At 59.0% G+C, this 92,105-nt stretch carries 83 protein-coding genes, 3 tRNA genes and 3 pseudogenes; 39 read left to right on the top strand and 50 right to left on the bottom strand.

Features of this window, described 5'->3' with window-relative positions; translation table 11 throughout:
• Together AC4PR2_RS19145 and AC4PR2_RS19140 are read left to right on the top strand one after the other, a co-directional pair.
• Positions 1-189: 3'-5' exonuclease (locus tag AC4PR2_RS19145; RefSeq protein WP_492175371.1), on the top strand; the 189-nt coding region annotated here is incomplete at its 5' end.
• Positions 190-213: 24 nt separating this feature from the next.
• Complete coding sequence (locus AC4PR2_RS19140; RefSeq protein ID WP_072008405.1) at positions 214-408, top strand: helix-turn-helix transcriptional regulator; 195 nt, start codon at positions 214-216, stop codon at positions 406-408.
• On the opposite strand, the gene AC4PR2_RS19135 is transcribed toward AC4PR2_RS19140, so the two are convergent.
• Complete coding sequence (locus tag AC4PR2_RS19135) at positions 386-1,573, bottom strand: tyrosine-type recombinase/integrase (RefSeq protein ID WP_492175370.1); 1,188 nt, start codon at positions 1,571-1,573, stop codon at positions 386-388. The genes AC4PR2_RS19140 and AC4PR2_RS19135 overlap by 23 nt on opposite strands.
• 180 nt (positions 1,574-1,753) lie before the next feature.
• Here AC4PR2_RS19135 and sbcB point away from each other — a divergent pair, with 180 nt between their 5' ends.
• On the top strand, positions 1,754-3,184 hold the full coding sequence (sbcB, locus tag AC4PR2_RS19130; protein ID WP_149506019.1) for an exodeoxyribonuclease I: 1,431 nt from the start codon (positions 1,754-1,756) through the stop codon (positions 3,182-3,184).
• Positions 3,185-3,255: 71 nt separating this feature from the next.
• Here sbcB and AC4PR2_RS19125 read toward each other — a convergent pair whose 3' ends face one another.
• Positions 3,256-4,623 (bottom strand): APC family permease, encoded by a 1,368-nt coding sequence (locus tag AC4PR2_RS19125; RefSeq protein WP_038877871.1) that lies wholly within the window; start codon positions 4,621-4,623, stop codon positions 3,256-3,258.
• Positions 4,624-5,157: 534 nt separating this feature from the next.
• Positions 5,158-6,576: a glutamine synthetase family protein gene (locus tag AC4PR2_RS19120; protein ID WP_060420247.1), complete on the bottom strand. Its 1,419-nt coding sequence runs from the start codon at positions 6,574-6,576 to the stop codon at positions 5,158-5,160.
• On the opposite strand from AC4PR2_RS19120, the gene AC4PR2_RS19115 reads away from it, so the two are divergent.
• The 6 genes and pseudogenes from AC4PR2_RS19115 (at position 6,490) to AC4PR2_RS19090 (ending at position 13,425) form a co-directional block, all read left to right on the top strand.
• Positions 6,490-6,774, top strand: coding sequence for a hypothetical protein (locus AC4PR2_RS19115; RefSeq protein WP_162215439.1), 285 nt, complete (start codon positions 6,490-6,492; stop codon positions 6,772-6,774). The two genes, AC4PR2_RS19120 and AC4PR2_RS19115, sit on opposite strands and share 87 nt — an antisense overlap.
• Before the next feature lie 197 nt (positions 6,775-6,971).
• Positions 6,972-7,528, top strand: a pseudogene (puuR, locus tag AC4PR2_RS19110) (HTH-type transcriptional regulator PuuR).
• 157 nt (positions 7,529-7,685) lie between these two features.
• Positions 7,686-9,197, top strand: coding sequence for a sugar ABC transporter ATP-binding protein (locus AC4PR2_RS19105; protein WP_084827390.1), 1,512 nt, complete (start codon positions 7,686-7,688; stop codon positions 9,195-9,197).
• Positions 9,194-10,189, top strand: a complete 996-nt coding sequence (locus AC4PR2_RS19100; protein ID WP_492175369.1) for an ABC transporter permease — start codon at positions 9,194-9,196, stop codon at positions 10,187-10,189. Before AC4PR2_RS19105 ends, AC4PR2_RS19100 begins: the two co-directional genes overlap by 4 nt.
• Positions 10,190-10,433: 244 nt before the next feature.
• A pseudogene (locus AC4PR2_RS19095) lies at positions 10,434-12,422 on the top strand (ligand-gated channel protein).
• 55 nt (positions 12,423-12,477) lie between these two features.
• The gene (locus AC4PR2_RS19090) at positions 12,478-13,425 is read left to right on the top strand and encodes a siderophore ABC transporter substrate-binding protein (protein ID WP_084827389.1); all 948 of its coding nucleotides are present in this window, start codon (positions 12,478-12,480) and stop codon (positions 13,423-13,425) included.
• A gap of 33 nt (positions 13,426-13,458) precedes the next feature.
• Here the strand turns inward: AC4PR2_RS19090 and AC4PR2_RS19085 are convergent, their stop codons facing one another.
• Complete coding sequence (locus tag AC4PR2_RS19085; RefSeq protein ID WP_038877856.1) at positions 13,459-14,247, bottom strand: ABC transporter ATP-binding protein; 789 nt, start codon at positions 14,245-14,247, stop codon at positions 13,459-13,461.
• A complete protein-coding gene (locus AC4PR2_RS19080; RefSeq protein WP_100396385.1) occupies positions 14,244-15,326 on the bottom strand; it encodes a FecCD family ABC transporter permease in 1,083 nt (360 codons plus the stop codon). Before AC4PR2_RS19080 ends, AC4PR2_RS19085 begins: the two co-directional genes overlap by 4 nt.
• A 364-nt stretch (positions 15,327-15,690) precedes the next feature.
• Here AC4PR2_RS19080 and AC4PR2_RS19075 point away from each other — a divergent pair, with 364 nt between their 5' ends.
• Positions 15,691-16,791, top strand: a complete 1,101-nt coding sequence (locus AC4PR2_RS19075) for a GGDEF domain-containing protein (RefSeq protein ID WP_038877854.1) — start codon at positions 15,691-15,693, stop codon at positions 16,789-16,791.
• 45 nt (positions 16,792-16,836) lie between these two features.
• Here AC4PR2_RS19075 and AC4PR2_RS19070 read toward each other — a convergent pair whose 3' ends face one another.
• The 3 genes from AC4PR2_RS19070 to AC4PR2_RS19060 all read right to left on the bottom strand — a co-directional run bounded on the left by AC4PR2_RS19070 (position 16,837) and on the right by AC4PR2_RS19060 (position 19,703).
• The gene (locus AC4PR2_RS19070) at positions 16,837-18,315 is read right to left on the bottom strand and encodes an amino acid permease (protein WP_025160186.1); all 1,479 of its coding nucleotides are present in this window, start codon (positions 18,313-18,315) and stop codon (positions 16,837-16,839) included.
• 217 nt (positions 18,316-18,532) lie between these two features.
• Entirely contained in the window at positions 18,533-19,399 is an 867-nt protein-coding gene (yieE, locus tag AC4PR2_RS19065) for a DNA-binding transcriptional regulator YeiE (RefSeq protein WP_016926991.1), read from the bottom strand.
• Between the two features lie 106 nt (positions 19,400-19,505).
• Positions 19,506-19,703 (bottom strand): hypothetical protein, encoded by a 198-nt coding sequence (locus tag AC4PR2_RS19060; protein WP_038877849.1) that lies wholly within the window; start codon positions 19,701-19,703, stop codon positions 19,506-19,508.
• A gap of 193 nt (positions 19,704-19,896) precedes the next feature.
• Here AC4PR2_RS19060 and AC4PR2_RS19055 point away from each other — a divergent pair, with 193 nt between their 5' ends.
• On the top strand, positions 19,897-20,970 hold the full coding sequence (locus AC4PR2_RS19055; RefSeq protein ID WP_060420222.1) for a YeiH family protein: 1,074 nt from the start codon (positions 19,897-19,899) through the stop codon (positions 20,968-20,970).
• 101 nt (positions 20,971-21,071) lie between these two features.
• Positions 21,072-21,911, top strand: a complete 840-nt coding sequence (gene nfo, locus AC4PR2_RS19050; protein WP_016926988.1) for a deoxyribonuclease IV — start codon at positions 21,072-21,074, stop codon at positions 21,909-21,911.
• Between the two features lie 19 nt (positions 21,912-21,930).
• Here the strand turns inward: nfo and AC4PR2_RS19045 are convergent, their stop codons facing one another.
• The 4 genes from AC4PR2_RS19045 to fruB form a co-directional block, all read right to left on the bottom strand.
• Positions 21,931-22,524, bottom strand: coding sequence for a DJ-1/PfpI family protein (locus AC4PR2_RS19045; protein ID WP_197847909.1), 594 nt, complete (start codon positions 22,522-22,524; stop codon positions 21,931-21,933).
• A gap of 162 nt (positions 22,525-22,686) precedes the next feature.
• Positions 22,687-24,369, bottom strand: a complete 1,683-nt coding sequence (gene fruA / locus AC4PR2_RS19040) for a PTS fructose transporter subunit IIBC (protein WP_060420216.1) — start codon at positions 24,367-24,369, stop codon at positions 22,687-22,689.
• 11 nt (positions 24,370-24,380) lie between these two features.
• Positions 24,381-25,322: a 1-phosphofructokinase gene (fruK, locus tag AC4PR2_RS19035; RefSeq protein WP_015378523.1), complete on the bottom strand. Its 942-nt coding sequence runs from the start codon at positions 25,320-25,322 to the stop codon at positions 24,381-24,383.
• The gene (gene fruB, locus AC4PR2_RS19030) at positions 25,319-26,452 is read right to left on the bottom strand and encodes a fused PTS fructose transporter subunit IIA/HPr protein (RefSeq protein ID WP_492175368.1); all 1,134 of its coding nucleotides are present in this window, start codon (positions 26,450-26,452) and stop codon (positions 25,319-25,321) included. The genes fruK and fruB overlap by 4 nt, the downstream gene beginning before the upstream one ends.
• A 247-nt stretch (positions 26,453-26,699) precedes the next feature.
• Between fruB and AC4PR2_RS19025 the strand changes: the two genes are divergently transcribed.
• The 4 genes from AC4PR2_RS19025 to AC4PR2_RS19010 all read left to right on the top strand — a co-directional run bounded on the left by AC4PR2_RS19025 (position 26,700) and on the right by AC4PR2_RS19010 (position 32,493).
• Positions 26,700-27,122 carry a nucleotide triphosphate diphosphatase NUDT15 gene (locus AC4PR2_RS19025; protein ID WP_046687518.1) on the top strand — a complete coding sequence of 141 codons (423 nt, stop codon included), beginning with the start codon at positions 26,700-26,702 and terminating at the stop codon, positions 27,120-27,122.
• 233 nt (positions 27,123-27,355) lie between these two features.
• Positions 27,356-28,516 (top strand): NapC/NirT family cytochrome c, encoded by a 1,161-nt coding sequence (locus tag AC4PR2_RS19020; RefSeq protein ID WP_038876287.1) that lies wholly within the window; start codon positions 27,356-27,358, stop codon positions 28,514-28,516.
• A gap of 12 nt (positions 28,517-28,528) precedes the next feature.
• Positions 28,529-31,003, top strand: a complete 2,475-nt coding sequence (gene torA, locus AC4PR2_RS19015) for a trimethylamine-N-oxide reductase TorA (RefSeq protein WP_070914531.1) — start codon at positions 28,529-28,531, stop codon at positions 31,001-31,003.
• A gap of 314 nt (positions 31,004-31,317) precedes the next feature.
• The gene (locus AC4PR2_RS19010; RefSeq protein WP_060439417.1) at positions 31,318-32,493 is read left to right on the top strand and encodes a sugar efflux transporter; all 1,176 of its coding nucleotides are present in this window, start codon (positions 31,318-31,320) and stop codon (positions 32,491-32,493) included.
• Here AC4PR2_RS19010 and AC4PR2_RS19005 read toward each other — a convergent pair.
• Positions 32,490-32,744, bottom strand: a complete 255-nt coding sequence (locus tag AC4PR2_RS19005; protein WP_019453627.1) for a YkgJ family cysteine cluster protein — start codon at positions 32,742-32,744, stop codon at positions 32,490-32,492. The genes AC4PR2_RS19010 and AC4PR2_RS19005 overlap by 4 nt on opposite strands.
• Positions 32,745-33,008: 264 nt before the next feature.
• Here AC4PR2_RS19005 and mtr point away from each other — a divergent pair, with 264 nt between their 5' ends.
• The gene (gene mtr, locus AC4PR2_RS19000) at positions 33,009-34,253 is read left to right on the top strand and encodes a tryptophan permease (RefSeq protein WP_443014443.1); all 1,245 of its coding nucleotides are present in this window, start codon (positions 33,009-33,011) and stop codon (positions 34,251-34,253) included.
• A 126-nt stretch (positions 34,254-34,379) separates the two neighbouring features.
• Positions 34,380-34,952: an elongation factor P-like protein YeiP gene (yeiP, locus tag AC4PR2_RS18995; protein ID WP_004935725.1), complete on the top strand. Its 573-nt coding sequence runs from the start codon at positions 34,380-34,382 to the stop codon at positions 34,950-34,952.
• A gap of 43 nt (positions 34,953-34,995) precedes the next feature.
• Here yeiP and uxuA read toward each other — a convergent pair whose 3' ends face one another.
• Entirely contained in the window at positions 34,996-36,186 is a 1,191-nt protein-coding gene (uxuA, locus tag AC4PR2_RS18990) for a mannonate dehydratase (RefSeq protein WP_100396392.1), read from the bottom strand.
• 293 nt (positions 36,187-36,479) lie between these two features.
• On the opposite strand from uxuA, the gene AC4PR2_RS18985 reads away from it, so the two are divergent.
• Positions 36,480-37,952: a mannitol dehydrogenase family protein gene (locus AC4PR2_RS18985; RefSeq protein ID WP_492175367.1), complete on the top strand. Its 1,473-nt coding sequence runs from the start codon at positions 36,480-36,482 to the stop codon at positions 37,950-37,952.
• Between the two features lie 62 nt (positions 37,953-38,014).
• On the opposite strand, the gene AC4PR2_RS18980 is transcribed toward AC4PR2_RS18985, so the two are convergent.
• The gene (locus tag AC4PR2_RS18980) at positions 38,015-38,323 is read right to left on the bottom strand and encodes a YmdA family protein (RefSeq protein ID WP_060420188.1); all 309 of its coding nucleotides are present in this window, start codon (positions 38,321-38,323) and stop codon (positions 38,015-38,017) included.
• Between the two features lie 318 nt (positions 38,324-38,641).
• On the opposite strand from AC4PR2_RS18980, the gene AC4PR2_RS18975 reads away from it, so the two are divergent.
• The 8 genes from AC4PR2_RS18975 (at position 38,642) to yejF (ending at position 49,024) form a co-directional block, all read left to right on the top strand.
• The gene (locus tag AC4PR2_RS18975) at positions 38,642-39,616 is read left to right on the top strand and encodes a CobW family GTP-binding protein (RefSeq protein ID WP_060420186.1); all 975 of its coding nucleotides are present in this window, start codon (positions 38,642-38,644) and stop codon (positions 39,614-39,616) included.
• Between the two features lie 78 nt (positions 39,617-39,694).
• Positions 39,695-40,405, top strand: coding sequence for a phosphatase PAP2 family protein (locus AC4PR2_RS18970; protein ID WP_038876299.1), 711 nt, complete (start codon positions 39,695-39,697; stop codon positions 40,403-40,405).
• A gap of 410 nt (positions 40,406-40,815) precedes the next feature.
• Complete coding sequence (mepS, locus tag AC4PR2_RS18965) at positions 40,816-41,391, top strand: bifunctional murein DD-endopeptidase/murein LD-carboxypeptidase (RefSeq protein ID WP_038876300.1); 576 nt, start codon at positions 40,816-40,818, stop codon at positions 41,389-41,391.
• Positions 41,392-41,803: 412 nt separating this feature from the next.
• Positions 41,804-43,387: a cyclic di-GMP phosphodiesterase gene (locus tag AC4PR2_RS18960; RefSeq protein ID WP_060420184.1), complete on the top strand. Its 1,584-nt coding sequence runs from the start codon at positions 41,804-41,806 to the stop codon at positions 43,385-43,387.
• 93 nt (positions 43,388-43,480) lie between these two features.
• Positions 43,481-45,289, top strand: a complete 1,809-nt coding sequence (locus tag AC4PR2_RS18955; RefSeq protein ID WP_330112927.1) for an extracellular solute-binding protein — start codon at positions 43,481-43,483, stop codon at positions 45,287-45,289.
• Between the two features lie 9 nt (positions 45,290-45,298).
• The gene (locus tag AC4PR2_RS18950; RefSeq protein ID WP_087763381.1) at positions 45,299-46,390 is read left to right on the top strand and encodes a microcin C ABC transporter permease YejB; all 1,092 of its coding nucleotides are present in this window, start codon (positions 45,299-45,301) and stop codon (positions 46,388-46,390) included.
• A complete protein-coding gene (locus AC4PR2_RS18945) occupies positions 46,387-47,412 on the top strand; it encodes an ABC transporter permease (RefSeq protein WP_060420176.1) in 1,026 nt (341 codons plus the stop codon). Before AC4PR2_RS18950 ends, AC4PR2_RS18945 begins: the two co-directional genes overlap by 4 nt.
• A 1-nt stretch (position 47,413) precedes the next feature.
• A complete protein-coding gene (yejF, locus tag AC4PR2_RS18940; RefSeq protein ID WP_100396398.1) occupies positions 47,414-49,024 on the top strand; it encodes a microcin C ABC transporter ATP-binding protein YejF in 1,611 nt (536 codons plus the stop codon).
• A 9-nt stretch (positions 49,025-49,033) separates the two neighbouring features.
• Here the strand turns inward: yejF and AC4PR2_RS18935 are convergent, their stop codons facing one another.
• From AC4PR2_RS18935 to rsuA, 3 genes are all read right to left on the bottom strand, one after another.
• The gene (locus AC4PR2_RS18935; protein ID WP_004935763.1) at positions 49,034-49,378 is read right to left on the bottom strand and encodes a YejG family protein; all 345 of its coding nucleotides are present in this window, start codon (positions 49,376-49,378) and stop codon (positions 49,034-49,036) included.
• A gap of 594 nt (positions 49,379-49,972) precedes the next feature.
• The gene (locus AC4PR2_RS18930) at positions 49,973-51,169 is read right to left on the bottom strand and encodes a Bcr/CflA family multidrug efflux MFS transporter (protein WP_047730236.1); all 1,197 of its coding nucleotides are present in this window, start codon (positions 51,167-51,169) and stop codon (positions 49,973-49,975) included.
• Positions 51,170-51,210: 41 nt separating this feature from the next.
• Positions 51,211-51,924, bottom strand: a complete 714-nt coding sequence (gene rsuA / locus AC4PR2_RS18925) for a 16S rRNA pseudouridine(516) synthase RsuA (RefSeq protein WP_060420171.1) — start codon at positions 51,922-51,924, stop codon at positions 51,211-51,213.
• 317 nt (positions 51,925-52,241) lie between these two features.
• On the opposite strand from rsuA, the gene radD reads away from it, so the two are divergent.
• Complete coding sequence (gene radD / locus AC4PR2_RS18920) at positions 52,242-53,999, top strand: DNA repair helicase RadD (protein ID WP_087763384.1); 1,758 nt, start codon at positions 52,242-52,244, stop codon at positions 53,997-53,999.
• Between the two features lie 162 nt (positions 54,000-54,161).
• Positions 54,162-54,446 carry a 50S ribosomal protein L25 gene (gene rplY / locus AC4PR2_RS18915; protein WP_019453645.1) on the top strand — a complete coding sequence of 95 codons (285 nt, stop codon included), beginning with the start codon at positions 54,162-54,164 and terminating at the stop codon, positions 54,444-54,446.
• 84 nt (positions 54,447-54,530) lie between these two features.
• Here the strand turns inward: rplY and yejK are convergent, their stop codons facing one another.
• Positions 54,531-55,538: a nucleoid-associated protein YejK gene (gene yejK, locus AC4PR2_RS18910; protein ID WP_149571280.1), complete on the bottom strand. Its 1,008-nt coding sequence runs from the start codon at positions 55,536-55,538 to the stop codon at positions 54,531-54,533.
• A 211-nt stretch (positions 55,539-55,749) separates the two neighbouring features.
• On the opposite strand from yejK, the gene AC4PR2_RS18905 reads away from it, so the two are divergent.
• The 3 genes from AC4PR2_RS18905 (at position 55,750) to AC4PR2_RS18895 (ending at position 57,923) form a co-directional block, all read left to right on the top strand.
• The gene (locus AC4PR2_RS18905) at positions 55,750-55,977 is read left to right on the top strand and encodes a YejL family protein (RefSeq protein ID WP_004935782.1); all 228 of its coding nucleotides are present in this window, start codon (positions 55,750-55,752) and stop codon (positions 55,975-55,977) included.
• Positions 55,978-55,986: 9 nt separating this feature from the next.
• On the top strand, positions 55,987-57,768 hold the full coding sequence (gene yejM, locus AC4PR2_RS18900; protein WP_346420304.1) for an LPS biosynthesis-modulating metalloenzyme YejM: 1,782 nt from the start codon (positions 55,987-55,989) through the stop codon (positions 57,766-57,768).
• Between the two features lie 78 nt (positions 57,769-57,846).
• Positions 57,847-57,923: transfer RNA gene (locus AC4PR2_RS18895), tRNA-Pro, on the top strand.
• 47 nt (positions 57,924-57,970) lie between these two features.
• Here AC4PR2_RS18895 and ttrA read toward each other — a convergent pair.
• The 3 genes from ttrA to ttrB are packed head-to-tail and all read right to left on the bottom strand — an operon-like array spanning position 57,971 to position 62,785.
• Complete coding sequence (gene ttrA, locus AC4PR2_RS18890; RefSeq protein WP_492175366.1) at positions 57,971-61,042, bottom strand: tetrathionate reductase subunit TtrA; 3,072 nt, start codon at positions 61,040-61,042, stop codon at positions 57,971-57,973.
• Positions 61,035-62,051: a tetrathionate reductase subunit TtrC gene (gene ttrC, locus AC4PR2_RS18885; protein WP_346420303.1), complete on the bottom strand. Its 1,017-nt coding sequence runs from the start codon at positions 62,049-62,051 to the stop codon at positions 61,035-61,037. The genes ttrA and ttrC overlap by 8 nt, the downstream gene beginning before the upstream one ends.
• Positions 62,048-62,785 (bottom strand): tetrathionate reductase subunit TtrB, encoded by a 738-nt coding sequence (gene ttrB, locus AC4PR2_RS18880; RefSeq protein ID WP_060420154.1) that lies wholly within the window; start codon positions 62,783-62,785, stop codon positions 62,048-62,050. The genes ttrC and ttrB overlap by 4 nt, the downstream gene beginning before the upstream one ends.
• Before the next feature lie 229 nt (positions 62,786-63,014).
• Here ttrB and ttrS point away from each other — a divergent pair, with 229 nt between their 5' ends.
• The 4 genes from ttrS (at position 63,015) to AC4PR2_RS18860 (ending at position 67,059) form a co-directional block, all read left to right on the top strand.
• A complete protein-coding gene (gene ttrS / locus AC4PR2_RS18875; RefSeq protein ID WP_492175372.1) occupies positions 63,015-64,736 on the top strand; it encodes a tetrathionate respiration histidine kinase TtrS in 1,722 nt (573 codons plus the stop codon).
• Positions 64,708-65,307 carry a tetrathionate respiration response regulator TtrR gene (gene ttrR, locus AC4PR2_RS18870; RefSeq protein ID WP_197802994.1) on the top strand — a complete coding sequence of 200 codons (600 nt, stop codon included), beginning with the start codon at positions 64,708-64,710 and terminating at the stop codon, positions 65,305-65,307. Before ttrS ends, ttrR begins: the two co-directional genes overlap by 29 nt.
• A 340-nt stretch (positions 65,308-65,647) precedes the next feature.
• On the top strand, positions 65,648-66,310 hold the full coding sequence (locus AC4PR2_RS18865) for a VUT family protein (protein WP_025303625.1): 663 nt from the start codon (positions 65,648-65,650) through the stop codon (positions 66,308-66,310).
• 17 nt (positions 66,311-66,327) lie between these two features.
• Positions 66,328-67,059, top strand: coding sequence for a metallophosphoesterase (locus tag AC4PR2_RS18860; RefSeq protein ID WP_197802992.1), 732 nt, complete (start codon positions 66,328-66,330; stop codon positions 67,057-67,059).
• Here the strand turns inward: AC4PR2_RS18860 and AC4PR2_RS18855 are convergent.
• Positions 67,052-67,540, bottom strand: a complete 489-nt coding sequence (locus AC4PR2_RS18855) for an ATP synthase subunit B family protein (protein ID WP_089186226.1) — start codon at positions 67,538-67,540, stop codon at positions 67,052-67,054. The genes AC4PR2_RS18860 and AC4PR2_RS18855 overlap by 8 nt on opposite strands.
• On the bottom strand, positions 67,541-68,194 hold the full coding sequence (locus tag AC4PR2_RS18850) for a helix-turn-helix domain-containing protein (protein WP_492175365.1): 654 nt from the start codon (positions 68,192-68,194) through the stop codon (positions 67,541-67,543). It lies immediately after the preceding gene.
• An 864-nt stretch (positions 68,195-69,058) separates the two neighbouring features.
• Here AC4PR2_RS18850 and AC4PR2_RS18845 point away from each other — a divergent pair.
• Entirely contained in the window at positions 69,059-69,301 is a 243-nt protein-coding gene (locus AC4PR2_RS18845) for a DinI family protein (RefSeq protein ID WP_047730213.1), read from the top strand.
• Between the two features lie 166 nt (positions 69,302-69,467).
• Here the strand turns inward: AC4PR2_RS18845 and AC4PR2_RS18840 are convergent, their stop codons facing one another.
• From AC4PR2_RS18840 to AC4PR2_RS18755, 18 genes are all read right to left on the bottom strand, one after another.
• Entirely contained in the window at positions 69,468-71,489 is a 2,022-nt protein-coding gene (locus AC4PR2_RS18840) for a phage tail fiber protein (protein WP_197802989.1), read from the bottom strand.
• A complete protein-coding gene (locus AC4PR2_RS18835) occupies positions 71,486-72,646 on the bottom strand; it encodes a tail fiber domain-containing protein (RefSeq protein WP_197802986.1) in 1,161 nt (386 codons plus the stop codon). Before AC4PR2_RS18835 ends, AC4PR2_RS18840 begins: the two co-directional genes overlap by 4 nt.
• Before the next feature lie 517 nt (positions 72,647-73,163).
• Positions 73,164-73,961 (bottom strand): hypothetical protein, encoded by a 798-nt coding sequence (locus AC4PR2_RS18830; protein ID WP_149571457.1) that lies wholly within the window; start codon positions 73,959-73,961, stop codon positions 73,164-73,166.
• Complete coding sequence (locus AC4PR2_RS18825) at positions 73,954-74,328, bottom strand: hypothetical protein (protein WP_197802984.1); 375 nt, start codon at positions 74,326-74,328, stop codon at positions 73,954-73,956. Before AC4PR2_RS18825 ends, AC4PR2_RS18830 begins: the two co-directional genes overlap by 8 nt.
• A complete protein-coding gene (locus AC4PR2_RS18820; RefSeq protein WP_492175364.1) occupies positions 74,328-77,444 on the bottom strand; it encodes a TipJ family phage tail tip protein in 3,117 nt (1,038 codons plus the stop codon). The genes AC4PR2_RS18825 and AC4PR2_RS18820 overlap by 1 nt, the downstream gene beginning before the upstream one ends.
• Positions 77,445-77,498: 54 nt before the next feature.
• Complete coding sequence (locus tag AC4PR2_RS18815) at positions 77,499-78,125, bottom strand: tail assembly protein (protein WP_060420117.1); 627 nt, start codon at positions 78,123-78,125, stop codon at positions 77,499-77,501.
• Positions 78,126-78,274: 149 nt separating this feature from the next.
• Positions 78,275-78,517, bottom strand: coding sequence for a hypothetical protein (locus AC4PR2_RS18810; RefSeq protein WP_197802982.1), 243 nt, complete (start codon positions 78,515-78,517; stop codon positions 78,275-78,277).
• Positions 78,518-78,554: 37 nt separating this feature from the next.
• A complete protein-coding gene (locus tag AC4PR2_RS18805) occupies positions 78,555-79,259 on the bottom strand; it encodes a Mov34/MPN/PAD-1 family protein (RefSeq protein WP_197802979.1) in 705 nt (234 codons plus the stop codon).
• A gap of 9 nt (positions 79,260-79,268) precedes the next feature.
• Positions 79,269-80,018, bottom strand: a complete 750-nt coding sequence (locus AC4PR2_RS18800) for a phage minor tail protein L (RefSeq protein WP_197802977.1) — start codon at positions 80,016-80,018, stop codon at positions 79,269-79,271.
• A gap of 12 nt (positions 80,019-80,030) precedes the next feature.
• Complete coding sequence (locus AC4PR2_RS18795; protein ID WP_004935824.1) at positions 80,031-80,369, bottom strand: phage tail protein; 339 nt, start codon at positions 80,367-80,369, stop codon at positions 80,031-80,033.
• Entirely contained in the window at positions 80,369-82,660 is a 2,292-nt protein-coding gene (locus AC4PR2_RS18790; RefSeq protein ID WP_337046656.1) for a phage tail tape measure protein, read from the bottom strand. Before AC4PR2_RS18790 ends, AC4PR2_RS18795 begins: the two co-directional genes overlap by 1 nt.
• Complete coding sequence (locus tag AC4PR2_RS18785; RefSeq protein WP_019453673.1) at positions 82,653-82,874, bottom strand: hypothetical protein; 222 nt, start codon at positions 82,872-82,874, stop codon at positions 82,653-82,655. Before AC4PR2_RS18785 ends, AC4PR2_RS18790 begins: the two co-directional genes overlap by 8 nt.
• A 17-nt stretch (positions 82,875-82,891) precedes the next feature.
• Entirely contained in the window at positions 82,892-83,257 is a 366-nt protein-coding gene (locus AC4PR2_RS18780) for a phage tail protein (protein ID WP_492175363.1), read from the bottom strand.
• A 123-nt stretch (positions 83,258-83,380) separates the two neighbouring features.
• Positions 83,381-83,836 (bottom strand): major tail shaft subunit, encoded by a 456-nt coding sequence (locus AC4PR2_RS18775; protein WP_016926946.1) that lies wholly within the window; start codon positions 83,834-83,836, stop codon positions 83,381-83,383.
• Positions 83,837-83,877: 41 nt separating this feature from the next.
• Positions 83,878-84,261, bottom strand: coding sequence for an HK97-gp10 family putative phage morphogenesis protein (locus AC4PR2_RS18770; RefSeq protein ID WP_194243146.1), 384 nt, complete (start codon positions 84,259-84,261; stop codon positions 83,878-83,880).
• Positions 84,262-84,266: 5 nt separating this feature from the next.
• Positions 84,267-84,656 (bottom strand): hypothetical protein, encoded by a 390-nt coding sequence (locus AC4PR2_RS18765; protein WP_070915337.1) that lies wholly within the window; start codon positions 84,654-84,656, stop codon positions 84,267-84,269.
• Between the two features lie 57 nt (positions 84,657-84,713).
• Positions 84,714-85,154, bottom strand: a complete 441-nt coding sequence (locus AC4PR2_RS18760) for a glycoside hydrolase family protein (RefSeq protein WP_197802970.1) — start codon at positions 85,152-85,154, stop codon at positions 84,714-84,716.
• Positions 85,141-85,461: a phage holin family protein gene (locus AC4PR2_RS18755; protein ID WP_019453678.1), complete on the bottom strand. Its 321-nt coding sequence runs from the start codon at positions 85,459-85,461 to the stop codon at positions 85,141-85,143. The genes AC4PR2_RS18760 and AC4PR2_RS18755 overlap by 14 nt, the downstream gene beginning before the upstream one ends.
• 478 nt (positions 85,462-85,939) lie before the next feature.
• Between AC4PR2_RS18755 and AC4PR2_RS18750 the strand changes: the two genes are divergently transcribed.
• Positions 85,940-86,233 (top strand): hypothetical protein, encoded by a 294-nt coding sequence (locus tag AC4PR2_RS18750; protein WP_337046658.1) that lies wholly within the window; start codon positions 85,940-85,942, stop codon positions 86,231-86,233.
• A 28-nt stretch (positions 86,234-86,261) separates the two neighbouring features.
• On the opposite strand, the gene AC4PR2_RS18745 is transcribed toward AC4PR2_RS18750, so the two are convergent.
• The gene (locus AC4PR2_RS18745; protein ID WP_047730873.1) at positions 86,262-86,624 is read right to left on the bottom strand and encodes an antiterminator Q family protein; all 363 of its coding nucleotides are present in this window, start codon (positions 86,622-86,624) and stop codon (positions 86,262-86,264) included.
• Positions 86,625-86,833: 209 nt separating this feature from the next.
• Here AC4PR2_RS18745 and AC4PR2_RS18740 point away from each other — a divergent pair, with 209 nt between their 5' ends.
• Positions 86,834-87,511: a LexA family protein gene (locus AC4PR2_RS18740; protein ID WP_197804337.1), complete on the top strand. Its 678-nt coding sequence runs from the start codon at positions 86,834-86,836 to the stop codon at positions 87,509-87,511.
• A gap of 99 nt (positions 87,512-87,610) precedes the next feature.
• On the opposite strand, the gene AC4PR2_RS18735 is transcribed toward AC4PR2_RS18740, so the two are convergent.
• From AC4PR2_RS18735 to AC4PR2_RS18705, 7 genes and pseudogenes are all read right to left on the bottom strand, one after another.
• Positions 87,611-87,686, bottom strand: a tRNA-Thr gene (locus AC4PR2_RS18735).
• Between the two features lie 6 nt (positions 87,687-87,692).
• Positions 87,693-87,780: transfer RNA gene (locus AC4PR2_RS18730), tRNA-Ser, on the bottom strand.
• A gap of 157 nt (positions 87,781-87,937) precedes the next feature.
• Positions 87,938-88,267 (bottom strand): osmotically-inducible lipoprotein OsmE, encoded by a 330-nt coding sequence (gene osmE, locus AC4PR2_RS18725; protein ID WP_019453681.1) that lies wholly within the window; start codon positions 88,265-88,267, stop codon positions 87,938-87,940.
• Positions 88,268-88,394: 127 nt separating this feature from the next.
• Positions 88,395-88,556: pseudogene (locus tag AC4PR2_RS18720) on the bottom strand (DUF1348 family protein); the annotation flags it as partial.
• A 130-nt stretch (positions 88,557-88,686) separates the two neighbouring features.
• The gene (locus tag AC4PR2_RS18715; protein ID WP_492175362.1) at positions 88,687-89,019 is read right to left on the bottom strand and encodes a hypothetical protein; all 333 of its coding nucleotides are present in this window, start codon (positions 89,017-89,019) and stop codon (positions 88,687-88,689) included.
• 26 nt (positions 89,020-89,045) lie between these two features.
• Positions 89,046-89,573, bottom strand: coding sequence for a tail fiber assembly protein (locus tag AC4PR2_RS18710; protein ID WP_492175361.1), 528 nt, complete (start codon positions 89,571-89,573; stop codon positions 89,046-89,048).
• A gap of 3 nt (positions 89,574-89,576) precedes the next feature.
• The coding region (locus AC4PR2_RS18705; protein WP_492175360.1) for a tail fiber protein at positions 89,577-92,105 on the bottom strand (2,529 nt) is incomplete at its 5' end.

The raw sequence follows: 92,105 nt of genomic DNA, 5'->3' as shown, positions 1-92,105 counted from the left end.
CCGTTGCCGTGGGAGTGGTACAACGACAGGGACGTGCGCACTATCGTTGAGCTTGGCCGCGTAGTTGGCTTTGATCCTAAGCGTGATATGCCGTTTGACGGCGAGCGCCACAACGCCTTAGCCGATGCTATCCACCAGGCGAAGTATGTTTCCGCAATTTATCAGCGCCTATTCTCAGCAGCAGAATAACCCACCAGCATTCCCGAGGTAACTATGCAAGATATCAACCTGATCCCTGAAAAGGAGGTCATGGCGAAGCTTGGCATTTCGTCACGATCGACCATGTACACCTACCAGAACAAACACTGTTTCCCTAAGCCGGTTCGCACTCACCCAAAAGCATATTTAGAGAGTGCGGTTAATCAGTGGATACTCAACGGCGGAATCAACCAGAAAGCTGCTTCTTAACATGCCAGAAAAGCTTATCGGCATGTATCTCATACCCTTCCTTTTGCCCTTCTATCCAATCGTGCTTGTTGTAGACGGCCATCACCCCACCCAGCTCATGCCCCAGCATTCTTTCAGTAATGTGTGGGGCTACTCCCTCCTCTGATAGGCGTGTCACCAACGTCCGCCGGAAATCGTGCGCACGCCAATACCCAATATCCAAACCTTCCCGAATGCGTTTTATGTAACGATTGGCCGCAGAGATCGTTAGAGGTTCCGTGATCAGATTCCCAGGGAAAAGAACCTTGTCATACGTCAGCATTGCCTTTTCCAGCAACGGCTCAATTTGCTTGAAGATCGGACGCCGGATTTCCTTTCCTGTTTTGCTGTGCTCTTTTGGTACAGTCCAGAGCATTTCCCTTAGATCAAACTCATGACGCTCAGATAACCTCAACTCGGACAACCGCGCTCCCCAGAGCATGAGCATTTGGTGCAAAAGCTTATTTGAAGTTGACGCCCTGCTGCGCTCTATTGCGATCCAAATTTCTGCCAGCTCAAAGTAAGTAAGAATTCTATCCCCGGTTTCAGAACGGCTCCCTACGTCACGAGGCTCAACCTTCATTACTGAGCAATCGGGTATAAAATGCCGACGGATACACCACCCCATCGCTGATCGCAACTGGACAAGTAGTTGACGCGCCCGCCTGCTGTTTTCCCTTTCCTCGTGAGTAAACAAATCAACCCATTGCTTAACGGTAATCTCTGCTACTGGACGCCCTTCAAAAGCATCACTTAAACGTTTAATGACAGTCGATTTATACAGCTCTCTACTGTTCTCACGAAGCGAGACATCAACGTAGCTTTCCTTCCAATAATTCAAACAGTCCTTCACTGTTGCCCTGTTGCCGATATCTCCGCTTTTATCAAAATACTGGCGCGGGTCTATCCCTCGGTCATAGAGGGTGCGCAGCTCTGATGTGATTGCACGAGCCTCTTTCAAAGCGACGGCAGGATACCTGCCAATCCCTAATCGTTGGGCTTTGCCATGCCACCGGTATCGAAACTGAAAGTTGATCACCCCTTTGGGCGAAATGCGGGCGCTAAGCCCATCGGTATCGGACACTTCAGGACTTCCCGAATATGGTTTACCATGTAGTGAGCGCAGTTTTGTATCGCTGAGAGCCATAATAATTTTTTGTACGCAGTTGATTTAAGGTTATGTACCAAACCTGTACACAATAGCACATGGACGAAGGCAAACAAGTGAATACAATCTTATGCAAGAATGGACAAACAAGGCAGTTAAAGCGCTAAAAAATACTTTTTAATCGGTACGTTAAACAACATACGCGGACAAACCCCGACAGTGAAAGACAACGATAGACAGAATACTTTCTACATTCACGATTACGAAACCTTCGGCAAAAGCCCGTCGCTGGATCGCCCGGCGCAGTTCGCCGGCGTGCGCACCGATATGGATTTCAACATTATCGAAGAGCCGCTGGTCATCTACTGCGCCCCGGCCGACGACTACCTGCCGGAACCCGAGGCGGTGATGATCACCGGCATCACGCCGCAGGTGGCGCGCGCCAAAGGCGTTAACGAGGCCGAGTTCACCCGCCAAATCCATCAGGCCTTCAGCGTGGCCGGCACCTGCATTCTCGGTTACAACAACATCCGCTTCGATGACGAAGTGAGCCGCAATATCTTCTATCGCAATTTCTACGATCCCTATGCCTACAGTTGGCAAAACGGCAACTCGCGCTGGGATCTGCTGGATGTGATGCGCGCCTGCTATGCCCTGCGCCCCGACGGCATCGTCTGGCCGGAAAACGAAGACGGCTTCCCCAGCTTCCGCCTCGAACACCTGACGCGCGCCAACGGCGTCGAGCACACGCAGGCTCACGACGCGATGTCGGACGTTTACGCCACCATCGCCATGGCCAAACTGGTCAAGCAGGCGCAGCCCCGGCTGTTCGATTTCCTGCTGCAGCACCGCAACAAGCACAAGCTGAACGCCCTGATCGACGTCGCCGAAATGACGCCGCTGGTGCATGTCTCCGGCATGTTCGGCGCAGCACGCGGCAACACCAGCTGGGTGTCGCCGTTGGCCTGGCACCCGGACAACAAGAACGCGGTGATCATGTGCGATCTCGCCGGCGATATGACGCCGCTGCTGACGCTGAGCGCCGAGCAGCTGCGTGAACGCCTGTATACCCGCCGCGACGACCTGGCGCCGGATCAGGCGCCGGTGCCGATCAAGCTGGTGCACATCAACAAATGCCCGGTGCTGGCGCCGGCCAAAACCCTGCTGCCGGAGAACGCCGAGCGGCTGAGCATCGATCGCCAGGCCTGCCTGCAGAACCTGCAGCTGCTGAAACAGCACCCGGAAGTGCGCGAGAAAGTGGTGGCGCTGTTCGCCGAAGCCGAGCCGTTCAAAGGCTCCGACGACGTCGACGCCCGGTTGTACGACGGTTTCTTCAGCGACGCCGACAAGGCGGCAATGAGGATTATTCAGCAGACCAAGCCGCAAAACCTGCCGGCGTTGGATCTGGCCTTCAGCGACGGCCGCATGAAAGAGCTGCTGTTCCGCTTCCGCGCGCGCAACTACCCGAATACTCTGGACGATGCCGAGCAGCGCCGCTGGCTGCAGCACCGCCAGGAAGCGTTGAGCGCGGAGCGCGTGCAGAGTTACCTGCTGCAGCTCGAATCGCTGTATAACCTGCACGAAGGCGACAAAGAGAAAACCGCCCTGCTGAAAGCGCTGTTCGATTACGGCAAAGAATTGGTGGGGTAAAACCCGCTGCAAGCAGAAAAGGAAAAGGCCGCGAATGCGGCCTTTTTGATGGCAGAGGAGACGGCTCGCGCTTAGGCGGCGTCTTCGCTCGCTTGCGGCACCGGCAAACGGAAGCTGCGGGTGACGAAGGCCAGGTAGATCAGGCCGATAGCCGCCCAGACCAGGCCCAGCGTCATCGAGCTGGCTTCCAGGTTGACCCACAGCGCGCCGACGGTCAGTGCGCCCATCACCGGCAGGATCAGGTAGTTGAACGTGTCCTTCACGGTGCGGTTCATCTTGTCGCGGATATAGAACTGCGAGATCACCGACAGGTTGACGAAGGTGAAGGCCACCAGCGCACCGAAGTTGATCAGCGCGGTCGCGGTCACCAGGTCAAACGATACCGCGGACAGCGCGATGGCGCCCACCAGCAGCACGTTCAGCGCCGGGGTACGCCACTTCGGATGCACATAGCCGAAGAAGCGAGTCGGGAACACGCCGTCGCGGCCCATCACGTACATCAGACGCGAAACGCCCGCATGTGCCGCCATGCCAGACGCCAATACCGTCACGCAGGAGAACACCAGGATCACCGACTGGAAGAACTTGCCCGCCACGTACAGCATGATTTCAGGCTGCGACGCGTCAGGATCCTTGAAGCGCGAGATGTCCGGGAAGTACAGCTGCACGAAGTAAGACACCACGATAAAGATGATGCCGCCGATCAGCGCCGTCAGGAAGATGGCTTTCGGGATCACTTTCTCTGCGTCTTTGGTCTCTTCAGACAGCGAGCTGATGCCGTCGAAGCCCAGGAACGAGAAGCACAGGATGGTCGCGCCGGTAATCATCGGCACCACGTGGGCGTTATCGGACCAGAACGGACGGCTGCTGACCAGCGTACCGGCGCCTTCGCCGTGGTAAATGCCGTTGATCACCAGGCCGAGGAACACGATCATGATCGCCACCTGCACCACCACGATGATGGAGTTCAGGTTAGCCACCAGCTTGATGCCGCGCAGGTTGAAAATCGTCATCAAGCCGACCAGCACCGCCACGAAGATCCAGGACGGGACGCCCGGGAAAATCGCTTCCAGGTAAATCTTGGCCAGCAAGATGTTGATCATCGGCATGAACAGGTAGTCCAGCAGCGATGACCAGCCCACCATAAAGCCGACGTGCGGGCTGATGGCTTTCTGGGCGTAAGTGTAGGCAGAACCGGCGGAAGGGAACTTCTTCACCAGCTTGCCGTAGCTCAGGGCGGTAAACAGGATCGCCAGCAGAGCGAAGGCGTACGCAGTCGCGACGTGACCATCGGTCAGGCCGGATACGATGCCGAAGGTATCGAAGATGGTCATTGGCTGCAGATAAGCCAGGCCCATCATCACTACCGGAACCAAAGTCAGGGTTTTGCGCAGCTGGGTGCGCTGAGCCGGAGCGGCGTTGAGGGTATTATCGGACATTGTTCAGCCCCCCCTTACCTTGAGCCTTGCGGATGGCGGACACGCCAAGACTTAAGGTTGCGGGGAAACTTCGCAACGAGCGACTTAATTCTAAAAGAAGGGGATTGTAAGCTGGATAACGGGTCGAGGAAACCTCGGCTGCTCCATAGTCGCTGCGGCCACAGCGGAAACCGGCGGGCACCGGTGCTAAAGTGAAAAATTGCCCCATCTTTCTAATCCTCATGAGTCACGACCATAAAGTTTTGTTTGATCGTGCACGAAACTATTTATCTATCCGGATCGGTGTCCGGCCTCGCTTGGTGTATGAAACGCTACGTTGGTAAAACTTAATGCAAAAAAAATAACCGACGCGTTAAAACGTCGGCTATCTGCATTTGAGATATTTTGCACCAGAATGCCTCCGGATGACAAGATCCGGAAGCCCTCAAATACAAATTCTTTTTGTCGATCGAACGGAAAACCAGCCCGGCAGGCGAATTAATCCGCTACCGGCAGGCCGGTCGCCCGCACATACCTCTTACTTTATACGCCCATTCAGGCATTTTTCAACATCCAGTCGATCTCGGTTTCCGTCACCCGCCGTTCAAACTGCAGCAGTTCGTCCGTCTTGCAGGCGTGATAAACCTGGGTAAAACGCTCGCCCAGATAATGGGTCAGCGCGTGCTGGTGTTCGAACTCGTACAATGCGTCGCTCTGGCGGATCGGCAACGGCAGCCCCTCCTGCTCCAGGCCGTTGCCGGTCACCGGCTCTGGCAGCGGCAGCGCGTTGTCCAGCCCGTACAGCATGCCGGCCAGGATCGCCGCCATCACCAGATAGGGATTGGCGTCGGCACCGGCCACGCGGTACTCCACCCGGTGGTTCTCCGGTTCGCCGCAGGGAATGCGCAGCGCCACGGTGCGGTTGTTGTGGCCCCAGGCGGCCTGGATCGGCACATACATCCCCGGCTGGAAGCGCCGGTAGGCGTTGACGTTCGGCGCCAGCAGCGCCATCGATGCCGGCATCAGGGTGATCATCCCGGCCAGCGCCTGTTTCAATAGCGGTGAATCCTCGCCTTCCGCGTCGGCGAACAGGTTGTTGCCCGCCCCGTCCTGCATGCTGACATGCACGTGCATGCCGCTGCCGGCGTAATCCTCATAGGGTTTGGCCATAAAGGTGGCGTGCATGTCGTGGTTCTCGGCCACCAGCCGCACCAGCCGCTTCAGCGCCAGCGCGTGGTCGCAGGCCAGCAAGATATCGTCGGTATGACGCAGGTTGACCTCGAACTGCCCCGGCGACGCCTCCGCCACCGCGCCGTCCGCCGGCAGCCCCTGCAGTTTCGCCAGCGCGTCGATGTCGTTCAGCACCTCGGCGAAATGGTTCAGGTTATCGACGGAATACACCTGGCTTTGGGTGTTGCGCTCCTGGGTGCCGGGCGCACACGGCGGCTGCAGATCGCCCTCCGCGTCGCGCTGCCGATCGATGAGATAAAACTCCAGCTCTACCGCTGCCACCGGGAACAAGCCGCGCTGTCGCAGCGCCTGCCACACGCGGTTCAGCACATTGCGGGGTTCAACGTCAAAGGGAGTGCCATCTTCATCCAGCATGGTCAGCAGCACCTGGCCGATATGCTCCGGATCGGCGGCCGACGGCGTCAGCGAGCCGGGCACCGGCAGGCATACGCGGTCCGGTTCGCCGAGCTCCTGCCCAAGACCGGTTTCCTCCACCACGTTGCCGAGAATGTCCATGGCGAACACCGACGCGGGGAAATAGCTGCCTTTTTCCAGTTTTTTCAACCCTGAGACGGGTATGCGTTTGCCGCGGAAGGAACCATTGAGATCGGTGAGAAGGATATCGACATACTGCGTGGCGGGATGGCGTTCCAAATAATGAGCAACCTCATTTTGGAACGCGCTACTTCGCCTCTCTTCATGATGCTGTGCAAAATGTTCAACTGCTGCGCTATTGGTTTGCATACGTCACCCGCCATTATGCTCTTAAGGCGCGTTGGCGCCCGTCCGCCGTTCGATTCAACACATGATTGGATTTCTCGCCAGGCCGCGCCGCTGCTGGGCGCTCAAAATAACATCCACAATATGAAACATAGCCTTAACAGAATAGGTTTGCAAATGTTACAATCCTGTTTGATTATTCGCCACCGGCTGCTAAATTGATAAAATATTGACCGAAAAGGCCTTGCCGTTCTTTTTACGTCAATTATTTCGTCCAACGCACCGAGAGTGAACATGGGCAATATATTTTCCAAACCTGCCCTAACTACCGATATCATGCAGCATCGTTATCGCCCAGACAGGCGCCCGATAGCGATATTCATGTCTGCCTGTCGCCCCTACCAGAAGGAAGTACCGCTATGAGCGAAGCCAGCTTGGCACCGGGCAAACGCCTGTCGCAGATCCGTCAGCAATTGGGTTTGTCGCAGCGCCGGGTCGCCGAACTGTCCGGGTTAACCCACAGTGCGATCAGCACCATCGAACAGGACAAGGTCAGCCCGGCCATCAGCACGCTGCAAAAGCTGCTGAAGGTGTATGGCCTGTCGCTGTCCGAATTCTTTGCCGAACCGGAAGCCGCCGACGAACCCGCGTGGTGATCGACGCCGAGGACCTGATTGAGATCGGCAGCCAGGGGGTGTCGATGAAGCTGGTGCACAACGGCAGCCCGACGCGCAACCTGGCGATGATGCTGGAAACCTACCAGCCCGGCACCACCACCGGCGAAAAGATCAAACACCAGGGCGAAGAGATCGGCACCCTGCTGGAAGGCGAGATCGTGCTGACCATCAACGGCCAGAGCTACTGCCTGACCGCCGGTCAGAGCTACGCCATTAATACCGGCATCCCGCACAGCTTCAGCAATACGTCGGCGCGCATCTGCCGCATCGTCAGCGCACACACCCCCACCACCTTCTGACCGCTTCTCGCACCGGCGCAGCCTGACGCGGGTTGCGCCCCTGCCCGCCAACGCGTTTTTCACCGCCGTTATGCCATTTTGTTGGTTGCCAACGGCGCAATCTGTGTTACAACAGAGCAGAACAGCCATCTAAACATCTAAACGGCCTTATTGCTCTATGCCAACCGCAACGCCTTCACGCCTCGAGATGCGCAATATCTCGATCGCCTTCGCCGGCTTCAACGCGCTGCAGGACGTGGACTTCACGCTGCAGGGCGGTTCAATCCACGCGCTGGTCGGCGCCAACGGCGCGGGCAAGTCGACGCTGATGGCGATCCTCTCCGGCGCCCACGATCATTATCGCGGCGAGATCCTGATCGACGGCCAGGCGGTGGCGATCCACTCCCCGCTGCAGGCGCGCCGCCACGGTATTCACGTGGTGCAGCAAGAGGTCGACGTCGCGCTGATCCCCACGCTGTCGGTGGCGGAAAACATCATGCTGGACTGGCTGAACGAGCCGGGCCACTGGCTGAACTGGGCGGAGCTGCACCGCCGCGCCGCGCAGTTGCTGCAGCAATGGGCGCTGCCGCTCAACCCGCGCAGGCGGCTGGCGGACTGCACGCTGGCGGAAAAACAGCAGGTGTTGCTGGCGCGCGCGCTGTCGCACCGCTGCCGTTTTCTGGTGCTCGACGAACCGACCGCGCCGCTCGATCGCGCCGAGAGCGAGCGCCTGTTTAACGTGGTGCGCCGCCTGCAATCCGAAGGCATCGGCATCGTGTTTATTTCCCACCGCATCCACGAACTGAGCGACATTTGCGATCGGCTGACGGTGCTGCGCGACGGCCGGCGCGTCAGTGAAGACCCCATGCGCGGGCTGAGCGGCGAGCAGATCGTCGAGAAGATGCTCGGCCATCGGCTGGACGACATTTTCCCGCCGCCGCGCCCACCGCACGCCGAGCGCACGCTGCTTCAGGTGCAAGGCTTGCGCGATCGCCACAAGCTGCGCGACGTTTCGCTGCGGCTGCATGAGGGCGAAATTCTCGGCATCGCCGGGCTGGCCGGAGCCGGCAAAACCGAGCTGTGCAAAGCGCTGTTCGGCGCCAGCGCCGTGCAGCTCGAGCGCGGCGAACTGCGCGGGCAACCCTGGGCGCCACGCGCGCCGCACCTCTCGGTCGAACAAGGATTGGCGCTGGTGCCGGAAGAGCGCCGCAAAGAAGGCATCTTCATCGATGAGGCGATCCCGATGAACCTGAGCGTCAGCGCCGACGACAGCTTCTCGCGCTGGAGCCTGTTCAGCCGGCGGCAAGAGCTGCGCTGGGCGCGCGAGATCATGCAGCGCCTGAACATTCGCGCCTCGGGCCCGCAACAGCGGCTGGCGCGCCTGTCCGGCGGCAATCAACAAAAAGTGGCGATCGGCAAATGGCTGCGCGGCGACGCCGAGGTGCTGATCTTCGATGAACCGACCAAGGGCGTGGACATCAAGGCCAAGCAGGAGCTGTTTGGCCTGATCGACGGCCTGGCGCGCGCCGGCAAAGGCGTGATTTACGCCTCCGGCGAGTTCGCCGAGCTGGTTGGCCTGTGCGATCGCATCTGCGTGCTGTGGGACGGCCGCATCGTGGCGGAGTTGAACGCCGCCGACATCGACGAAGAAACCTTATTGCTCTATTCCACCGGAGGAACCCCTGCGTGAGTAAAGAATTAGCCCTGCGGCCTGCGCTGCCCTGGCGCCAACAGCTGTACGATTTCCTCTACAAATGGGGCATGTTGCTGACCGTGGCGGCGCTGATCGCCCTGTTCGGCCTGGCGTCGGACAACTTTCTCGATGCCAACAACATCATCAATATCCTGCGCTCGATCGCCATCGTGACGGTGATCGCCATCGGCGTCTCTATCTCGCTGTCGGTCGGCGGTTTCGATCTGTCGGTCGGCTCAACCGCCTCGTTGGCCAACGCGCTGGTGATTTCGTTTTTCGTCTGGCACGGGTTCGGCACCACCGGCGCCATCGTGGTAACGCTGCTGCTGTGCACGCTGGTCGGCCTGTTCAACGCCCTGCTGATCGTGGTGTTCAGAATTCCCGATATGCTGGCGACGCTGGCCAGCCTGTTCGTGATCCAGGGCGTGGCGATGACCTACAGCTACGGCGGATCCATCACCCAAAACATGGTGCTGCCGAATGGCGACATGGCGGAAGGCCTGATCCCGGAGGTGTTTTCCGCCCTCGGCCAGGTGCCGGTGATCGTGCTGATCATGCTGGCGGTCACCGTCGCGGTGCAGCTGTTCCTGTCATTGACCAAGCATGGCCGCCGCATGTATGCCATCGGCGGCAACCCCGAAGCGGCACGTCTGTCAGGCATCCGCACCGTGCGTTACAGGGTTGCCGCTTACGTTATTTCCTCTTGGCTGGCGGCGCTTGGCGGCATTTTGCTGGCGTCACGTATCGGCTCTTCGCAGGTCAACGCCGGCGGCGGTTATCTGATGGACGCGGTGGCGGCGGCCTATATCGGCTTCTCGCTGGCCGGGGGCGGTAAACCCAATGCGCTCGGCACCCTGATCGGCGCGGTGATCCTCGGCGTGCTGCAAAACGGCCTGGTGATGCTGTCGGTGCCCTACTACGCCATGGACATTATCAAAGGCCTGGTGCTGGCGCTGGCGCTGGCCATCACCTACATCCAGAAACGCTGATCCTCCCCGGCGCACGCCCGCTGCGCCGCTTTTCCCTTTAATTCATCCGGTTACCCTTTCCCGTCAGCAGAACAAGCATACAAATGATATGAATTATCATTAGCGTTTACATTCAGTAAAAAATCCTTACAATACCCTCACGCAACGCTGACGAAGCGAAGTATTTCTCAGCGCACGATGAATAATTTCATTAGAAATTCAATTGGTTAATTACTTTCACTTCAACCCAGGAAAGGTTTACCTCATGGAAACGCCACGTTACAGCAAGCTCGCCGCTCTGGTCGTCGCCTCACTCAGCGCCACCGCCGCGCTGGCCGCGCCGCAGAACGACACCCAGGACACCATGGTCGTCACCGCCTCCGGCTTCCAGCAATAAATTCAGGACTCCGCCGCTTCCATCTCGGTGATCCCGCGCCAGCAGATCGAAGACAAGGCCTATCGCGACGTGACCGACGCGCTGAAAGACGTGCCGGGCGTGGTCGTCACCGGCGGCGCCAGCAGCAGTGACATCAGCATCCGCGGCATGTCTTCCAAGTACACGCTGATCCTGGTGGACGGCAAGCGCGTTGACACCCGCAGCACCCGCCCGAACAGCGACAACGCCGGCATCGAACAGGGCTGGCTGCCGCCGCTGGAAGCCATCGAGCGCATCGAAGTGGTGCGCGGGCCGATGTCTTCGCTGTACGGTTCCGACGCCATGGGCGGTGTGATCAACGTCATCACTCGCAAAACCTCACGCACCGAGTGGAAAGGCTCGCTGCACGGTGACGCCACTATTCAGGAAAACCGCAATTCCGGCGATCTGTTCCAGACCAACGCCTACGCCTCCGGCCCGCTGGTTGAAGGCCTGCTCGGCCTGCGGGTCAACGGCCTGCTGTCGCGCCGCGCGGAAGATAAAATCGTCAACGGTTACAACGAACAGCGCATGCGCAGCGGCACCGCGGTGTTCACCCTGACGCCGGACGAGAAAAACGAATTCGACTTCGAAATCGGCCGCTCGCTGCAGGATCGCAACAGCACGCCGGGTAAATCGGTGGTGGCGGAGCGCTGCAGCAAAGGCAAGTGCACCCCAACCGAGGTCAGCGAAAGCCTATACACCCGCACCAACTACGCGCTGACCCACAACGGCTATTACGACTTCGGCAACTCCACCAGCTACGTGCAGCGCGAAGAAACCGGTAACCCGGGCCGTAACATGAAGGCCTACAACACCATCTTCAACACCCAGAACCAGTTCGAGCTGGGTTCCCACATGCTGAACCTCGGCGGCCAATACCGCTATGAAAAACTGGGCGACGGCGGCAACCAGCTTGAATCGGCTCAAGGTCTCAGCAAGCTGACGCGCTGGAGCTGGGCATTGTTCGCTGAAGACGAATGGGCGCTGACCAACGACTTCAGCCTGACCAGCGGCATCCGTATGGACCGTGATGAAAACTTCGGCAGCCACTGGACCCCGCGCATGTACGGTGTCTGGCACCTGACCGAACAGTGGACGCTGAAAGGCGGCGTCTCCGCCGGTTATAAATCGCCGGATCTGCGCCAATCCTCCCCTAACTGGGGGCAGGTCACCGGCGGCGGCGTGCGTAAAGGCATCATCGTCGGCAACCCGGATCTGCAGCCTGAGAAGAGCCTGAGCGAAGAAATCGGCCTGATGTGGGATAGCCTGAAAGGCGTTAACGCCGGCGTGACGGTCTTCAACACCGACTTTAAAGACAAAATCACCGAAGTGCGCCGCTGCGAAGACACGCCGGACTGCAAGATCGGCAACGATGTCTATGACTTTATCAGCGATCGCGTCAACGTCGACAAAGCCAATATGCGCGGCGTAGAGGCCACCTTCGGCTGGCAGATCAACAAAGACTGGAAGTGGAACACCAACTACACCTACACCTCTTCCGAGCAGAAGAGCGGCGAGTTCCAGGGCAAGGCGCTCAACCAAATGCCGAAGCACATGCTGAATACCGTTCTGGACTGGCGTGCCACGCAGGACCTCAGCCTGTGGTCGCGCGTTAACTTCCGCAGCAAAACCTCACAGTATCTGAGCCGCACCTCGATGGCGACCAGCACGCCGTCCTACACCTTCGTCGATGCGGGCCTGAGCTACCAGGCGGCGAAAAACCTGCAGCTGACCGGCGGGGTTTACAACATCCTCGACAAAACCGTGGATTACGATCACTTCCGCACCACGCTGGACGGCCGCCGTTACACCGTCGGCATGACCTACAACTTCTGATGCCCCCGGGCGCGCGCTGCGCGCCCTTTTCATTCCATCACCGTGAGGAAGCTCCATGAGATTACGCCGCTCCCCCCTGATGATCGCCCTGCTGGCCACGATGGCGCTGGCGGGTTGCCACAGCAAAACCGACGCGCCTGTGGCTCCGGCCACCGTCAACGTCCAGCACCTGAACGGCAGCACCGAGGTGAAAAAGCACCCGCAGCGCATCGTGGTGCTGGATTACGCCTCGCTTGAAACGTTGCAGCTGCTGGGCGTCGAGCCGCTGGCGCTGCCCGGCAACCGCAAGAACTTGCCGGATAGCCTGAAGCGCTATCAGGATGACAAATACCTCAATGCCGGCACCCTGTTCGAGCCGGATATGGCCGTGCTGCGCGCCGCCAAGCCGGATCTGATCCTGATCGCCGGCCGGGCGTCCAAAGCCTATGACGAGCTGAACGCGCTGGCGCCGACGCTGAACATGTCCGTCGATCCGCAGGATCAGCTGGGCAGCCTGAAACAGCGCACGCTGCAGCTGGGCGAGCTGTTCGATAAGCAGCAGCAGGCGCAGGCGGCGGTCGATAAGCTGGATGCGCAGATCGCGGCGGTCAAACCACAGGCCGCCCAGGCCGGGCGCGGGCTGGTGGTGCTGTTCTCCGGCGGCAAGATCAGCGCCTACGCCCCCAAGAGCCGTTTCAGCTTCGTCTATGACGCCCTCGGCTTCTCGTCTGCGCTGCAGTCCGACGAAAAAGACGTGCGCGGCAACAAGCTGACGCCTGAGCAGGTGGCCAAACTGAATCCGGACTGGCTGTTCGTTATCGACAGAGACGCCGCGACCGGACGGCCGAACGCGGTGGCACCGCAGAAAATCCTTACCGGCACCGCGCTGAAGAAAACCACGGCGGTGAAAAAAGGCCAGGTGGTTTACCTGCCGGCGGCCGAGGTGTATCTGTCCGGCGGCATCGTCACCGCCCAGCACGTCGTCGAACGCGTGAGCGAGGCGCTGAACCACCCAGCACGATAAAGAAAGCCCGGCGATGCCGGGCTTTTTCTTGGGTTAAATCGTCGGCTGGTTTACCAGCCCGTCTATCAGCACCTGCGGCGTGCCCTGCGAGCAGCGTTCGATGCGCCCGCGCACGCCGTAGACCCGCGCCAGGCTCTGCGGCGTAATCACCTGCTCCGGCGCACCGTCGGCGATCAGATCGCCATCCTGTAGCATCAGCACGTGGTCGCCGTGGCGCAGCGCGATATTGATGTCGTGCACTACCACCACCGTCACGATATTGCGCTTGCGGGTTTCGCGGCGCACCAAATCCATCACGTGGAACTGATAGTTGAGATCGAGCGCGCTCAGCGGCTCATCCAGCAGCAGTAGCGAGGGCTGACGGATCAGCGACTGCGCCAATCCCACCAGCTGTTTCTGGCCGCCGGACAGTTGATCGAGGTAGCTCAGCGCCAGGTGAGCGATGCCCAACTGCTCCAGCAGGGCCATCACTTCCGCTTCGCTGCCGGCGTTGCTGCGCCCGCCCGAGGCGCGCTGCGCCACGATGATCGACTCCAGCACGTGCAGATGCACCCCGGCGGGCAGCGACTGCGGCAGATAGACCACTTTCTCCGCCCGACGGGCGAACGGCATCTGCATCAGATCGCCGTCGTCCAGCCACAGCTTGCCCTGCGCCGGGTTCAGCCCGGCCAGCGAGCGCAGCAGCGTCGATTTTCCGCTGCCGTTCGGCCCCAGCAGCACGGTGATTTGCCCGCGCGGCAGCATCGGCACCGAGAGATCGTCGATCACCGGGCGCTTCGGGTAGCCCGCCGAGAAGTTTTCTATTCGTAAGCCCTGGATCATACGTTCCCCCGGTGGCGCAGAATAATGCTCAGGAAGAACGGCACCCCGACCAGCGACGTGACGATGCCCACCGGAATGATCACCCCGGGCACCAGATTTTTCGACGCCACCGAGGCCATCGACAACACCAGCGCGCCAATCAGCGCGCTGGCCGGCAGATAGAAGCGGTGATCTTCGCCGAAGATCATGCGGGCAATGTGCGGCGCCACCAGGCCGATAAAGCCGATCGGCCCGACGAAGGCCACCGCCAGCGCCGAGAGAATGCTGATGCGCAGCAGCGTGGCCAGCCGCAGACGGCGCACGTCGATACCGAAGCTCACCGCCCGGTCTTCACCCAGACGCAGCGCGGTCAGTTTCCACGAGCTCATCATCGACAGCGGCAGCAGCACGGCGAATACGCCGAACAGGATGCCCAGCTTGTCCCACGAGGCGCGCGCCAGGCTGCCCATGGTCCAGAACACCAGCCCCTGCAGCGTGTCCTCGCTGGCGATGAACTGCATCATCGATACCAGCGCGTTGAAGGTAAACACCAGCGCGATGCCGAACAGCACCACGCCGGAGGTGGCGACCCGCGTCCAGCGCGTGATGCCGTCGAGCATCAGCGCGGCGAACAGCGCAAAGATAAAGGCGTTGGCAGAGATGAACCACTGATCGGGAATGCCCGGAATGCCGATGCCGAGCACGATCGCCAGCGCGGCACCAAAGGCCGCGGCGGAAGACACGCCGAGGGTAAAGGGGCTGGCCAGCGGGTTATTCAGGATGGTCTGCATTTCCGCCCCGGCCAGGCCGAGCGCAAAGCCCACCACCACCGCCATCAGCGCGTAAGGCAAGCGGATGTCCCAGACGATCACCCGCGTGCCGGCATCGGCCGCAGCGGGATCGAGCAGCGTTTGCCATAAGGACGACAGCGTCAGCCCGGACGGCCCCATGGTGAAATCCAGCAGCAGCGAGCCCAGGATTGCCAGTGCCAACGCGCCCATCATCAACAGGCGATGGCGAAGAATATGCTGATAACGCCCCATCACGCCGGCGTCGGGTTGCCCCTTGGCTTCAGTCGTGGGATCGGTGGATACGCTCATTAGTTAGGATACCTGTTACAACCATCATGACAGCGGCGCGAAAGCGTCCGCCGTAAACCGGAAAGCGCGCGGCGACAGCCTGCGCGCAGCCGTTAACAATAAAGCAAACGATAATACTTATCAATCATATCAATAGGTGAAAACGGCGTTATGAAAATGTAATAAATTGTTTTCTATCGCCATTTTTCATCCCCTCACCTTTACCCCGCCAACGGCCATTAGGTTCATTATTCTGAAAGTTATTCCTGATCCGACCAGACTCTGACAAATAACGAAAAAACCACTTAGAATCCAAAACCACAGCACCGCGCGTGCAAAAAACCTTCAGGCCGCCGCAAGAGCGGCCTTTATTGACGAGGCTGTAATGAGAAGTCCATCTCCGGCGGTAACGCCCAAACGCCCGGCGCTGCTGAACTGGCTGTTGTACAGCCCGCTGCACGCCGACGACGAGCCGTTTCAACGTCAGCTGCGGCTCACGCTGACGCCCTCTCCCCTCACCCCCTGGCTGAATGCCGTGGGGCCGGCGGCGCTGTTGGTGGGGTATGCCTGGCTGAACCAGCGGCTGGTCGGCATCGGTTTGCTGCTGCTGCTGTTGCTGTTAACCGCCGGACGCGCCGGGTTGGCGCAGCGGCGCCAACCCGCCTGGCCGGACGCCATGCTGGTGACGGTGCTGCTGTGGATGCTGCTGGTCGGCGCCAGCGCCGCGCTGGCGATGCTGTCAGGCCGCTTCGTTTTAATCCTGTTCGCCGGGCTGACGATCACCGCCCTGGCCTGCTGGCTGATGCAGCGCCACGCCGCCGCGCCGCGCTTCGCGCTGCTTGAGGTGATCGCGCTGACGCTGCCCTACCTGCTGGCGGCACCGCTGTCGCGCGTGCAAAACCTGTTTGTCCTGGCGGACCTCGCGCCGCTGTGGCTGGTGCTGGCCCATGGCATGATCGCTCGCTACCACCGTCAGCGGGTACAGCACGTCACGCTGGCTTGGGAGAAGCAGCAGGCGTCGCACCGCGATCGCCTGACCGGCTTCCTCAACCGAGCGGGCGGCGAGGTGGTGATGCGCAGCATCTGCCGCCCCGCAGCGGCGCAGACGATCTCCCACCTGTTCATTCTTGAGTTCGGTCCGCTGGCTGCGCTCTACCAAAGCCACGGCGTCCAGATTGGCGATGACGTGCTGCGCACCGTCGGCGAGCGCCTCAAGACGCTGATCCGCCCCAGCGACTACGTCTGCCGCTATACCGGCGGCCTGTTTTTGATACTGGTGCACGATCTGCCCTACGGCGCGGAAAGCGAGTTCCTCGCGCGCATCGTGCCGCCGCTGGAGGCGCCCTACGATTTTGGCGCATTCGGCGAGGTGAACATGCAGCTCAACGCCGGCATTTTGGCGTTGACGCAGGATTATGCGACGGTGGAAGATTTGATGAGCTCGGCGCAGCAGGCGCTGGCGGAAGCCAAAGGCGGGAAAAAGTAAAACCACACGCGGCGGGAACCCCCGCCGCGTCTCACTCTCCGAAAATTACTTCACGTCCATCTTCGGGAATTCCATTTCGCTGTACTTCACGACGCGGGTGCCGCGCGACAGCTTGTAACCAAACCAGATCAGCAGGAACAGCGGAATGCCGATGTAGGTCGCGGTCACGCCGTACCAGTCGATCTTGTCTTGCAGGAAGGCCTGGTAGTTCTGGCCCAGGGTAATGATCAGGCACAGCACGAAGGCGAAGATCGGCCCCAGCGGGAAGAACCCGGAACGGTACGGCAAGTCGTTCAGATCGCGCCCCTGCAGCATGTAACCGCGACGGAAGCGATAGTGGCTGATGGCGATGCCCAACCAGGCGATGAAACCGGTCATGCCCGAGGTATTCAGCAGCCACAGGTAAACCGACTGGTTGCCGAACATCGACGTCAGGAAGCACAGCCCGGCCACCACGCAGGTCGCGTACAGCGCGTTGCGCGGCACGCCGCCTTTCGACAGCTTGGCGAAGATGCGCGGCGCCTTGCCTTCCGACGCCAGGGTGAACAGCATGCGGGTAGAGGCGTACATGCCCGAGTTACCGGCCGACAGCACCGCCGTCAGGATCACCGCGTTCATCACCGCCGCCGCCGACAGCAGGCCGGCATGCTGGAACACCAGGGTGAACGGGCTGACGCTGATGTCCTTCACGTCGTTGCGCAGCAGGCTCGGATCGGTATACGGAATGATCAGGCTGATGATCAGAATGGCGAAGATATAGAACAGCAGGATACGCCAGAACACCTGACGCACCGCGCGCGGGATGTTTTTACCCGGGTTTTCCGATTCGCCGGCCGCGATGCCGATGAGTTCGGTGCCCTGGAACGAGAAGCCGACGATCATGGCCACGCCGATCATCGCCGAGAAGCCACCGGCGAACGGCGCGTCCCCTATCGTCCAGTTCTGCCAGCCGGCGTGCTCGCCACCCTTCAGAATGCCGACGATCATCAGCACGCCGACGGCGATGAAGATAATCACGGTGCTGACCTTGATCAGCGCGAACCAGTATTCCGCCTCGCCGAACCCTTTCACCGAAATGTAGTTCAGCAGGAACATCAGGCCGAGGAACAGCGCGCTCCAGATCCAGCCGGGGGTGTCCGGGAACCAGTAGCTCATCACCAACTGCGAGGCCACCAGGTCAACGGCGATGGTCACCGCCCAGTTGTACCAGTAGTTCCAGCCCAGCGCGAAGCCGAAGCCTTCTTCCACGTATTTGGCGCCGTAGGTGGAGAATGAACCGGAGACCGGCATAAAGGCCGCCAGTTCGCCCAGGCTGGTCATCAGGAAGTACACCATCAAACCGATCAGCGCGTAAGACAGCAGCGCTCCGCCGGGGCCTGCCTGAGAAACCGTGGCCCCCGAGGCGACGAACAGGCCGGTGCCGATGGAGCCGCCGATGGCGATCATGGTCAAATGCCGGGCTTTCAGCTCGCGGCGCAATCCGGGTGCTTGCTGCCCCGATGTTTTTATATCCTGCTGAGCCATTCGTACCCTATCTGCTCTTTGAAAAATGAGGGCGGATTGTAACAAATACCCGCCGGTGAACTAGCAACATTGCACTGATATAAGATAGCTTCATAATTCAGAGGCAATTATTAGCCGCGGCCCTTATGGCCTTACTTACTCTCATTAATGTGAGCGCGCGCAGGTTTTTATGCTTTTTCCGGCCTGCGCGGCAGCAGAGGGCGTGACGCGCTGCCGATTACAGCGCGCAATAGCTGAGAAAACGCTGTAATGCGTTGGAAATGTGCTTTTGCCGATGGCGGATCAGGTACAGGGTGCGCCGCAGCGGCGGCAGCGGTACCGGCAGTTCTACCAGCGCGCCGCTGGCCAGCTGTTCCGCCACCACCCGCCGCGACAGGCAGCTGATGCCGATGCCGTGCCGCACCGCGTGCTTGATAGCCTCCGAGTTGCCGAGCTCCATCACCAGCTGGAAGTGCGGCAGGTGCGCCAACAGCAGATGATCCAGCACCTCGCGGGTGCCCGAACCGCGCTCGCGCAAGATCCACGGCGCATTGGCCAACGCCTCGAGCGTCGGCGGTTGACGGGTCAGCGGGTTGTCCGGCGCGGCGAACACCACCAGCTCGTCCTCCAGCCACGGCTGCGTCACCAGCTCCGGCATATGGCAAGGCCCTTCGATCAGCCCCAGATCGACGCGGAAATCTGCCACCGCCACGATCACGTCCTGGCTGTTGCCGACGTTCAGCTCCAGCGGCGTGGCCGGAAAGTCCCGGCGGTAACGGGCGATCATCTCCGGCAGCATGTAGTTGCCGATGGTGCTGCTGGCGGCGATGCGCAGCGCCCCGCCGTCATGGCGAAACAGCTGCTCGATTTCCCCCGCCTGCTCCAGCAGCGCCAGCGCCTTGGGATACAACAACCGGCCGTGCTCGTTGATCACCAGCCGTTTGCCGACGCGATCGAACAGCTGCACGCCCAGTTGCCCCTCCAGATCCGCCAGCGCCGCGCTGACCGCCGACTGCGACAGCGCCAGCACCACCGAGGCCTGAGTGGTCGAACCGCTTTTCAGCACTTCGGTGAAGACTTCCAGTTGACGCAACGTGATATGCATAGCCGTCCCGGTAGTGAAAAAGGGTTCTGCCAGAGAACCACAAAATGATGTCAACATGATGTGGGTAGCCCGGCGAGGCTACCCGGTTTACGGCCAATTCGGCGCGTTACTTGCCCAAGGCGACCAGCTGCGCCGCCGCGGCCAGCACCGCCTCGCGCGGCGTGCCGGCTTCGTCCCGCTGTATTAATTGCAGCATCGCCACCAGGCGATCGCGATCGACCACCTTGTTTTCTTCAATCAACCGCCGCACCGCGCGCCCCACTTCCTGGTCTATCTGCTCTCTGCGTTGATCGTCGGTATCCATCGCCTGCTCCTGTTCAGTTGGAAAGTTGACGGCGGCTCGCCGCTCCTCCTCACCCTAGCCGCAATGCGGCTTTATGCCAATGCCTGACGCCATACCACTTATTCAGATAGGTTATAAATATATAATCAATTTCTCTTTTATTCAGCCCAAACGTACTCTTAGCAGCAAGAAACAGACTGAAGGACTGACTTTTATGGCGACTGATACCACTCACACTTATCCCGAGCGACGCTTTCCGCTGTTCGGCCTGCCGCGCCTGGTGCCGGGGCTGGCGCTCACCGGCGCGCTCACCGCGCTGGCCGTCTGGGCCGGCGACATTCCCTGGGTGGCGGAGCTGGGCCTGGGGGCGCTGACGCTGGCGATCCTGTTCGGCATTCTGGTGGGCAACACGCTGTATCCCCGCTGGCAAACCGTTTGTCACGGCGGCGTACAGCTGGCCAAACAACGCCTGCTGCGTCTGGGCATTATCCTTTACGGCTTCCGCCTGACCTTTCAGCAAATCGCCGACGTGGGCGCCAGCGGCATCATCATCGATGCGCTGACCCTGACCACCACCTTCCTGCTGGCCTGCTGGCTCGGCAAGAAAGTGTTTGGCATCGACAGCCAGACCGCGATGCTGATCGGCGCCGGCAGCAGCATTTGCGGCGCGGCGGCGGTGATGGCCACCGAGCCGGTGCTGAAGGCCGACTCCAGCAAAGTGGCGGTGGCGGTCTCGACCGTGGTGGTGTTCGGCACCCTGGCGATCTTCGCCTACCCATGGCTGTATCAGCTGAATGAACACTTCCAGTGGCTGCCGTTCAGCCAGGAAACCTTCGGCATCTACGCCGGCTCCACCATCCACGAAGTGGCTCAGGTGGTTGCGGCCGGGCACGCCATTGGGCCGGACGCCGAAAATGCGGCGGTGATCGCCAAGATGATCCGCGTGATGATGCTGGCGCCGTTCCTGCTGCTGCTGTCGGGCTACATCAGCCGCGGCAGCGCAGGCAAGGCGGAAAAATCCGCCATCACCATTCCGTGGTTTGCCGTGCTGTTTATCGCCGTCGCCGGGCTGAACTCCTTCAACCTGCTGCCGGCCACGCTGGTGCACCATCTGATCACCGCCGACACTTGGATGCTGGCGATGGCGATGGCGGCGTTGGGGCTGACCACCCACATCAGCGCCGTGCGCCAGGCCGGGATGAAACCGATTCTGTTGGCCACGCTGCTGTTCGTCTGGCTGCTGGTCGGCGGCGGCGCGATAAACCAGCTGGTGCAACACTGGCTCTAATCATCCCCTTCAGCGGCCCGCTTCGGCGGGCCGCCGCTTTTCATCATTCAATCCGCCCGCCATCAATGCCATAATGTCACCGATAACACAGGAGAATGAAGATGAAGTTTGTCGGTGCACATGTCAGCGCGTCAGGCGGCGTGGATCAGGCGGTTATCCGCGCGCACGAATTGGAGGCGACCGCGTTCGCCCTGTTCACCAAAAATCAGCGTCAATGGAAGGCCGCGCCGCTGGCCGCCGACGTGATCGATAAGTTCAAGAGCGCCTGCGCGCAGTACGGCTTCGGGCCGGGGCAAATCCTGCCGCACGACAGCTACCTGATCAACCTGGGCCACCCGGTGGCCGAGGCGTTGGAAAAATCGCGCGAGGCGTTTATCGACGAGTTGCAGCGCTGCGAACAGCTGGGGCTGACGCTGCTGAACTTCCACCCGGGCAGCCACCTGCTGCAAATCGATGAAGACAAGTGCCTAGCGCGCATCGCCGAATCGATCAACATCGCGCTGGACAAAACCGCCGGCGTGACGGCGGTGATCGAAAACACCGCCGGCCAGGGCAGCAACCTGGGCTTCAAATTCGAACATCTGGCGGCGATCATCGACGGCGTGGAAGACAAGAGCCGCGTCGGCGTTTGCATCGACACCTGCCACGCCTTCGCCGCCGGATACGATCTGCGTACCGAAGAAGAGTGCGAGCGCACTTTTAAGCAGCTTGGCGACATCGTCGGTTTCAACTACCTGCGCGGCATGCACCTGAACGATGCCAAGAGCGAGTTCAACAGCCGCGTCGACCGCCACCACAGCCTGGGAGAGGGCAACATCGGCAAAACGGTGTTCAGCTACATCATGCGCGATCCGCGTTTCGACAATATCCCGCTGATTCTGGAAACGGTAAATCCGGATATCTGGGCGGAAGAGATCGCCTGGCTGAAGGCGCAGCAGTAACCCACCTCTGGCCGCTCGCCTAGGCGCGAGCGGTTTCCCCCACCGCGTGCTCCGCCGCCAGCATGGCGCTGAACTGACGCAGCGTCTCTTCATCCAGGCCCGCAGCCCTGAACACGGCGGCGGTAAAGCTGACCGGCGCCGATCCCGGTGCCGTAATGACACGGTCATCCACGACGGCGGCGGCGCTCGCAACGAAATGGCGCTGCCCGGTGTAGCCCTCAGCATGGCGCGTCAAAAACCCGGCATCGTTGGAGGTATGCGCCCTGCCGTTCAACAGGCCGGCCCGCGCCAGCGCCAACGTTCCACCGCAAATGCCCGCCAAGGTTGCGCCGCGTTGAAACTGCTCGTTGAGCAACGCGCTGATGTCCGGCGCCCGTTCGGTTTCCCACAGGGTACCGCCGACCACCACCAGCACCTCGGGGCGCCAATCCGCCAATTCGGCCACGCTTTTTTCAACCTCTACCGTCAGCCCGCCCTGCGAGCGAAACTTTCCGACCTGCGGCGCAAAAAACGCTACCTCCAGCCCATAAAACGGGCCGCCAACGCCGGCAATCAGCGCGTATTCCCAATCGGCGAAACCGGATGCCAGTACGATCGCCACTTTTTTAGCCACGGATGAATCTCCTTGAGTCATTCCTTGTTCGCATGAACAAAGTCGCGCTGTCAGCTTAGAAAGCGTTGTGGCTTTTGGCCAGGGATAAATCGTGCTAACTGCCTCAACCACAAACAAAAACGCGCAACCCAGGGCTGCGCGTTTTGGCGATACCGACGTCAGTTACGCTGCGGCGGCGACCGACGTTTCAGCACGCTTCAGCAGGGCATAAGCCACGCCCGCCAGCAGGGTACCGGCGGCGATCGCCACCAGATACAGCAGCACCGGCGTGATTGCGCCCGGGATCAGCAGCACGAACAGCCCGCCGTGCGGCGCCATCAGTTTGGCACCGAACGCCATCGACAGCGCACCGGTCAGCGCCCCGCCGGCGATGCAGCAAGGCAGCACGCGCATCGGATCGCGGGCGGCGAACGGGATCGCCCCTTCAGAGATAAAGCACAGGCCCAGCACCAGCGCCGCTTTGCCGCCTTCCCGTTCGGATTTCTCGAACTTGTGGCGCGCCAGCAGCGTCGCCAGCCCCATCGCCAGCGGAGGCACCATGCCGGCGGCCATGATCGCCGCCATCGGCGCATACACCGAGGAGCTGAGCAGCGCCACGCCAAAGGCGTAGGCCGCTTTGTTCACCGGGCCGCCCATGTCGGTACACATCATCGCGCCGAGAATCGCCCCCAGCAGCACCGCGTTGGCGGTGCCCAGCGACTGCAGCCAATGGGTCAGGCCTTCCATGATTTTCGCGACCGGCGTGCCGACCACGTAAATCATGATAAGACCGGTGATCAGGCTGGCCACCAGCGGAATGATCAAGATTGGCTTCAGCGCTTCCATGCTCTGCGGCAGACGCAGCTTGCTGCTGATCGCCTTGGCGACGTAACCCGCCAGGAAACCGGCGATGATGCCGCCGAGGAACCCGGCGCCGGTGCTCACGGCCAGCATGCCGCCGATCAGGCCCGGCGTCAGGCCCGGGCGATCCGCGATGGAGAAGGCGATGAAACCGGCCAATACCGGCACCATCAGCGCAAAGGCGGAGCCGCCGCCGATCTGCATCAGCGCCGCCGCCAACGTGCCTTTGACTTCAAACGCCTTGATGCCGAACACGAACGACAGCGCGATACACAGACCGCCGGCCACCACCATCGGCAGCATGTAGGACACGCCGGTCAGCAGGTGGCGATACGGGCCATTGCCCTCTTTCTTTTTACCCGCCGGCGCCGCGCTACCGCGCTGCTGCGGCTGGAACACCTCGGCCTCGGCTAGCGCCTTGTCCAGTTCCTGGGCGGTTTTCTTCAGCGCCAGGCCGGTGGAAGTGCGGTACATCGGCTTGCCGGCAAACTTATCCAGATCCACCTCGATATCCGCCGCGACGATCACCAGATCCGCCGCCGCCACTTCTTCCGGGGTGATGGCGTTGCCGGCGCCGACGGAGCCGCGCGTTTCCACCTTCACCCACCAGCCGCGTTTCTTTGCTTCACTTTCAATGGCTTCGGCCGCCATAAAGGTGTGCGCCACGCCGGTTGGGCAAGCGGTGATCGCCACGATGCGTTTTTGCCCATCGGCTTTCACCGGCGCCGCCTGCGGTGCCTGATAGGTTTCAGCTTCGGCCTTGGCGCGCGCCAGAAAAGCCTCCGGCTCACGCACCGCCTGCTCTACGTCGCCCACATACACCAATTTGCCGTTCAGCCCGGCGTCAGCAGGGGCAGACTGCCCCGCCACCGCCACCAGTTCGGCGTCCTGCAGCGACTCGACCAGCGTCAGGCCGGTTTTGGCCGCGGCAGCCTCCAGCATGCGTTTCGCCAGGTGGCCACGGGCCTGCCCCAGCGAACTGTCTACCATCAGCAGCGTTTTCATTCTGCCTCCTGCTATTGATTGAAAGGTTTCAGATCGACGCGCGCCATCATCGCGGCCAACTGGGGACGATCGGTCACGCCGACGTTGCTCTGGCTGACCGCCAGCGCCGCTACCGCCGTGGCCAGACGCAGGGTATGTTCACTGGATTCGCGCATCAGCAGGCCGTAAATCAGGCCCCCGACCATCGAATCGCCGGCGCCCACGGTGCTGACCACCTCACAGGACGGCGGTTTGGCGATCCAGGCGCCGGACGCGTTAACCCACAGCGCACCTTCCGCGCCGAGGGAGATCACCACGTGGGCGATGCCCTGTTCGCGCAGCGCATGCGCGGCCTCGACCACGTCCGCCAGCGTCGGCAGCGGGCGGCCGGCCCAGATTTCCAGCTCGCGGCGGTTCGGCTTCACCAGCCACGGCGAGGCCTTCAGCCCGGCGACCAGCGCTTCGCGGCTGCTGTCGAAAATGATGCACGGGCACTTGGCGCGCAGCTGGGTCATCCAGTCGGTAAAGGCATCGGGATCGACGCCGGCCGGCAGGCTGCCGCTCACCGCCACCATGTCGAACTGGCCCAGCCAGCTCAGCGAGTCGCTGACGAAGCGATCCCAATCCTGCGGTGTGACTTCAAAACCGGAGAAGTTGAAGTCGGTCACTTCACCGTCTTTTTCCGTCAGCTTGACGTTGATGCGGGTGCGGCCCGGCACCACCTGGAAGCGGTTGGCGATCCCCAGATCGCTGAACAGCAGCTGGAAACCGTCCTGATTGTCTTTGCCCAGGAAACCGCCGACGGTGACGTCGATGCCCAAATCCTTCAACACTTTGGCGACGTTGATACCCTTACCGGCGGCGTGCAGGCCGGCGGTTTTTACCCGGTTGACTTCCCCGCGCTCGATCTGCGGGCAGAAACCCACCAGATCGTACGCCGGGTTCAAGGTGATCGTTGCTACTCTTCTGCTCATGCTGCGCCCTCGCCCAGTCCTTCATTAATCGCTTCGCCAATCGCCTTCAGCGCGGCTTCAGCATCTTCTCCATTGGCGGTACAGCGCAGGTGATGCCCTTTCTTCACGCCCAGCGCCACCACCTTCATCAGGCTGCGCCCGTTGGCCGGCTTACCGCTGCCGTCCAGGTTGGTGACGGTGATGTCACTGTTGAAACTTTTGATCACGTTGACCAGCGCCGTGCCCGGCCGTGCGTGCAGGCCGTGCTCGTTGCGGATCACAAACTCGGCGCTCAGCACGCTGCTTTCCTCGGCCACTTCGCTGGTCAGCAGCGCCAGCACCCCGGCGGCATCCGCCTTCAGCAGGCGTTCAGCTTTGTTGGCCAGCAGCAGGTCGCTGAGGTAGTTGAGCACCGCCAGCGGCTGCGCATCGGCAACCGACACCGTCAGCAGCAGCGCCACCGGCTCGCCGTCTTCCACGAAAGCCTGCGCCGGACGGCTGACGGTGGCCGCGCTGGCCAGGTTGCCTTCGACGCTGTCGCTCAGCCAGATGCCCTGCCCCAGGTTCAGCGGCTTGCGGGTGATGGCATCGCTGACGAACTGCGCGTTGACCGCGCCGGCCTTTTGCAGCCGGCCGGCATTCAGCGCCTGCAGCGTCATCAGGCTGTCGGCCGCGACGTCGAGCGCAATCAGCGAAACGTCAAACTGGAATTCGGCGCTCTGCTGTTCGCCCATCAGCAGGCTGCGCAGCTCTTCCGCGGAGGTGGTTTTCGCCAGCCGCTCCGCCACGCTGTCATCGCTCTGCACGTGCGTGAGCTGGCGCAGCAGCGCCAAATGCTCGTCGGAGCGGGCGGCGATGCCGATCGCCACATAGGCGGTCTGGCCTTCGCCCCAGGCGATGCCCTGCGGGAACTGGAATACCTGCACACCGGTTTTCAGCACCAGATCGCGGGTATCGGTGGTGCCGTGCGGAATGGCGATGCCGTTGCCCAGATAGGTGGACGTCTGCAGTTCGCGCTGCAGCATGCCGTCCACGTAACCGGCGCTGACGCAGCCCGCTTCGGTCAGGGCGGCGGCCACCTGGCGGATGGCCTCCTGCTTACCGTCGGCAGCGGCGCCCAGATGAATGTCTTGCGGTGACAACTGGAACATGATTCTCCTCTCCTGCTGAATTGAATCGTTTCAGCTTCATTGAGAAAAAGGAGCGTTACCCGCTCGCCACAAGCGGCCGGATAACGCTGAAACGTTTCAAGGAGTGTGTAAGCAGCGCAAGGTGAAAGCAAGCTTTCTCCCTTTTGCCATTGCAGATTTTTGAGCTTACGCACACTTTCGCCGGCGCATTGGTCAGCGCCGGGGCAAAATGACATACTGTGCTGAAACTTTGCTGACGGAGAAAAGCATGAACGTAGTGACGGGCGTCGGGGTGATCATCGTCAACCCGCAGGGCGAGATTTTGTTGGGCAAACGCTGCGGCCCGCACGCGCCCTTTTGGTCGATCCCCGGCGGGCATCTGGAGGCCGGCGAAACCTTCGAGCAGTGCGCCCAGCGCGAAATCGCCGAAGAGACCGGGTTGCTTATCGACCCGCCGCGCTTCGTGGGCGTCAGCAACAATCTGCAAACCTGGCGCGCCGAAGGCAAACACACGGTGTCTGTTTGCCTGCAGGTGGATCATCCCGGCGGCAGCGCCGAGTTGAAAGAACCTGAAAAGTGCGCCGAGTGGCGCTGGTGCGCGCCAGACGCCCTGCCGGAGCCGCATTTCGAAGCCAGCCGCACCGCCATCCGCCTGTGGCTGAGCGGCCAGGCCTATGTGCCCACGGCCTGACCCATCGCGAGCGCATGTTGCGCTCGCTTCCCCTGCCGCACTGCCTCACCGCTATATAAATTAGAATATAACGCTATTTTTTGCGATATATGCCCTTTTTTTGACTACGGATAACCCTATGGGGTTAACCCTCTTCTATTATTACCCCTGCAATCGACGTGGCATTCTGACCTCCGGTCGGCGGCCTTTTGGCAAGATTTTATTTTAAATTCATAATTATAAGCGGGTTTACCATGAGCAAAAAACTGACTGGCTTTGAAAAAAAGCGCCGGTGGGGGTGGCTATGGCTTTTGCTGCTGGGGATTATCCTCGGCGCGGCGCTGTTGGCCGGGACCGCCACCGTCTTCCATAAAACCAGCGATACCGCCTTCTGCGTTTCCTGCCACACCATGCAACAACCGCTGGCCGAATATCAGGGCAGCGTCCACTTCCAAAACACCAAGGGCATCCGCGCCGAGTGCGCCGACTGCCACGTGCCGCACCAGCCGATTGATTACCTGTGGACCAAAATCCGCGCGGTGAAAGACATTTACGGCGAGATGGTCGGCACCATCGATACGCCGGAAAAATACGAAGCGCACAAGCTGGCGATGGCGCAGTCGGTCTGGAAAACGCTGAAAGAGAACGACTCGGCCACCTGCCGCTCCTGCCACAGCTACGACGCCATGGACATCACCGCCCAGCGCCCTGAGGCGCGCCTGCAGCACCCGGTGGCGATCAAACAGGGCGAGACCTGCATCGACTGCCATAAGGGCGTGGCCCACATCCTGCCGGACATGAGCGGCGAAACCCAGGCCGGCGCCGCCGAGCTGGCGAAGGCCGCGGCGCTGACCGCACCGGACGCCACCACCCTTTACACCATCGCCACCGAGCCGTTCTTCCTCGGCGCCAACGACAGCCATAACGCCGGCAACCTGATGCCGTCCACCGAAGTGCAGGTGGTGAAGCAAGAGGGCGACAAGGTGCTGGCCACCGTCAGCGGCTGGCAGCAGGACGGCGTCAGCGAAGTGTTCTACGCCGCGCAGGGCAAACGCATCCTCAGCGTGCTGCTGGGTGAAGACGCGCGCCAACAGCTGAAGACCGCCTCCACCCAGACCGATGCGGAAACCGGCCTGGTCTGGCATCAGGTTTCTCTGCAGGTGTGGCTGCCGCGTAAACAGTTGATCGACGATCAGCAAAAAATCTGGCGCTACGCCGCGGACATGATGTCGGCCAACTGCACCGGTTGCCACGGGCTGACCGCGCTCGATCGCTTCAACGCCAACCAATGGATCGGCGTCATCAAAGGCATGGCGCCGCGCACCTCGCTGACGCAGGAACAGCTGCGCGTGCTGACGCAATACGTACAAAAACACGCCAGCGACATGCCACCTGCCGCACCGGCCAAGCTTTAAGGGAGAAGCGCAATGAGCAACCAACAACCGTTAACAATGAGCCGCCGCCGCTTCCTGACCGGGGCCGCCGCGCTGGCCGCCGCCCCGCTGCTGGCAGGCTTATGGCCCAAAGCGGCGCTGGCGCAGGCCATCAGCGAAGCGCTGCCGCAATTCATCGTCTTGCGTCAGGCGCAAAAAGGCATTCTGACCGGCGCCCACTGGGGCGCATTCGAGGCCATCGTGCAAGACGGCAAGATGGTCGGCGTGCAGCCGGTGCAGGACGATCCGTACCCCAATGAGCTGATCACCATGGCGCCTTATCAGGTGCACGCCGAGAACCGCATCAAATACCCGATGGTGCGTAAAAGCTGGCTGGAAGGCGGCCCCGGCAGCCATACCGAGCTGCGCGGCCGCGACGAGTGGGTGCGCGTCAGCTGGGACAAAGCGACCGAGCTGGTGTGCAATGAGATCGTTCGCCTGCAAAAAGATCACGGGCCGCAGTCGATCTACGCCGGTTCCTACGGCTGGAAAAGCGTCGGCATGCTGCACAACAGCCGCACGCTGCTGCAGCGCCTGATGAACCTGACCGGCGGTTTCCTCGGCTACGCCGGCGACTACTCCACCGGCGCGGCGCAGGTGATCATGTCGCACGTGGTCGGTTCGATGGAGGTCTACGAACAGCAGACCGCCTGGCCGAACGTGATCGAGAACAGCGAGCTGGTGATCCTGTGGGGCTGCAACCCGATGGTCACGCTGAAAAACAGCTGGAACGTGCCGGATCACGTCGGCCAGACCGGCTTCGAGGCGCTGAAGAAGAAAGGCACCCGGGTGATCAGCATCGATCCGGTGCACAGCGACAGCGCCAAATTCGTCAATGCGCAGTGGATCGCCCCGCGTCCTTATACCGACGGCGCCATGCTGATCGGCATCGCCCACACGCTGCTGACCGAGAAGCTGCATAACCCGGACTTCCTGAAAACCTACACCGTCGGCTTCGACAAGTTCCAGGCCTACCTGCTGGGCGAGAGCGACGGCGTGGCGAAAACCGCCGAATGGGCGGCCGACATCAGCGGCGTCGATGCCGACACGCTGCGCGGTCTGGCGCGCGAGATGGCGAAGCATCGCACCATGATCATGGGCGGCTGGGGCATTCAGCGCCAGCACCACGGCGAACAGCAGCACTGGCTGCTGGTGACGGTGGCGGCGATGCTCGGCCAGATCGGCCTGCCGGGCGGCGGCTTCGGCTTCAGCTACCACTATTCCTCCGGCGGCAGCCCGACCGCCAAGGGCGGCATCATCGCCGGCATCTCCGCCGGCAACGCGCCGAAGAACTCCCCGGCGCCGATCCCGGTGGCGCGCATCGCCGAATGCCTGAGCAATCCGGGCAAAACCATCGACTTCAACGGTGCCAAGGTCACTTACCCTGAGGTGAAAATGGTGTATGTGGCGGGCGGCAACACCTTCCACCAGCATCAGGACACCAATAACCTGGTCAAAGCCTGGCAGCGGCCGGACACCATCGTGGTCAACGAGCCTTACTGGACCGCTACCGCCAAGCATGCCGACATCGTGCTACCGGCCACCACCAGCTACGAGCGCAACGATCTGGAAATGGGCGGCGACTATTCGCAGCTCTATGTGTTCCCGATGCATCAATGCGTGCCGCCGCAGCACGAGTCGCGCAGCGACTTCGACATCTTCTCGGCGATGGCGGCCAGGCTGGGCGTGCAGGAGGCCTTTACCGAGGGCAAAGACGAAACCCAGTGGCTGAAAGGCATGTACGACGACATGAAGAACCAGGCGCGCGCGGCCCGGGTGGCGCTGCCGCCGTTCGACATGTTCTGGCAATCCAACAACTACGTGCGCTTCCCGGTGCCGGAGGCCAACACGCAGTGGGTGCGCTTCGCCGACTATCGCGACAACCCGCTGTTGAACCCGCTGGGCACGCCGTCGGGCAAGATCGAGATCTACTCCGACGCCATCGCCAAAATGCATTACGAGGATTGCCCCGGCATCCCGACCTGGATGCCGCCGCACGAGTGGTATCGCGGGCCGGAAGCGGCCAAATATCCGCTGTCGCTCAATACCGCGCACCCGACCAACCGGCTGCACTCTCAGCTCGACAACACGCCGCTGCGCGAGAAATACGCGGTAGCGGATCGTGAAGCTATCCTGATCCATCCGCAGGACGCGCAGCCGCGCGGCATCAGCGGCGGCGATCTGGTGCGAGCGTTCAACGATCGTGGCCAGATCCTGGTGGGCGCGGTGGTCAGCGAAGACGTGCGACCGGGCGTGGTGCGCATCAGCGAAGGTGCCTGGTTCGATCCGGCCGATCCGGCGCAACCCGGCTCGCTGTGCAAGAACGGCAACGTCAACTGCCTGACCTTCGACATCGGCTCTTCCAGCCTGGCGCAGGGCAACTGCGGGCAGATGGCGCAGCTGCAGATCGAGAAGTATCGGGGGCCGGTATTGAAAAATACCGCGCACGCGGTGCCACAAGGCGCCTGATTTAGCGGCAAGCAAAGGGGCGCGACGCGCCCCTGAGGTTGATGACAAACCTCATGTCATTGCCCGGTTTGCAGAAAGCAGCGGATAACAAACAGGGAAAATCAATAAATTGATTTTCGGCTGATGACCACAAAGGAGGAAAAACCACGTTTTTTCCTCCTTTGTCAACGGTCTGGGGGGCGCGACGCGCCCCTTTTTTCTCGTCGCCGCACGACATATCCGTTTACCCTTCGCCGCAAGGGAGCGGTTTGCGTTTCATTTCAACGGGCGTATGATGCGCGCGACCTTCCTTTTTTGACGAATTCTCAACCACCATGCCGACTTCATCCGCAATAACGCGACGCGCGCCCGATCTCACTTCGCTGGCCTTTTTGGCGGTGGCGTTCCTGACCGGCATCGCCGGCGCCCTGCAAACCCCGACGCTGAGCCTGTTTCTGGAAACCGAGGTCAAGGTACGGCCGGCGCTGGTCGGGCTGTTCTTTACCGGCAGCGCGGTGATCGGCATTCTGGTCAGCCAGTTTCTCGCCGGCCGTTCGGATAAACAAGGCGACCGCAAATCGCTGATCTTCCTCTGCTGCATGCTGGGTGCGCTGGGGTTCACGCTGTTCGCCTGGAACCGCGACTATTACCTGCTGCTGATTGTCGGCGTGGTGCTCACCAGCTTCGGCTCCACCGCCAACCCGCAGATGTTTGCGCTGGCACGTGAGCATGCCGACCGTACCGGCCGCGAGGCGGTGATGTTCACCTCCATCATGCGCGCCCAGGTCTCCCTGGCCTGGGTCATTGGCCCGCCGATCGCCTTCGCGCTGGCGCTGGGCTTCGGCTTTAAGGCCATGTATCTGGCGGGCGCGGCGGCCTTTGTGCTGTGCGGCCTGCTGGTGTGGAAACGGCTGCCCTCGATGCCGAAAACCGCGGCGACGAACGCGCCCCTGGCCGCACCGCGGCAGCACCGCCGCGATTCGCTGCTGCTGTTCGTCGCCTGCACCCTGATGTGGACCGCCAACAGCATGTACCTGATCAACATGCCGCTGTACGTGGTGCACGAGCTGCGGCTACCGGAGCGGCTGGCCGGGATATTGATGGGCGCCGCCGCCGGGCTGGAGATCCCGGTCATGCTGCTCGCCGGACTGGCGGCGAAGCGCTGCGGCAAACGCCGCCTGATGCGCGGGGCGGTGGTCGCCGGCGTGCTGTTCTACTGCGGCCTGCTGTTTATCACCGGCAGCTGGCAGCTCATCGCCCTGCAGCTGCTGAATGCGGCGTTTATCGGCGTGCTGGCGGGGATCGGCATGCTCTATTTTCAGGATTTGATGCCCGGCCAGGCCGGCGCGGCCACCACGCTGTTCACCAACACCACCCGGGTGGGCTGGATCATCGCCGGCTCGATCGCCGGCGCGGTGGCGGAAATCTGGAACTACCATGCGGTGTTTTACGCCGCGCTGGCGATGACGGTGGGGGCCACGCTGTGCCTGTGGCGGTTGAAAGACGCTTAGGGCGCGGTGTCCGCTTCCAGCCTGGCGAGATAAATCAGCGCCTGATCGCGGTGATCGTGGCACATGTCGCGGCTCGGCTGCAGGCTGCCGCACACTTTCGGCCGCAGCGGCGAATGAAACAGACCGCAGCGCAGCTGCTCATCCAGGTGAATGCAGCGGGTATTGGCGGGCTTGCCGTTCGGCATGCCGGGGATCGGGCTGGATATTGACGGCGCGATACAGCAGGCGCCGCAGTCGCTGCGACAGTCCATCAGCGCTACTCCTGGTGGGCTGGGGAAAAGAAGCGCGACAATAGCAGCCGCGCGCGGCGGCCGCCAGCAGAATCCCTGCGCCCCGGCGATCTTTACACTCATCACCCTGCGCCGGCCGGCGTCATCGTATGGCGAATAAACGCCCAACACACCTTGATTTACAGATAAAAACGCGTGAAACGTGCAATTCCCCCGCTTTACATGCGCCATACACCCATGTACCATTGAGCTAGTACAAAAGAACCTCTTCCATCAGGAGCACGCATGTCTACGGACACCATCCAGAAGCTGGCCCGCCCTTCCGTCCTCGGCGGCGCGATGATCATTGCCGGAACCGCCGTTGGCGCCGGCATGTTTTCCATTCCGATCGTCACTTCCGGTGTCTGGTTCAGCGGCTCCGTCGCGCTGCTGGTGTATACCTGGGCCTGCATGTTGCTTTCCGGCCTGATGATCCTCGAAGCCACGCTGCACTATCCGAGCGGCGCCAGCTTCAACACCATGGTCAAGGATCTGCTGGGTAAAGGCTGGAACGCCGTGAACGGCCTGTCGGTAGCGTTCGTGCTGTACATCCTGACCTACGCCTATATCTCCGCCGGCGGCTCGATTATCGCGCATACGCTGGAGGGCATCGTCGGCGTCGGCCAGACCACCGCCGGCCTGGTGTTCGCGCTGGTCGTGGCGTTTATCGTCTGGCTCTCCACCCGCGCGGTCGATCGCCTGAGCACCATTCTGATCGGCGGTATGGTGATCACCTTCGTGATGTCGGTGGGCGACATGTTCACCCATGTGCAGCCTGCGGTGCTGTTCAACACCGACGATGATCAGGCCAGCTATCTGCCTTACGCCCTGGCGGCGCTGCCTTACCTGCTGACCTCGTTCGGTTACCACGGCAACATTCCCGGGCTGGTGAAGTACTACCACAAGGACAGCGGCTCCGTGGTGCGCAGCCTGGTGTACGGCACCCTGCTGGCGCTGGCGATCTACATCCTGTGGCAGTATGTGATTCAGGGCAATATCGCGCGCGACGCCTTCAAGCAGGTGATCGCCGAGGGCGGCAATATCGGCAGCCTGCTCAAGCAAATGGGCAACGTCTCCAGCAGCCAGACCGTCAGCCAACTGCTGAACGCCTTCTCCTATATGGCGCTGGCCAGCTCGTTCCTCGGCGTGTCGCTGGGCCTGTTCGATTACCTGGCGGACTTCTGCAAGTTCAAGGACGACGCCGTCGGACGCAGCAAGACCGCGCTGGTGACCTTTGTGCCGCCGACCCTGGCCGCGCTGCTGTTCCCGAACGGTTTCCTGTACGCCATCGGCTTCGCCGGGCTGGCGGCCACCATTTGGGCAGTGATCGTGCCGGCGCTGATGGCGCGCGCCAGCCGCCGCCGCTATCCACAGGCGGGATACCGCGCACCGGGCGGCAACGGCGTGATCCTGTTCGTCATCCTGTTCGGGCTAATCAACGCCGCCGCGCATATTCTGTCGCTGTTCGGTCTGCTGCCGGTCTTCCACTAATCCCCGCAGGGAGGGCATCTGCTCTCCCTTTCCCGCACTGTTTTTACGCCGGGCTATTGCCTGAAATCAGCGGCGCGAGTACCTTGTCGCAACTTCTCTAATACTCTTCATTGCGGATGAATTGAAATGGCAAGAGCTAACGAAATTAAGCGCGGCATGGCGATCAGCTACAACGGCAAATTGCTGCTGGTAAAAGATATCGACGTGCAGAGCCCGAGCGCCCGCGGCGCCAGCACCCTGTACAAAATGCGCTTCTCCGACGTGCGCACCGGCCTGAAAGTGGAAGAACGCTTCAAGGGCGACGATATCCTGGACACCATTTCCCTGTCGCGCCGCAAGGTGAACTTCTCCTATATCGACGGCGAAGAATACGTGTTCATGGATGACGAAGACTACACGCCGTACATCTTCAAGAAAGACCAGATCGAAGACGAGCTGCTGTTCATTCCGGAAGGCGGTTTGCCGGGCATGCAGGTGCTGACGCTGGACGGCCAGGTGCTGGCGCTGGAGCTGCCGCAGACCGTGGATATGGAAATCGTCGAGACCGCGCCGGGCATCAAAGGCGCTTCCGCCAGCGCCCGCAACAAACCGGCCACCATGGCGACCGGCCTGGTGATCCACGTGCCGGAATACCTCAGCGCCGGCGACAAGATTCGCATTCATATCGCCGAACGCCGCTACATGAGCCGCGCCGACTAGTCGGCGCCAGCGGGGCCGAGTCTCGGCCCCGTTTCCTTTTCCGCTACGGCAATTCCGGGAAAAAGCGCCGCTTGAGCGCCAGCTCGACGCCGCGCAGCTCCGCCAGCCCTTTCAACCGCCCGATGGCCGAATAGCCCGGATTGGTTTTCTTTTTCAAGTCGTCCAGCATCTGATGCCCATGATCGGGGCGCATCGGGATCGGCCGCCGATCGCCTGCCCGTTGCCGACGCAGCTCTTCGGTCAGGATCGCTTCGATCACCGCCACCATGTCCACATCGCCCTGCAGGTGCGCCCCTTCGTGGAAGCTTTTCGGGTTCTCCTCGCGGCAGGTGGCGCGCAGGTGGGTAAAGTGAATACGATCGCCAAAGGTCTCAATCATCCGCACCAGATCGTTATCGGCGCGCACGCCGTATGAACCGGTGCATAGGGTGAAGCCGTTATAAATGCTGTCGACGGTCTGCTTCAGCCACTGCATGTCTTCAATCGTGGAGACGATGCGCGGCAGGCCGAGGATCGGCCGCGGCGGATCGTCAGGATGCACCGCCAACCGGATGCCGGCCTCTTCCGCCACCGGCACGATGGCGCGCAGAAAGGCCGCCATGTTTTCGCGCAGCCGCGCCTTGTCGATGCCGTCGTATTCCGCCAACCGGCGGCGGAACTGATCCAGCGTGTAGCCCTCCTCCGCCCCCGGCAGCCCGGCGATGATGTTGCCGGTCAGCGTGGCTTTCTCCTCCTCGCTCATGGCGGCGAAACGGGCCGCCGCCTGGCTGCGTTCCTGCGGCGTATAGTCGGCTTCGGCGCCGGCGCGCTGCAGGATATGCAGCTCGAACGCGGCGAAGGCTATCTGATCGAAACGCAGCGCTTTGGAACCGTCCGGCAGCGGATAGGCCAGATCGGTGCGCGTCCAGTCGAGGATCGGCATGAAGTTGTAGCAGACGGTATCGATGCCGCAGGCCGCCAGGTTGCGCAGCGACTGCTGGTAATTGGCGATATACCGCCGCCAGTCGCCGCTGTGGGTTTTGATCTCCTCATGTACCGGCACGCTCTCCACCACCGACCACACCAGCCCCTTTTCCGCCAACAGCGCCTGCCGCGCGCGGATTTCGTCGATCGGCCAGACTTCACCGTTCGCGATATGATGCAGCGCCGTCACCACCCCGGTCGCCCCGGCCTGACGCACATCGTCCAGAGAAACCGGATCGTTCGGGCCATACCAACGCCATGTTTGTTCCATGTTTTGTCCTTATGCCTGTCTCGCACCGCAATGCTGTTATACCAGTTTAATTTAGATGTCAGTTATCTTTAACTTACTCTTTCGCCCTGCGCTGTCAAAACAGAACCCCTCATTGGTTGATCCACTTCACGATTCTGGCTTATTTTGGACTGACCAATTCCTTTAACTGGCCGACATCCTTACACTGGTCGCAGTTTTTTATCACCGGTGCCACCCTGCCTGCGCGGCGGAAAACTGGTCTACTAACTTGGCGCAAGTGGCCCGCCAGCTGTCTTACCCGTTTTGGAGATGAGATGAAAACGATCGCCAACACCCCGCTGCCGAGCGCCGTCCGGCAGCCGGACTATGACCGCCGGGCCCTACGCAGCCGCATCGTGCACCTTGGCTTCGGCGCGTTCCACCGCGCGCATCAGGCGCTGCTGACCGATCGGGTGCTGAACGCCCAAGGCGGCGATTGGGGCATTTGCGAAATCAGTCTTTCCGGCGGCGTGCCGCTGTTTGAGGCGCTGCGGCAACAGGATCATCTGTACAGCGTGCTGGAGAAAGGCGCGGACGGCCATCAGGCCATCGTGGTCGGTGCGGTGCATGAGAGCCTGCATCGCAAGCTGGAAGGCATCGCCGCGGTGCTGGAGAAGCTGGCCGAGCCGCAGGTGGCGATCGTTTCGATGACCATCACCGAAAAAGGCTATTGCATCGAGCCCGGCAGCGGGCGGCTGGATAGGCAGCATTCGGGGATCGTCGCCGATCTGGCGTGGCCGCATCAGCCGCAGACCGTGCCGGGCATTTTAGTGGAAGCGCTGCGGCTGCGGCGCGAACGCGGCCTGCCCGCCTTCTCCCTGCTCTCCTGCGACAATATTCCGGAGAACGGCCACGTGCTGCGCCGGGCGGTGCTCGATCTGGCGCAGGCGCGGGATCCGGCACTCGCCGACTGGATCGCCACCGCCGCCACCTTCCCCTGCACCATGGTGGATCGCATCGTGCCGGCCGCCACGCCGGCCACGCTGGATGAGATCGCCGCCGCGCTGGGCGGCGTGCGCGACGAATGCGCCATCGCCTGCGAGCCCTTCATCCAATGGGTGGTGGAAGACAACTTTATCGCCGGACGCCCGGCGTGGGAGCAGGCCGGCGTCCAACTGGTCAGCGATGTACTGCCGTTTGAACACATGAAGCTGCGCATGCTGAACGGCAGCCACTCATTCCTGGCTTACCTCGGTTACCTGGGCGGCTACCGCTATATCAACGAGTGCATGGCGGATGAGCACTACCGCCGCGCCGCCCTGCGGTTGATGCTGGACGAACAGGCCCCGACGCTGAGCGTCACCGGCATCAGTCTGGCCGACTACGCCACACAGCTTATCGCGCGCTTCAACAATCCGGCGCTGCAACACCTCACCTGGCAGATCGCCATGGACGGCTCGCAGAAGCTGCCGCAGCGCCTGCTGGACGCGGTGCGCTGGCATCTGCGGCACGGCGGTGACTATAGCGGGCTGGCGCTGGGCGTGGCGGGCTGGATGCGTTACGTCGGCGGCGTCGATGACGCCGGTCAGCCGATCGACATTCGCGATCCGCTGGCAGACGTGTTGCAACAGACGATCGCCGCCACAACGGACGATCGGCGACGCGTAACGGCGTTGCTGGCGCTGAAATCAGTGTTCGGCGAAACGCTGGCGGCGCATGCGGCGTTTACCGAAGCGGTAACGCAAGCCTATTTGTCCCTGCGCGATCGCGGGGCGCGTGAAACGGTGAAGGAGTGGGTGATGCGGTGAGGAGCCTGCAGGGCCGAGAATAACCATGCCGGCGTAACGTTACGCCGGCATGGCGGAACGACTTAACGATAAACGACCGTCATAACAGCAAGTTTTTTCTGTTGGTCTACCCACTTCATTTCGGTTGTGCCTAGATTTAGCGGAAGTTCTTTGCGTGTAGCATCAAAACCTGACAACGCTTGCTGGGCCTGATAACGCTGGCCGTTGCGGTAACATTGCGTATTCGCCTTAGAATCTGCAATATTGACCGTGCAAGGACTTTCAACGATAGAACCGACGAAGCGAATTACCCCGCCGGCCACTCCTGCATGACTCACTGCCGTCCATGAAAACAACATTCCTACGATCAAAAATAACCGAAAGGTATTCATGGCAACCTCATTTTTAGTTAAGCCAATTTAACCATAGAGGATCTTGTTAGGAATAATCGCAAGGAAAGGGACAGGATTTGATCGTTAATCGCGTCATTAACAATGTAAAAACAAGCTACTAACAAAAGTTAACCGCATCTAATACAGGGTTTTATCTAAGAATTTTCTTGCTTTTAAAGGTGGCTTTTGCCGGTTGAAAAGCGCAGGGTGACGTGCAAAATTTGCGAGATAGAGCACAAATTAAATTGCGGCCGCTTCACCGACAAGGCAGCGTAACTCATTTATTAAGCAAGTTAATTTTTACGCCAGGAATTATTAATGACCAAAACCAATTTGATTACCGGCTTTCTCGGCAGCGGTAAAACCACCACCATCCGCCATTTGCTGGCTCATAAGCCCGAACAGGAACGCTGGGCGGTATTGGTCAATGAATTCGGCGAAATAGGCATCGACGGCGCGCTGCTGGCGGACAGCGGCGCGGTGCTCAAAGAGATCCCCGGCGGCTGCATGTGCTGCGTCAACGGCCTGCCGATGCAGGTGGGCTTGAATATGCTACTGCAGCAGGCCAAACCGGATCGGCTGCTGATTGAGCCGACCGGGCTCGGACACCCGAAGCAAATCCTGTCGCTGCTGACCCAGGAGAGCTATGCCGGCTGGATCGATCTGCAGGCCACGCTGTGCCTGCTGGATGCCCGCCAGCTCAGCCAACCCCGCTACCGCGACAACGAAAACTTCCGCGATCAGCTGGCCGCGGCCGATGTTATTCTGGCCAGCAAAAGCGATACCTATCAGCCGGAAGACAGGCGGGCGCTGGAAGCCTGGAGGGCGCAAGATCCGCTGCAGCGGCCCTGCTACGCCATCGCGCAAGGCCAAGCGGATGTCGCGCTGTTGTCCCTCCCGCGCACGAATCGTGCAGAATTACCGGACGCGCAGCATCATCATGGTCAGGCGAAAACGCAGGGGCTGGCAGCGCTGCGATTGCCGGAGCACGCCCGCTGGCGGCGAGCGCTGAACGAGGGGCAAGGCTTCACCAGCTGCGGCTGGATTTTTGACGCCGACACCCAGTTCGACACCGTCGGCTTTATGGAGTGGGTACGACTCGCGCCGGTCGAACGCGCCAAAGGCGTGGTGCGCATTCCCGAAGGCACATTGCTGATCAATCGTCAGGGGCAGGATCTCAACATCGAAACCCGCCCGCTCGCGCCGCTCGACAGCCGGATTGAACTGATCCACAGCGAAAATACCGACTGGAACGCCCTGCAATCCGCCTTGTTTAAGATTCGTTTAAGTTAAACCCCGTACCGTTGCCCCCTCGGTTGTCGCAGGGCGGCCGGGTTTTGTTTCGTTTTCATTTTTTCAACAGGTTATGTCATGACACGCCGCAATTTACCCTTCATTCTCTTCTTTAACTTACTGGGCGTTGCGCTGTTTCTGTCCTGGTTCCTGCCGGCCAATCACGGCGGCTGGTTTACCCTGGATTCGGCGATTTTTTTCTTCTTTAACCGCCATCTGGCTACCGACCCGGCATTTTTGCATCTGGTCGCCATCACCAATAACCGCGCGTTTGATGTCATTTCGCTGCTCGCCATGGGTCTGCTGTATCTGTACTTCTACCTGAAGCAGGACGCCGCCGGCCGCCGCCGCCTGGTGATCACCGGCGTGGTGATGCTGCTGACCGCCGTGGTGCTGAATCAGCTTGGCCATCTGCTGCCGGTGAAACATCCGAGCCCTACCCTGACCTTCGACAATATCCATCGCGTCAGCGAGCTGACCGGCATCCCGACCAAGGACGCTTCCGGCGACAGCTTCCCCGGCGACCACGGCATGATGCTGATTATTTTTTCCTGCTTTATGCTGCGCTATTTTGGCCGCGGCGCCTTCGCCGTCGCCCTGCTGATTACGCTGGTCTTCTCATTGCCACGCGTGATGATTGGCGCCCACTGGTTTACCGATATCGCCGTCGGTTCGCTGTCCGTGGTGCTGGTTGGCGCCAGTTGGGTGCTGATGACGCCTTGCAGCGACTGGATTGTCGATCGGTTGAATCGCCTGTTGCCTGGCAAGCACCGCCCCGGCCAACCATAACGTGCGGCTATGACTCATACCGGGAGGCCCACGCCTCCCGTGCCCTACCCCCGCGCCGCGCGCAAAATTTCACCGCCGCCCGTTAACGCTTTTGCAACCTGATTTCACGCCAGATTCATACATCGGACAATTGGCGTTTTTTATATGAAGATTTACTTTATGTTACATCACAAATTCATATAAAAAAGACGGGAAAAAGGCTCGCAATCCCCTATTTGTTCCGGTAATCTCAGATGCGTTTGTGCCTGGTTTAAGTCGAATCAGTATGGAATCCGATAAAAATGTGCGTTCTCGCACGTTTTCAACGGTAACTGGTTGTCGATGCAACAGGTGCGGACTAGGCTCGTTCCGTTTGGCATTTTTCAGGTAGCGACTTTCGTCGTTAAGGACTTCAAGGGAAAACAACAACAATGGTCAAATCTCAACCGTTTCTGAGATATTTTTTGCGGGTAGTCCCTGCAATTGCCGCGGCGGTTATGCTGTCAGCGTGCAGCTCGACTCACACTTCGAACTTGAATAACGCACAAACTGAGATGCGTGCAGTTAATGACAAAGACGGTCTTTTACTGCAAGCCTCTCAGGATGAATTCGAAGCGATGGTCCGCAACGTTGACGTCAAGTCAAAGATTATGGATCAGTACGCGGACTGGAAAGGCGTTCGCTACCGCTTAGGCGGTGACACCAAGCGCGGCATCGATTGCTCGGCGTTTGTGCAGCGTACCTTCCGCGAACAGTTCGGCATGGATTTACCGCGCTCTACCTATGAACAGGAAGATCTCGGCAAGAAAATCCAGCGCACCAAGCTGCGCGCCGGCGATTTGGTGCTGTTCCGCGCCGGCTCTACCGGGCGCCATGTCGGCATCTATTTAGGCAACGATCAATTCGTTCACGCCTCCACCAGCAGTGGTGTCATGATTTCCAAGCTGACCGATAACTATTGGGACAAACGTTATCGAGAAGCGCGCCGGGTGCTGACCAGCGGCTGACGGCGCATCGCCTTGAAGATTCCGAATACCAAACGAGCGATAAGCGCCGCCTACGGGCGGCGTTTTTTTTGGCGGTTGAACAGGTGCCCTCGCGCTTGGTCCCTGGCTTATCGTCACCTCTCCCCGCTTAACGCCGCCGCACGCCATTATTTTGATAAACTGTTGGCAGGAAATCGCGCCGTCGAGGAAAAACTCGCCTATTATCGTCAGATGACGGCAACGGCGCCCCGGCGTTATTTAAAACGTTTCCGCTTAGAATAGGCGCATTATATTTCTGTCGGCGACGCCGCGTATTTAAACGGCGCCGCCGGTTGGTACGGGATAAAAAGGCAAAAATGAAAAAAAAGCCGTTGGTACAATCCATTAACTGGCTGTGCGACACCCCTGACGCCCTGTTGCAGAGGACTCGGTTATGGGCTTGAAAAGGGCTTTCGCCCGCAGCGTCTCTCACCGACAGCGCAGCCTGGCTAAAAGCGGCGTCGCCGCTCTGGTATTTTTTACGCTATTCACCGCGGTCACGCTTTCTTTGATCAACCACCAGCGCACGCAATATCAACATAAAGTCGAAGCGCGTACGCAAAAGTTCACGCTGGGTTATATCTCGCATCTGACGGCCGTGATGCAGCAAATGATGCCGCTGTTGGACAAGCCTTGCCTCTCCAGCCAGTCGGACATTACCTACCAGGCGGCCTTTACCAGCGGCGTGCGCACCTTTCTGTTGGTGAAAGACGGCTACGCCTATTGCTCCTCCGCCACCGGCGACATGATGCTGCCGATGAAAAACCTCTATCAGGACATCGACTGGGATCTGCCTTTGGATCTCAAGCTGCAGCAGGGCACGCCGATCGTGCCAAATAAGCCTGCGGTTGCGGTTTGGCTGCGGCATCCCGGCGAGCAGGCCACCGGCATCCTCGCTACGCTGGACATCGATCTGATGCCCTATCTGCTGTTCACCTCGCACGACGAACAGGCGCCGGGCATCGCCATCGTGATGGGCAATCGCGCGCTGACCACTTTCAGCCCGAACCTGATGCCGGTCGATCAACTGCCGAAAGGCAAGGCGGATAACCTGACGCTGCCCAATCTGCCGTTGACCATCATGTTCTACAACGAGAAGCTGACGCCCAACGACATTCGCCTGACGCTGTTGGGCAGCCTGGTGCTGTCATTGATGATCGGCGTACTCTGCTACTACATGCTGCTGCTGCGGCAAAGCCCGGAGCGCGCGCTGCTGCGCGGCATCAAGCGCAACGAGTTCTTTATCGAATACCAGCCGGTGTTCCACACCGACAGCAACAGCATCGGCGGGCTGGAAGCGCTGATTCGCTGGCAGCATCCGATCGAGGGCCGCATCCCGCCCGATGTCTTTATCCCCTACGCCGAAAGCAACGGGCTGATCGTGCCGCTTACCCGCCAGCTGTTCAGGCTGATCGCCGAAGATGCGCCGCAGCTTGCCAAAGCGCTGCCACGGGGAGGTAAAGTCGGCCTCAACATCTCCCCCGCCCACCTTAGCGCACCGTCCTTCCACCAGGACGTGTATGAACTGTTGGCGCAGCTGCCGGGTGATTACTTTACGCTGGTGTTTGAAATCACCGAGCGCGGCATGGTGGAAGAAGAGAGCGCGCTGGCGGAGTTTGACTGGCTGCACAAACAGGGCATCGAGATCGCGGTAGACGATTTTGGCACCGGGCACAGCGCGTTGATCTATCTTGAGCGCTTCACCATGGATTACCTGAAGATCGACCGTGGCTTCGTCAACACCATTGGCCAGGACACGGTCACCGCGCCGGTGCTGGATGCGGTGATCTCGCTGGCGAAAAAGCTGAAAATGCTGACGGTGGCCGAAGGCGTCGAAACCGCCGAGCAGATGCAGTTCCTGCAAGAACACGGCGTCAACTTCATGCAGGGATACTACTTCAGCAAGCCGCTGAGCATCGACAACTTCGTCGCCTACTGCAATGCTCATCAGGTCTTTGATTATCAGGCAAAAAAATAGTTAATCTTTAAGCATCTTTACCCTGCGCTCACCCGAAGAATGTTATGCTGGGCGCAGGTTGTACTTTATTCCACAGCAGGAGCTTACCGTCCGATGTCCGTGCGCATTTTCGCTGCTCTGGTGCTCTCGGCACTGAGCTTCGGTCTGCAGGCCGAAGCCCTCAACGAAAGCTACGCTTTCGCCCTTCTCGGTGAACCGAAATACGCCACCGACTTCAGCCATTTCGACTACGTCAACCCGGCGGCGCCCAAGGGCGGCGACGTACGGCTTCCGGCCATCGGCACCTACGACAACTTCAACCGCTTCGCCACCCGTGGCGTGCCCGGTGAACGCACGATGGAGCTGTACGATACGCTGTTCACCAACTCCGACGACGAACCCGGCAGCTATTATCCGCTGATTGCCGAATCGGCCCGTTTCCCGGCCGACATGCGCTGGATGGAGTTGGATATCAACGCGCGCGCCCGCTTCCAAGACGGCAGCCCGATCACCGCCGCCGACGTGGCCTTCACCTTCAATAAATTCATGACCGAAGGCGTGCCGCAGTTTCGCTCCTATTACAAAGGCGTCACGGTCAAGGCCATTTCCCGGCTGACGGTGCGCATCGAGCTGCCTAAAGCCAACCGTGAGCAAATCCTCAGCCTGCTCAGCCTGCGCGTATTGCCGGAAAGCTTCTGGAAAAACCATAAGCTCAACGAACCGCTCAGCACCCCGCCGCTCGCCAGCGGCCCGTATAAAATCGGCGATTACCGCCTCGGCCAGTACATCACCTACCAGCGAGTGCGCGACTACTGGGCCGCCAACCTGCCGGTGAATCGCGGCCGCTATAACTTCGACAGCATTCGCTACGATTATTACCTGGACGATAAAGTGGCGCTGGAAGCCTTCAAGGCCGGGGCTTACGATTTCCGCATCGAGCCGTCGCCCAAAAGCTGGGCCACCCAGTATCAGGGCGGCAACTTCGCGCGCAACTACATCATCAAGCAGGACGAGACCAACCAGGCGGCGCAGAATACCCGCTGGCTGGCGTTCAACCTGCAAAAACCGCTGTTTGCCGATCGCCGGGTACGGGAAGCGATTGGCCTGGCTTTCGACTTCAACTGGATGAACAAGGCGCTGTATTACAACGCTTATCAGCGCGCCGACAGCTATTTCCAAAACACCGCCTACGCCGCCCGTAGCTACCCGGACGCCGCCGAACTGGCCTTGCTGGCACCGCTCAAAGGCCAGATACCGCCGGAGGTGTTTACCAGCATCTACCAGCCGCCCTCCTCCGACGGCAGCGGCAACGATCGGCAAAATCTGCTGAAAGCGACTCAACTACTGAAAGAAGCCGGTTGGGTGGTCAAAAATCAAAAGCTGGTCAACGCCAAAACCGGTCAGCCGTTCACCTTCGAACTGATGCTGCTGAGCGGCAGCAACTTCCAGTACGTATTACCCTTCCGCCACAACCTGCAGCGGCTGGGCATCGAGATGCAAATTCGCGAGGTCGACGCCTCGCAATATACGCGCCGCATGCGCGAGCGCGATTTCGACATGATGTCGACGGTGTACATGGCGATGCCGTTCCCCAGCGCCGATCTGCAAATCCTGTGGGATTCGCAGTACATCGATTCCAGCTACAACACGGCCGGCGTCAAAGATCCGGCGGTCGACAGCCTGGTCAGGCAAATCGCCGCCCATCAGGGCGACGAAAAAGCCCTGCTGCCGCTCGGCCGCGCGCTGGACCGGGTGCTGACCTGGAACAACTACATGCTGCCGATGTGGTACTCCAACCACGATCGCTACGCCTATTGGGACAAGTTCTCCACGCCGCCGATCCGCCCGGCCTATGCGATCGGCTTCGACAACTGGTGGTACGACGTCAACAAGGCGGCGCGTTTACCGGCTCAACGGCAATAAGGAGTCGGAATGGCGGCCTATCTGATACGCAGACTGTTATTGGTGATCCCCACGCTGTGGGCGATCATCACCATCAACTTTTTTATCGTGCAAATTGCGCCCGGCGGCCCGGTCGATCAGGCCATCGCCGCCATTGAGCTGGGGCACGGCAGCGGTTTTGGCAGCGGCGGCGCAGGTGAAGGCCTGGGTCATGCCCGGGCGGGCATCGCGGCTGGCGACGGCCAATACCGCGGTTCGCGCGGCCTGGATCCGGAGGTGATCGCCGAGATCACAAAACGCTACGGCTTCGACAAACCGCTGCACGAACGCTACTTCACCATGCTGTGGAACTATATGCGCTTCGACTTCGGCGACAGCCTGTTTCGCGGCGCTTCGGTGATGCAGCTGATCGGCCAGAGCCTGCCGGTCTCCATCACGCTGGGCCTTTGGAGCACGCTGATCATTTACCTGGTGTCGATCCCGCTCGGCATCCGCAAGGCCGTCCACAACGGCAGCGCCTTCGATACCTGGAGCAGCACGCTGATCATCATCGGCTACGCCATTCCGGCTTTCCTGTTCGCCATCCTGATGATCGTGCTGTTCGCCGGCGGCAGCTACCTCGACTGGTTCCCGCTGCGCGGCCTGGTGTCCAGCAACTTCGACACCCTCTCGTGGCCGGCAAAGATCGCCGACTACCTGTGGCACATCACCCTGCCGGTGCTGGCGACGGTGATCGGCGGCTTCGCCACCCTGACCATGCTGACCAAGAACTCGTTCCTCGACGAGATCCGCAAGCAGTACGTCACCACCGCCCGCGCCAAAGGGCTGGATGAGAAAAAAATCCTCTACCGCCACGTGTTCCGCAACGCCATGCTGCTGGTGATCGCCGGTTTTCCGGCCACCTTTATCAGCATGTTCTTCACCGGCTCGCTGCTGATTGAGGTGATGTTCTCGCTCAACGGCCTGGGGCTGCTGGGCTACGACGCCACGCTGCAGCGCGACTACCCGGTGATGTTCGGCACGCTGTATATCTTCACCCTGATCGGCCTGCTGTTGAATATCCTCAGCGATATCACCTACACCCTGGTCGATCCGCGCATTGACTTCGAGGCCCGCCAATGAGCCGCCTTAGCCCGATCAACCAGGCGCGCTGGGCGCGTTTTCGCCGCAACCGCCGCGGCTACTGGTCGCTGTGGATCTTCTTGGTGCTGTTCACCCTGAGCCTGGCCGCCGATCTGATCGCCAATGACAAACCGCTGTTGGTGCGTTATGAAGGCCGGTTGTACCTGCCGTTTATGATTAACTACAGCGAAACCGCCTTCGGCGGCGAGCTGAACACCGAAGCCGACTATCAGGATCCGTTCGTACAGCGGCAGATCGAACGGCACGGCTGGGCGGTTTGGGCGCCGATCCGCTTCAGCTACGACACCATCAACTTCGCCACCGAGGTGCCCTTCCCCTCGCCGCCTTCGCGCCACAACCTGCTGGGCACCGACAGCAACGGCGGCGACGTGCTCGCTCGTGTTCTGTACGGTTTTCGCATCTCGATGCTGTTCGGCCTGGCGTTGACGCTGTTTTCCAGCCTGATCGGCGTGTGCGTCGGCGCGACCCAGGGGTATTACGGCGGGCGTTTCGATCTGTGGGGGCAGCGCTTTATCGAAGTGTGGTCGGGCATGCCGACGCTGTTTCTGATCATTCTGCTGTCGAGCATCGTCCAGCCCAATTTCTGGTGGCTGCTCGGCATCACCATCCTGTTCGGCTGGATGAGCCTGGTGGGGGTGGTGCGCGCCGAATTCCTGCGCACGCGCAATTTTGACTACATCCGCGCCGCGCGCGCCATGGGCGTACCGGATCGGGTGATCATGTCCCGCCATATGCTGCCCAACGCCATGGTGGCGACGCTGACCTTCCTGCCGTTTATCCTGTGCGGCTCGATCACCACCCTGACGTCGCTCGATTTCCTCGGTTTCGGTCTGCCGATAGGCTCGCCGTCGCTCGGCGAATTGCTGCTGCAGGGCAAAAACAATCTGCAGGCGCCGTGGCTCGGCATCACCGCCTTCCTGGTCTTGGCGGTGCTGCTGTCGTTATTAATCTTTATCGGCGAAGCGGTACGCGACGCCTTTGACCCCAGCAAGGCGCATTGATATGGCCACTCCTTTGCTCGCTATTCAGGATCTCAGCATCGCCTTTCGCCAGGGCGACACCGTCACGCCGGTGGTCAACGCACTCTCGCTGCAAATCGCGCCGGCGGAAACGCTGGCGCTGGTAGGAGAATCCGGCTCCGGCAAAAGCGTCACCGCCCTGTCGATACTGCGCCTGCTGCCCGCGCCGCCGGTGGTTTACCCTGCCGGTGATATCCTGTTCAACGGCGACTCGTTGCTGCATGCACCGGAAGCGGCGCTGCGCAAGGTGCGCGGCAATCAGATCGCGATGATCTTTCAGGAACCGATGGTGTCGCTTAACCCGCTGCACACCATCGAAAAACAGCTCGCGGAAGTGCTGATGCTGCACCGCGGCCTGCGGCGCGAAGCCGCGCGCGCAGAGATCGTCGAATGCCTGGAGCGCGTCGGTATCCGTCAGGCCAAAAGCCGGCTGCAGGATTACCCGCATCAGCTGTCCGGCGGTGAACGCCAGCGGGTGATGATCGCCATGGCGGTGCTGACTCGCCCGAAACTGCTGATCGCCGACGAGCCCACCACCGCGCTCGACGTCACTATCCAGGCGCAGATCCTGACGCTGCTGCAAGAGCTGAAGCAGGAGATGGGCATGGGGCTGTTGTTCATCACCCATAACCTGAATATCGTGCGCCGCCTGGCGGACAACGTGGCGGTGATGCGTCAGGGGCGCTGCGTGGAGCAAAACGGCCGTGCGCAGCTGTTCAGCCGGCCGCAGCATCCTTACACGCAGCAGCTGCTGGCCGCCGAGGACGTCGGTGAACCGCTGCCGCTGCCTGCCGCGGCCAACGGGCGCCCCGGCGATGAGCGGCCGCTGCTCAAGGTGGAAGATCTGCAGGTACGCTTCCCCATCCGCCGCGGCCTGCTGCGCCGCACGGTGGATTATCACTATGCCTTGAAATCATTGAGTTTCGAGCTGCGCGCCGGGGAAAGCGTGGGGCTGGTGGGGGAATCCGGCTCGGGTAAAAGCACCACCGGGCTGGCGCTGCTGCGCCTGTTGGCCTCGCAGGGCGCCATCTGGTTCGACGGCGAACCGCTGCACCCGCTCACGATGAAGCAGATGCTACCCTACCGCAGCCGGATGCAAATCGTCTTCCAGGATCCCTACTCCGCCCTGAACCCGCGCCTGAACGTGCAGCAAATCATCGCCGAAGGGCTGGAAGTGCACCAGCGGCTTAGCACAGAGCAGCGGGAACAGCGCGTGATCGAGGTGTTGCAGGAAGTCGGCCTGGATCCGCAGCTGCGCCACCGCTATCCCACCGAGTTTTCCGGCGGGCAGCGCCAGCGTATCGCCATCGCGCGCGCGCTGATCCTGCAGCCGCAGCTGCTGATCCTCGACGAGCCGACCTCTTCGCTGGATAAATCGGTGCAGGCGCAGATCCTGACGCTGCTGAAATCGCTGCAGCAACGCCACCGACTGGCTTATCTGTTCATCAGTCATGACCTGCAGGTGGTGCGTTCGCTATGCCACCAGGTCATCGTGTTGCGCCAGGGAGAAGTGGTTGAACAGGGAGACTGCCGGGCGATTTTCGCGGCGCCCGCCGCCGACTATACCCGTCAACTGCTGCAGTTGGCGGATTAGCGGCGAATTCTAGAAGGGGTATTGCGCGCTGAGCGGTTCGGCGATCGCGGCGCCGACGTTTTTCAGGCGGCACATGGTGGCGCTCTCGTCGCTGCGCTGCACGAACAGGCAAGGCTCGCCTTCCCATTCGACGATCGCGCAGTCGACCTGAATCTCCTGCAGCGACAGATTGAGCTGTTGCATTACCTGCCAGGCCTCGGCCCCTTCATGGCTGAGTAACTTCAGCCCAATCAGGTTGTTATCTTCGTCTATTCCGTTAAACGGAATCGGTTCAACCTTCACGCCGGTGAAACCAGATAGCCAACGATAACTTTGCGGCAAGCGATGCACTACCGAAAGTTGGATACTCTCCACATGAAATCCCTAGATTGAAAAGGTGAAACACTTTTACCTGACAGGGTTACTAAGTTATAGCCGCTGACTCCCGACTCTGCCGCGCACAAATGTTATTTAAATGTAAATTTTGCCGCTAGCCATTAACTTGACCCCGTGCTTGCCGATGCCGTGCCATTTTTTGGCGCGCCGTGCGGTGTTATTTCACGGCATTTTGCGACTCAGCTCGCATTTTTGCGTTATATGTAACCCTTTCCCGCAGCGATCTCAACTCTTTTTTCTTGCAATGCGACTACTTTTCCGTCGCCATATTTTTACAATGAAGAAACATTTAGCCCACCACGTTAGCGCAGCCTCCCCTGCTAATGCCTTGATTTACATCAATCCTAATACAAACCCTCCGCAGCGCTCAGCCGACAGAACGCTGCGCCTCCCGAGGAATATTAGGCGATGCGGCGGTGGAATTTTTTAACAAAAAACACACAGAGGGAAAAATGACCAGTTGATTAGCTTGCGTATATTTAGCAACAAAATTTCAATTGCCAGTTGCACCCTGAAATGGCAGGGCGCAACCCTATGACGATGCGGGGCGACACGCCCCGCATTGGGAGAACGTCAGGCCGCGCGATCGCGTGGCCGGCTGGCGTAAAGATAAAACAGCACCGCCACGATGCTGCACAGCGCCATTGAGGTAACCATGGGCCACGCGCTTTTACCCGGCGCCATCGACAGGACCGCCCCCACCAGCGCGCCGATGCTGAAGCGCAACGTGCCGGCCAGCGAAGACGCGGTGCCCGCCATATGCGGGAAGTCATCCAGGATCACCGCCATGGCGTTGGAGGAGATCATCGCGATGCACCCCAGATAGACCGCAACGCCGATCACCAGCGCCCAGAAGCCCAGGCCGACGGCGCTCACCGCCACCAGCCACAGCCCCATCGCCAGCTGTACCAACAGCCCCAGCTTGAACATCTTGACCGCGCCGAACCGCCGCACGTTGCGGCTGTTGATCAGCGTCGTCAGGAACAGGAAGACGATGTTCAGCGCAAAATAGTAGCCGAAATGCTGCGGCGAAACGTGGTTCAGTTCGATGTAGACGAACGGCCCGGCGCTGAGGAACGAGAACATGCCCGCAAACGAGAAGGCGCTGGCGAGCATGTAGCTGAGCACCCGCTTATGGCGGAACAGCGAACCGAAGTTGCCCAGCGTGGTGCGCAGGTGGAACCGCTGTCGCCGCTCTTTCGGCAGCGTCTCCTTGATGAACAGGGCCACCAGCAGTGAACCGATCAACGCCGCGGCGCCCATGGTCCAAAAGATGGCGTGCCAGCTGAACCACAGCAACAGCGCACCGCCGATCATCGGCGCCAGCAGCGGCGCGATGGTCATCACCAGAATGACGAACGACATCATGCGCGAGAACTCATCCTTGGTGAACATATCGCGCATCAGGGCATTGATCACCACGCTGGCGGCCGCCGCCGCCAGGCCGTGCAGGAAACGCAGCCCGATCAGCTGATCGATCGATTGCGCCATGGCGCAGGCGCAGCCGGCGATGGCGAAGATCAGCGTTCCCCACAGGATCACCGGCTTGCGGCCGAGGCTGTCCGACATCGGCCCATAGAACAGCTGCCCGAAGGCAAAGCCGAGCATATAGGCGCTGAGGGTCATCTGCACGCTGCCGGACTCGACGCCAAACTGGGCGGCGATCACCGGCATACTGGGCAGGTACATGTCGATGGCCAACGGCATCAACATGGACAACAGGCCCAAAATGAAAATCAAACCGAGATGAGAGGTTCGGTTCTGTTGCACGTTCCACGACTCCTTAATCGGCCGCAATCGATGATCGGTTTTCAGTCCTGCAGGTGCGGCGCGCCCACGCTGGCGATCTCTTCTTCGGTCAGTGGGCGGTATTCGCCCGGCGCCAGGTCGTCATCCAGCACGATGGCGCCGATGCGCTCACGGTGCAACTCGATCACCCGGTTGCCGACGGCAGCGAACATCCGCTTCACCTGGTGGTAGCGCCCTTCGCTGAGGGTCAGGCGCACTACGCGCTCGTCGACCTGCTCCAGCGTCGCCGGGCGCGTCAGGTCTTTCTCGTTGTGCAGTTGCACCCCTTCGGCGAAACGCTGCGCGGTGTCTTCCGCCAACGGGTGCTCCAGCGTCACCAGATAGGTTTTCTCGCAGTGGTGGCGCGGCGACGTGACGCGGTGCGACCACTGGCCATCGTCGGTCATCAACACCAGCCCGGTGGTGTCGATATCCAGCCGTCCGGCGGCGTGCAGCTTGTACGCGACCGGTTCATCGAGAAAATACAGCACCGTCGGATGATCGGGATCGTCGGTGGAGCAGACGTAGCCCTGCGGTTTATTGAGCATGAAATAGCGCGGGCCGTTCTGCTGCTGCAGCGGATTGCCGTCGAACGCCACTTCTTGCTCCGGGGTCAGTTTGATCGCCCCGCTCTTCACTACCTCACCGTCCACGGTGACGCGTTTAGCCCGAAGTTCGCGCGCAACCAGCGCACGGCTGATGCCTAACTGCTGAGATAAAAACTTGTCCAATCGCATGGGATCTGCTTTGCCTGTCGTTGTTATGATCGCATTGATCGTATTGCCAAAATATGACGCCCGCCGTTGCACCGGGTGCAAATGGCAGGTTCAGGGGGGGAATCGCGTGGGGGAACAGCGATTGCTGTCACACGAGTATAGCGGCACAACGCGTTGCCCGACAGAGGTAATTTTCACGCTCCTCGCAGCGCGCGCGCGTAGAAGGCATAATAATAGAAATTTTTCGGCTGTCCGGGGAGTAGAATGTCACGGTTTCTGTGAGAGCAGCGGTGACAAAGCCGCTTCCCGACGGCCCATCTCAACCCACGGCGTTCATTATGGCCTTTACCCTACGCCCCTACCAACTGGAAGCGGTCGAAGCCACCATCAATCATTTCCGGCGGCACCCCGAACCGGCGCTGATCGTGCTGCCGACCGGCGCCGGCAAAAGCCTGGTGATCGCCGAGCTGGCGAAGCGCGCCCGCGGGCGGGTGCTGGTGTTGGCGCACGTCAAGGAACTGGTGGCGCAAAACCACGCCAAATACTGCGCCTACGGCCTGGAAGCGGACATCTTCGCCGCCGGCCTGCAGCAGAAAGAGAGCGCCGGCAAGGTGGTGTTCGGCAGCGTGCAGTCGGTGGCGCGCAATCTGCCGCTGTTCGACGGCGCCTTTTCGCTGCTGATCGTCGATGAATGCCACCGCATCAGCGACGACGACGACAGCCAGTACCAGCAAATCATCCAGCATTTGCAGAAAACCAACCCGCAGCTGCGGCTGCTGGGGCTGACCGCCACGCCCTATCGCCTGGGCAAGGGCTGGATTTACCAGTATCACTACCACGGCTTCACCCGCGGCGACGGCGCCAGCCTGTTTCGCGACTGCATCTACGAGCTGCCGCTGCGCTACATGATTAAGAACGGCTTCCTGGTGCCGCCTGAGCGGCTGGACATGCCGATCGTGCAGTACGATTTCAGCCGGCTGGAGGCCAGAAGCAACGGCCTGTTCAGCGAAGCGGATCTGAACCGCGAGCTGAAGCGGCAAAACCGCGTCACGCCGCATATCATCAGCCAGATTGTTGAGTACGCCGAAGACCGCAAAGGGGTGATGATCTTCGCCGCCACCGTCGAGCACGCCCGCGAGATCCACAGTCTGCTGCCAACCGGCGAGGCCGCGCTGGTCAGCGCCGAAACGCCGCCCGCCGAGCGCGATGCGCTGATCGAGGCGTTCAAACAGCAGCGGCTGCGCTATCTGGTCAACGTCGCGGTATTGACCACCGGCTTCGACGCGCCGCACGTCGATCTGATCGCGATCCTGCGCCCGACCGAGTCCGTCAGCCTGTATCAGCAGATCGTCGGCCGCGGGCTGCGGCTGGCGCCCGGCAAGGAGGATTGCCTGATCCTCGACTACGCCGGCAACCCGCACGACCTGTTCACGCCGGAGGTCGGCGTCAGCAAGCCGCACGGTGACAGCCAACCGGTGCAGGTGTTCTGCCCGGCCTGCGGCTTCGCCAACCTGTTCTGGGGCAAGTGCACCGAAAACGGCGACATCATCGAGCACTACGGCCGCCGCTGTCAGGGCTGGCTGGAGGACGACGACGGCCACCGCGAGCAGTGCGATTACCGCTTCCGGTTCAAGAGCTGCCCGCACTGCGGCGCGGAGAACGACATCGCCGCACGCCGCTGCCATCAGTGTCAGGAGGTGCTGGTCGATCCCGACGACATGCTGAAAGCGGCGCTGAAGCTGAAAGACGCGCTGGTGCTGCGCTGCGGCGGCATGGAGCTGCAAAGCGGCCGCGACGACAAGGGCGAATGGCTGAAGGCCACCTATTACGACGAGGACGGCACCAGCACCAGCGAGCGCTTCCGTCTGCAGACGCCGGCGCAGCGCAAAGCGTTCGAGATGCTGTTCCTGCGCCCGCATCAGCGCGCGCCGGGCGTGCCGTTCGCCTGGCACACCGCCGCCGACGTGCTGGCGCAACAGCAGGCGCTGCGCCATCCGGATTTCGTGGTGGCGCGCAAACGCGGGCAGTTTTGGCAGGTGCGCGAGAAAGTGTTCGATTATCAAGGCCGTTTCCGCCGCGCCAATCAATTGGCCTGAGCGAACTGCCGCCAACCCGGGCAGGTTTTCGTTGCCCTGCGGGCGGCTTTCCGTTAAAATGCCGCGCGCTTTACCTGGGCCTGCCCAGCGTTAAAGCGGGTTTCCGAACTTGCTACTTGGGTCGCCTGTAGCAGGGTAAATTTTCTTTTAAGAGAAAAAACAATGTTCACTATCAATGTAGAAGTACGTAAAGACCAGGGTAAAGGTGCGAGCCGCCGCCTGCGTGCAGCAAACAAATTCCCAGCTATCGTTTACGGTGGCAAAGAAGCTGCAGTTTCCATCGAATTGGACCATGATTCTGTTAAGAACATGGAAGCTAAACCAGAATTCTACAGCGAAGCAGTAACTCTGGTTATCGACGGTAAAGAAACCAAAGTTAAGGTTCAGGCTGTACAGCGTCACCCGTTCAAGCCAAAACTGGCTCACATCGACTTCGTTCGCGTTTAATCGCTACGTTTTCGAACCTTTCGGGACGCCGAAATAAAGAACGCCGCAATTGCGGCGTTTTTTATTGTCTGCGATTCGGCAAGCTTACTTGCCGCTGCCGGTCCGGCGCTGCAGCTGATCGCGCAGGTTCGGCGGCGTGCCTTTGATGGTCAGCGTGTCGGTGGCCGCATCCCAGAAAATGCGCTCGCCAAGCAGCATGGCGTCGAAGTTCAGGCTGATGCCGCCGCCGCTGCCGGCAAATTTGGTCAGCTGGCGCAGCGTGCCGCGATCCGCCGGGAAGCTCTCTTCCAGCTCATACCCTTGCTCGCTGGAGAACTGCATGAAGTCTTTCTCGCCGAGCGGCGACAGCTCCTGCGACAGCGCCTGCAGTTCAATCTCTTCGCCCGCCTGCAGCTGTTCATTGCAATAGCTGTACACCTGCTGGCGCACCGACTGGCGCTCGTTCTTGTCCAGCTGCGCATCGGCGCAATAGTCGTCTACCGCCTGCAGCAGCCCGCGGTTTTGCGCCTTGGTGTCCAACCCTTCGGACGCCGCCAGGAAGTCCATGAAGAAGTCGGCGACCTTGCGGCCCACGCGCCCGCGCAGGAAGGTCAGGTAGCGGGTCGATTCCGGGTTGGTTTCCCACTCGGTCAGATCGATGCGCGCAACGATATCGGCGTTGTTGATGTCCAGATAGTGCGTGGTGTTGATATCCAGCTCTTCGTTGACGCGCATGCTGTTACGGCTGTTCAACACCGCGATCAGCAGGTACTCCACCGCCAGATAGCGGTATTGGCCGAACAGTACCACGCCGCCTTCGGCGAACGGATACTTCGCCAGTTCGTCGCGCAGGCGGCCGGTCGCCGCGCGGCTGAAGGCCAGAAAGTCTTTATCGTCCTTGCGGCAGGTGCGCAGCGCTTCCGCCAGTTCGCTGCCTTCGTTGAACAGGCCTAAGGCCTTGCTCTTGGCGCTGTAGACGCGATGCAATTCCGCCATCATTTCTTCCACCGCCGCGTTGGCGGGAAGCAAGGAATCGCGCAGCACCACGTCCAGCGTTTGCTCGTCGCGTTTCACCAACTGATGCAGAGCGATCTGGTCGATATCCAGACTCATGGTAAATCCTCCTGTTCTTTAGGCGCGTATTCAAACACTGAAGGCCCCGCCCTGCAATACTAAAAAACTGCGGCAAACCGGAAAGGCGCAGCGAGGGGCCGCCCCGGCGCGGGCGAACGATTTCCCGAATGACAGGAAGTGATAAAAGAGCGGAAAATCACTGTCCTATACGGTAAGATAGAGCACTTTGCAGATTACTAAGCGCAATTTTATGCCACAATCATCCCGTTACAGTGACGAACACGTTGAACAACTGCTCTCAGAGCTGGTCAATGTTCTGGAAAAACACCATACCCCCACCGATCTTTCCCTGATGGTGCTGGGCAACATGGTCACTAATTTGATCAACACCAGCGTTGCCCCCGCGCAGCGGAAAACCCTGGCGAGATCGTTCGCGGAAGCCCTGCAGGCTTCTGTCCGTGAAGACAAAGCGCATTAATATTGACTTATGGTGACAAACCGTCAGCGTTATCGTGAAAAAGTCTCCCAGATGATTAGCTGGGGGCACTGGTTCGCCTTATTCAACATTCTGCTCGCCCTTGGGCTGGGTAGCCGCTACCTGTTTGTCACCGACTGGCCCGCTTCCCTGCTGGGCCGCGTCTATGCTCTGGTCAGCCTGCTGGGGCATTTCAGCTTTATCGTGTTCGCCGGCTATTTGCTGGTGATCTTCCCGCTCACCTTCGTGGTGATGTCGCAGCGGCTGCTGCGATTTATTTCCGCCGCGCTGGCCACCGCCGGGCTCACGCTGTTGCTGGTCGACAGCGAAGTGTTCTCCCATTTCCACCTGCACCTCAATCCGGTGGTGTGGGATCTGGTGGTCAACCCGGACCAAAGCGAGCTTTCGCGCGACTGGCAGCTGATGTTTATCTGCGTGCCGGTGATCTTCCTGGTGGAGATGCTGTTCGGCACCTGGAGCTGGCAAAAGCTGCGCAGCCTGAATCGCCGCCGTTTCGGCAAGCCGCTGGCGGCGCTGTTTATCAGCGCCTTTTTCGCGTCGCACCTGATTTATATCTGGGCCGACGCCAACTTCTATCGCCCGATCACCATGCAGCGAGCCAACCTGCCGCTCTCGTACCCGATGACCGCGCGCAAGTTCCTCGAAAAACACGGCCTGCTCGACCAGCAAGAGTATGAGCGCCGCCTGGTGCAACAAGGCAATCCGGAAGCGGTGGCGGTGGAATATCCGCTCAGCGATCTCAGCTACGGCGATAAAGGCAGCGGCTATAACCTGCTGATGATCGTGGTAGACGGCATTCGCGCCAAAGACGTGGCGCAAGACATGCCGGCGCTGACGCGCTTCGCTCAGGAAAACGTGCGTTTCAGCGATCATTACAGTTCAGGTAACCATGCCGATACCGGGCTGTTCGGCCTGTTCTACGGCATTTCCCCGACCTATCTGGACAGCGTGCTCGCCGGGCGCAAGCCGTCGGCGCTGATCAATGCGCTCAGCGATCAAGGCTACCAGCTGGGGCTGTTCTCCTCCGACGGCTTCAACGCCAGCCTGTACCGTCAGGCCCTGTTGACCGACTTCTCGCTGCCGACGCCGGCGCCGCAAAGCGACGCGCAAACCACGCAGCAATGGCAGCGCTGGCTGACGGATCAGGGCGATAAAGAGCCGTGGTTCTCCTATATCAACTTCAGCGGCGCCGAGCCGGCCGAAGGTGCCAAAACCCCGGCGCCGGCCGACTTTATCCAGCGCTATCGTACCGGCGCGCAAGACGTGGACGCCCAGATAGCCCAGGTGCTGGACACCCTGAAACAGCGCGGCCTGCTGGACAAAACCGTGGTGGTGATCACCGCCGAGCACGGCGTCGAATTCAACGACAGCGGCAAAGGCCAATGGGGGGCCGGCACCGGCTTCAACCAGGCGCAGCTGCAGGTACCGTTGGTGATCCACTGGCCGGGCACCCCGGCCCAGACCATCAGCAAGCTGACCGGCCATAACGACGTGATGCGCACCCTGATGCAACGGTTGCTGCACGTGAAGACCGCGCCGAAAGACTATTCGCAGGGCGAAGATCTGTTCACCGCCCAGCGCCGCAACAACTGGATCGCCACCGGCGATGGCAATCAGCTGGTGATCACCACGCCGACGCAGACGCTGATGCTGGACAACAGCGGCAACTATCGCGTCTACGATCAGAACGGCGATGAAATAAAAGACGAGAAACCGCAGCTTGCTCTGCTGTTGCAGGTGCTGACCGATGTAAAACGCTTTATCGCCAACTAACTGCTTAAAACTAAAGCAATCAAGTGGCGAGGCGCTTGCATTAACATCGGGAATCGGTAGTATGAATTTTCATAGCGTCGGCATGTAGCGCAGCCTGGTAGCGCACCGTCATGGGGTGTCGGGGGTCGGAGGTTCGAATCCTCTCATGCCGACCAAATTTAAGAAAACCTGCTGTTACAGCAGGTTTTTTTTCGTCTGCCGTTTACGCGGAAAGTTTGACGATCGCCGCAGGAATACCCTGGCGCACCGCCGCACCGGTTACCCAATCCAGCCAGGTGTTCGGCACTTCGCGCGTCGGATCGGCAAAGCCCAAATCGTTAAGGTTGATGCCGGCGGCGATGCGCTCATCCATCGCCAGCGGTTCGCCGTCCAGGTAGTGCTGGCTGGCGCCCATCTCCCGGTGGCCGTAACCGTGTTCCACCGCGATCACGCCTGGCATCACCCCCGCCAGCAAACTGATCTGCGCCTCCCGGCTGCCGCCCGGCGTACTGATGCTCACCCAGTCACCGTGTTGAATGCCGAAACGCACCCCGTCCACCGGGTTCAGGGCCACCAGGTTCACCGGCTTCACGTCGTGCAAGCGCCGGATCACCGCGGTGGAGCTGCTCATCACATTGGATTTGAAGGACATCAGCCGCAGCGGCCACTGCCGCTCAGGGTAGAGCTCTTCCACCGCGCGGCCGTCCGACAAACGCGCCGGATAACAGGTGGGGCAGCCGCTGAAACGCTCGCCGGTGATCGCATGCCGGTGCTTCGCCACTTCCGCATTCCAGATCTGCAGCGGCTTCTCCCAACGGTTGCCCACGCTGCCGTCGCGGCGACCGCTGTCATGATCGGCGAAGCGGCCGCCGCGGCTGTAGATAAACGCCACGCGGTCGATTTCATCGGCGCGCAGCGTCTGCGCAAGCTGCGGCAACAAGCGATCGACGCCGCACAGCGCCAGCTCTTCCGTCCTCGCGGCCGGCACCGGCGCCTTGCCGGCAAACGCCACGTTGGCGGCGGCGCGCAGATAATAATCCTCGGCGCGGTTGAGCGGCAGCAGCTCGCCCTGGCCGTCGCCGATAGCGCGATCGCCAAACCCCGGCAGCGCCAGGCGTTTGGCGACGGCGATGCAAAATGCCTCCATGGAAATCGGCTGCCCTTGCGCCGTTTTCGCGGTCGCCGGCGTCACTATCGGCCAGCGCGCGGTAGTGGCCTTGCTGGCGACGCCGCCCCAAGGGGCGCTGAATCCCCAGCTCTCAAAGTTATGGGTATCCGGGATAATATAGTCGGCCAGCGCCGTCGTTTCGTTGATAAACGCATCGATGGCGATAAACAGCGGCAAACGCGCCGGATCTTTCAATCGTTCCTCCGCCACGCCGCGCAACCCGGCGATACCGTACAGGGGGTTGGTCATGTTCGAGATCCAGACTTTCAGCGCGTACGGATACCCCGCCAGCGCCGACGTCAGCAGCTCGGTCAACTGCCCGGCGACGAACGGATACCAGGGCGCCCTGGCCGGCCAGGGTGAAACGCCCGCCGCCACTTTTTCGCGGTATTCGTCGGAGGTTTCATAGGCGGCCTTGCTGCGCGCGATATTCAGCCCCTTCGGTTTTACCAGGCCGGGAAACTCGACCAGGTTATAGCGCGGCCCCTCGGCAAAGCCGTTGAATTTACCGCCGCCGACGAAAACTCCACCCTCCAGGCTAAGGTTACCGATCAACACGTTGAGCATCATCACCGACCAGGTATTGTAAAACCCGTTTGCCGCCATCATCCCGCCATGGGCGATCACCGCCGCCTTGCGCCCATGGGCGGTAAAAGCCTCGGCCAGCGCCGCGATGCGCGCCACCGGCACGCCGCATTCCCGGCTGTACGCCTCCGGCGACAGTTTATCGGCGGCCTCTTTCAGACACTGGAAACCACTTTTCACCGCCACCTGCGCGCCGTCGTGCAGCGTCACCGTGCGGGTTACCCACAGCTCGGCACGGTCGCACGCCTCAGCCGGCACCAGCTCCCCCGCGCCGTTGACGACCAGCGGCGACGCCGACTCGGCGCCGTTCAGATGAGCAAGCGTCAGATGCTGCCCCGCCAGCGGGTGCTCGCTCTCGGCGATCACCAGATGCGTGGCGTTGGTCCAGCTCTTCTCGCCGGCGCGTTGCATGGCGGCCTCCGACGGGATGGCGAGATAGTCGGCCTGATAACGCCGGTTGTCGAGGATCCACTGGATCATCGCCATCGCCAGCGCTGAGTCGGTGCCCGGTAATATCGGGATCCAATGGCCATGATCGTCCGCCAGCGTGGTGGTCAGCGGCAACGCCGGCGCCACCACCGCATAGTGAAACTCGCTGCGCAATCTGGCGCTGGCCAGCTGCCGGGCCTGACGCTTGAACGGGTTGCCGGACTGCGCCGGCGAGGTGCCCATAAACAGCGCGAATTCGACCTGTTCCCAGTCCGGTTTCACATGCGGGTTCTTGTCCAGATCGTTCATCAATGCACCGGAGCCGGCACGGTAGGCCAGCCCACAATAAGCGCCGTGCGCGCCGAAGTTTTTGCTGCCGAAGCTGTTCTGGGCGAAGCGCCGCAGGAAGCTGTCGCGCCCATCGTCACCGGCGTTGGTCACCAGCAGCTGGTTGGCTTTCGGCCCCAGCCCCGGCCGCCGGGCGTCGATCGGCGTTTCCAGATCGCGGATCGCCCGCAGGCCGTCCACATGCCCCTCGCCGAACAGATCGCCGCCCTCCACCACTTCAGCGATCAGCTGTTCGAAGCTGATGCGTTGCCACTTGCCCTCGCCGCGCTTGCCGACGCGCTTCATCGGCTCCAGCACGCGCAGCGGGCTGTAAAGCCCCTCCAGCAGCGTGGCGCCGCGCGCGCAGGCGGTGGAACGGGCGTCGAGGCCGCTTTCGCCGCCCAGCTGCGCCAACGCCTCCTGCAACGGCAACGCCGAGTCGACGTGCCGTTCCTGAGACAGCGGATGATAAGGGTTGCCGGCAATGCGCAATACCCGATCGGTCTGTCTGTCCACCCGAACCCGCACGCCGCATTGCGTCCAGCAGCCGAAACACTGGGTCATTGAGATGGCCTGCTGCGGATTGCCTTGCCATTCCGGCATTGCCCGCCCTTCGGGCAGCAGAGAGTTGCCGTTGATGCGATCCAACGTCACCCGCCCTGAGGTGCCGTGAATCAAGCCGTCGATCGCCCGTTTGGCGACCTCACGATAGCTCAGGCCAAAAGCGGACAGCCCGCCGAAGGCCAGGCCCACTTTCAACCACTGACGCCCGGTGAGTTTAGCCATGTTGTTTTCTCCGCAATAAAAACGCCTGTGCTTCACGCACCATGATCATTAACGCCAGCCACAGCCCGAAAGTGCCGACGATCGCCAGCAAGCCGTCGGTACCCAGCGGCAGGCTATAGGGGGAATAAGACGCGTTGTATTTCGGGAGGGTTTGCACCTCGATCAACAGCGTCCAGCGCATCAGCCAGCTCAGCCCCAGCGCGCCGGCCACCAGCAGCGGCGCGCCGCCGCGCGGCAAACGTCGATAGGCGGCACACGCCAGCGCCAGTGCCCACAGCGCGATCCACCCGGCGGCATGCTGACGTGCCGTCGCCTGCGTCTGCAGCCAGTGGCGTACCGCCGCGCCGGATAGCGTATCGCCGCACACCCACAGCAGGATCGCCCCGCCGAGCAGCAACAGCGTCAGCAGCATCCCGCGCGCCAGCGGCGCTTGCAGGCCGGGCCGTTTGCGCATCGCCAGCAGCAACAGGGCCAAGAGCGCCTGCAGCGCGCTGAGGAACATCACGATCGGAAATCCATAGCTGAACCAGATGGGGCGGGCGCGCACGACGGAAACCTCACGCCCGGTGTACAACAGCAGGCCGATAGCTACCAGCGCACAAGCGGGCGCTATCCCACGCAGCAGCGCCACCCGCCTGCCCGTCAGCCGCGTAAATTCGACCGCGATAAACCACAGGCCGATCAACAAGGTAAACAGCGGCAAGAACAGCGCCCCCCACGGCATCCACGACCAGGGCGTCGGATAAGCGTAGAAATGCCAGAAACGGGCGGTTTGATGCAGATCGGCGGTCAACGCCAGCGGCGCGGTGATGGCGCACGTCAGCCCGATAAACAGCGCCATGCGCTCCAGATGCGCGGCGTTATCTCCACCGCGCCAGCGCCACACGCAGGCCAGCAACGCTGCGCAGGCGGCGATGCCGATAAAGAAGAAATATTGCACGGCCCACGGCAGCCAGCTCACCGCCTGCGGCTGGCTCAGCACTTCTGCGATCATCAGTTGGCGGCTCATCGTCCCTCCCCCCATAAGGCGACCTGCGCCCGGCCCGGCAGCGGCGTGACGAAGGCGTCATCCAGCCCCAGATAAAAGACGTGGGGCGCGGTTTGATTCTCCGGCTTGAGGACTTTGATCTCGGCCTCATGGCGCCGCAGCAGCTTGCTCAGCGTGCTGTGCGGATCGCGCATGTCGCCGATGATCCGCGCCCCGCCCACGCACGACTCCACGCACGCCGGCAGCAATCCCGCTTCCAGCCGGTGCACGCAGAAGGTGCATTTGTCCGCCGTTTGGGTGGCGTGATTGATAAAGCGGGCATCGTACGGACAGGCCTGCACGCAATAGGCGCACCCCACGCAGCGTTTGTTGTCGACCACCACGATCCCATCCTCGCGCTGGAAGGTGGCCTGCACCGGGCATACCGGCACGCAGGGCGGGTTGTCGCAGTGGTTGCACAGCCTGGGCAGCAGCACGTTGGTCGCCACCGCTTCGCCTTCGAGGCTGACCTGGTACTGGTTTACCGTGGTGCGAAACTCCCCGTGCGGCGTCTGGTTTTCAATGGCGCAGCTCACGGTACAGGCCTGGCACCCGACGCAGCGCCGCAGGTCGATCAGCATCGCATAGCGTCGGCGAACATCCCCCTCGCGCCGCGTCGGCGCCCACGTCAGCCCGGCTTCCGCCATGGGGATCAGCGAGGCCCCCGCCGTCAACACGCCCAGCCGCTGCAAAAACTGCCGTTTACCGAAATCCATGCGCCTCTCCCACACCCTGGGCATCACCCCGATCACGCTATTGATGCCCGTTAGATGAATAAACAATGTCGATGATTTACAGTGTAAAAATGGCATTGGGCTCAGCTCTATTGTGGTTAACCACATACCGAACCTAACGTTGATCTAAAACAAGTGACGACAGGCAGATTGCCCATCAGGAGGGGCCGTGAGGGTCGTGTTATTACTGCTGCTCAGTCTCGGCTGGGGGATGGCGGCACAGGCGGGCGAGTGGTCGGTCGGCGTGCTGGCGATGCGCGGCGATGCGGCGACCGCGCGTGACTGGCAGCCGCTAATCGACAGGCTCAACGGCAGCGTCGGCGGTGAACGCTTCTGCCTGCGGCCGCTCGATCTGGCGCAGATGCGCGAGGCGGTCAATCGGGGCAGCGTGCAGTTCGTGGTCACCAATCCGGCGCAGTTTGTGCAGCTGAACAGCCACTATCATCTGCGCTGGCTGGCGTCGTTACGCGCCGCCAACGGCGACCGGGCAACGGGCAACATCATCGGCAGCGTGATTCTGGTGCGGCGCGACAGCGGCATTACGACGCCACAGGCGCTGATGGGCAAAACGGTGGGCGCCATCGATCCGCAGGCCTTCGGCGGCTATCTGACCGGTTATAAGGCGCTCAGCGATGCCGGCATACGGCCCGAGCGCGATTTTCACCTGCGCTTTACCGATTTCCCTGCCGACGCCCTGCTCTATCTGTTGCGCGAACGCGCCATTCAGGCCGCCATCGTCCCCGTTTGCCTGCTGGAGAAAATGGATCAGGAAGGCCTGACCAATCCGGCGGATTTTCGCCCGCTGTTGCAACAGGCCGCGTCGGTTCCCTGCGTTACCAGCACGCCGCTTTACCCCAACTGGTCGTTCGCCGCCCTGCCCGGCCTGGATAACTCACTGGTGGATGCGGTGGCAAGAGCCTTGCTGACCGCACCGCCGCAGTCACCCTTCCTGTGGGGCGCACCGGCCTCGACCAGCGAGGTGGAAGCGCTGCTGCGCGCCGTCAATCAGCACCCGGAACAGCGGCGGCTGTGGCTGGATATCAAAAGCTGGCTGATCCAGCATCAGACGGCCGTCGGCCTGTCGCTGGCGGTGCTGGCGCTGTTGATCGTCAACCACATCTGGATCGCGCTGCTGGTACGCCGGCGCGGGCGGCAGTTGCTCCATGCCGGAGAGCAACTGCGGCGGCAGGAGCAGGCGCTGGAGAACGCCAGGCAGCTGAACGTCCTGGGGGAGATGGCCTCCGGCTTCGCACACGAGCTCAATCAACCGCTGGCGGCTATTCGCCACTATGCGCAAGGATGCCTGATCCAACTGCGCAACACGGACGCCGGGCATCCGTTGCTGGGGCCGCTGGAAAATATCGACCGACAGGCGCAGCGCGGCGGCGAGACGATTCATAACCTGCGCCAGTGGGCACAGCCCACCGCAGAGGCGATAGACCAAACGCGCTGGCAGCCCGCTGCGGTAAGCGAAACCGCCGAGCGGGTGTGGGCGCTGCTGCGCCTGACGCAGCGCTATCCCGGCCTGACGTTGTTCAACAACGTGGCGCCTTCGCTGACGCTAACCCTGCCGCCGGCGCTGCTGGAACAGCTGCTGGCGAACCTGCTGCTGAATGCGGCGCAGGCCGGGGCCAATGCCGTCTGGCTTTCCGCAACCCAGAGCGAACGGGCGATCGAGTTGCATCTGCAGGACAACGCGGGCGGCATGACAATGGCCGGGCTGGAACAGGCTTTTCGCCCCTTCAACACCACCAAAGCCGGCGGCATGGGGCTGGGGTTAGCCATTTGCCGGCGCCTGGCCCGCTATGGCGGCGGCGAAATCCGCCTGGCTAACCGCCCCGCCCCCGACAGCCGCAATGGGCTGTGCGTAACGCTGCATTTCATATTGAACGATGAGGAAAACCATGTCGCTAATTCATCTGGTGGACGATGACGTCGCCGTCACCGACGCCTGCCATTTTTTGCTGACCAGCCTCGGCCACGACGTGCAGTGCTGGAATGACAGCACCGACTTTTTGGCGCAGGCCGACCTGTTTCAGACCGGGATCGTCTTGCTGGACATGAGGATGCCGAAACTCGATGGGCACCAGGCCTACGCTGAGCTGCGCCGCCTCGGCAGCACGCTGGCGGTGGTGTTCCTGTCCGGCCATGGCGACGTGCCGATGGCGGTGGAGCAGATGAAGTACGGCGCGGTGGACTTCCTGCAAAAACCGATCGCCGCTGAACCGCTGATCGCCGCCCTCGAACGCGCGCACCGGTTTTCGGCCGTAGCCTGGCAACGCCATGAAACTTACGGCCGCTACCGCACGCTCACGCCGAAAGAACGCGACATCGCGCAGCTGGTAGTGCGAGGCATGATGAATCGGGAAATGGCGGAGCGGCTGAATATCGCGCTGCGCACCGTGGAGGTTCACCGGGCGAAAGTGATGGAGAAAATGCAGGCCGCTAGCCTGGCGGAATTGGTGATTCAGCTGCAGGCTCTGCCGCCCACGCCCCGGGAGTGAACGTATAAAGCCCTCATCAAGCTAACGTCCCGTATTCCTCTTCCCATGATTGACACAGCGCAATCCAGGTAATATATTCATTAGAAATATTAATGAATTACGGTAAAGTCATCTGTTCTCAACCAACAGGCCATCAGCATTCTTCGCATAACCCAGCGTAGCGCTTTCGCCTTCAGGAACCCCGTGAGGGAAAGGAGAGGCGTTGCCTTGAATAAAGCGAAACGATGGCCATGCGACATGACTCAAGCATCATTGCGCCACTATCTGGCCGCTTGGTTGACGTTTTAAATAAGTATGGATTATGAATAACAGAAGAACACGGACTAAATAAGGAATAAAAATGCAAGGAAATCTCAAGCTCTATGGCCTTTTTGTTGGCCTGACGGTGACCATTATGATCACCTGCGACACGTTGGTTTATAAGGTCTTTGATATCTATGGTTTTAAAATAACGGCCAGCGGCATTGTATTCTCTCTGTGTTTCTTGATCTCCACATTGCTTACTGAGGTTTACGGCTATAAATTGTCGGTCAGAGCAATATGGATCATGGTCTTCTGTCAAAGCTTATATGTCATAATACTTAATCTCTCAGCCGTTATTCAGCCAGAAAACAACGATATCGCCACGCACTATTATTCTTTGTACCACGAATTCTGGCGAGTCATGATCGGTACCTGGGTGTCCGTTCCGGTCGCTTATTTCGTCAATGGCTTCATTATTTCAAAGATGAAGATTATCTTCTCCGGCAAATACTTCTTTATCCGATATATTGTGGGCTCCATGTCTACGCAGGCCGCCCTGTTGCTGACAGCCTATCCGATCAGTCTTTCAGGAAAATACACCTTCATGGAGTTGGTTAACATCATAAGCACAACCTGGTCTTATAAAGTTGTCGTCTCCATTGTCTTGCTGCCGCTCGCCATCGCCTTAGTCGAGTGGGTGAAGAAGATAGAAAACACCGATCACTATGATTGGGGCACCTCATACAATCCATTTAAGTAATATCAACAGGGTCTAGCATGAAAGTAATTCAGATTAGCGACATACATATTATGCCTAATGAAACCGCGCTGGCTTCGAAGCATCTTGCTAATTTCGACAGGGCCATTGACTTCATTAATGCCAATGCAGATAAAATCAATGCCGACTTAATCATTGTGACGGGTGACATCTCTCATGATGGCGATATCCCCTCTTATGAGCGCTTCTTTAAGATAATGAACCGCACTTCCTTACCTTTCTATTTTTTCCCAGGCAACCATGACAACAAAAAGAACCTGGACGATGCAGCCCATAAACAGGGCGGCAACTATGATATAAACTCGTTTGAAGATGACGAATGGCGCATGCTCAGCATCGACTCGGTGGTTGATAACGAAGATTTCGGCAGGGTCTCGACGCATGCGCTCGACACGCTTGAAAAAGCCATCGCCGCAAGTGGCAATAAAAAGGTCGCCGTCTTCTTGCATCATCACCCTATTCCTGTAGGCACCCCGATTGTTGATAGCTGTATGTTAAACAATGCTGAGGAGCTATTGAGCCTCTGCCAACGATTAAACGTTAAGTTTATCGGCTCAGGCCATGCGCATACGTTATTCCAAAGAAAGCTGGGGGAAACCTTAATCTCTGTTTCCCCGGCAATTTGTTCGCAATGGAAAAACGGCACAAGCGATGTCAGCAGCATAGACAACTCGGCTTTCAGCGTAATTACGTTCGATGAGCATATTCACGTCGAACCCTGGTTTATTTAATCAACGTCAGTATTGTTTTTTTAGACTTGTCGCTTTTCTTTGCATTTTTCAAAGAGGCAGAGAGTGCTCTGCCTTCTTTTACCCCGGCATAAAAGGCTATTTTCGTCGCATCCAAGGACTCGGTTTTGTCGACAAGATCGCGATCCTTTAGGAAATCCGCCCCTGATATTGATATCGAGTCAACGTCGTTTTTCAACGTCCACATACAGTTTCTTTTTTCTTCATGAATCGACAGTTTGGCCGAGGCGATTTTTATTTTAGACTCGGTCTCGGCGATAAAAGCGATGTCTTTCGGGTTAACGTGCCTGAGAAAATCGCCCTCGATGAGTTGCGCCCAGTTTTTTTTCACGAAAGTATGGGTGCCAAACTCTTTGAAAAGCCAATATCCATCCGCCGTTCGGATCACACTGCGATCTAACGTATAGAGGTAACTGGGAGAGTATATTTTTCTTAGCCTTCTCATTATGTTAAATAAATCCATTTATTTCAGCCTCTTTGTCGTTTTCACTAGAACACCGACGATCGCATAATCGCTATAGGACTTCACGCTGCTATCTGAATCTAATGAGATATTTGTAAACAACAAGTCGTCGTCAGAAACAAAAACTCGCCTTAAGCATATTGGGTAATTTTTCAGCTTAACCAGGACGATGTCCCCATCACAAAATGGCTCCTTGAGGGAGATCACACAATACGTTCCGCGGTCTAATTCAGGCGACAGTGAATTATTCGTTATCTCTGCCACAAACAGCGAATCGTCCGTCATGTCATCGACTTCTGTCGTATAGGTATTTGCCGTTCTGATCGTGTTGGCCAGAAAACGCTCTACATCGCTGTAGCTAATGAGCGGCAGCGATCTCACATTGTGTTTGGCCTCCCCTGTGACGCTTAAATCCTTGTCAGTCAGCGCCCCTACTTTTACGCTGAAAAATTCACCAATGGACGCAAGCGTGGCGATCGTGGGATTCCCCACCCCTTTCCTCAGATTATTGATGGTGGCAATACCTATCCCTGTTTCGCTGCTCAACCGACTGGCGTCAATCCCGTGCATGCGCATGAGGTAAGTGAGGTTTTCGCCTATCATTTTCAATGACATACCATTTTCTTCTGATATTTTAATGTTGTTTGGTTGCATTATAATGTTTTAAACCTATACTTTAGCATCATTAAAGTGAATTAAAAACATTAAACCACTTCCAGGGTGGGCATGACAATGATCCTGGGCGAGAGACGGACGAAAAACACAAAAAACCTATTGTAATAAAATGATTTTATTGCAAACCATCGTTCTTGATGAACGTGACTGGTTTTTATTGAAATGATTCATTTTACTTATAAAAACTATCTAAGCAGGCTAACTCATATCCCGTTCATCAAGCTTCAGAGGCGCTTGACAACGCCCGGGATATCTTCATCGCATTCACGCCATAGCTGCCGCGGGAGAAACCTAAAATACTGATCATTAACCCCGCAGCAATTTAGTGCAAGAAAGCCCACCTGGAGAGCAAACCGCATCCCGGTTTAATTTTAAACGAAATGAGATGAATGCCTTTTTCAGCGCTCATAGAGCGACTATTGCCCAACACTCGGGATTTTTTCTCCGTCAGAACGCGAAGACGCTGCGTCAGCGCCCGTAGCGCCGAGTTCCGGCGCATACCTGCGTTGAGCAACATTATGCCAAGAACGGCGACCAGAAAGGTGGCGCCGGGCCTCCAACACCAGGGAGCCCCGGCCCGACGCCACCGCCTTACGTACTGATTTTTAAGGGTGAAAAATGCAGGCTGCGGGAATGATCACGCCCTTTGAAGATTCACGCACGAAGTGAGCGGGGAAAATGCAGGCCACTGGCCAGACATAAGAAAATGATTCTGCGGCAGGCTTAGCCCCCCGTAGCGCAAGCAAGAATGAACGCCTCATGCAAAATTGCTTTCCCACTCTTGCCAACCCGCCTTCCTCAGGCCAGAATACTGTACATTAAATCAGTGTTTACAGGTGAGTCATGTTTGTAGAATTAGTGTACGACAAGCGCAACGTCGCTGGGCTACCCAACGCCGCCGAGATTATTCGCAACGAGCTGGAAAAACGCGTGCATGCGCTGTTTCCTGAAGCCGAAGTGCGCGTAAAACCGATGCAGGCCAACGGCCTGAACTCCGATGCCAGCAAAAGCGATCGTGAGAAGCTGAACCGAATGTTGGAAGAGATGTTCGAAGAAGCGGATCAGTGGCTGGTCACGGATATTTGACGGGAAGACTGATATTCGCAGGGAGAAGACTCCCACCCAGCGGGAACCCTGCATCGCAGAACCGGCAGTCGTTCTGCCCGAGCCTATCGGTGATAATGCCGGCGCCGATGCAATAGGCGGCCAATAACCTACTGCACCGGCATTATTTACCTGGCATCCACTTTATTTATGAAGCCGCGTTGGTTTCCGATGGTGCGTCATCGTTTGATACCAGCGCCTCCGGCGGCAGCACTTCCACCGCTTCACGCACCGGCATGGTGAGGCGCAGATCGATCCAGCGCCCTTCAGGGATATCCATCGCTTCGCCGGCCACAACCGTCGCGGTATCGATATCAAAACGACGTTTGCTGATTTTCACCGTAATCACGCCGTCGCTGTCGGTGGCGGTTTCCACAAAGCACAGGCGGTTACCGTTCACGTCCTGCGGTACTTCGATGGTCCAGCCCTCCTTTGCCAACCCCAGCGAACCTTTCAGTTGATAAACGCCGGTGGAGATTCGCTCAGCACTTACCCCTGTCGCCTCACCGTTAACGGCGACATAGCCGGCCAGAGCAAAGCCGCCGTCCAGATAGTCAGCCTGCATATGCTCAGGCGCCGCGGACAATCTGGCGATCGGCGAGGCCTTCTTGATAAAGCCGTTGGCATCAACGGTGGTATTGGCTTCCGACCACATCCAAACCCAGGGGGTAAACGCGGTGCCATTCCAACTGCGCACGGCGATTTTCCCTGCTTGAGCCGCATTCACGCCATAGCCGTAACAGGTTTGTACCGTCCTAAAGCTGTCGTCGGTTCCCGTCTGCGTCACCGCCCATGAGCGCGTATCGAGGAAATATGTGCCAACATCTTTAAAGGGATTGCCAATGGGGTCAGTGCCTACATAACCGCGCCGGCTTTGCATTTGCGCATTGAAGTTACCTTTGCTGGCGGCGATAACGCCTTTAGTCAATCCCCAATCCTTCAGGTTTGGAATGTCTGCGACGGTGGGTTGGTCGGACGAGCTAAATAACCGCGACCAGGTGATGGCCGAAGGCAATGCGGTGGATGAGCTCCCCACCCAGGCCTGCCGCGAAATCGATGTGGCAAAATACGCGCACGACGGGCCACCATCCACCGGCAACGTTAATAGCCCGCCGGACGCGTTGCCCGGCCGATTGGCCGTTGCTACCGTGTAGCGCTGAATCGAGGATTTATTATCCTTCGCGAATGCATCCTCAGTATGCATTGGTCCGGTACCAAAACCACCGATAGCAGATTGGGCGACAGTGGCATAATCGGGCAGCGCCTGCGATTGCGAGAACGAAACGCCTGTACGCATGTCAATTTTCATCACCCCAACCGGTTCCACCGATTGTTTTACCGCCTTATGCTCCCAGCGCAGACCGGCGGCATTCGCGTAGGTGATTTGCTCAACCGTATACCAGCAGTTGATGGTGAAGCTATTCACTTTCACATAGATATCATAATTATCGCGACTGGATTCAATAACCTGAATATCCAAGATCGGCGTTCCGGCATCATTAATAAAAGTACCGCCAATACGGTTGACCTTATTGGTCGTATCGCTGGCGCCAAGATTACCCGTTCTCAGCATCAGGCGTGACAGGCCGGCGTTATAAACAAACCCGTTATAGCCATTCGAGCCGTAGAAATTGAGCGCGATCCCAACGCCATTTTGCCCCGCGTTTTTAAACTGCCCCAACAGGAACCAGGTAGAGACATTGGTGTTGTTCTCCGGCAGCTTGAAGCGCACATTGTCAAAGGCGGTCACCACCTGAGTGGCGCTCTTCGCCGCATTTTGCTCACTGATTTTTGCCGCTGCAGCGGAGGAAAATGCCTTGCCGGCGGACGCTGCCGCTTCTGCGCGCAGGCGATCGACGGTTTGCACAATCTCCGGTGTGATATCGCTTTCCCCTGGCCGACGCAGGAAATCATTGAGCGTGCCGGGCAGTGAATCGTTATAAACCTCGATAGCCCCCACCCGCTCCGGCTGCGCGCCATACACAGAAATGATGACCTCGTAAGCGCCCGGCTCCACGGTCAGAGAATATTTACCGCTCTCATCCGTCACTGATTGTGATTTAGCCAGGCTCAGGACCGTTGACGAGGTTCTGACTGCGCGCAGGGTAATGGTTACGCCGGAGCGAGGATCGCCGTAAGGGCCTTTTAATACGCCGCTGATTAATGTCATTGTACTTTCTCCATGAGTTCTTTGATTAATTCATCCTGGCGATCGATTCTATCCAGAGCCTGATTCAATGCGGCCAGGGCCACATATCCCAGCGTTGAATAATCGACGGATTTTACTCGAGTAACAGTTTCACCGTTTTGCAATTGTAAAGAACCGCCTTCAGCAACAACCTGGGGAAGTTTCTTTTCAATTTCTTGTGCGATACCACCAATAAATGGCTTGCCATCTCGCTTGCCAGTATAGAGTTTTAGACCACGAATGAGTGCTATAGGGTCTGCAATTTCTTTTACTTCAGTTTTAATTCTAAGGTCTGAGCCAGTCACCCAATTTCCGGTTAAGTTATTAAAGTCTCCGTTATTTTGTAGACGCACCTCATGCCAGATATTGGCGTAATCCTTAAATGAAATCGCGCCATAATCAGTTACGCCAATTTCGCGACGACAAAACATTTGCATGGCAGTGACAACGCCACCTGCAGTTGTCATCACCGATAGTAATGTCGGGCCATCTACAGTTCCGCTAGATCTGGTAAAAGTCTTTTCAGCACGGACATTAGATGACCCCGTATCACCAGAGTTTAAATGAATGCCATTTCGCCCCATCATGGTATCATCAAATGTCGTTGACTTGCGGAAGCGTGAATACCCACCCACATCAAGATTTGCCGCTTGCCCTGTCACCACAGATCCCTGTAAAGACAGTGAACCTTTAATTTCCTGAGCAGTACTAATCGTTTTGTCTAACTTATTATTGAGAGAAGCTGAAATATTATTCCAGGCCGGGCCGCTATAGGTGTTACCGTCCGGCAACTTAACGGTCATATTTCCGGTATTACTGAAGACCTGCTGCCAGTTCTCTTTATCGAGGTTCAGCCCACGCAGGGCTTTCGCCGTTTCGGCGGCCAGTTGGGCGGTGATAGCATTCATCGCATCGCGCGGCACGGCATACCATGCCGCACCCGCCTGCGTTGGGCCGTCATAGGCTTTAATCAGCGTTACCTGAGTGGCGCTATCAAGGGTTTTTACCGGCAGCGTATAGGTGACGCCGCCGACAACGCTCACAATGAAATCACCGGCTTTCAGCTCGGTATTAAACGCTGTCCCCGTACCTTTCACTACGGCGGAATTATTCGTTAGGGTTAGAGTGCCTGCTGGCATGATGCTCTCCTGAATTTAGGCAATAAAAAACCTGGTGCGATGACCGGGTCATTTGATATTTTTTTGCTGCTACAACCAATAGAGCTATATCGACTATCGAACATTGAACATTGAACATTGAACATTGAACATTGAACATTGAACATTGAACATTAATGCCTTGTTGTACATTCAATTATCATTACATGCAGCAAATAAAAACAACACTTGTAATAATGATACTTACCCAGGGCAATATATAGCAGTAATAATCCATGCCATATATTTCCGCATCGCTATTTAAACTCGAATTTATTCTGGCGACTAGTTAAAAAGCAGACCCCACCCAGCCATGATTAAGTGAACATGACAAATTTAATCTTTTGCCTATTAAAATAAATATCATATAATTTCATTATTCACCATAACATAACAACTGAGTTCTTGTCAGTTTTAGATGGCTTTAAATATTACTTGCATTGATTAATAATCACTCAAAATAGACTTTACAAATAAGATTTAGTTGCTAATTAAATCATTATATTACATTTACACCACGATAATTGGTTGGCAGCCCGTCAACATCAATAACCATAACCTGAGATCTTGATCTTGTATTTGCCCACCCATCACGAGGAGGTGTCCAGAGATACTCTCCACGCGGAACAAGGGAAATCGTGATTTTGTTGTCCCAGTCAGAAAAATGGAAACACTCATGAAGATATGTACCATTATTTCCCGTCCAGCTCCAGGTAATCCACCCTCGAGGCACTGGCATTGCCATAGCTAAATTACCCGCTCCAGCAGATCCAATTACGGTCCAGTTAGCGCCCTCAGGGTTTACCGATGAGTGATTCGGGTAGCCAGGATCAAGCCAAAAAACGTTTCGTATTTTCATAAAATACCAGCCGCTATCAAATATCAAGCTACCACCACGATTGAATAGCTGTAACCCATGCAGAGATCGCTCGGGCGGAATCCATCTGTCGAAAACGTAATACTGAATCGTGCCGACGTCTTTGTTCCACCATTTATAAATGCTGGACTTCATTTCAACGGTTACCGACTCCCCCGGACTAGCCCCTGTAAATTCACGCTCATTTCCTGCAACACAAGATACGCGCTGATCTGCACTCATTGGTTTCAGAAATACAATAGGGCAAGTGAATCCAGTTAAGTCAAGTGTTACACTGTTTCCTGCTGCCGGATTTGACTTACCAAACTGCCAATTATGAATTTGACCGGATGAACGAAGACTGAAGTTAATGTCATTAACCGTTGCTATATTATGGCCATATTTGTTGAATAGCTGAATACCGTACGAACCATCAGGCATTGTAAACTCCCCAGTGAACCGTCATTAAACCGTTACCAACACCGACAGTATCATCGGGATAGCTCATATTGAGCCCATCAAAAGTTATCTCAACAAAATCGGGCCCGCAGTAGACATCAGGAATGCTGTATGCAAATCCCCAACCCTCTGGGGTTTTTGCTCCCGCTGTTGGTGTCACGAATGCATAAGGCGTTCCACCGTTGAATGCTATCCCAGTTATTCTATGCTGCCAAAATGGAGGGGTGTTATTAAAGAACAACAGATACGGCACATCATAAGACCCTAGCCATCTTGACATAATAGTGTTTTGGTCATAACGCAGATTACCTGTATCGTCTAATACTTGCCATCCATACTGTTCGCTCATTAATAAAGCCTCCCCATACGTACGCGAACGACATTATTTTCATCCGTAAATATCATATTATTGTCAGGCTTGCTTATTCGCCACCCACCGTTTACCCCAAAGTTGTTAGATTGTATATAGTTACCAATCTTGGCATTACTGATTGTTCCATCCTGAATAAAGGCATTATTCATAAACACCTGCCCATCAACCACGACAAACGGCGAATACTGATTGCTGTTGTTGCCGCTCATCAGCACAAACTGATTGGCGTTAAAGCCCACGCGGGTGGTGACCGGCCTGCCGTTTTCCGCCAATACCGCGATCGACATACCCGCGTTGTAGAAGGTGCCGTTCACCCGCACACCCGCTTTCAACGTATGGATGGCCGTGGCACCGTCGGCGTCGACCGTCGCCGTCAGTTTGTCTTCCAGCACCGCCGTGACGTCGTCAATCTGCGCCTGCACCTGGGTTTTCATCTCCGCCAGCCCGCGATCGACCTCCGCGATGGTGGTTTTCACCACCATGATATCGGCGCGCACCGTGCCGTACTGCGCCCACTGGTGATCCACCGTCGCGTTGTTGGCCAGCGCATTCTGCAAGATGGCGTCGATATTGGTGTCGATATCGCCCACCAGCCGCTCACCGTCTTTCGCGGTCAGGAGATCGTCGCCGATGTTCTCCAGATAATCGCCGGCGTCCGCGTTCGCCTGCCCGGCGGCCCAACCCGTCCAGTCCCCCTGATTGCCGGTGCGGTCTTGCAGCCGCGCGCGGAACCAGAAGGCCTGGCCGGCCTTCAACCCGGTCATGGCGTGGGTGTGCAGCGGGTACGGGATATCGGCCAGCAGCATCGCGTTATTTCCGGCGGCGTTGTCCGCATACTGAATTTCGGTTTTCAGCGTATCTTCAGCGCCGGACGGGAACGCCCAGTCGAGCTGAATGCCCCACAGCAAAGGCGATGCCTTGAAGCCGACCGGCATCGGCGGCTTACCCTCTTTGCCCTTGAGGTAGGTTTCCATCGAGGTCGCCCAGACAGACGACACATTGCTGGCGTTGATGGCCCGCACGCGAACCCGATAACGACCGGCGTAAATCCCCGGCACCTCGAAACCGAGCGCCGAAGTGCGCGGCACCGACACCCAGTTGCCGTTATCTTTGCGCCATTCCGCCTCATAGGCGATGGCATTTTCAACCGCGCCCCAGGCGGCGCGCAGGGTGGTAATGGCAATACCCTGGTTCACCGAGGAGTAGCTGTCGATGGCGATGTTTTTCGGCGGCGCCTGCACACCGGGCGGAATAATGGAAATCGGCCGATCGTCGATACGCGCGCCGGTATCGATGCGGGCGTATTTATTCGGATCGTGTTCCACGGCGTTGACGGTATAAGTATTGTCGCCGTTATCGGCGATGCCCACCACGCGGTAAAGCTGCACCGCCAGGTCGTCCGCGTCGATGGACCAGGCCGCCTCCGGCGCCGGCGCTTCGCTGTAGGCGGTGGTGACGGTCACCACGCGTTCATTCACCGCCTGCACGGTGCGCGCCTGCGCCCGGCCGGAAGGCAGGTTGACGATCAGGCGATCGCCGGCTTTGGCGCCCGGTTTCCTGTCCAACGTCAGTTTACGGCCGTCCACGCCGCTGAGGCGCCCGCCAATCACCCGCCCGGCCAGCATCTGATCCGCCACGCCGACGATATGCCCCGGCATGGGGATCATACCGTCCAGCCCCACGGAGAAACTGACCGTGCGATCTTTACTGTTGGTCAACAGCGCCCAACGGCCGCGGCGATTCGCTTCGCTCGGCGTGGTGCAGCCGATGGCCGTCAATTCGGTCTGGTTCACGTCATAGCGGCGCACCAGATCGCTGTCGAATACCGCCTCTATCGCGTCGGCGTAATGGTTGCCCGGATCGGACCAGCTGACCATCGCGGTGCTGTAGCGGGTGCGTTCGCTGGCGGACGAGTAGGTAAACTTGCCGTCGATGACGTTGGCGCGGGTGTAGGTGAAGTCCATATCGCGCGGCATGTCCGCCAGGGCGACCATTTGGTTTTGCCCCCAATAGGTCATGCCGCGGAAAATGCCGGCCAAATCGCTCAGCACCGTCCAGGCCTCTTCCCGCGACTGCAGATAAACGTTGCAGGTAAAGCGCGGCTCCATGCCCTCGCCGCCGCGCCCGTCCGGCACCGGCTGATCGCAATACTGCGCGATGCGATACAGCTCGGACTCGGAAACCTGGGAAGCGTCGATGCGATCGCCCAGGCCAAAACGCTCGGCCAAAATAATGTCGTAAAACACCCAAGCCGGGTTATCGCTGTAGGCCCATTTAAAGCCGCCGCTCCAGATGCCGGTATAGCTGCGCGTTTGCGGATCGTAGTTGTCCGGCACGCGGATCAGGCGGCCGCGCGGTTTGCAGCTGATCTTCGGGATGTTGGGGAACTGCTTTGAGTCGAACTCCACGTAAAGCAGCGCAGTGTTCGGGTAGCGCAGCTTGGCGTCGATGATTTCGGTCAGCGCCTCGATGTTCATGCGGTCGGCGATCCGGGCGCTGTTGGCGTTAGGCGTCAACCGACGCACGCGCAGCTGCCATCCCGTGGTGGCCTTCGGCAAGTTGATACGGTGCGAGCGTTCATACAGCGAGGTGGTTTTATCGTCGATCGCCGCCGTTAGCACCTCCTGGTAGCTGCCGCCGTCGGTCGCCACGTCGATGGCATACTCGATGCGATAGCCGTTGACGTCGCCGTTGTCCGCCTGCTTTTGCAGCATGGGCCACCCCAGGCGCAGGCGGACGGCGGAAAGTTGCAGGTTCGCGACGGAACGCACCCACGGCGCGCCGCTTTTCAGTTCGCTGCCGACCGAGATCTCATTCTCAACGGCGGGAATGCCCTGGATATATTCCTGCGCCTGCGAACCAGGGCGGAATTCCCAGCGGAAACCGGGAAAGTTTTCCGTTCCGTCGCTGCTCAATACCGGCGTGCCGTCAACAAAAATGTTTGTGCCATCCAGCCCGCCGGCAAACTCCCCTTCGCCCAATGCGAACAACATCTTCGCTCTGGCGATCGACTGAATGCTGTCCGGCGATTCTACCGGCGTGTGGCCGCCACCGCCGCCGCCTTTTCGCCCACGGATCATGTTCTGTGCCATATTTCGCCCATAAAAAAAGCCGCTATTGCGGCTGTCTGTTCAAACGGATGATGGTTATTGCTGGTCTTCGGTATAAATGCCCGCGGAGATAATCGCCCCGCCAATTTCACGCGTGCCGTACAGCACGCCGACGGGGTTGCCCTGCGCCGTGGTATTGACCGGCCCGCCAAAAGCATAGCTCGGTTTATTTTCCGGGCCTTGCCGCATGCGCAGCCCGCCCATTTGCGGGGAAAGCATTTGGAGAATGCCACCGAGGGCCATGGAAGCACCGGCCATCGCCGCCATGCCAGTTCCCCCACCCGCCGTAAATGCCCCCAGAGCCCCCGTCCCTGCACCCGCAGAAACATACATGGCCACGGCAACCAGCGCCACGCCCAGCACGGTCTGGAATAATCCTGCGCGCTTGCTCCCAATCACGACGGGAACAAGGTGGATATCTTCCGTCCCTTTGGTGAGCTCGAGTTCATCCTGCCCGACATTGCGTTTACCAACGAAAATAGAAAATGTCAGGCCACGTTTGTGCGCTTCAAGCATGTAGCGTTCAAAGCCTGGAAGCAGATTTTTCATCGCATCGATCGCTTTTGGCACCGTTGGCGCCCGATATTTAAATTCGCGGCCGAAAACCTTAATCATGGGACCATGAAAACGAATGGTTCTGAGAGGAATATCAATAAAATCCATACAACCTCCAATAAAAAGCCCCACTAGAATGGGGCTGTATATTTACTTGCGGGCGCTATTTATTATTATTTTACATTCGCGCTTATTAAGTTCAATACCACCTAGCGCTGTGGTTCCATTTTTACAGTCTGTTGAAAGTTTTCTAATACTCAACGCACCATATCTATCACCTTTTGCATCAAGTAGTTCGTTAATTTTTTTTGAGTCTGCCGTATTATATTTTGCTGAGCATTCATTAATGCCATAAACCAAGCCCACTTCCTTACATACTCACCAAGAATTGGATCTTCGTCTATTTCTTTATGATGACTAAGATATGCATCCAGTGTAGTTGCATTAGCAAAAAAAGAAGTCATAAAACACAAAGCCAGCGCAGAGATTATTTTCTTCATTACCCTTTTCCTTAAGCTGAAAAGTGGAATGATAGCATCACATCAGCGCTTTGTGCCGCAGCACCTTCACCGTCCGCTCCTTCCAATACCCACCGTAAGGCACCCGCTGGCTGAGCATGCCATACATATGGTGCAGCAACAGGCCATCTGCCAGCAGAATGCCAGCGTGGTTGGCCACCGGCGCCGAAACCTGCATGATCGCCATATCCCCCGGCTGCGGCGGGCCATCGAACTCGCGAAAGCCGCAGGCATGCCAGTTATCCAGATAGCGGTTTTCACCCCGCTCCCACCACGGATAATCAACGCGGTAATCCTGGAGCGTTATGCCGTGCTCCTGCCGGAAGTAGCTCATAACCAGCCCCCAACAGTCGGTATGCCCCAGCACGAACTGGCGGCCCACCAGCGGCCGTTCGCCGCGCGGCAAGAGGGTGCGTAAATCCCCCTCCGGCCAGCTGGCTATCGCCCAAGGCAACTCCATCGCGTCGCACTGCGCCTTGTCCAGCTCACTCGGCTGCGTGGTGGCGTCCGGATGGCTGTGCACGATGAGGGTGATGGTACCCCATTCGGCGGCGGCCACGTAGTCTTCCGGCGCCAGATGAAACTGCTCGGTGGGGTTGTCCGCCAGGTTGCGGCACGGAAAATAGCGCTCCACGCGGGATTTTTGCGCCACCACGCCGCAGCATTCGCGCGGATACTCGGCCCTGGCGTGCGCCATAATGGCCGCCACGGTTTTTTCTTTCATGCTCGCCCCCTACTGCCGGATTAACGCCGCGCCGGGGAAGCCGCCGAACGGCAGCGACTCGTGCTCGCCAAAGCGTTTTTGGCAGTCGCTCAGCAGCCCGCCGCAGCGATCCAGGCTCGGGTCATCCACCGGGTTGCCCTTGTCGTCAAAGTAACGGCTACCGGCGTAATCGCAGCCCTTGCCGGTGCGATAGCCGCCGCGCGAGCACCAGGTGCACAGGCTGTGGATTTGCCGGGTCGGGATGCGCAGTCCCCGCAGGTCCGCCGGGCTGGAGAGCTCGAACTCCACCGCTTCGTCGCTTTCCGTCGCCTTGCGATCGATGTAGAACACCTGCAGCTTTTCCTGCAGCGGATCGGCCGAAGGGTTCCCCTGCGGGAAGTTGCGGGCGTCAAGGTAGTGCACCAGCGTGTCGTGGATCCGCACCTTGGCCTGCGCCATGTCCTCAAACTGCAGGCAGAGCGCGCTGATCAGGCCATTGATATTGGCGACCGACAGCTTAGGCGCATTGCCCTGGCTGTCGGCGGAGATCTCCAGCCCTTCGACGCTAAACGGCCACGGGCCGTACTCCTGCCCCTGCCACCAGAGCGATTTCGCCGGCAGTTTGGTTTCATCACCGCCGGCGGCGGCCAGCTCTTGCGGCGTAAAAGGCAGGGTATCGCAATGAAAGCGCAGAATATCGGCGCCAAACCGGGTGCCGTCTACCTCAATCAGGCGGATGCGGTTGCCCGGCTCCAGCTTTTGCAAATCTGAATTCAGCATCGTCTCCCCCGGTTAAACGTGGAAGGCCTCGGTAAACGTGGCCGTCAGTGAATAGTTGTCCCCGCCCATGGCGACCGGCTTATAGCCCTCGCAGCGGTACAGGCCGGGAACCTGAGTTGGTGGCGTCCATTGGAAGGACTTCACCCCGTGATGGTTTTCCAGAAAGACGATGATCGGCGTGATGTAGTCATACTTGCCGACAAAGGTCAGATCCCAGGAACGCACGATCGGGTTAATGCCGTCGCCGGAGACCTGCGCATAGCCGTCGCCGAACTGCGCCTTCCTGACGCGAAAACGCATATCGCCGGCGGCATTGACGCGCGCCGGAAATTCAAATGTCTGAATGCCCATTACATCCCCTTGATTGCTTTCCAAATCGGCTGGCCAGGCATCAGGTTGCGGTTGATCACCTTCTGGCTTTCCTGCGCGGCTATATTCCCCATCTGTTTACCGAACTCGCCCCATCCCGGATCGGCCTGCGAACTAACGTTGCCGCCGTTCTCGATGGTGATGTAGACATTCGGCGCCGCCGCAGGCTGCTGGCCGCCGCCGATCGCCCGCACGCCGAGCGAACCGTCCGCGCCGCGTTTGAGCGGCATGATGGCCTCCGGCCCGGCTTCGCCCATCAAGCCGGCGCCTCTGGCGAACGCGAACAATGTGGGATTGCTGACGATCTGGCCGCTGAATGCGCTCAGCGAAGGCGAGGCGTACACGCCGCCCTTGGCGTTAGGGACATAGCCTTGCCAACCGGTCGGCATGCCCATCGCGCCTGAACCGGCCGCGCCCGCGCCGGCGCTTGCAGCCCCGCCCAGCAAACCGCCGCCGATGCTCATAAAAGTAGAGAGAAAGGTTCTGGTTAACAGCGCCTGCATCGCCAGATCGATCAGTTGCTGAACGATGGACTGCGTCATGGAGGTCATCAAACCGAGCATGCTTTGCTTAAAGTTTTGCGTCCCGGTCAGCAGATCGAACATCATGCCGGAGGTCCGTTCCCGCGTCATGTCCACCAGCCCCAGCGCCATCTTGTGCACGCGGCTCTGCCCGCCAAACAGACTCAGCGCCTGCTGATACTGAGCGTCCGACGATTCCTGCGTCGCCGCCTGCATCAGCTGTTCATAGCGCTGTTTATCCAGAATGCCTTGCTGGTAGTAGGCCTGGTATTGCGCCTGCTGCTGCACCAGTTGATTGTTAAGCCGAGCGGCAGGATCCACATCACCGGCAATGTTCATGCGCGGCGCGGCGAGCGCGTCGGTTTCAGCCTTCAGCCGCTGGCGCATCGTCTCTTGCTGCTGCATCCGGCTGGCAGTCTGGTATTCGCGTTCGGTCAACAGCCGCCCGTCATACAACGCCTTCAGCTCCTTGCCGACCTCTTGATCTTTGCGTACCGCCGCCTGCCCTGGTACGTACTGCTCAGCCAGCTGTTGCCGCTGCCGCTGATACTTCTCGGCGTTCAGCGCCATCGCCCGCTGCACATCGGCCTGCCCGGCACCGGCCGCCTTGGCCGCTGACACCAGCTTGGCCTGCGCGCTTTGTTCATCCTGAGTGATTTTGTCGAGGCTGCTCAGATGCGCCTGCTCGATTTCCTGACGCAGCTGCTGGTACTGCTCAAGAGACTGCTGCTTGCCGTTATCGCTAAAAATACGACCGACAGGAGTGACGCTTGCTTGATGGCTCTTAGGCTTATCAGGTTTGGTCTCAACATGGCTGTCGTTGCCATTCTGTGCATTGACGGCGTTGTTTCGCCGGAGCCGGATCGCTTTCTCGCCCTTAATGATATCTTCCAACTGCGCTTGCAAGGCGTTTCGTTCTTTTCTCACCTCTTTTGGATCAGAGTAGAGGAATCCCAACATCCCTTTGCTTCGGCGCTCTAAGCCAGCAATTCGGATATCGCTCCTACGCGCCAGCTGGTTCTCGATCTTGGTTTTTTCCTCACTGAGCGTCTTTAACTGATCGTCGAAGGTATCAATTTTGACGGCGAGCTTTGCCTTGGAGAGTTTACTGAGATCTTCGCCCGTCTCGGCCGCCACATCTTTCAATGCCAAAGCCGACTCGCGGGCCAATTTGTTTTGCTCATGGAAGTACAGCATCGCCAATCCCGCCTGGATGGCGACACCGATCGGGCCGCCAAGCGCACCCAGCGCGATGTTGGCGACGCGAGAGGCAGAACCGACGCCAGCCGTCGCCTGAGCCGCCCCGCGCGCCGCCGCCGCCTGATCGCGCCAGGCCGCCGCGCTGTCATTCAGGCCGCCGGCCAGTTTCAGCATCTCCTCCGCGCGGCTGCCGCCTTCGCCGGAGGCGCTGCTCGCCTGGCGAGCCGCGTCGTCCAACTGCTTCATCTGCGCCGTCGCAGCGACGGTGATGGACGCAAGTTCGGTGAGCGCCTGCCCATACTGGCGCGACGTGGCGGCGAGCCCCTGCAGCGACAGCTCGACGCCGGCCAGCCCCGCCAGTTTTCCCGCCAGGCCACCAAGCGTGCCGCCGATGCGTTGATACGACTCGTCGGTCTTCTTCGCGTCCTGCTGAGCCTGGCGGTTAAATTTGGCGGATTGTTCCCCGGCGGTACGGTAAGCCGCCGTCAGTTTGTTTTTAAAGTTGGTGTCATTCAGTTGCAACCCGACGACCAACTGTGCGGTATCAGCCATTTCCCAGCACTCGCATAACGTCAGCACACTGCATATCAATACTGCTTTGCGCGGGCTGACCGGATTGATGAACGGGGGCACTCTCCGCCGCATCGGCCGTCATGCCTTGCAGTTTGAAGTATGCCCGCCAGTGATTCAGGATGTGCGCCGGCAGCGCGGCGATCTTGCGAGGATCCGACTCACCCCAGCGATCGGCCAGTTGGAACACCAACATCAGCCAGGGCGAGTCAGTCAGTTTTTTTCCGCTTCCTCCAGGCTGCCGACCGCATGGCGCTTAACGGCGCCGATGGCTTCGACCAGCGTCGGGTTGTCGTGCGCCGCCAGCAGATCTTCAACGCTCGGCAAGGCGCCGGCCGGGATGCGTTTGCCGTCCGGCGTCATCAGGCAAGACAGCAGCAGCTGCACGTTGAGCTGTGCGGCTTTGTTCATATCACCGCTGTCGATGGCGGCCTTCATGCCGTCTTCGTTTTCCTGCAGTTCCGCCGCTTTCAGGCGGCGGATAAAGGCTTTGGCGCCAAAGATCTGCGTTTCGATCACGTGGTCGTCGGATTTCAGCAGCGCCGTTTTCAGCGCTTTCAGATCGTATTTCTCAGTCATCGGTTTTTCCTTGTTCATATAATGTGCTCTGCATGAAGAAAATTGCCGCAGGCCACATGGCCCGCGGCGGAAGCGATCGCGTCGAGCGCCCTCAGGCGTTAAGCCAGCGCGCTCGTCGGTTCGTCACACCTTCGGGGTAACCGAGCCCCAGGTGTTGCTGTTTTGCTTGCCCTGAACGGTAATCTGAATGACTTCACTCGCCGGGGCGGTGATCTCATTCATTTTCCAGCCGGACAGCGACAGGATGGAGGTGGAAGTGCGGCCGTTCGGCAGCTCGACGTAAAACTGTACCGTTTCGCGCTTGTCCGCCGCATTCAGCAGCGCCGCGAAATCGGCGTTGGACGGATCGTCGATGAAACCGATGGATTTCTCCGCGCCTTCCGGCAGGTCGGAAATAAACTGCTTGGCGGTATCCAGCAGCGTGGTGCAATCGACAAAACCGCCGGTTTGCCCCATTTCACCCACCGCTTTACAGTTGGTCAGCGCCTTCATGGCCGTGGGCGCAGCCCCAACGGTGCCCCATTTGACGATAGTGCCGGCAGGCAGCATGGCGTATTCTGGCGAAGTTTTATCAGCCATAGTTTTTCTCTCTCTTTTTTGATGAAGGATGGTAGCGGTCGCTACCGGTTTTCGATGCCATAGCGGACGTGAGCCGCCAGGATGCGTAACACTTGGTGCTTATGGTGATCCAGCGCAGGGCGAATAAACGGGGCGGCGGCTTGCGTTGCCGTGCCGTACTCCTGCGCCAGGGCTCGGTGGTAATGCTGTTTACTGGGGCCGACGCGCAACGTCACCGCGTTCCATCCGGTAACGACCGGGCGTATCGCGATGCCGGCGCTCAGCGATGGCTCGCTGTTTGGCGCCCCCCGATCGGCACACTGCCGCATCGTGCCAAGGACTGGGGCTAACGCGGCGTGGCCGGCTTCCGGCAGAATGTGGCTGGTGACCTCGCGCCGAATCGTTTCCAACCGGCGAGTCAATTCCGCCATGCCGGAAACCTTCATGGCGATCACACCGCCACCTCGGAATGCGTGATGAGGTAATCGCGCGCCATCCGATACTGAACGCGGTCATCCGCCAGGGGCGTGGCGCTCTGCAAAAGGGTGCTGCGCGCGACAGCCTGTACCGGCCATTGGCCGATATGGCCATGCCGAACCCCTTCCCAGGCATTCAAAACCGCCTTATCCAGAGCGATCAGCCGGGAGTAATCGTCGATCACGTACAGCACGATCTGAAAACGGCTCTGCACCAGCGAGCTGTCAACCAGACCGGTGTTCACTTTCAGATCGCTGATCTTCTGATAGGTCACGCCTTCTTGCTGCGGATCCGGCAAGATCAGCGGGTAAGCCGCCAGATGGGTTAGCGCGGCCAGCGAGCGTTGGATTTCATCTTCAATCATTTGGGCAAGATCTCCGTCGTTTTGAGGGGGGAATCGTTGTGCAGACGCATTCGGGCATCAGGACAGGAACAGCGCGCGTTCCGCCGCGCGCCGGGCAACCAACCCATCGAGCCGCACGCCGCCCGCATTAACCCATCGACCGAACTGGTCGGCCGCCCCTTGCCGATCGCCGGCGTTCAACCGGCGCAGCAGCGTCGAGTTCTCCAGCGCGCGCAGGCCCAGGTTATAGGCAAAGCTCACCAGCGCATCGAACTGCCCCTGCGTGATCGTCACCGTCACCCGCCGTTCGACGCCCTGTTCGAATTGAGCGATACCGCACAGCAGCAAACGCTCGGCCGTTGCGGCATCGATCGCCATGCCGGCACCCACTTTTCGTCCTGCGACCGGCTGGGTCCAACCGTAACCGATGGTCCAAACGCCGACCGAGTCCTGATAAGCCTGCAATCGCAAACCTTCGAAACGCTTGATCAGCGCCATGCCATCGTCACTTATCTTCATGGTTTCCTCCTGACGCTTTATTGAGAAATCGGCGTTCCAATGCCTTGATCAGCGATGCTCCCGACCACCCCGCCATGCCGCATACGCCGCCCATCACCTCCGAAGGCCAGTCGTAATGCAGCGCAATCATCACCATGGTCAAACCGGCGAAAATAGAAACGAACAGCTGCAAGAACAGCGTCCTCCAGCTAAAGGTTTCGCCGTTCAAGACCTTGAAGGAATAGCTGGCGATCGCCCCCAGCAGCGTCATGCCGAAAGCAAGCAGCATTGAAAGAATGTTTGGTTCATTTTTCCAAGGCATAATCATCACCCTCCCCTTGCCGGGGCATAGCCCGATCTTCGGGAGTCATGGAAAAGAGCCGCTAAATGCGGCGCTTCTCCCCGTCATTCCTGTTCCATTTAAAAAGCGGCCATTTACGCTGTTGAAAATGGCTTATTCGCTCTGCTGAGCCTGGGCAGATAAATAAGATTGCGCTGTTTTATAAAGAAGATGAATTAGCCTCCCGTCGTGGTCATTCAACGACAGTCATTATTCAGTGAGTGATTGACCGTTTTGACAAGGAGGCTAAAAATGAAAAACCCCGCCAGAGCGAGGTTTATCTATCGTGCGGCGGCGCCGGCAACAATTCAGTTTTATCAGATTACCGGCTTATTTGCGTACGCGTGAGTCTTTTATGATAAAAAATAAAACCCCGCCGGAGCGAAGTTTATCTATCGTGCGGCGGCGCCGGCAACGACTCAGTTTTATCAGATTACCGGCTTATTTGCGTACGCGTGAGTCTTTTATGAAAAAAAATAAAACCCCGCTGGATCGAGGTTTATCTATCGTGCGACGGCGCCGGCAACAATTCAGTTTTATCAGATTACCGGCTTATTTGCGTACGCGTGAGTCTTTTATGATAAAAAATAAAACCCCGCCGGAGCGAGGTTTATCTATCGTGCGGCGGCGCCGGCAACGACTCAGTTTTATCATATTACCGGCTTATTTGCGTACGCGTGAGCTTTTTTTAATTATGGCGACGCGCAAGATATTTTACTCGCCCTTATTATTCCTTATATCATTAGGAGGCGAAAAATAAGCCCTCTTCAATTTCAACGGCAGCCTTTTCAGCGATCCATACTCAACGTTATATCCAGCATCGCCAGGCATCCACCGATAAATCCCTCCGCCGTTTGCATCTCTTTACGTATCGTACCGTCTGAACATTTCCTTTTCAGGGCAATCTTGCGCAGAGATATGCCATAAACATGGTGGGCAATGATGAGATCGAACTCTTCGGGTTTGTATTTCTTCAATCTGCCCACGCAACCGTCGATCACCAGGCCATCATCATCGCAGCAGGAGAGCTCGCCATTCGATTTATAGGACAACAGCCCTTTGAATCCGGCGGCAATGGGGGAATAATCAATGCCGCTGTTATCCCTGGCCCATACGCCCCATCGCTCCAACACTTCATTCATATCTCTCATGCTTCCACCTCCTTTGGGCGTTTGCCACATCGCCAGGGCTCCATGTCGCTTACCGACGTCGGTCGAGCCGTTGTGCTGCTCGGCGTGCTCGCCGAGGAATGCCGCACCAAATACTGTATAAATAAACAGTATCAAGTATACCCAGAGGTATCTTTTTTTCAATAGCGAAAAGCCATTTACCTACAGCTAAATTTAGGTACGATGGCCTCATGAAAAACGAGCAAAAATTGCACCTGCAGGAGATGCGGCGAGAGCGCCTGATCATCCTGATCGACAACCTCGGCGTCGGAGGCCAAAAGCGCCTTGCCGAGGCGCTCGGCATTGCAGCTGACTATGTCTCTCGCCTGCTCTACCCGTCGGGCAAGAAAGGAAAAAAAGGCATCAGTGGCGATATGGCGCGAAGGATTGAACAGTACTTCGCCGTGCAAATCGGCTGGCTGGACGGCCTGGAGCAAACCGGGCTACGCCCCGCCAGGAAGAAGGCCGCGCAGGCTTCGGGTAAAACGCTGCCGCTGTTGGCGTGGACACTGCCGTTGTCTCACGAACAGCTGAACAAAGGGACGGCCGTCCACTACCCGGCGATGGTGCAGTGCAGCGTTCAGGCCTACTGGCTGCCCGTGCGGGATGACACGATGAGTGGCTCTACCGGCGCCAATTACCCGAAGGGCGCCTTGATACTTGTCGAACCCACTGCGGCCGGCATAACCGAGCTCGTCTCCGGCGACAAGGTGATAGCGAAACGCTGCGACAATGCTGAGCTCACCTTTAGAAAGTATGTTGAGGAAGCAGGGCATCGATGGCTTACGGGGAGCATGCCGGATTGCCCGGCGCTGAATGCCGATGAGTACGCGATTATCGGAGTGGTGCTTGGCGCCTGGCTGCCCTAGCCCCGTACACGCCGCGTTGGGAACGGCATAAAGCAAAAAACCGCCAACCTTGCGGCTGGCGGTTTTTTTGGCACTCAGGGTGCCGGTACTGCTTTATCATGGTGCCGGCTACCGGAATCGAACTGGTGACCTACTGATTACAAGTCAGTTGCTCTACCTACTGAGCTAAGCCGGCTGAATTTGGCGGAAGGACAGAGATTCGAACTCTGGGAGCTGTTACACTCGACGGTTTTCAAGACCGTTGCCTTAAACCACTCGGCCATCCTTCCAATGGGCGCTGATATTAGCGATACCGTTATGAAATGTCTATCGTTTTCATGCAAAAAAATGGCACAACCGGTGCAGTTGCCTAAACTTCAGGCCTTAAACGCTTAAAAAATGAAAAGCCCCGCGCAAGCGAGGCTTTTTGTGTCGGCCGAAACGCGATTATTTCGGCTGAGAATCGTAGTCTGAACAGGTTTGATAGCCCTTGTTCATGACATGGCCCGTGTCGTTGTAGCTGACAAAGTACGTTTGCACTTTGCCGTCGCGCGGCGCCACCGCATAGGTGTCGCAAGTGCCCTGCGCATGAACCAGCGTGGCGGTGGTCGACGGCGGACCGGCGATAGCCCGCACCTGCTGCTTGGTCATCCCTACTTTGACATCGCTGACCACCGGCTCATTGACATAACTGGTTGCGCGGTCATAGGCGGTGCAGCCGGCAAGAATGGAAAATACCGCCGCAGTGCCGACGGCCAAAACCAACTTCTTCGTCATAGCTTGTCCTCTTGGAGTGCGTTTGTTGTCCCCTAAGTCTAGAAGTGGAAAGGCTTTTCTACAAATTCCCCTTTGTCGATCGGTGCGCTTTTCCTCACGAGCGGCCATCGCGGGCGCGACGTCAGATTCAAAAACCGAAATCGCTCAGGGCCGGGACATCGTCCGGCCGCCGGCCGAGCGGCCAGTGAAAACGCCGATCCTGTTCGCGGATCGGCATGTCGTTGATGCACGCATGGCGGTTGATCATCAGCCCCTCCTGATTGAACTCCCAGTTTTCGTTGCCGAAGCTGATGCGGCGCGCGATATTTGACACAAAAACTTGCGATATTTAACCCGCGCTTTTTGTTTCACTATGTGCAATAAAATTACTGTAAAGGTACAGCATCCGGTGGTTTACCGCACGCAAGATGGACATCAAGCTATTTGGCAAGCGGGGTTTTGGCGTTTTTAAGCAGTGGGTCAAACCTGTAAATTGCGGACTTGGACTTGCAAGAAGCGACGATATCTTTTTTGACGGGCACACCGATGGGGTCCCTTGGCCTAACGCTAGCCTTGTCGGCCAACTCCTTCGATACATGGTATCTGTATTGCCCAACAGGCCCGGAGCGATAGATTATTTCATCTTGCACCATATACCTCAGCAGTGCACCGATCCTCCCGCTATCCAACGTGGTGGCAGAACACAGACCACCATATGAAATGCCGTCACAATACTCGATTAATGCATATAGTTCTTTCGCTGATTTATCCATGGAAGCCTCCTCCTTGAGGCTTAATGTTACTCAGGCTTAAGCGGCCATTCAATATCAGGAACAACTGAGATATCGACGCGATTGAGCATTACACGATAACGCTTCCAGTCATTCAGAAGAACCTTTTCACTGTCTGTTGCGATACCGAGATCCACGGCATCCTGAAGTGGGGCAATGGCCTTCGTTGCCATTGTCATCAACGTGCTCAACTTGCGCTGCGCCATTTCAATGAGCTGCGCCTTCGTTGGCGGCGGAGCATCTTCCCAGCAAGGCATTCCGGCTTCATCTGCCCCACGTACCTTGCCTTCTGGCGGATTGGCAATGAATGCCGCATAGACGTCATCGCTCACCGGGCGGGCATCCTTCGGCCAGGAGCCCGCTTTGACGTAATCCTTTTTCAGGATGCCCGCGACAAAAACGAGTTCGGAAGGTGAGAAGTAAAAATTCGCTTCCGTGCTTTCTAATGGCGGCCCCATATCCTCGGGACGCTGTATCGATGAAACAGGCGCCGCTCTCTCGCTGAGTGCGTCTTCTGGTTTGTTGATGTCTGTCACTCTTTACCTCCCAATAGCAAAAATAATTGTACGCATAGGTTGCCACCAAGAACTTTCTCCCGCCGGCTTATTCATTTGCACGCGACAGATCTCCTGATTCCAACCATAAACCACAGCAACAGCATCATTATTAATACCATCCCCCTGGGCTTGTGCCCCAACATTCACCGTACAACATTGATTCGGGAAGCGCATGGGGAAGCCCACGGAATCAATCTGTTCGTCTTCTTTCCTCCAGGGGCCAACCGTCCACTGGTAGATAAAACCGGTGTTTTCGTCTTTCCACCACCCGCGCTCGCCATCCGTCCACCAGTGCGTGCGGTTACCGAACGCACCCCAGTCAACACGGCCATTTACTTGCTCAATGATTGCATCCCACAACCACTTATTGCCCCAGCGGCTGCCCAGGATATTGCCGTCCGCCGCCAGTGTTGCACCTCCCGCCTTTATACCGCCAGGGGCATACAACATGTTGTCATTGGGGTTGAACTGCCAGACCGCATCCTTATTATTGTCGCCTCGTGCATGAATGCACGGTCGCGCAAAACTGCCGCTGCCATCCAGCAGATACCCAAAACTCACTGCGGTCGGATAGCCTTGTCCCTTGCGGTTGCTGCGCCCTTTGACCAGCGGGACGTAGTAACCACCGGCGGTTACATCCCAATCAAAGTTCGCCTGGTAGAACGCGGCCTTATTGTCGAGCTGCGCCGAGAACATACCTCCACCTTCGGGGGCTTTCCCTGCCGTGGTGGTATGATACGCGGCGGTTAACGTCGCCGCCGACAACCAACTGGTTGATGATACCGGGCCGTTGAGGTTTCCCCCCGCCGGCCCAATCAGTTGCTGCCAGCCGGCCCCATTGCCGTTCACATTGATCGCCACAAAGAGCTTGCTGTTGTGACTCAGGAATAAGTAATGGAAGAACTGCCCATTCCCTCTGTCCGTTTTGAGGTCTGAGCGGTTGGACGTGCAAATCAGTGTTCCCCATTTCTCCGGCGTCCAGCTACAGTTTTCAATACTCCAAATGCCAGGGGCAGTCGGTGGTTGGTCTCCGGATAACACCCTGGTAACGCCCATACGAGCAGCGAAATTGTTTCTGACGTCAGCAGCCTGCACTTCAGCTGCAGTCGGTCGCTGGCGGTCGGTGTACACTTTCGTCCAGCCGTTCTCGTAGCCTTTATCATCGCGCGACGAACGAAAAGCCAGCCCGCCGTTGCCGTAGTTGAACCTGAAATCTGCAGCGCGCGTGCTGCCGGTGCCGCCGGCGGCGAAGTGCACCACCATGGTCATGCCATCTGCCTGGGTATTGTAGACCCCGGAAGCAGCGTTCCAGGCCACATCCTTGGCTGTCGCGGTGGCGCCCCGTGCAAAGTATCGGCTGTCTGATTCTGACTTGCTGTAAACGTTGATATCACCCGGCGAGGGTTTGTTCCCCGGCGAGTAGACTCGCCCACTGGCATCATAGACAGTTTTGCCTTTAATAAGGCCCTGGGCTTCCAGGTTGCCCTGCCGTACGTCGATAAACAGGCTTCGCCCCTTGATGCCCACCGTGTCACAGGTGTTGTAAAAGCCGATGCCCTGCCAGGATTTGATGTCGACGTTGCAGGTGGCATAGCTTGCGCCGTCACCGTTGCCAGGATATACGCCGCCGCCATTGTCGTTGCGGCCCGGCACCTGAATTTTCACGCCGCCAGATGCGCGAATTTCTTTTTTAAACTCACCACCTTCGCTTGCGGAGACGGCATCAACATCGCCGGCCTTTGGCTTATTGTTCGGCGAATAGACGCGCTTGCCCGCCTCAATCAGTTGACCATCGGCGGTAATATTGCGTTGCATGCGCAGGTCGCCGGTGCGCACGTCGATAAAGCCGGTAATGCCTTTTTCACCGATAGTTTTGTAGAAGCCAATGCCATACCAGGATTTGAGCAGCAGGTTGGCCCCATTGTAGCTGGCACCATCCGTGCCGTTCGTAATGCCGGTGTTCGGGTTGGCAAAATCAATGCCGGCGTTGAACTGGGTCTTGCCGGTGACCGTGCCGCCGCTCTTCTGCAGGAAGCGGTTATCCGACTCGGGTTTGCTGTAGGCATTGACGTCGCCGGCCGTGGGTTTGTTGTCGGTCGTGTAAATCCGCGACCAGCGAACGCCGTTCTCGGGTTTGTTGGACGAACCAATCCATGCGGCACCGTTGGCCGGACTAATCGCAACATAGCCTGTGGACGGGCCGCCATCTGCCGGCAGGCTGATAATGCCGGCGGTCGCATTCATAGGCGGTTTGTTGGCCGATTTGGCATCGGCGCGGAAAATTTGCCCGTCATTGGTATACACGTCATCGCGATGGCGCGCGCCCATCAGTAAGCCGCCTGCGCCCACTTCCATCACCTGGCCCTTGGTGGTGCCAACATCACGCAGGGCCGCCGATTTCAGGCCCAGGTTCTGGCGCGCTTTCGGCTTATCCGTCAGGTCGGCCAGATTGGCCGCTTTCTTGGCACTCGCATCGTTGACCGCCTTGACGGCTTTGGGCGTGGCAGCGAG

Source organism: Serratia sp. A07, assembly GCF_058725505.1.
This window is presented reverse-complemented; position numbering and strand designations above follow the sequence as displayed.

Coding starts and splice junctions, on each gene's coding strand:
- AC4PR2_RS18785 (WP_019453673.1), bottom strand. CDS start 82,874: ATGTTGGTGTTCCAACTGGCCGATCGCTGGGGTGAGTCGGATCCTCGC.
- AC4PR2_RS18790 (WP_337046656.1), bottom strand. CDS start 82,660: ATGGCTGATACCGCACAGTTGGTCGTCGGGTTGCAACTGAATGACACC.
- rplY (WP_019453645.1), top strand. CDS start 54,162: ATGTTCACTATCAATGTAGAAGTACGTAAAGACCAGGGTAAAGGTGCG.
- ttrR (WP_197802994.1), top strand. CDS start 64,708: ATGTCGCTAATTCATCTGGTGGACGATGACGTCGCCGTCACCGACGCC.
- AC4PR2_RS19055 (WP_060420222.1), top strand. CDS start 19,897: ATGGCGACTGATACCACTCACACTTATCCCGAGCGACGCTTTCCGCTG.
- AC4PR2_RS18855 (WP_089186226.1), bottom strand. CDS start 67,540: ATGGATTTATTTAACATAATGAGAAGGCTAAGAAAAATATACTCTCCC.
- rsuA (WP_060420171.1), bottom strand. CDS start 51,924: ATGCGATTGGACAAGTTTTTATCTCAGCAGTTAGGCATCAGCCGTGCG.
- AC4PR2_RS18745 (WP_047730873.1), bottom strand. CDS start 86,624: ATGAGAGATATGAATGAAGTGTTGGAGCGATGGGGCGTATGGGCCAGG.
- AC4PR2_RS18760 (WP_197802970.1), bottom strand. CDS start 85,154: ATGAAGATAAGTGACGATGGCATGGCGCTGATCAAGCGTTTCGAAGGT.
- mepS (WP_038876300.1), top strand. CDS start 40,816: ATGGTCAAATCTCAACCGTTTCTGAGATATTTTTTGCGGGTAGTCCCT.
- mtr (WP_443014443.1), top strand. CDS start 33,009: ATGTCTACGGACACCATCCAGAAGCTGGCCCGCCCTTCCGTCCTCGGC.
- AC4PR2_RS19120 (WP_060420247.1), bottom strand. CDS start 6,576: ATGCAAACCAATAGCGCAGCAGTTGAACATTTTGCACAGCATCATGAA.
- AC4PR2_RS18955 (WP_330112927.1), top strand. CDS start 43,481: ATGTCCGTGCGCATTTTCGCTGCTCTGGTGCTCTCGGCACTGAGCTTC.
- AC4PR2_RS18960 (WP_060420184.1), top strand. CDS start 41,804: ATGGGCTTGAAAAGGGCTTTCGCCCGCAGCGTCTCTCACCGACAGCGC.
- AC4PR2_RS18765 (WP_070915337.1), bottom strand. CDS start 84,656: ATGATTGAAGATGAAATCCAACGCTCGCTGGCCGCGCTAACCCATCTG.
- AC4PR2_RS19010 (WP_060439417.1), top strand. CDS start 31,318: ATGCCGACTTCATCCGCAATAACGCGACGCGCGCCCGATCTCACTTCG.
- AC4PR2_RS19060 (WP_038877849.1), bottom strand. CDS start 19,703: ATGGATACCGACGATCAACGCAGAGAGCAGATAGACCAGGAAGTGGGG.
- AC4PR2_RS19020 (WP_038876287.1), top strand. CDS start 27,356: ATGAGCAAAAAACTGACTGGCTTTGAAAAAAAGCGCCGGTGGGGGTGG.
- osmE (WP_019453681.1), bottom strand. CDS start 88,267: ATGACGAAGAAGTTGGTTTTGGCCGTCGGCACTGCGGCGGTATTTTCC.
- AC4PR2_RS18945 (WP_060420176.1), top strand. CDS start 46,387: ATGAGCCGCCTTAGCCCGATCAACCAGGCGCGCTGGGCGCGTTTTCGC.
- AC4PR2_RS18770 (WP_194243146.1), bottom strand. CDS start 84,261: ATGAAGGTTTCCGGCATGGCGGAATTGACTCGCCGGTTGGAAACGATT.
- AC4PR2_RS18845 (WP_047730213.1), top strand. CDS start 69,059: ATGTTTGTAGAATTAGTGTACGACAAGCGCAACGTCGCTGGGCTACCC.
- AC4PR2_RS18865 (WP_025303625.1), top strand. CDS start 65,648: ATGCAAGGAAATCTCAAGCTCTATGGCCTTTTTGTTGGCCTGACGGTG.
- yeiP (WP_004935725.1), top strand. CDS start 34,380: ATGGCAAGAGCTAACGAAATTAAGCGCGGCATGGCGATCAGCTACAAC.
- AC4PR2_RS19140 (WP_072008405.1), top strand. CDS start 214: ATGCAAGATATCAACCTGATCCCTGAAAAGGAGGTCATGGCGAAGCTT.
- AC4PR2_RS18795 (WP_004935824.1), bottom strand. CDS start 80,369: ATGGGCATTCAGACATTTGAATTTCCGGCGCGCGTCAATGCCGCCGGC.
- AC4PR2_RS18820 (WP_492175364.1), bottom strand. CDS start 77,444: ATGGCACAGAACATGATCCGTGGGCGAAAAGGCGGCGGCGGTGGCGGC.
- AC4PR2_RS18715 (WP_492175362.1), bottom strand. CDS start 89,019: ATGGATAAATCAGCGAAAGAACTATATGCATTAATCGAGTATTGTGAC.
- nfo (WP_016926988.1), top strand. CDS start 21,072: ATGAAGTTTGTCGGTGCACATGTCAGCGCGTCAGGCGGCGTGGATCAG.
- AC4PR2_RS18815 (WP_060420117.1), bottom strand. CDS start 78,125: ATGGATTTTATTGATATTCCTCTCAGAACCATTCGTTTTCATGGTCCC.
- AC4PR2_RS18755 (WP_019453678.1), bottom strand. CDS start 85,461: ATGATTATGCCTTGGAAAAATGAACCAAACATTCTTTCAATGCTGCTT.
- AC4PR2_RS18975 (WP_060420186.1), top strand. CDS start 38,642: ATGACCAAAACCAATTTGATTACCGGCTTTCTCGGCAGCGGTAAAACC.
- AC4PR2_RS18750 (WP_337046658.1), top strand. CDS start 85,940: ATGAAAAAAAATAAAACCCCGCTGGATCGAGGTTTATCTATCGTGCGA.
- AC4PR2_RS19075 (WP_038877854.1), top strand. CDS start 15,691: ATGAGAAGTCCATCTCCGGCGGTAACGCCCAAACGCCCGGCGCTGCTG.
- ttrC (WP_346420303.1), bottom strand. CDS start 62,051: ATGAGCCGCCAACTGATGATCGCAGAAGTGCTGAGCCAGCCGCAGGCG.
- AC4PR2_RS18825 (WP_197802984.1), bottom strand. CDS start 74,328: ATGAGCGAACAGTATGGATGGCAAGTATTAGACGATACAGGTAATCTG.
- AC4PR2_RS19125 (WP_038877871.1), bottom strand. CDS start 4,623: ATGTCCGATAATACCCTCAACGCCGCTCCGGCTCAGCGCACCCAGCTG.
- fruA (WP_060420216.1), bottom strand. CDS start 24,369: ATGAAAACGCTGCTGATGGTAGACAGTTCGCTGGGGCAGGCCCGTGGC.
- yejF (WP_100396398.1), top strand. CDS start 47,414: ATGGCCACTCCTTTGCTCGCTATTCAGGATCTCAGCATCGCCTTTCGC.
- AC4PR2_RS18780 (WP_492175363.1), bottom strand. CDS start 83,257: ATGACTGAGAAATACGATCTGAAAGCGCTGAAAACGGCGCTGCTGAAA.
- yejK (WP_149571280.1), bottom strand. CDS start 55,538: ATGAGTCTGGATATCGACCAGATCGCTCTGCATCAGTTGGTGAAACGC.
- AC4PR2_RS19070 (WP_025160186.1), bottom strand. CDS start 18,315: ATGGCTCAGCAGGATATAAAAACATCGGGGCAGCAAGCACCCGGATTG.
- ttrA (WP_492175366.1), bottom strand. CDS start 61,042: ATGGCTAAACTCACCGGGCGTCAGTGGTTGAAAGTGGGCCTGGCCTTC.
- AC4PR2_RS18860 (WP_197802992.1), top strand. CDS start 66,328: ATGAAAGTAATTCAGATTAGCGACATACATATTATGCCTAATGAAACC.
- yejM (WP_346420304.1), top strand. CDS start 55,987: ATGGTGACAAACCGTCAGCGTTATCGTGAAAAAGTCTCCCAGATGATT.
- AC4PR2_RS18740 (WP_197804337.1), top strand. CDS start 86,834: ATGAAAAACGAGCAAAAATTGCACCTGCAGGAGATGCGGCGAGAGCGC.
- AC4PR2_RS19005 (WP_019453627.1), bottom strand. CDS start 32,744: ATGGACTGTCGCAGCGACTGCGGCGCCTGCTGTATCGCGCCGTCAATA.
- AC4PR2_RS19090 (WP_084827389.1), top strand. CDS start 12,478: ATGAGATTACGCCGCTCCCCCCTGATGATCGCCCTGCTGGCCACGATG.
- AC4PR2_RS18835 (WP_197802986.1), bottom strand. CDS start 72,646: ATGCCAGCAGGCACTCTAACCCTAACGAATAATTCCGCCGTAGTGAAA.
- AC4PR2_RS18775 (WP_016926946.1), bottom strand. CDS start 83,836: ATGGCTGATAAAACTTCGCCAGAATACGCCATGCTGCCTGCCGGCACT.
- AC4PR2_RS19080 (WP_100396385.1), bottom strand. CDS start 15,326: ATGAGCGTATCCACCGATCCCACGACTGAAGCCAAGGGGCAACCCGAC.
- AC4PR2_RS18905 (WP_004935782.1), top strand. CDS start 55,750: ATGCCACAATCATCCCGTTACAGTGACGAACACGTTGAACAACTGCTC.
- AC4PR2_RS19135 (WP_492175370.1), bottom strand. CDS start 1,573: ATGGCTCTCAGCGATACAAAACTGCGCTCACTACATGGTAAACCATAT.
- fruB (WP_492175368.1), bottom strand. CDS start 26,452: ATGTTCCAGTTGTCACCGCAAGACATTCATCTGGGCGCCGCTGCCGAC.
- radD (WP_087763384.1), top strand. CDS start 52,242: ATGGCCTTTACCCTACGCCCCTACCAACTGGAAGCGGTCGAAGCCACC.
- AC4PR2_RS19105 (WP_084827390.1), top strand. CDS start 7,686: ATGCCAACCGCAACGCCTTCACGCCTCGAGATGCGCAATATCTCGATC.
- AC4PR2_RS19115 (WP_162215439.1), top strand. CDS start 6,490: ATGAGCAACCTCATTTTGGAACGCGCTACTTCGCCTCTCTTCATGATG.
- uxuA (WP_100396392.1), bottom strand. CDS start 36,186: ATGGAACAAACATGGCGTTGGTATGGCCCGAACGATCCGGTTTCTCTG.
- AC4PR2_RS18950 (WP_087763381.1), top strand. CDS start 45,299: ATGGCGGCCTATCTGATACGCAGACTGTTATTGGTGATCCCCACGCTG.
- AC4PR2_RS18805 (WP_197802979.1), bottom strand. CDS start 79,259: ATGAAAGAAAAAACCGTGGCGGCCATTATGGCGCACGCCAGGGCCGAG.
- fruK (WP_015378523.1), bottom strand. CDS start 25,322: ATGAGCAGAAGAGTAGCAACGATCACCTTGAACCCGGCGTACGATCTG.
- AC4PR2_RS18970 (WP_038876299.1), top strand. CDS start 39,695: ATGACACGCCGCAATTTACCCTTCATTCTCTTCTTTAACTTACTGGGC.
- torA (WP_070914531.1), top strand. CDS start 28,529: ATGAGCAACCAACAACCGTTAACAATGAGCCGCCGCCGCTTCCTGACC.
- AC4PR2_RS18850 (WP_492175365.1), bottom strand. CDS start 68,194: ATGCAACCAAACAACATTAAAATATCAGAAGAAAATGGTATGTCATTG.
- AC4PR2_RS18840 (WP_197802989.1), bottom strand. CDS start 71,489: ATGACATTAATCAGCGGCGTATTAAAAGGCCCTTACGGCGATCCTCGC.
- ttrB (WP_060420154.1), bottom strand. CDS start 62,785: ATGGATTTCGGTAAACGGCAGTTTTTGCAGCGGCTGGGCGTGTTGACG.
- AC4PR2_RS18985 (WP_492175367.1), top strand. CDS start 36,480: ATGAAAACGATCGCCAACACCCCGCTGCCGAGCGCCGTCCGGCAGCCG.
- AC4PR2_RS18980 (WP_060420188.1), bottom strand. CDS start 38,323: ATGAATACCTTTCGGTTATTTTTGATCGTAGGAATGTTGTTTTCATGG.
- AC4PR2_RS19025 (WP_046687518.1), top strand. CDS start 26,700: ATGAACGTAGTGACGGGCGTCGGGGTGATCATCGTCAACCCGCAGGGC.
- AC4PR2_RS18800 (WP_197802977.1), bottom strand. CDS start 80,018: ATGCTGAATTCAGATTTGCAAAAGCTGGAGCCGGGCAACCGCATCCGC.
- AC4PR2_RS18830 (WP_149571457.1), bottom strand. CDS start 73,961: ATGCCTGATGGTTCGTACGGTATTCAGCTATTCAACAAATATGGCCAT.
- yieE (WP_016926991.1), bottom strand. CDS start 19,399: ATGCATATCACGTTGCGTCAACTGGAAGTCTTCACCGAAGTGCTGAAA.
- AC4PR2_RS18810 (WP_197802982.1), bottom strand. CDS start 78,517: ATGAAGAAAATAATCTCTGCGCTGGCTTTGTGTTTTATGACTTCTTTT.
- ttrS (WP_492175372.1), top strand. CDS start 63,015: ATGGCGGCACAGGCGGGCGAGTGGTCGGTCGGCGTGCTGGCGATGCGC.
- AC4PR2_RS19085 (WP_038877856.1), bottom strand. CDS start 14,247: ATGATCCAGGGCTTACGAATAGAAAACTTCTCGGCGGGCTACCCGAAG.